The following is a 115,343-nucleotide window of genomic DNA, read 5'->3' on the forward strand; positions in this document are numbered from 1 at the left end:
CTGAAAATTTAGACGAAACATTAGAAAACGTAACACAGGAAGCCAAAAAGAATATTCAAATTGCAATAGATTGGTTGAATGAACACAATAAACCACACAGTTTATTTGAAATAACCAAAGCGAGAATAGAATTAGCTGCAAAGAAAATCCAAACTGAAAACCCTGATTACACAGGCGATTTAGGTTTTAAAATTTTCAAAACCGAACCGCACTTTCAGACGGCATTGAATACTGATTTTGACCCACAAATTGATTTCTTGCCGAAAAACAACTTAACCGATGAACAACTCCACCAGCTTTTAACCACTTGGCGAGTGTTTGACGGTTGTAGGCTGACTGAAAAAGTGCAAAACATTGATTTAGTAGGTTATACCGCTTATTACTGCCGTCAGCATTTATATTTATTGGCAAGCGGTTTTACATCAGAGAACGTGAAAGCCTTGATTGAACGCTTGGATAACGATAAGGATTTTGTGCCTGAACGCATTGTGTTATTTGGCGAAAATATAGATAGCGTGATGCAAAAAGAATTGGCACAAGCAGTGAAAACCTATGCCAATAAAAAAGGCTTGAACAATTTAAGCGTATTGGCGAGGTATTAAAATGGCAGGTTTTACTTACGAAAAAAATTTGCCCCATCAAGAGCGAGCGATTGAATCCGTTTTGGCAGTGTTTGACCGTGTGCATTTAAATAAAAATGTGCAAACAGATGAAAATCCCTTAATTGAATTTGCAGGCAACCTAAAAACGGATAATTTGCAAAAAATCCAACAAGCCAATAATGTGGGCGATATAGCGTTATCTCATAGCAATGTGCTTGATATTTCAATGGAAACGGGGACAGGCAAAACTTATACCTACACAAAAACGATGTTTGAGCTCAATCGTGTGCTGGGCGTGTTTAAATTTATCGTGGTTGTACCCACTCTTCCCATTAAAGCAGGAACGAAAAACTTTTTGCAAAGCGCGTCGCTTGCAGAACATTTTCGCAAGGATTTTGCAGGGCAATATGGCGAAACAGAAATTGAATTGTATGTGGTAGAAAGCCAAAAAAACAAAGCAAAAAAAGCCTTTATGCCCTCTGAAATTGTGCGTTTTGTGGGGACGGAAGATAAGCAGAAAATCCACGTCTTATTGATTAATGCAGGTATGATTAATTCCGACACAATGGCGGGAAAAGATAGGGGCAATGACGGCAGCCGCTTGATTAAAGATAAGTTTTCTGTGCCCTTTGAGGCCTTGGCTTCAACTAATCCCTTTGTGATTATTGATGAACCGCATAAGTTTGATAAAAATGGCGTTACTTGGCAAAACATACAAAAATTTAATGCTCAATTTATCTTGCGATATGGGGCAACATTCCCTAGTGTTGAAGTAAATAAAAAAGATGAAAACGGCAAAAATGTTAAAAATGAACAAGGAAAAGTTGTTAAATTAACCATACAAAAATATGAAAACTTACTTTATCGATTAAGTGCGATTGATGCGTTTAATGATGATTTAGTAAAAGGCATTCGTGCGTTTACTGAACAAATTGACGGCGATAATGGCGAGCGGATTAAACTGATTGATTTAGACGGCAAAGAAGCGACGTTTATTTTAGATAAACAAGAATTTAAGTTAAGTAAAGGCGAAAATTTAAACCGTATTCATCAAGCCATTAGCGATTTGTTTGTGTCTGAAATGAATAAAAGCGTGCTGGTGTTGAGCAATGGTATTGAGTTGAAAAAAGGCGATACCATCAATCCGTATTCATACAGCGATACTGTGCGGGATAAAATGATGCGACAAGCAATTAGAGAGCATTTTGTCTTGGAAAAAGAATTGCTTACGAGAAATGGCGGACGGATTAAACCGCTCACATTATTTTTTATTGATGATATTGCAGGCTATCGTGATGAGAAAAATCAACTTTCAGGCAGCCTAAAAACCGTTTTTGAGCAAATGGTAAAAGTGGAATTAGAACATCGTTTGCAAACAGAAAATGATGAATTTCTACGCCAATATTGGCAAACGGCATTAAACGATATTGCCAAAACTCACGGCGGTTATTTTTCGCAGGATAACAGCGATAAAGACGACAAAATCGAGCAAGAAGTAAATGAAATTTTGCACGATAAAGAAACCTTGTTATCGCTTGCTAATCCACGTCGTTTTGTGTTTTCCAAATGGACGTTGCGAGAGGGTTGGGACAATCCTAATGTGTTTCAAATTTGCAAATTGCGTTCTAGCGGCTCTGAAACGAGCAAATTGCAGGAAGTTGGTCGTGGCTTACGTTTGCCTGTAAATGAATATATGGCAAGGGTGAAAGATCACGCCTTTTTCTTGAATTATTTTGTGGATAATAGCGAAACGGATTTTGTTAAAAAATTAACTGATGAAGTGAATAGTGCGGTGGTAAAACCGATTGTTTTTACGGCTTTAACTGATGAATTAATTAAGAAAATTCAGACGGCTTATCCTGATCTCAGTAAGAAACAGATTCGCAATCAATTAGCAGATTTAACCGATGACGATGATGTCTTTTTGGAAAATGGCTTTGCTGAAACGAAAAAATTATTCCCAAAAGCCTTTGAAAGTTCAGGCAGCCTGAAAGATGGAAAAATCAAACGTTCAGGTGAAAAAGCTGAAAAAGTCAAAATGCGTATCGCTAAATATGATGAATTAAAATCCTTATGGGAAACGATTAACCAAAAAGCCTTGTTACAATACAAAATTAAAGATGAAGATGAATTTTTGAGTTTGTTTATCCGTTATCTGAAAGAAAATGCGGATAAATTTACGGCAACTGGCATACGCACCGTACAAAATAAAATTCGTGTGGATAATGGTTTATTGTCTGCCACTGAAACAAGAAGCCTGAATGATGAAGTTTTTGAACCGATTAATACGCTGAATTATCGTGAGTTTTTATTGAAATTATCGCAAACGGCTTTGATTCAAATGCAGACTTTGCACAAGGCATTTTTTGCGATTCGTGATGTGTTGGAAATTTCAAACTTCCTGAATGAACGCACGATTCACACAATAAAAGCAGGGTTTGACCGCTGGTTATTACTCAATTCCTTTAATGCGTTTGAAGTAGGATTTAGCCGTGTGAGAGGCAGTGTTCACCCAACCAAATTTACGGATAATCAAGGTAAGGCGTTGCCAGAAGTGAATGCTTCGGATTTAGGCACACAGTTTGATTCGGGTAGTCCATTGGCTGAATTTTTATTTGAAAGTGTGTTTTTTGATAGTGAATTGGAACACGCAAACATTACGAAAAATCAAGTAAAAGAAGTGATTGTGTTTACCAAAATTCCCAAAAATTCCATCAAAATCCCAGTGGCAGGCGGCGGCACATACTCGCCCGATTTTGCTTATATTATAAAAACAAGCTCGGGCGACACGTTGAATTTGATTGTAGAAAGCAAAAATGTACCAGATGATCAATCTTTACGTTCGGAAGAACAGCAAAAAATTAAACACGCAGAAAAATTGTTTAATCTCGTTGCATCGGATACGAAAATTGTGTTCAAAACCCAATTTGAGAAAGATGAAATTGTGAATGTGATAAAAAATGCACAGCAACAATGATGAGTAGTTTGTTTTTCTCATACCTAAAAAATAACCGCACTTATTAAGTGCGGTTAAAAAGAATGATTAATGCACACGAGTCTCTTCTTCATCATCATCAAAAAATTCCCCATCATCGCCGTATTCATCGTCATCGGCATTTGGGTCTTCAAAATAAGTTCCCCAACCGTCATAAATGCCTTTATGTTTTTCTAATAACGGAAGGATTTCTTTTTGTTGAGCATCAATAATTTCCGCTTTTAATTCTACTTCACTGATAATGTCAAAGCAGAAAATTGGTCTGCCATCATCATCTTTAAATTCTTCTGCTTCGGACACTTCATAACCAGCTTTAAACGCATCTACGGCGATTTTTTCTAACAAATCAAAATCATGGTGCGCGATGTGATGCTCAATAATATAAAGGGCATTTGGATCACTACCATCATTCAGTAAATCTTCGATAATTTCACGGGTTTCTGCTTGTAACTCTGCCAATTTTGACATAATAAAATCCTTCAACAAGAACAAAAGTGCGGTTATTTTAGTGGATAAATCACGAAAAGTCGCATAAAATTTCGCACAATTATTTTCGATAAAAAAGAGTCCTTAACTATGCTCGAACAACTCCCTTATTTGGCATTAAAAACTCCGCCAAAAACTACCGCACTTTTAAAGGCTGAATGTGCGGATTTTATTGTAAAAGAGCATTTGGGCTATGAAATGTCAGGCGATGGAGAGTTTGTTGCCTTGTATGTACGCAAAACAGATTGCAACACCTTATTTGTTGGCGAAAAATTAGCTAAATTTGCCGGTATTTCTGAACGCAATATGGGATATGCAGGGTTGAAAGATCGTCGAGCAGTAACAGAACAATGGTTTTGTTTACAAATGCCTGGAATGGAAACGCCCGATTTCAGTCAATTTGAATTAGAGGGCGTAGAGATTTTAACGGTTACTCGACATAATCGAAAAATTCGCACGGGTAGTCTTGAGGGAAATTATTTCGATATTTTATTACGCGGTGCAAAAGAATCTGACGAGCTTAAAGTGCGGTTAGATTTTGTGGCAAATTTTGGTTTCCCCAATTATTTTACGGAACAACGTTTTGGTCGAGATGGTCATAACCTCACGCAAGCATTGCGTTGGGCGCAAGGGGAAATCAAGGTAAAAGATCGCAAAAAACGCAGTTTTTATCTTTCCGCCGCGCGCAGTGAAATTTTTAATCTGGTTGTGGCTGCGCGTATTGCAAAGGGCGCAACAAATCAAGTTTTACCAAATGATATTGTGCAATTAGCAGGTTCGCACAGTTGGTTCAAAGCGGATGAAAAAGAAGACTTAAATGCCTTGCAAGTGCGGTTAGAAAATCAAGATATTTTACTTACCGCCCCTTTAATTGGCGAAGATATTTTGGTGGCGAGTGAGATTGAAAATGAAATCGTAAATCAACATTCAGCTTTCGATCCTTTAATGAAACAAGAAAGAATGAAAGCAGCTCGTCGCCCATTATTGATGAAAGCAAAAGGGTTTTCTTGGGCATTTGAGCCAGAAGGCTTGCGTTTAAAATTTTATTTGCCAGCAGGCAGTTATGCCACGGCATTAGTTCGTGAGTTAGTAAATTATACAGAAGAATAAGGAAATATAATGCGAATTTTAGTTAGTAATGATGATGGTTTTCACGCGGAAGGCATTCAAGTTTTAGCAACGGAATTAAGAAAAATTGCAGAAGTCATTATTGTTGCACCCGATCGTAATCGAAGTGCAGCATCAAGCTCGCTCACATTGGTTGAGCCATTACGCCCACGCCATTTAGATAATGGCGATTATTGTGTAAATGGTACACCAGCAGATTGTGTACATTTAGCGTTAAACGGATTTTTATCTGGCCAAGTAGATTTAGTGGTATCAGGTATTAATGCGGGTTGTAATATGGGCGATGATACGATTTATTCAGGCACATTAGCTGCAGCCCTTGAAGGTCGTCATTTAGGTTTGCCTGCTATTGCAGTTTCGTTAGATGGTCGTCAGCATTATGAAACAGCAGCACGAGTGGTATGTGATCTCATTCCTAAATTACATCATCAATTATTAAACCCTCGTGAAGTGATTAACATCAATGTACCAGACTTACCTTTTGAAGAATTAAAAGGTTACAAGGTGTGTCGCTTAGGTTATCGTTCATCTTCCGTTGAAGTCATTAAACAAAAAGATCCTCGTGATGAAACCATTTATTGGATTGGCCCTTCAGCATTACCTGAAGATGAAAGCGAAGGAACAGATTTTTATGCCGTGAAGAATGGTTATGTGTCTATCACACCAATTCAAGCGGATCTTACCGCATATCATTCATTGCTTTCTTTGCAAAATTGGTTAGATCAGGAATTTACCAAATAGAGAAAAATATGAAAATTTTCGGCACGATGTACGATAAAACGATGGAATGGTCAAAACATCGTTTTGCTGTTTTTTGGCTCTCTTTTATAAGTTTTATCGAGGCGATATTTTTTCCTATTCCGCCCGATGTGATGTTGATTCCAATGTCTATGTCAAAGCCTAAAAGTGCAGTTAAATTTGCATTTTATACGGCAATTGCTTCTGTCATCGGTGGAGTTATTGGTTATGCAATTGGTTTTTATGCAACGGACTGGGTGGAAAACATTGTACAACAATGGGGATATGCTGCGCATTGGGCAAAAGCCGTCAGTTGGTTTAAGCAATGGGGCGTATTAGTTGTGTTTGTGGCAGGTTTTAGCCCAATTCCTTACAAGGTGTTTACGCTCTGCTCTGGCGTGATGCAAATGGCATTTTTCCCTTTTGTCATCACCGCATTTATTTCACGTTTAGCGCGTTTCTTGCTGGTGGCAAAATTAGCCGCGTGGGGCGGGGAGAAATTCGCAGCAAAATTGCGAAAATCTATTGAGATTATTGGCTGGTCAGTGGTTGTACTGGCTATAATCGCTTACTTTATACTGAAAAACTAGGATAGAAAATGAACAAATTAAGTCTTGTTTTAGTAGCTGGATTTCTTTTGGTTGGATGTGCATCAGAACCAGTTAAAGATCCAGATGCATTACCAAATGGCATTATGCAACCAGTAGAAGGCACAGGTGCTGTTGCTGGCGGTAGTTTTATGCCAGAAATTCAAAAAAATACGATACCAACACAAATGAAATAATAACGGAACAATAAGGAATAACTATGAACAAATCGTTTCTCTTACTCCCTTTAAGTCTTGTTGTATTATCGGCTTGTACCTCTAATTCTCCTGCACCTATTTCTGATGCAGATGGAAATCTTTCCCCTAGTGTAGTGCAATCTGTAAATGGCAGTAATGTAGGTGGTGCTTGGCAACCTGAAATTCAAAAAAATTCATTACCTACAATGGGAAATATGGCCACGCCACAACCAAATTTTCAACCGATTAATCAACAACCAGCAATGCCAACAGCACCTGCGCAACCTGCATTTCAACCCTCTCCGAAAACGGTAGTTAGCGCGCCGACAGTACAAACAAAAACAGTTACCAAAACAATTGCTGATTGTGTAGATGGACAGCATATTAATATCCCACGTAATCCAAATACCAATGCGCCAGATTACAGCAAAATTTCAAAAGGCTCTTACAAAGGCAATACCTATAAAGTAAACAAAGGCGATACAATGTTCTTGATTGCTTACTTAGCAGGAATTGATGTAAAAGAATTGGCAGCGTTGAATAACCTATCCGAACCTTATAATTTAAGTTTAGGGCAAGTTTTAAAGATTTCTAATTGTGGCACAAAAACGGTTACTACAACGGTTTCTGTAAAACAGCCTGCAGTCACGGCATCAACAGCAATGCCAGCTAAACCAGCCGTCACTTATACTCCGGGCGCAAACGGTACTCAAATAGGATCTGACGGTACTATTATTGGCCCCATTAAATCAGAGGCTGGCACATCGCCTAGTGTACCTGTGGCAACTTCATCAACACAGGTTACGTCATCTGTAAATAATGCGAATAGCACACCAATTAATTCCAATGTCGTTGCGCCAATCGCCTCAAATGTTGTGTGGCAATGGCCGACTTCAGGTAATATTATTCAAGGTTTCTCAAGCACAGATGGCGGTAACAAAGGAATTGATATTAGTGGTTCACGAGGACAAGCTGTAAAAGCGGCTGCAGCAGGGCGAATAGTGTATGCAGGCAATGCTTTACGTGGTTACGGTAATTTAATTATCATCAAACATAATGATGATTTTTTAAGTGCCTATGCGCATAACGACAAAATTCTTGTCGCCGATCAACAAGAAGTCAAAGCAGGTCAAGACATCGCAAAAATGGGAAGTTCTGGTACAAATACCGTGAAACTCCACTTTGAAATTCGCTATAAAGGTAAATCAGTGGATCCAGTACGTTACCTACCAAGACATTAATCTTCCTGTAAAAAGTGCGGTAAAAAATCTCAATAAATTTTCACCGCACTTTTTTTATTAAAAATATTCTGTGAGGAATATCACAAAATAAAAAAATAATAGATGACAATGTTAAATTTTATATTATTCTGATAATACTTCGTAGTTAGAAGTCAGTGTTAAGTTTTATTAAGTATCTCTTCTCTTAAAAGGAGTTTAATATGCTCAACTTGCTTTCTCCTAACCAAACTTGGGTTCTTATTGATCCAAGATTATCTTTTTATTTTCCCATAATTTATTAATCCTTTCTTATTAACCATCAAAGTGTTTTCATTTTAGAAAATCATTTTTTATTTAAACTAAGCAAATTAATTTTTGGGGATTTTGCTATGGAAAATTTTAAACATTTACCTGAACCTTTCCGCATTCGTGTTATTGAACCAGTAAAAAGAACTACTCGTGAGTATCGTGAGCAAGCGATCTTAAAATCAGGCATGAATCCATTTTTATTAGATAGTGAAGATATTTTCATTGACTTACTTACAGATAGCGGTACTGGTGCCGTTACACAAGATATGCAAGCTGCAATGTTACGTGGCGATGAAGCCTATAGTGGCAGTCGCAGTTATTATGCGTTAGCTAAAGCAGTGAAAGATATTTTTGGTTATGAATATACAATTCCTACTCATCAAGGCCGCGGTGCTGAACAAATTTATATTCCAGTATTGATTGCTAAACGTGAACGTGAGAAAGGTTTAGATCGCAGCAAAATGGTGGTTTTCTCTAACTATTTCTTTGATACCACACAAGGACATAGCCAAATTAATGGGGCAACGGTTCGCAATGTTTATATAAAAGAGGCATTTGATACAACAGCAAAACATCCATTTAAGGGTAATTTCGATTTAGAAAAATTAGAAAAAGGCATTCAAGAGGCGGGAGCACATAATGTACCTTACATTGTATGTACCATTACTTGTAACTCTGCGGGTGGTCAGCCAGTTTCTATTGCAAACTTAAAAGGCATGTATGAAATTGCGCGTAAATACGATATTCCAGTCATCATGGATTCAGCTCGTTTTGCAGAAAACGCCTATTTTGTTCAACAACGTGAAGAAGCTTATAAAGACTGGACTATTGAACAAATTACTTACGAAAGCTATCGCTATGCTGACGGTTTAGCGATGTCCGCCAAAAAAGATGCTATGGTGCCAATGGGGGGTATTTTAGCGTTTAAAGATAAATCAATGGAGGAAGTTTATCACGAATGTAGAACGCTTTGTGTTGTGCAAGAAGGGTTCCCTACTTATGGTGGTTTAGAAGGTGGTGCAATGGAACGCTTGGCTGTTGGCTTACATGATGGTATGCGCCAAGAATGGCTGGCTTATCGTATTGCGCAAATTGAATATTTGGTTGCAGGCTTAGAAAAAATTGGTGTGCTTTGCCAACAACCAGGTGGCCACGCGGCGTTCGTAGATGCGGGTAAATTATTACCACATATTCCAGCCGACCAATTCCCAGCACAAGCACTTTCTTGCGAACTTTATAAAGTTGCAGGTATAAGAGCGGTAGAAATTGGCTCATTTTTATTAGGACGAGATCCGAAGACGGGTAAACAACTACCATGTCCAGCGGAGCTTTTACGCTTAACTATACCACGTGCAACTTATACGCAAACGCATATGGATTTCATTATTGAGGCATTCCAAAAAGTGAAAGAAAATGCAGAGAATATTAAGGGTTTAACCTTTACTTATGAACCAAAAGTTCTCCGCCACTTTACGGCACGTTTAAAAGAAGTTGAATAATATCACGAAAAATGCAGTTCATTTTGAACTGCATTTTTTTATCAACAGCTAACTCAATAATTTGTTATTGATAAGGATGTTCTATGAAAAAACAACCTTCCATTTTTGGTGGCGCCTGTATTATTGCTAGTGTTTGTGTTGGGGCAGGAATGCTTGGTTTGCCGACATCTGGCGCGGGTGCTTGGACAATATGGTCAGTATTAGTAATTTGCTTAACAATGATAGTCATGACATTGTCAGGCTGGTTATTACTTGAGGCCTACTCTACTTATGATTTAAGAGCTTCATTTAGTACTGTAACTAAAGATATGCTCGGTTCAACTGTCAATTCTATTAATAATCTTGCGGTATATTTTGTCGGGGGTATTTTACTTTATGCTTATACCACTGCATCTGGCGGTATACTAGAAAACCTTATTAAACCGTGGATTGATTTTGGTTCATCTACATTGGCAATTTGTTCCACTGTATTTGTATTAGCTTTTTCCTTCTTTGTTTGGCACTCCACTCGCATTGTAGACAGAATATCTGTTTTATTGATTGTATGCATGGGTTTTACTTTTATTTTTAGTACTTATGGATTAGCAACTAATATTAGTTTAGACACTTTATTAGATATTGGTGGAAAGGAGACAAATTATGCAAAATATGCGGTAGGAATGTTTCCCGTTGCATTAACATCTTTTGGCTATCATCATTCTGTTTGTACGATGCGAGCTTACTATGGGGAAGAAAAAAGAGCAAAATACGCTATTTTAGGTGGAACAGCAATTGCTCTTACGCTTTATTTACTTTGGATTTTCTCTATTTTTGGCAACTTACCGCGAGATCAATTTGCTCCAGTAATTGCCAGTGATGGTAATTTAGATATTTTACTTAACACATTAGGTGGAGTAATCGAATCTAACACGGTTAAACAAATGATTAATGCCTTTTCTATCGCCGCAATTTTATCATCTTTTATTGGCGTAGGATTAGGCGTATTTGATTATTTGGCTGATTTCTTTAAATTTGATAATTGTAAAATTGGACGAACAAAGTCATGGGCTGTAACTTTCCTACCTCCACTAATTATGTCAATTTTATTTCCATTGGGTTTCTTAAAAGCCATTGGATATGCCGGTGCAGTAGCGACAATTTGGACTTGCATAATTCCAGCACTTCTTGCTTATAAATCTCGCAAAATAAATGCAGCAGCAACAACATTCCGAGTTTTTGGTGGAAATGGCTTAATAATCTTCATTGTATTATTTGGTGTTTTTGTGGCTATTTTCCATTTTCTAGCAATGTTTGACTATTTGCCTGTCTTTAAAGGATAAATATCAACTGAAAGTGCGGTAAAAAATCTCAACAAATTTTTACCGCACTTTTTTTATCTAGCTTTTTCCCCTTTCGGCACCTAAAATAGCCGCCATAAAACCTATCTTTATTCAGTTTCAAAGCAGGTAATTAGATGATTTCCGAAGAAAACTTCCAACAACATACGCCAATGATGCAACAATATCTAAAACTCAAAGCGGAGAATCCAGATATTTTGTTGTTTTATCGCATGGGGGATTTTTACGAGTTGTTTTATGACGATGCGAAAAAAGCGGCGGCATTGTTGGATATTTCTTTAACGAAACGAGGTCAATCTGCAGGACAGCCCATTCCGATGGCAGGAATGCCTTATCATGCGGTGGAAGGTTATTTAGCAAAATTAGTGCAGTTAGGCGAATCTGTGGCGATTTGCGAACAGATTGGCGATCCTGCCGCAAGTAAAGGGCCAGTAGAACGTCAAATTGTGCGAATTGTTACACCTGGGACAGTAAGCGATGAAGCACTTTTGCCAGAACGCCAAGACAATCTGATTGCCGCGGTATATCAAGAGAAAGAAAAATTTGGATTAGCCACTTTAGATATGACTTCTGGCCGTTTTCAGCTTTGTGAACCTGCGGATAAAGAAACTTTGCGTGCGGAATTACAACGTATTGCACCTGTGGAATTGCTGTATTGTGAAGAATTTAATGAAATGGCTGCGATTGAACATTGCAAGGGATTACGCCGTCGCCCGATTTGGGAATTTGAACTTAGCACAGCCATTACCTTACTGAATCGCCAATTTGGCACAAAAGATTTACGTGCCTTTGGTGTGGAAAAATCTCCGCTCGGCTTAAGTGCGGCTGGTTGTTTATTGCAATATGCAAAAGAAACCCAACGTACCGCATTACCCCATATTCAAAGCATTAGCTTGATTCAAAATCAAGACTGCATTCAGTTAGATGCCGCCACGCGCAGAAATCTTGAATTAACACAAAATCTTGCAGGTGGCACAGAAAATACGCTATCGTCTGTATTGGATAAATGCGTTACGCCAATGGGCAGTCGCTTATTGAAACGTTGGATTCATCAGCCTATTCGTGATGTGGAAAAATTAAAACAACGCCAACAAGCGATTGCGGAAGTTCTGAATTTTGATTTGGTTGATGAACTTCAGCCTTATTTGCAATTAGTCGGCGATATGGAGCGTATTTTGGCACGTGTTGCGCTACGTTCAGCACGTCCTCGCGATCTCACTCGCTTACGCACGGCGTTAGAACAAATTCCAGCATTACGCGCGATTGTGCAACAAAAAACACCGCCATTTTTAACCGCACTTTTCAGCCAAATTGCTGATTTCAGCGAGCAGTGCGATTTATTGCAACGTGCATTGATTGAAACGCCTCCGCTTTTAATTCGGGATGGTGGCGTGATTGCTGAAGGCTATAATACCGAATTAGACGAATGGCGTATGCTGTCTAATGGCGCAACGCAATATTTGGAAAACCTAGAAAAACGTGAGCGTGAAAGCACGGGCATTGACACCTTAAAAATCGGTTTTAATGCAGTGCATGGTTATTACATTCAAATTAGCCAAGGCCAAGCGCATAAAGCGCCCATTCATTATGTTCGCCGTCAAACCTTGAAAAATGCAGAGCGTTACATTATTCCTGAACTCAAAGAATATGAAGACAAAGTGCTGAAATCAAAAGGCGCAGCGTTAGCATTAGAAAAGCAGCTTTACGATGAATTGTTTGATTTATTATTACCGCACTTAGGCACGTTACAACTGGCGAGCCTCGCACTTTCTGAATTGGATGTATTGGTCAATCTTGCTGAGCGCGCAGACACCCTCAATTACGTGATGCCAACATTCTGTGATGAAGTGAGCGTGAAAATTGAAAATGGCCGCCATCCTGTTGTGGAACAAGTATTGAAAGATCCTTTCATCGCCAACCCAGTGGAGTTAAATCACAACCGTCATTTGTTAGTTATTACCGGACCAAATATGGGCGGTAAAAGTACTTATATGCGTCAAACCGCATTAATTACATTGCTTGCGTATATCGGCAGCTTTGTGCCAGCAGACAACGCACGAATTGGGCCGATTGATCGTATTTTTACTCGAATTGGTGCTTCCGATGATTTAGCCTCGGGGCGTTCAACCTTTATGGTGGAAATGACCGAAATGGCAAATATTCTTCATCAAGCTACTGAGCAAAGTCTCGTGCTTATTGATGAAATTGGTCGTGGCACATCCACTTATGATGGCTTATCCTTAGCTTGGGCTTGTGCAGAATGGTTAGCTAAAAAAATCCGCTCGCTTACATTATTTGCCACCCATTATTTTGAATTAACCGCATTGCCAGAACAGCTCGAAGGCATAGTCAATATTCATTTAGATGCCCTTGAGCATAACAACAGCATCGCCTTTATGCACGCCGTACAAGATGGTGCCGCAAGTAAAAGTTATGGTTTGGCAGTAGCGGCTTTGGCTGGCGTGCCACAATCTGTTATTAAACTGGCAAAACAGAAATTGACACAATTAGAAAAAAACTCAAGCCATTCAGCCGATCAACAAATTCAAGCGTTGCGTGAAGCCAATCACAATCAATGCGAATTATTGTTTGAACAAGAAACGGATGCACTAAGAGAGGCAATCGAAAAACTTGATCCTGATGATTTAAGCCCTAAACAAGCATTGGCATATTTGTATCAGTTAAAGAAAATGGTGGGGTAAATATTATATCCCAGCGATAAGTTCAAAGGCTTACGGTGCTTTATCCACCATACGCAATGATAAAGAGGTGTGTACACTGGGTTTTGCTGGTGGATTGTTTACGTGGATTTATGCAGGCTTATATGGATTGGCGTAGGGAATGGGAGTTGAATTTGAGCTGTAACTTTATGAAAAATAAGGATATTATTTTTTAGCATTAAAATTATGGTACAAAATATAGTACTAAAAATTTTTTTTCGTTAATTTTTGATTGTTTTTTAATCAAATTTGAAAGCAACCCTAAATGATGATTTGCCAGTGTCTAAAATCAAACTTTAAACATCTTAAAGCCACCAGCAAAAAATAAAAATGCGATCTATTTGACCGCACTTTATTGTTTGATATTTGCCTTAGCTATTTTCCTTAATCCACGTTTGAAAATATGGGCTGTTTATTTTTATTGTGCCGTTTGCGTTACGTGTAATAAGCTCTTTTCTTTCTAGCTTTCTCACTTTCCCTTGTATTGTGCTTGAGCTAATATCTTCTATCCCTAACGCTTTAGCAAAATAGGCACGTTTTTCTTTGCTATATAGTGCATTTTCGCCATTTACAACGCTCTTTAATATTTCCCGTTCTATTGAGCTTAATTCTTGCCATATCTTCACGCTGTCGCCTAATTCACTCATTTGAGTAATCCTATATTCTGATGCTTGTTTAAGTGATAGATTAGGGTTGATAATCATATCTTGAGCAATTGAACGCATATAAAGAGGGGTAAAATTAAATCGTTCAAAGAGTTTATAAAACTGATGCTTGTCGATTTCTTGCCCTGTTCTGCTGTGATAAATATCGGCTAGAAAATCCGTAAAATCTTTGCCTAAATTTGGAAAATCTAAAGGATGTGCAAAATGAAAAAACGGTGCTTTGTTGTCATTAAACATTGCCCGCAATCCATTTGTGCTACTTCCTGTGAAAATCACTTTTATCTTTTGTTGATTTATATCTAAACCAGTACGCAATGAACGGATTAGCCCTATAGTATGGCTCACTCTTGCCAGTTCTTGAACTTCATCAAGTAACATTAAAACGGGTTTATCGCTAGATTCTGTAATGGCATTAATAATCTGAACAAGGCTTAATTCATCAAGTTTAGTTTGATTTTTATCTTGTAATTCAACGCTTACGCCCATTAAGTCAATGGCTTTTAGTTTATCAAACAAGTTATTGGTTTTGCCGTCCACCACATCAAGAAAGTGTATTAGCTCACGTGTAAAAACATGGCTCAACTCGTTACTAGTCCTATCCATAAAACTAAAATAGAACACATTAAACCCTAATTTCTCTGCTTTCGGCTTTACGTCATTAAGTAAAAATTGGGTTTTCCCCATTCTGCGGGGTGCAAAAAGGGTTATGGCGTGTAATATTCCATCTTTTAGGCTTGATAGTAATCGTTCTGCTAATTCAGAACGGGGGAAATAAAGGGGATCTGCCTGTGTCATTTTTAGCCTCTTTATATTGTTTTATACTCTCTTTGTATAATTATACTTTTAATGTATAAAAATGTATAAGCCTTTATTCTGTTTCTGTTGGCTGTCGTGTGAGCATGATGAAAGATGATTATCGCTAGTAGTTAGAAATTAAAAGGCTTGCGGTGCTTTATCCACCATACGCAATGATAAAGAGGTGTGTACACTGGGTTTTTCTGGTGGATTGTTTACGTGGATTTATGTAGGTTTATATGGATTGGCGGAGGGGAATGGGAGTCGAACCCACCCAAGAACGCTGGCGTCCTCAACAGGATTTGAAATCCTGCCACCTCACCGGAGATGACGCCCCTCCGTGGTTGAAATTGCAGCCACTTTAGCGTAAATTAATTGGCAATTCAACGTTATTTTAAACGGATTCAAAAATGACCGCACTTTTTCAACAACTTCCTTCCGTTGATAAAATTCTCAAAACACCTCAAGGTCTACAACTTATTACCGAATTTGGTCACACTGCTGTCGTGGCAATATGTCGAGAATTATTAACCCAAGCTCGTCAATTTATTCAAAAAAATAACCAACTTCCTGAATATTTTTCTAATTCTGACCGCACTTTTGTAGAAATTCATTCTCGCCTACAAAAACAAAACCAAGTACAAATCAAAGCGGTGCATAATCTGACTGGCACAGTGTTACACACAAATCTTGGGCGAGCACTTTGGTCTGAAGCAGCACAACAGGCAGCACTCTCTGCGATGCAAAAAAATGTTTCGCTTGAATATGATTTAAATGAAGGTAAGCGTAGTCATCGCGATAATTACATCAGTGAATTATTATGCAAACTCACAGGTGCTGAAGCTGCCTGTATTGTGAATAACAACGCCGCCGCAGTATTATTAATGTTAGCGACCTTTGCTCAAGGTAAAGAAGTAATTATTTCTCGTGGCGAATTAATTGAAATTGGCGGTGCATTTCGTATTCCAGATATTATGGAACAAGCTGGATGTCATTTAGTGGAAGTGGGCACCACTAATCGTACTCACCTTAAAGATTATCGTAATGCTATCACTGAAAATACGGCTTTTTTAATGAAAGTGCATAGCAGCAATTATCAAATTTGTGGTTTTACCTCTTCAGTTTCAGAAGAAGAACTCACCGAACTAGGGCGAGAAATGAATGTACCCGTAGTAACTGATTTAGGCAGCGGCGCATTAGTTGATTTAAGCCAATATGGCTTGCCAAAAGAACCGACCGTGCAAGAAAAAGTCGCACAAGGTGTGGATTTGGTCTCTTTCTCTGGCGATAAATTGCTTGGTGGCGTGCAAGCAGGCATTATTGTGGGTAAAAAAGAATGGATCGAACAATTACAAGCCCATCCACTCAAGCGTGCATTACGTTGCGATAAAGTTATTTTAGCAGGCTTAGAAGCGACATTACGTTTATATTTAAACCCTGAAAAATTAACTGAAAAATTACCAACTTTGCGATTACTCACGCAACCATTAGAACAACTCAAAATAAATGCTATGCGTCTCAAAGAGCGGTTAGAATCTCGTTTAAATTCACAATTTGAAATTCAAATTGAAGCTAGCCAAGCACAAATCGGTAGTGGCTCACAACCGATAGAAAGAATCCCTTCTGTGGCTGTCACTATTGCAGAAAAAACAAACGTAAAACTTTCCGCACTTTCAGCTCGCTTTAAACAACTTTCTCAACCTATTATTGGGCGAATGGAAAACGGAAAAATTTGGCTAGATTTACGTAGCCTTGCGGATATTGAAACATTATTAAATACATTGGATGAACTATGATTATTGTTACTTCAGGTCACGTTGATCACGGCAAAACAGCATTATTAAAAGCATTAACTGGCAAAAGTACCGCGCATTTACCAGAAGAAAAAAAACGCGGCATGACCATTGATTTAGGGTATGCCTATCTGCCGTTAGAAAACAAAGTGCTTGGCTTTATTGATGTACCGGGACACGAAAAATTCTTGTCAAATATGCAGGCAGGCTTAGGTGGTGTGCATTATGCAATGTTAATTGTGGCTGCCGATGAAGGCGTTGCAACGCAAACGAAAGAACATTTAGCAATCTTACGCCAACTTCAATTCCACGAAATTATTGTTGTCATCACAAAAGCAGATCGTACAAATCTAGAGCAAATAGAATCGTTAATCCAAGAAATTAAACAAAATTATAGTTTTTTACGCGATGCTAATTACTTCGTTACCTCAGCAGAAACGGGACAAGGAATTAATGAATTACGTCATTACTTAGCTAATCTACCTGAATTATCTGATACCCAGAAACCTTTCCGTTACGCAATAGACCGAGTATTCAACGTAAAAGGGGCGGGTACCGTCGTGACAGGCACAGCCTTTTCAGGAACAGTGAAAGTAAACGATGAAATTTACCTTTCCACTGGACAGAAAGTTCGTGTAAAAGCGATTCACGCACAAAATACATCAAGCGAACAAGGTATTGCGGGGCAACGTTTAGCGTTAAATTTAAATGCTGATTTAGACCGCACATCAATGAAACGAGGCGATTGGTTATTGCAGAATGAGCCACTTCCACCAACAGATCGCATCAGTGTACAAATTTTGGCTGAAGTACCATTAAATGAAAGCCAACCTGTGCATATTTATCACGGAGCAAGTCGCACTACGGGTAAACTCACCTTATTACAGGGAAAAAATACCGCAAAAAATGACCGCACTTTAGCTGAAATCATATTAGATTCGCCATTATTCTTGGCTTTCGGAGACAAACTTATTTTACGCAGTGGCGATACAAAAACCTTAATTGCCGGCGCACGAGTATTGGAAATTAACTCGCCAAAACGTCATAAACGCACTGAAGTGCGGTTAAATTTCTTAGCGAATTTAGCATTGGCAGAGAACGCTTCGCAACGTATTGCGCTTACCCTTAAACATAATGCGACAACAGCACGCCAATTAATGTGGACGGAACAACTGACTTCCTTGCAATTAGATAAAGCACTCGTCGAGCGAGACGCCGTACGTTATCAAGATTGGTGTTTTAATACTAATTACGAACAAGCAAAAACGCAGCAAATTTTAACCGCACTTAATACTTATCACGAGCAACATAATGATCAACTTGGTGTAAGCAAAGCCAGATTATATCGAATGACTGCCTTAAACCAGCCTGAAAACTTGATCAATCATTTTATTGATGAAATGTTAAAAGAGGGAAGATTACAGCAAACTCGAGGTTGGCTTCACTTACCCGAACATAAAATCCAATTTAGCCAAGAAGAACAAAAACGTTGGGGGAATGTGTTGAATGAATTTGAAAAAACAAACGGTCAAGCCATTTGGGTACGTGATATGGCAAATGCTCTCGCTATTGATGAATCAATTATGCGTAATTTTATGTATAAAGCTGGGAAATTGGGTTACCTCACGCCAATCGTGAAAGATAGATTTTTCTTAACTGAAACCATCTATGCTTATGCAAGACTCATCAAACAAATCGCAGAAGAACAAGGAAAAGTTTCCGTAAATGAAGTACGTGATAAATTGAATTTCGGACGCAAACTTACCGTTCAACTAATGGAATATTTTGACCGAATGGGATTTTTGCGTCGCAAAGGTAATGACCATATTCTACGCGATAAGAATGTTTTTGATTTATGATTTAAAAAGGAAAAAAGTATGAAAAAAACGCTCATTGCTGCATTAATTAGTTCTGTCATCTTACTCACAGGCTGCCAAGATAAAGATACTGAAGCAAAAATAAAACAACTAAATCAAACAGTAGCACAACTTAGTGCTGAAAATACCAAATTAAAAGATCAAATAGAAAAAACAATCCCAGCAATTTTTGTGGAAAATGATGAAATATTTAATCAATCTGAAATTATTAAACATCCTAAATCGAAAGAAGATTACCAGCCTGAAGAAACCAAAATTGAGTATTCAATTTCAACAATAAAAACCAATATTGATTGGCTTAATGATCTATTGTGGAAAAAATTGACTGAAAACAAAGAAACGAAAAATATTTCTCGCGAACAATTTATAGCACGTTATCAAACCGCTTTTGAGGAAGACAAAAAAGAGGCAAAAGAAACACCATCTTTTGGAATTTCTCATTCTATATGGACAAATTTTATCGGGCAAAAAGAAAAACTTGCAACCTTTGCGATTAGTTTTTATGACTATGAAGGTGGCGCGCACGGTATTGAAGGTAATCGCTATTTCACAATTGATCTAACTACACGCCATATTTTGGCATTAAATGATTTATTTAATGAAAAAGATTTACCGAAAGTAAAAACGCTTTTATGGGAACAATATAATAATAGCAATAAGGAATATGAACCTATTATTGAAGCCGATAGTTTTAGTTTATCGAACAATATTTACTTAGATTCAAAAGGTGTACATTTTATTTATGATGTCTATGAAATTGCCCCTTACTCAGAAGGAGAGCAAGATTTAATGCTCCATTTTGGGCAACTAGAAGAATTATTTAAACCAGAATTTAGACAGGTTAATGATATTTAAATCCTTTAACTTTTGAATACCAATCAAAATCCCTAATTACATTAAAAATGAGAGACTATAGATTTTGCACTTCATTTTTATTATAATAGTCTTTCAATGTAATACTAAGGAGAAAAATTATGGCACTTACGAATTCCTCTATCAGCTTTAGAACAGTTGAGCAAACAAAATCAGAAGCTTATCAAGTTATTGAACAATATGGACTTACCCCATCACAAGTATTCAATATGTTTTTGGCTCAAATTGCCAAGACTCGCTCTATCCCTATTGATTTGAATTATCTTCGCCCAAATAAAGAAACCCTAGCAGCTATTGATGAATTAGATAGTGGTAACGCAGAGAGCTTCTTTATTGAAGCTAGTGAAAATTATTCTGCCGAAGAATTTACAAAACGCATTCTTAATGGTGGTCAATAATGTCAGAAGAGAAGCCATTAAAAGTAAGCTATTCAAAACAATTTGTAAGAGATTTAACTGATTTAGCTAAACGCTCCCCCAATGTGTTAATTGGCTCAAAATACATTACTGCAATATACTGTTTATTAAATCGTTTACCTTTACCCGAAAACTACCAAGATCACGCATTAGTAGGAGAGTGGAAAGGTTATCGAGATTGCCATATTCAAGGCGATTTGGTACTGATTTACCAATACGTTATACAGGATGAATTTGATGAATTGAAATTTTCTCGTTTAAATACACACTCACAAACCGCTTTAAAATAGAAGTAATCTTAAACAATAATCCGCACGTAAAATGTGCGGATTATTTTTACATAGGATTAAAACTCAAACTGAACAGACATTCTGTAATTTCTGCCAGGTGCGTAGAAGCGGTTTAAGCCTTTACCTGTTTCTGTTTGTACTCGGTTAATTGTGCCAAGATGTCGAACAGAGCGAGCAGAGTCCCAAGTGAGATATTTTTTGTTGGTTAAATTATATACACCAGCGGTAAATGTAAGATTTTTAATTGGTTTCCAATAGGCAATCGTATCGATCACTGTATAGCGATTATTACGCCATAATCCGCGAGAATCTTTTACTTCTTTGCCGTTTGCTTTTGATGCTTCTTTCTTTTCTATGGTGGTATATTGCTTTTCTTTTCTGGCGACCATACTCGTCCATTGAGAATTAAAGCTATCTTTTGCTTTTTTGGCTGCAACATTAGTGATATACACATCCACGCCCCATTTTTGGCTTGGTGCATCATAGCCAATATTGTATACCGATGTGGTTGGTTGTAAGGCATTCATTGGTTGAGGTTTACGAGCAATGGCTTCGTATTCTGGATGGTCAGTTTTATTCAATTCCAAAAATTCTTTATATTTTGGATGTAATCCATTGTCTTTGATTCTGCCTTTTTGATAGGTAAATTTATAGCCTAAATGGAAACCTTGTAGTTTTTCAAACAAATCGCCCATTTCTAGACGTGAAGCAATTTCGATACCTCTGACTCTTGCTCGATCTCGATTTTGGTTTTGATGGAACGGATATTTTATTGCAGAGCCTTCTTCAATAGGACGTTCGCCCACTTCTACTAAGTCAATAAAATTACGGTAATCGTTTTGAAACGCATTTAACGTAATATAACTACTGTTTTTATAAAAAGTGAACGCAACTTCTTTTGTTTTGGAGGTTTCTGCTTTTAAATCTGTGTTAGGCTGAATGGAAAATTGTGGATGTTTAAATGTCATATAAATTTCATCAGAGGTTGGTGCACGAAAACCATTGGCGTATTTAAGCTGTACACGAAGCCAATCTGTGGGATCAAGATTTAACCCTAAATTGTAAGAATGATGTTTATAGTCAGTTTTGCGTAATAACAGGGCAAGATTCTCTTCAAAATTTTTTTGATAACAATCTGTGCCGTAAGTGCAATTCTTATATCCTTGAGGTATTAAGTTTTTATTACCATAAACATACTCTTCTGGCTTAAATTTCTTAAATAGCCCAGTAATTAATCCATTAGGAACAGGAATGTTTTTGTCATAACTAGGCAAATATTTTACGTGGTCATAGCGATAATTTAAATCTAGTCCTAGCCAAGAGGTAAGTTGCACATTATCTCCAAAATACAACACATTATTTTTAGTGGTAACAGGGATTAAATAGGTATCTTTGCCTATGTCGGAATGAAGCAGTGTACCATTGGCACAACCAGCTACGCTGACATTAGGGTGTGGTGTTTTCTCCACGCCAAGATTTCCACCCTTTGCTCTAGCACAGAAAAAGTAGTCAGCCCACCATTGCACATTGGCTGCGGTGTTGTATTGGTGATTAACCATACTTTTTAGTGTTTTTTCATAAAGACCACCATATTTTAGTTGGTGTTGGGTATACCAAAGGCTAAATTCTTTGTCTAAATCAAGCTTAATTTGTTGGGTGTTAGTGTTTAAATCACGGTCATTAACGAAGTCTGTGCTGTAGCCAAAGCTTTTTGGAAAGAGAAAACGAGATTTTTCTTCTTTTCGAGAGGGCCCCCCAAACAGTAACTCTCCCTTTTTTAGTGGGATTTTGCCATATTTTTTTCCATTAGGTAATGTTTCGGTTATAATCTCTCGGTCTTCATAATCATATTTGCTCTCCCAGTTTTCATCGGTTTCTCGATAAATTCTAAATTTTTTTCCTTCACAAGTTAATTTTTCGCAATTAATTAAGACCGAATCAAGTAAGCCTCCTTCTGTATCTACATCACCACTAATTTTTTTACCTTTGGAGTTGTGTAATTCTTTCCCGTAACTCCAACTACTATTATCCTCTCGATAGTTAAAATCCTCGTTATCTTTATCCACAATTTTATAAACTCCACCTTTTTCTTCTACTAAATGCAATCCTTGGGGGTTGCTTACACTATTACAAGTGGCTTGATGACAATATTCATCAGAGCGTGCTTTATTGGTAATTTTTTGTGAGGAATAACTCAGTTTAATATGATCCCAAAAAGGGGTTTGACTGAAATTTTCATAACTAAATTGGATATTTTTTCTTTTAGATTGATCATTAATAACTCGCTCGCCATATTTTTCCGTGCATGCTGTATCCTTGCATGGCCTAAAAACATAAGACAAATCCATTCCTTTAGTTTCTAAAGTAGAATCATCTAATGCCACACTCAAGCGATGGTTTTCATTAGGTTGAAAGCCCAATTTTATTAATGTGCTTTGTCGGGTAATTTGATAAGGATCAGCTTTTTCACGGGTAGGACCAACCGCACTTAAATCAGCCTGTTTATTGGGATAAATTTTATAATCGTAGTTTTCTATTTCGTGCCCATCACGCGTTGTATCAATGATTAAAATATCAAATTTTTTAGAACGTCCTGCTAATGTAAGTGTCTTAAGGTTTTGATTATTCATTGTTTGATAGCCACGTTTATAGGAAAGATAATAATCTTTATCTAGCAGATAATCTCGAGCATCTTTTGTTTCAAATATAACAGAGCCACCCAATGCGCCACTACCAGATTTTAAGGAGTCCGCACCTTTGGTAATAGTTGCTGTTTTAACATTTTCAATTTCAATGCTATTACGAGTATTATTAAAATTGCCATAGCCTTCAAATAGTTCTTTAAATCCTTGAGAGCTTAAGGTTTCAGCTTGACGAAGCCCATCAACCATAATACCTACACGGTTTTCATCAACCCCTCGAACTGCATAACCACTTGCGCCCGTTCTACCTGTTTCAACCACCGTAATACCTGTTTCATAGCGAACGAGATCACGAGAATCAGACGCCTGCTGTTTCGCTAATTTTTTGGCAGAAATTTGGGTTTCCCCGACTTTTTTCTCTTTCACATTAATTGTTTCTGTACTTCCTGAAACATTAATTTGTTCTAGTTGTTCAGAAACATTACTATTTTGGTTGGTTGGTTGGTTGGTTGGTTGGTTGGTTGGTTGGTTGGTTGGTTGGTTGGTTGGTTGGTTGGTTGGTTGGTTGGTTGGTTGGTTGGTTGGTTGGTTGGTTGGTTGGTTGGTTGGTTGGTTGGTTGGTTGGGCAGCATAAGCTGTGCTTGCATTTAATGCAAATGCAATAGAGCAAGCAAGCAGGCTGAATTTAAAGTTGGTCATAGGTTTCCTTATTTTTAATGATAATAATTATTATACATATTAAATAATTCAATTTATTTAATCAATATCAAAAAAAAGTACAATAAGTACAAAATCCTAATTGCTTTGTATCAGCATAAAAGAAAATCATTTTGACCGCACTTTTGTTTGTAAGCCGTATTTTAAAATCATCAAAATGCAATTTTTAATCACTCTTTTATCGACTGCGTAGATTTCTTTAGTTATAATTGAGCGTCTTTTTATTTAACAAACGTGTTCGGTGTGGATTTTGACCGAGTGCAAATTAATTGAGGTAACAAATGTCATTAAATATTGAAACAACTCAAGGTTTAGAACGTCGCGTAGCGATCACCGTTCCAACTGAAATTGTCTCTAAAGCCATTCGTGAAGAATTTAAACGTACTGCAAAAAATGTGCGCGTAGATGGTTTCCGTAAAGGTCATGTTCCTGCCCATATCATTGAACAACGTTTTGGGGCGTCAATTCGTCAAGATGTATTAAACGATTTATTACCACGTCATTTTTTTGATGCTGTTATTGCAGAAAAAATTAATATTGCAGGTCGTCCAACTTTTGCGATTGAAACTTTTGAAGAAGGTAAAGACTTAGTTTTCACTGCAACTTTCGAGGTTTATCCAGAAGTTAAATTACAAGGTTTAGAAAATATCAAAGTTGAAAAACCAACTGTTGAAATCACGGAAGCTGACATTGATAAAATGATCGATGTGTTACGTAAACAACAAGCTACTTGGGCTGAAAGTCAAGATGTTGCAAAAGCAGATGATCGTGTCACTATTGATTTTGTTGGCTCTGTAGATGGCGAAGAATTTGAAGGTGGTAAAGCTACTGACTTCGTATTATTTATGGGGCAAGGTCGTATGATTCCGGGTTTTGAAGAAGGAATTGTTGGTCATAAAGCAGGTGAGCAATTTGATATTGATGTGACTTTCCCAGCGGAATACCACGCAGAAAACTTGAAAGGTAAAGCGGCAAAATTTGCGATTACTTTGAAAAAAGTCGAAAATATGGTATTGCCTGAATTAACAGATGAGTTTGTCGCTAAATTTGGCCCTAATACTAAGTCTGTTGCTGATTTGCGTGCAGAAATCCGTAAAAATATGGAACGTGAATTGAAAAATGCGTTAGTTTCTCGTGTTAAACAACAAGTAATCAATGGTTTAATTGAACAAAATCCGATTGATGTACCCGCTTCTGTAGTAGAAGAAGAAATTAATGTATTACGCAATCAAGCGGCTCAACGTTTTGGCGGTAATACACAACAAGCTGCACAGTTACCACGTGAATTATTTGAAGCTGAAGCAACTCGTCGTGTTCAAGTAGGTTTATTATTCTCTGAAGTAATTAAATCTAATGAATTAAAAGCTGATGAAGAACGCGCTAAAGCAATGATTGCAGATATTGCATCAGCTTACGAGCAGCCAGCAGAAGTTGTGGAATATTACAGCAAAAACAAAGAGTTAATGAACAATATTCGTAATGTCGTATTAGAAGAACAAGCTGTTGATGCAGTACTTGCAAAAGCACAAGTAACAGAAAAAGTTTCTTCATTCGATGAAATTATGAATCCACAAGCATAATAAGTAATATTATTATGATTGAATAAAAGTGCGGTCGCTCTTTCTAATAAAAGCGATCGCATTTTTATTTGTGGGTTATTTACGATAAAATAATTAGCAGTTTTAATGAAAAAGGTAAGAAAATGAGTGTAATTCCTATGGTCGTTGAACAGACTTCGCGTGGCGAGCGTTCGTACGACATTTATTCCCGTTTATTAAAAGAACGTGTGATTTTCCTAAGTGGAGAAGTGGAAGATCGTATGGCAAATTTAATTGTGGCACAGCTTCTTTTTTTAGAATCGGAAGATCCAACTAAAGACATCAATATTTATATTAACTCTCCAGGCGGTTCTGTGACCGCAGGTATGGCAATTTACGACACAATGCAATTTATTAAGCCAGATATTCGCACTCTTTGTATTGGTCAAGCCTGTTCAATGGGCGCATTCTTACTTGCTGGCGGAACTGCTGGCAAACGAGCTGCATTGCCTAATGCACGAGTGATGATTCATCAACCTTTGGGTGGTTTCCGTGGTCAAGCATCGGATATTCAAATTCACGCACAAGAAATTTTGAAAATTAAACACGCCTTAAATGATCGTTTAGCATTCCATACTGGACAAAGTATTGAGCGTATTGAGAAAGATACCGACCGCGATAATTTTATGTCAGCTGAAGAAGCACAAGCGTATGGTTTGGTGGATGAAGTCTTAGTTAAACGTTAAGGGTATACAATGACAGACAAAGATAAAGATTTGCACTGCTCTTTTTGCGGAAAAGAAAAAGGCGAAGTAGATAAATTAATTGCTGGCACAGGCGGTTATATTTGTAATGAATGTATTGAACTTTGTCACTCAATGCTTGAAGAAAGTAATGATGAAAATTTAGAGGAAAGTGCGGTCGAAAATAAAGATAAATTGCCAACGCCTCACGAAATTCGCGCCCATCTGGATGATTATGTTATTGGTCAAGATTATGCGAAAAAAGTGCTTTCTGTGGCAGTTTATAATCATTATAAACGCTTGCGAACTAACTATGAAAGCAATGATGTAGAGCTTGGTAAAAGTAATATTTTACTTATAGGGCCTACAGGTAGCGGAAAAACGTTACTTGCGCAAACATTAGCTCGTCGTTTAAATGTACCCTTTGCGATGGCGGATGCAACCACATTAACGGAAGCTGGTTATGTGGGAGAAGATGTAGAGAATGTATTACAGAAACTTTTGCAAAATTGTGAATACGATACTGAAAAAGCAGAGAAAGGCATTATTTATATTGATGAAATTGATAAAATTAGCCGTAAATCGGAAGGCGCATCAATTACTCGAGATGTTTCAGGAGAGGGGGTGCAACAGGCTTTATTAAAACTTATTGAAGGTACAATCGCTTCCATTCCACCTCAAGGCGGTCGTAAACATCCACAACAAGAAATGGTAAAATTGGATACGTCTAAAATTCTCTTTATTTGCGGCGGTGCATTTGCAGGATTAGATAAAATTATTGATAAACGCACTCAAACCAGTACGAGTATTGGTTTTAATGCCAAAGTTGAAAAAGATGAAAAACAACAATCTCTTTCTGAATTATTCCGTCAAGTTGAACCTGATGATTTGATGAAATTTGGTTTAATTCCAGAATTTATCGGACGCTTGCCAATGATTGCCCCATTAAGTGAATTAGACGAAGATGCGCTGATACAAATTCTCACAAAACCAAAAAACGCATTAATTAAACAATATCAAGCCTTATTTGGATTGGAAAAAGTAGAATTGGATTTCACACCAGAAGCATTAAAAGCAATGGCGAAAAAAGCACTTGAAAGAAAAACAGGTGCGCGTGGCTTACGTTCTATCGTAGAAGCAGTGTTGTTAGATACAATGTATGATCTACCGTCTCTTGAGAATTTACAAAAAGTTATCGTTGATGAATCGACAATTGTAGATAATCTTGCGCCAAAATTAGAATATTAGATTTAATCGCAAAAGTGCGGTTGTTTTCGCCAGATTTTCTATGTTGATGCTTATTTTCAATAGGCAAGGCGAAAAGAAAATGCTACAATCGCACGTTCTTATGGCATTATTCTTACATTTCCATTTAAAACGGATTCAATTCTATGGCAACCGAAATTGTTGATAAAAAGAAAAATACGCAAGAAGTTATCGTTGAAGGCAAGTCTAAAGGTTTAAATACATTCCTTTGGGTTTTAGCTGTGATCTTTTTTGCTGCTGCGGCAATTGGGAATATTTATTTCCAACAAATCTATTCTTTACCGATTCGTGTTATTGGTATGGCTATTGCATTAGTCATTGCATTTATTTTAGCGGCAATTACTAATCAAGGAACAAAAGCACGCGCATTCTTTAATGACTCTCGCACAGAAGCGCGTAAAGTCGTGTGGCCAACCCGTGCTGAAGCGCGTCAGACAACATTGATCGTTATCGGGGTAACAATGATTGCTTCTCTCTTCTTTTGGGCAGTAGATTCGATTATTGTGACAGTGATTAATTTCTTAACTGATTTGAGATTCTAAAATGACTGAAGAAACAACAGTATCAAAAAAACGTTGGTATGTATTACAAGCGTTTTCTGGCTTTGAAAGTCGTGTAGCTCTAACTTTACGTGAATACATCAAACAACAACAAATGGAAGATCAATTTGGTGAAGTTTTAGTGCCAACTGAAGAAGTGGTGGAAAATGTAGCAGGAAAACGTCGCAAAAGTGAACGTAAATTTTTTCCAGGTTATGTACTTGTAGAAATGGAAATGAATGATGAAACTTGGCATCTAGTAAAAAGCGTGCCAAGAGTGATGGGTTTTATCGGTGGTACACCAGATAAACCTGCGCCTATTTCTAAACGTGAAGCGGATACTATTTTAAATCGCCTTGAACAAAATACTGATAAACCTCGTCATCGAAATGAATATCATCCAGGCGAGGAAGTTCGTGTGACTGAAGGTCCATTTGCTGATTTTAATGGTACAGTAGAAGAAGTAGATTATGAAAAAGGTCGCTTAAAAGTATCTGTATCAATTTTTGGTCGTGCAACACCAGTTGAGCTTGAATTTGGTCAAGTTGAAAAAATACACTAAGAAATGATTAAAATATAACCGCACTTTTGTAGTGCGGTTTTTTATTTTTAATGTTTGTTGAAACAGCATAAAAGAGTGTTTTTATACGCAAAATTTGTTGTTATTTAACAAATTAGGTAGAATAATCCCATATTTATGTAAGGATCAAAAATGAAAAAAAAGGCAATTTTGACCGCACTTTTGGGTGCAATTGCACTAACAGGTTGTGCAAATAACAACGACACGAAACAAGCGAGTGAGCGTAATGATTCCCTTGAAGGCTTCAATCGAACAATGTGGAAGTTTAACTATAATGTGCTAGATCGCTATGTATTAGAACCTGTTGCAAAAGGTTGGAACAACTATGTGCCTAAGCCGATTTCTTCTGGTCTTGCTGGCATCGCAAATAATCTTGATGAGCCAGTCAGTTTCATAAACCGCTTAATTGAAGGCGAACCGAAAAAAGCATTTGTTCACTTTAATCGTTTTTGGATTAACACTGTATTTGGTCTAGGTGGTTTTATTGATTTTGCAAGTGCAAGCAAAGAATTACGCGTAGATAATCAACGTGGATTTGGGGAAACTTTAGGCAGTTACGGCGTAGATGCTGGCACTTATATTGTGCTACCGATTTATAATGCAACAACGCCACGCCAATTAACGGGTGCTGTGGTTGATGCGGCTTATATGTATCCATTCTGGCAATGGGTTGGTGGCCCATGGGCATTAGTGAAATATGGTGTGCAAGCAGTGGATACTCGTGCGAAAAATATCAATAATGCAGAATTGTTACGTCAAGCTCAAGATCCATATATCACGTTCCGAGAAGCTTATTACCAAAATTTACAATTCAAAGTAAACGATGGGAAATTAGTCGAAAGCAAAGAATCACTTCCCGATGACATACTAAAAGAAATTGATTAATAAACAGAAAAGTGCGGTAAAAATGACTCAATTTTTTATCAACTAAGGAGAAAATGATGACTCAAATTATTCATACTGAAAAAGCACCTGCGGCCATTGGTCCTTATGTTCAAGCGGTTGATCTTGGCAATTTAGTTTTAACCTCAGGGCAAATTCCCGTGAATCCTGCAACAGGCGAAGTGCCTGCGGACATCGTTGCACAAGCACGCCAATCTTTAGAAAACGTGAAAGCGATTATCGAGAAAGCGGGTTTAACTGCAGCCGATATTGTGAAAACAACGGTTTTTGTGAAAGATCTTAATGATTTTGCTGCGGTTAATGCAGAATACGAACGTTTCTTTAAAGAAAATAATCATCCTAACTTCCCTGCTCGTTCTTGTGTGGAAGTTGCGCGTTTACCAAAAGATGTGGGATTAGAAATCGAAGCGATTGCAGTGAGAAAATAATTTTCTATTTTGAACCCTTGTTTAAAAGTGCGGTCATAAACTCGCAAGTTTTTGACCGCACTTTTTGTTTATCTGCTGATAACAAAAATTTTACATTACACCTTGAATTTTTTGTGAATTTTCCCCACAAAGGAAATACTTAACCCTAACTTTGAGAGAACACATTATGATGCGAATTCTTCTTTTCTTGGCAACCAATATGGCTGTAATGCTGGTATTGGGGATTATTTTAAGTGTGACTGGTATTGCAGGAAATAGTACTGGCGGCATTTTAATTATGGCGTTGCTATTTGGTTTTGCTGGTTCATTAATTTCCTTATTCCTGTCTAAAACAATGGCATTACGTTCTGTAGATGGAGAAGTGATTACTCAACCTCGTAATCAAACTGAACGTTGGTTAATTGATACCGTTAGTCGCCAAGCGCAGAAAGCGGGTATTCCCATGCCAGACGTGGCAATTTATCATTCACCCGATGTGAATGCTTTTGCGACAGGTGCAACGAAAAGCAATTCTTTAGTGGCAGTGAGTACGGGATTATTAAACAACATGACGGAGGCTGAAGCTGAAGCTGTTTTAGCGCACGAAATTTCTCATATTTCTAACGGCGATATGGTTACGATGGCGTTATTGCAAGGCGTATTGAATACTTTCGTGATTTTCTTATCGCGCGTTATTGCAACGGCGGTAGCAAGTTCGCGTAACAATAATGGAGAGGAAACGCGCAGTTCAGGTATTTATTTCTTGGTTTCTATGGTATTGGAAATGCTCTTTGGTGTGCTTGCGAGTATTATCGCAATGTGGTTCTCTCGTTACCGAGAATTTCGTGCAGATGCTGGTTCAGCAAGTTTAGTAGGCAAAGAAAAAATGATCATGGCATTGCAACGTTTGCAACAACTTCACGAACCACAAAATCTCGAAGGTTCTTTAAATGCCTTTATGATTAATGGTAAACGCAGTGAACTCTTTATGAGCCATCCACCACTCGAAAAGCGTATTGAAGCCTTACGCAATCTTTAAAAATTATAAAAAATAACCGCACTTATATATCAAAGTGCGGTTATTTTTTGAGTTATTTTCAGTTGATATTAGAACAATAAAAACGGTGCTATTTCAGCACCGTTCTTTGTTATTGAATCACATTTTAAAGAATAATGTGAGAAAGACCCAAACCGATTAACAAACAGAAAAACATACTTAATAAACCCGGAAGCATAAAGCTGTGGTTTAAAATGTATTTACCGATTTTGGTTGTTCCAGTGGTATCGAAGTCAAGAGATGCGATGATTGGACCGTAGTTAGGAATAAAGAAGTAACCATTTACAGCAACAAATACACCGATTAATACTGGCGCAGGAATACCTAACGCGATACCAAGTGGGAACAATGTTGCTACTGTTGCGCCTTGGCTGTTTACTAATACAGAAAGTACAAATAGCGCGAAAGCAAATGCCCATGGTGCAGTTTCAACTAAGCCTTTTACCATTTCTTTTACTTCAGTAATGTGTGCCTGCATTAAGGTGTCACCTAACCAAGCAATACCGAAGATTGCGATTACTGCACGCATACCTGCATGGAATACAGAACCTTTGGTAATCGCTGTGCCATCTGGTTTACAAGTTAAGATAATCAATGCACCAATTGAAAGCATAATAATTTCAATGGTATGTGCCATTCCCATTGGTTTTCCATCAAAAACAGGTCGAATAGAAGGAACTGCCCCCATTAACACAACAAGTAAAGCTCCAAATAAGAATAAAGAAACAGAAACTTTAGCTGTTTTGCTGACTTCGATTTCTTCGTTTGATGTGTTACTTGAAAAAGCATCTTCGTATTTTGGATCATTTAAACGACGTTGATATTCTGGATCATCTTTTAACTCTTTTCCCATTTTATTAACAAATAAACAAGTAAGGAAAAGTCCTAGAATAGTTGAAGGAATGGTTACCATTAAAACATCGCCAAGATGAATGCCTTGTGGCTCAAGATAAGCAACCACCGCTACCACTGCCGCAGCGATTGGGCTTGCTACGATAGCAAATTGTGATGCAATTACCGCCATTGACATTGGACGTTCTGGACGAATCCCATTTTGACGGCTTACTTCAGCGATAACTGGCAATACAGAATATGCTACGTGGCCTGTACCCGCTAAGAAAGTGAATAACCAAGTTACTGCTGGCGCAATAAACGTAATGTGTTTAGGATTACGACGTAAGATTTTGGTTGCGATTTTGATCATGTAGTCTAAACCGCCAGCTGCTTGCATTGCTGCCGCAGCTGCCACAGTAGCCATAATCATAAACATAACATCAATAGGTAAACCTGCTGGTTTCAAGCCAAAGCCAAAAGAAAGAATAGCAAGACCTAAACCACCAAATACACCTAAACCGATACCACCTACACGTGCACCCACAAAGATACACAATAATACGATGGCAAATTGTAGTAAAAACATTGCAGACATACTGCCCCCTAAGTTAATAAAAAAACACTTTGTTTTATTTGTTGAAACGGCGTGTAATATAGCAACAAATAGGTAGAGATTCCATAACTTGGATCAATAAATTATGGTCAAAAGTGCGGTTATTTCGAGCCACACTACCGTTACTATTAATCTTAAAAGTCTTCGAAATATTGTTGAATTACGTTTGGATCTTTAGTTTGAGTTAAAGCTAATTGTAAGAGAACTCGTGCTTTTTGTGGATTTAAAGTACCTGATGCTACAAAGCCATATTTACTATCATCAACTTCAGCGTCACGAGTTGTATAGCCAGTTGGTACACGAGAAGAACGAACTACAACGACGCCATCTTTCGCAGCTTTTTCTAAGCGATCTAAGTGTGCAGCATTAACATTTCCATTGCCAACTCCAGCTGATACAATCCCTTGATAGCCAGCATCTAGCAATGCGTTTAATGGTTCAACTGGTGCATTTGAATAAGCATAAATAATCCCCACTTTTGGTAGGTGGTCTAATTTTTCTATGTTAAATGGAGTGTTGATGGTATGTTTGCTTTCTGGGGAACGTTCATAGTCCACTTTGCTGTTATGAATATAGCCTAGAGAACCATAATTTGGCGAATGGAAAGTTTGCACTGCGGTAGTACTGGTTTTTGTGACATCACGAGCACCTAGTACTTCATTATTCATTGCGACTAAAACACCACGACCACTCGATTTTTTGTCTGCCGCGACGACGACAGCATTGTAAAGATTTAATGGGCCATCAGCGCTTTTTTCTGTCGCAGGACGCATAGCCCCTACGAGAACAACCGGTTTTTCACATTTTACGGTTAAATCTAAGAAATAAGCCGTCTCTTCCATGGTATCTGTACCATGGGTAATGACAAATCCATCAGTACTTTTACATTGAGCATTGATGGCTTTTGCCAGTTTTAGCCAGACTTCGTCATTCATGTCTTGTGAACCTATTTTTACAATTTGCTCACCTTTAATGTTGGCAATATTTTTTATTTCTGGTACGGCTTCAATTAAAGTATCAATACTTAATTGTCCAGCTTTATACGCAGAATTTACTGAACTTTGCCCGCTTCCTGCAATGGTACCACCCGTTGCCAAGATTGTAATATTTGGCAAGTCTGCTGCATTTGCTATTGAAATACCTAGACCAAATAAAGTACATAAGGCTAATTTAGTTAATTTCATAGATTTCTCCTCAGATGAATAAAAATTCTCCAAAAAGTAATCTAACTAAATTAAGTTATTTATCAACAATGGAAAAACAAATTTATGATCTCGATCACATAATTTTTTGTTGATTGTATAACCTTTCTTTATGCAAGTACGGAATTTAAGCATAATTTTTTTGAAAGATAACCCAAGTGCGGTTATACTTGGGAACTATTTTTTTATACGGTATTAATAGAGAACACAATGCAAGAATTTATCTCAATGGCAACAGAGTTTGCTCAAAAACATACTCTTTTAGCAGTTTCTTGGTTTGCGATTTTCGTAATGGTAATTTATACATTCTACAAAGGCGCAACGAGTAAATTTAAAGTAATTACGCACAATGAAGTTATTCGGTTAATAAATTCCGATGAAGCCATTGTGGTAGATTTACGTAGTCTTGAAGAATTTCAACGTGGACATATCATTAATAGTATTAATGTGCTTCCAAGCGAAATTAAAAATCAAAACATCGGAAAATTGGAGACCCATAAAGAAAAAGCTCTTATATTAGTCGATACAAATGGTACTTCAGCCTCTGCTTCTGCAGTATTTTTAACCAAACAAGGTTTTAATTCTGTATTTGTGTTGAAAGAAGGCCTTTCCGCGTGGGTAGCAGCAAATTTACCTTTAGTTAAAAAACATAAATAATAAGGAATAGAAAATGTCAGAACAAAAACAAGACGTTGCAGCAACAGAAGAACAACAACCGGTTCTTCAAATTCAACGTATTTATGTGAAAGATGTGTCTTTTGAAGCACCAAATCTTCCGCATATTTTCCAACAAGAATGGAAACCAAAACTTGGTTTTGATTTAAGCACTGAAACGACTCAAGTTGGTGATGACTTATATGAAGTGGTATTAAACATTTCTGTTGAAACTACACTTGAAGATAGTGGCGATGTAGCATTTATTTGCGAAGTTAAACAAGCAGGCGTGTTCACTATTAGTGGTTTAGAAGATGTTCAAATGGCACATTGTTTAACCTCTCAATGCCCGAATATGCTTTTCCCTTATGCACGTGAATTAGTATCTAACTTAGTAAATCGTGGTACGTTCCCTGCATTAAACTTATCTCCAGTAAACTTTGATGCATTGTTTGTTGAATATATGAATCGCCAACAAGCAGAAAATGCAGAAGAAAAACCTGAAGAAGAACAAACTAAACATTAATTAAATAGCAAAACAAAAGGCAAGTTAGAAATCCTAGCTTGCCTTTTTTGTTGCTAAAGTGCGGTCAATTAATAGCTTGAATTAATTAACACTTCTTCGCCATAGCCGCCTAAAGTTGGCATTGGTTGATAAGTTGAGTTTGCGGCACGCATTAAACGAATACCACGAACACCTGCTTCTTTAGCTGCTAGTACATCATCATCGCTATCGCCATAGTGAATACTCACTTTATGTGAAATGATTGCAGGCGTTTTGTTATATTTTGTTGTACGTTCACGGCTGCCCATAAATTCAACTGGGTGCATATTCTTAATATTGAACGTTTTTTCTAAAATTGGTGTTACGCCATCTACTTTACCTGCAGTACGGCCAGTGAAAAAGTAAACTTGGTCGCCACGTGCTTGATGCATATTAATTAAATCTATGGCAATTTGTTTAGGAATAGAATATTTATCGCAACCTGCGTTTACTTCATTCCAGAAATCTTGATTTTTCAAATAATCGTGTTTACCTGGTGAGAATTTTTGTTGTCCGTGGTAGAAGCAAGGGCTGCTGAAAAGCACAGTATCATCAATATCAAAGCTTACATTAATTGGTGCTTTACCTTCTAAACTTTGCTTGATTTGATCAACACTAATCCAATGAATTGCTTGCTCTTGTAACATTTCACGAGCATTAGTGCCAGATTGAGTATAAGGTTCAGTTTTACCTGCCATCGCTGGAACTGCAGCTGCAGTTAAAAGTGCGATTACAGATAATTTCATGATGTTTTTCATTGTGTTTCCTCACAAATGTTGATTTAAAAATCGTCCACATCATACACTTTTTTAATATGCATTCAATGACTAGCAATCGTTTGCTAGTTCAAAGTATGATCCAGTTCACATTTTTATTTATGAGTGAAGAATAAATCGTCAATATAAATTTTCCTCTTGAATTTAATCAATTTGTCGCCATATAACGAACAACTTTTCACTTTATAAAAAGGACTGAATAATGACAACGATTGTAAGCGTACGTCGCAATGGACAAGTCGTCGTAGGCGGTGATGGACAAGTTTCTTTAGGCAATACCGTAATGAAAGGTAATGCCCGTAAAGTACGCCGTTTATATAATGGCAAAGTGCTTGCTGGTTTTGCAGGTGGCACGGCTGATGCATTCACGCTTTTTGAATTATTTGAACGTAAACTTGAAATGCACCAAGGGCATTTGCTAAAAAGTGCGGTGGAATTAGCGAAAGATTGGCGTACAGATCGCGCACTTCGTAAGTTAGAAGCGATGTTAATTGTGGCGGATGAAAAAGAAAGCTTAATCATCACGGGTATTGGCGATGTAGTTCAACCAGAAGAAGATCAAATTTTAGCCATTGGGTCTGGTGGTAACTATGCGTTATCTGCGGCACGTGCGTTAGTGGAAAATACTGAACTTTCTGCACGTGAAATTGTTGAAAAATCTTTGAAAATTGCTGGCGATATTTGCGTATTCACAAATACCCATTTCACTATTGAAGAATTACCAAATTAAGGAAAAAGCTATGTCTGAAATGACTCCTCGCGAAATAGTTTCTGAATTAGATCAACATATTATTGGTCAAGCCGATGCAAAACGTGCTGTGGCGATTGCGTTGCGTAACCGTTGGCGTCGTATGCAGCTTCAAGAACCTTTGCGTCACGAAGTAACGCCAAAAAATATTTTAATGATTGGCCCAACTGGCGTGGGTAAAACTGAAATTGCGCGCCGTTTAGCCAAATTAGCTAACGCACCATTTATCAAAGTTGAAGCAACGAAATTTACCGAAGTGGGCTATGTGGGGAAAGAGGTGGATTCCATTATTCGTGATTTAACGGATAGTGCGATGAAGCTTGTTCGCCAGCAGGAAGTTGCGAAGAACAGAGCAAGAGCTGAAGATGCGGCTGAAGAGCGTATTTTGGATGCTTTACTTCCTCCAGCTAAAAATCAATGGGGCGAAGTTGAAAGCAATGATAGTCACAGCAGTACTCGTCAAGCGTTCCGTAAAAAATTACGTGAAGGTCAATTAGATGATAAAGAAATTGAAATTGATGTGTCTGCTGGCGTGTCTATGGGTGTTGAAATTATGGCTCCTCCAGGCATGGAAGAAATGACAAATCAGTTGCAATCATTGTTCCAAAATTTAGGTTCAGACAAAACGAAAAAACGCAAAATGAAAATTAAAGATGCGTTAAAAGCGTTGATTGATGATGAAGCAGCGAAATTAATTAACCCTGAAGAACTTAAACAAAAAGCCATTGATGCTGTAGAACAAAACGGTATCGTCTTCATCGATGAAATCGACAAAATTTGTAAGAAAGGCGAATACAGTGGGGCTGATGTATCGCGTGAAGGCGTGCAACGTGATTTACTTCCGTTAGTGGAGGGTTCGACAGTTAGCACCAAACACGGAATGGTAAAAACCGATCACATCTTATTTATTGCATCTGGTGCATTCCAAGTTGCCCGTCCTTCAGATTTGATTCCAGAGTTGCAGGGGCGTTTGCCGATTCGTGTTGAACTTACCGCATTAAGTGCGGCAGATTTTGAGCGTATTTTAACGGAGCCACATGCCTCTTTAACCGAGCAATATAAAGCGTTGATGGCAACAGAAGGCGTGAATATTGAATTTACAACAGAGGCGGTTAAGAAAATTGCTGAGGCTGCATTCCGTGTGAATGAAAAAACGGAAAATATCGGTGCACGCCGTTTGCATACGGTAATGGAGCGTTTAATGGATAAAATTTCTTTCAGCGCAAGTGATATGAATGGTCAAACGGTCAATATTGATGCAGCTTATGTTGCGGATGCACTTGGCGAAGTGGTTGAAAATGAAGATTTGAGTCGTTTTATTCTTTAAGGATAAAAATTTTACATATAAAAAGTGCGGTAAATTTTTACCGCACTTTTTTGTTTTCTGCATAGAGAAACTAATTAGTTTTTAATTTACTCCAATATTTTTCATAAATATCGACAGCTTCTCCTACATCGCCTTGCATAATTCCTTTTTCTACTTCTTCCGCTGGTGGGAATAATTTTGGATCATTAGCGACTTCCGCACTTAGCAGTGTTTTCGCCCCATTATTTGGCATAGAAAAGCCCATACGTTCAATAACAATTTTTGCATTTTCAGGGCGAAGTAAAAAGTCGATGAACTTATGCGCCCCTTCCACGTTTTTTGCCGAACTTGGAATAGCGTAGTTATCCATCCAGAAAATAGCCCCTTCTTTTGGATAAACAAATTGCAAAGATGGATTTTCTTTCTGAGCTAAGTAAGCTGAACCATTCCAAATCATCCCAATTGTAGCTTCGCCTTGTACGTAAGGGACTTCTGGCGAATCAGAGTTAAAGGTCGCTACATTTGGTAACAGTTTTTCTAAACGCTCATAAGCTGTTTTGATGTCTTCTTCATTGGTGGTATTTGGCGATTTACCATCAAGTAATAATGCTACATGGAACACTTCACGGGCATCACTGGTCATAAGAACTTTACCTTTAAATTCAGGTTTCCATAAATCCGCCCAGCTCGTGATGGTTTTAGGATCAATTTCATCTGCATTAACTTCAATACCTGTTAAGCCGTAAACATAGGGTAATGAATATTTATTTTCTGGGTCGAATTCTTTATGTAATAAATGTTTAGGAATTTGATGAATATTGGTCAATTTACTTTGATCAATCGGTTGAAGCATCTTTTCCTTAATCATTTTATTTACGTAGTAACTTGATGGAAACACCAAATCATAGCCAGAACCCGTATTTTGAGTAAGTTTGAGTTTCGCGTACATTTCTTCGTTGCTTTCAAAGGTAGAATAAATTACCTCGATGCCAGTTTCTTTAGAGAACTGAGCGACTAAATCAGAAGGGACATAGTCTGTCCAGTTATAGACGTAAAGTTTGTTGTTGGCAAAGGCTGAAACCGCGAAAAGTGCGGTGGTGGAAAGGAAAAGATTTTTGAGTGAGTGAGCAAAGAATTTTTTCAATTTATTGACCTCCAAGGGTTATGATTCATTATTCAACGCACAATTTTTGCGCGTGCGCAGTATAGCATTTTTTTCTAAAAGGTTTGACATATTTCCCTTTAGGGGTAAGATTTTGCCAGTTTTTTCCTAAGAGATTTTTTATGCTTAATTTTGCCTATCAAGAACACGTTCGCTCTTATTATTTCGATTCTCGTAACCAAGATTTTCAATTTCCCCCACTTACTCAAATTGAACATACTGATGTATGTGTGATCGGGGCTGGATTTTTTGGTTTATCTGCAGCATTAGAACTGGCTGAAAAAGGGAAAAAAGTCATTGTATTAGAGGGTGCTAGAGTAGGATTTGGGGCTTCTGGTCGTAGTGGTGGGCAGGCAATTAATGGCTTTGAAGAAGGCATTGATGAATACGTTAAACAAGTTGGCGAAGATAAAGCACATAAACTTTGGAATATGTCATTAGAGGCCATTGATATTATTGATGAACGTATTGAAAAATATGGCATTCAATGCGATTGGAAAAAAGGCTATGCCACATTGGCATTAAATGAACGTCGAATGGATGACTTAATTCAAATTGAAAAAGAAAGTCATGAGAATTTTGGCTATCAGAATATGCAACTTTGGGATAAAGCTAAATTAAAACAGCACTTAGGCAGTGATATTTATGTGGGCGGCTTATTTGATAGTAACTCTGGGCATTTGCATCCACTTAATTATTGCTTAGGTTTAGCGAAAGCTTGTGTTGATCTGGGTGTTCAGATTTTTGAACAATCTCCTGTAGTGGATACGGTTGAGAAAAATGGTTGCGTTGAGGTTAAAACAGCTAAAAGTGCGGTTATTTCTCAAGACGTTATTTTAGCCACCAATGCTTATATTGATGCACTCCCGAAATCTATTCATCACGGCATTAATCGTAAAATATTACCTGTAGAAAGTTTTATTATCGCCACAGAGCCGTTAAGCCAAGCAGTTGCTGATTCTATTATTAATAATGGTATGTCGGTGTGCGATAACAATTTATTATTAGACTATTATCGTTTAAGTGCGGACAATCGTCTGCTTTTTGGTAGTGATTCTAGATCAGAAAAAGATATGGTCGCGATTATGCGGAAAAATATGTTGCGCGTATTTCCGCAACTTGAAAATGTCAAAATCGATTATGGCTGGGCAGGCCCCATTGATATGACATTAAATTCAACGCCACATTTTGGTCGTATTTCTCCGCACATTTATTTTGCTCATGGTTATTCTGGTCACGGTGTTGCTTTGACTGGTCTTGCAGGACGAATTGTAGCGGAGGCGATTTTGGGAGACGATGAACGTTTATCTATTTTTGAAGGTCTGAAAGTCCCCTCTGTTTATGGTGGTCGAATTATCAAAGATCTTGCGACAAAGATTGGTGTGCAGTATTACAAGTTTTTAGATAAATACCGTTAAAATACAACAATGTTTTTCTAAAGCATTGCCATCAAAATTGACTAGAATAATTAATTTTTGTATGGGCATAAATTCTAAATCAGTTAAAAAATTTACCGCACTTTAAAGCAGAATTAAAATAATATTTTTCACTACAATTTGTGTTTTCCATTAAGAGAGAGATATGTCAGAAAATTTGTTACTTTTCAGCTTGTTAGCTGTTGTTATTATATTGATTTTATTACTTATTCTACGCCAGCAAAAATATACACATCTTCATCAAGAATTATCGAAAACGACTCAAGATTATAATCAGCTTGCCAGTAAATTTGATGAACTTAGTAGCATTAAAAACCAGTTTGAACAACAAACAATTAAAATACAGACTGAAAATCAAGGGCTGCAATATCGTTTAACTGAACGTGATGAACAAATACATCATCTCACGCAAGAACGACAAAATTTGACTGAAAAATTGACCGCACTTTCTCAAGAATTAACAGGATTAAAAACAACCTTAGCAGAGAAAGAAAAGCATTTTTCAGAGCAACAACAGAACTTTGAACAATCCAAGCAGCAATTAGGTGTGGAATTCCAAAATCTAGCCAATCGGATTTTAGATGAAAAAAGTCGATCATTTAGTCAATCAAATCAAACTGCTTTGGAAACCTTGCTCAAGCCTTTCCGTGAGCAAATTGAAGGTTTCCAAAAACGGGTCAATGAAATTCACTCCGAATCCGTGAAAGGCAATGCAGGCTTGGAAGCTGAAATCAAAAAAGTGCTGGAAATTGGTCTGAATATGTCGCAAGAGGCGAGTAATTTAACTTCAGCGCTGAAAGGCGAAAAGAAAACTTTAGGCAACTGGGGCGAAGTGCAATTAGAACGCGCTTTGCAACTGGCTGGACTTGAAGAAAATATGCATTACCGCGCTCAAGCGCATTTTAAAGATGAACAAGGTGGACGAAATTATCCTGATTTTGTGTTGAATCTACCTGATGAGAAACATTTAATTATCGATAGCAAAATGTCGTTGGTGGCTTATGAAAGTGCGGTAAATTCTGAGGATGATTTTGAACGTGAGCGTTTACTAAAAGAACATATTTCCGCATTAAAAACCCATATTAACGATCTGCATAAAAAAGATTACAGCAATCTTATTGGCATGCGTAGCCCAAATTTTGTTCTTATGTTTATTGCAGTGGAACCTGCGTATATTGAAGCTTTAAAAGCTGATCCTGCTTTATTTAATTATGGTTATGAACGTAACGTAATTATGGTTTCTCACACTACATTAATGCCGATTTTACGCACCGTGGCAAACCTGTGGCGTATCGAACGTGGTAATGCTGAGGCAAAAGAAATTGCTGAAAAAGCGGGCGAAATCTATAACCAAATTTGTTTGGTGGCAGAGCGTTTAAGTAAACTCGGCAATACGCTTTCCACTGTCAGCAACCAATACAACAGCACCGTCACCGCACTTGTTGGCCAACAAGGATTAGTTGGCAAAGTAGAACGATTTAAAACCCTTTCCGCAAAAGCCAATAAAACAATGCCCGATGTGGACTTATTGAATAATCAGCTGGATTTGGCTAGATTGAATGTCTTAAATCAAGAAAATCTTCAATAATTTATTCTCCGATTGAATGTAAATTTGGTCGGAGAATTTTTTATCCTATCTAGAAATTTTGTGATCAATATCCCAAATTTGAAATTTCTTAGTTGTTTTTCTATTTTTGTTCTTTATATTTATCTTATCGAAACGTTTCGATAAAGATGGAAAGAGGAAATATATGAAAAAAACAATGTTATTAAATGCACAACTTTCTCGTTGTATCGCTTCTGTTGGTCACACAGAAAGTTTGACGATTTGCGATGCGGGACTTCCAATTCCGTTAAGTGTGGAACGTATCGATCTCGCATTAACTGCGGGTGTACCAAGTTTTCTACAAACGTTGAATGTAGTAACGAATGAAATGTATGTTGAACGCGTTGTTATTGCAGAAGAAATTAAAGAAAAAAATCCAGAAATATTGACCGCACTTTTAACACAACTTCAACAACTTGAAAGCCATCAGGGTAATCAAATACAAGTGGAATTTGTATCGCACGAAACTTTTAAAAAATTCACCCTCGAAAGTAAAGCTATTGTTCGTACTGGCGAATGTTCACCTTATGCCAATGTGATTTTATATTCTGGCGTGCCATTTTAATCAGGGTGAAATTATGGAAACTTTACTCAAAATTAGTGGTGTTGATAAGTCATTTCCAGGTGTGAAAGCCTTGAATAATGCCTGTTTATCTGTTTACGCTGGACGCGTAATGGCATTGATGGGGGAAAATGGGGCGGGTAAATCGACTTTGATGAAGGTGCTTACTGGTATTTATTCTAAAGATGCAGGCACAATTGAGTATCTTAATCGATCAGTTAATTTCAATGGACCTAAAGCCTCACAGGAAGCTGGCATTAGTATTATTCACCAAGAACTGAATTTGGTCGGTAATCTCACGATTGCAGAAAACATTTTCCTTGGTCGTGAATTTAAAACCTCGTGGGGAGCGATTAACTGGCAGAAAATGCACCAAGAAGCAGACAATCTACTTGCACGTTTGGGGGTAACTCACAGCAGTAAACAGCTTTGCGCTGAACTTTCTATTGGTGAGCAACAAATGGTGGAGATAGCCAAAGCCTTAAGTTTTGAATCCAAAGTTATCATTATGGATGAACCAACCGATGCGCTCACAGATACGGAGACCGAAGCCCTATTCAATGTGATTCGTGAACTCAAAGCAGAAAATCGTGGCATTGTTTATATCTCTCATCGTTTAAAAGAAATTTTCCAAATTTGTGATGATGTGACGGTTTTACGCGATGGTCAATTTATCGGTGAACGCATTGTGGCAGAAATTACAGAAGATGATTTAATTGAAATGATGGTTGGTCGTCGTCTTGATGAACAATATCCGCATTTATCACAAGAAAAAGGCGAATGTGTATTGGATGTGAAACATGTGAGCGGAAGCGGCATTGATGATGTTTCCTTCAAATTGCATGCCGGTGAAATTGTTGGTGTCTCGGGCTTAATGGGCGCGGGTAGAACGGAACTCGGCAAGCTACTTTACGGTGCTTTGCCAAAAACGGCGGGAAAAGTGCGGTTAAAAAATCAAGAGATTGAGAATCTCAGTCCGCAAGATGGTTTGGATAATGGTATTGTATATATTTCTGAAGATCGTAAAGGTGATGGCTTGGTTTTAGGAATGTCAGTAAAAGAAAATATGTCGCTCACATCGCTCGATCATTTTTCACAAAAAGGCGGTATTCGTCATCAAGCGGAAAAAATGGCAGTAGATGACTTTATTCTGATGTTTAACATTAAAACACCTAATCGTGATCAACAAGTAGGTTTGCTATCTGGTGGAAATCAACAAAAAGTGGCAATTGCTCGTGGATTAATGACTCGCCCAAATGTGTTGATTTTAGATGAACCAACTCGTGGCGTAGATGTCGGCGCGAAGAAAGAAATTTATCAGTTGATTAACGAATTTAAGAAAGAGGGGTTGAGTATTTTAATGATCTCATCTGATATGCCAGAAGTGCTTGGTATGAGTGATCGCATTTTGGTTATGCGAGAAGGCAGAATCAGTGCAGAATTTTCTCGTGAAGAGGCAACTCAAGAAAAATTATTAGCAGCAGCTATCGGTAAATAAGCGTAGGTAAATATGATGAAAACTGAAACATCTTCTATCCAAATAGGCAAATTTTTGATTGAACAACGATCTTTTATTGCATTGATTATTCTTATTGCGATTGTATCAATGATTAATCCCGATTTTTTCAGTGTAGATAATATTTTGAATATTTTACGTCAAACTTCGGTTAATGCGATTATTGCAGTGGGGATGACCTTTGTTATTTTAATTGCAGGTATAGATCTTTCTGTGGGGTCTGTATTGGCATTGACTGGCGCTATTGCAGCCTCAATGGTAAGTCTTGAATTGCCTATTTTTTTAGTAATTCCTGTGGTTTTATTGATTGGAACACTTCTTGGTAGCATAAGTGGCGTAATTGTTGCAAAGGGAAAAGTTCAGGCGTTTATTGCTACCTTGGTTACCATGACCTTACTACGTGGTATAACAATGGTTTATACAGATGGTCGTCCTATTACGACAGGTTTTTCGGATAATGCTGATCTATTTGCCAGTATTGGTACAGGCTATTTTTTAGGTATCCCAGTACCAATTTGGATTATGAGTATCGTGTTTGCTGTCGCTTGGTATATTTTAAAACACACGCCTATTGGTCGTTATATCTACGCGCTCGGTGGTAATGAATCAGCAACTCAACTTTCTGGTATTAATGTCAATAAAATCAAAGTATTTGTTTTTGCGGTGAGTGGATTTCTTTCTGCATTAGCAGGTTTAATTGTTACTTCACGTTTATCTTCTGCTCAACCCACTGCTGGCGTATCTTATGAATTAGATGCAATTGCTGCCGTGGTAGTCGGTGGAACCAGTTTGATGGGGGGAAAAGGTCGTGTAATGGGAACTCTCATCGGTGCATTAATCATCGGATTTTTAAACAATGCATTAAATTTATTAGATATTTCATCTTACTATCAAATGATAGCAAAAGCGTTGGTTATTTTGGTTGCTGTTTTAGCCGATAACTATCTTGGTACAAAAAAACTGTAACTCACTTTAAGGAGAAACTATGAAAAAACTAACCGCACTTACTTCTGCTGTATTATTAGGTTTGGCTGTTTCTGGCTCTGCTTCTGCACAAGACACAATCGCTTTGGCAGTATCTACATTAGATAACCCATTTTTTGTAACGTTAAAAGATGGCGCACAGAAAAAAGCGGATGAATTAGGTTATAAGTTAGTGGTGCTTGATTCACAAAATGACCCTGCTAAAGAATTAGCTAATGTTGAAGATTTAACTGTGCGTGGTGCAAAAATATTATTGATCAATCCAACTGATTCTGAAGCAGTTGGCAACGCAGTGGCGATTGCAAACCGTAAGCATATTCCAGTAATTACATTAGATCGTGGCGCAGCTAAAGGAAACGTAGTGAGCCATATTGCATCTGACAATATCGCAGGTGGTAAAATGGCAGGTGATTTTATCGCACAGAAATTAGGCGATAATGCCAAGGTGATTCAACTTGAAGGTATTGCGGGAACATCTGCAGCACGCGAACGAGGCGAGGGTTTCAAACAAGCTATTGATGCTCATAAATTCAATGTGCTTGCCAGTCAGCCAGCAGATTTTGATCGAACAAAAGGTTTGAATGTAACGGAAAATTTGTTGGCATCTAAAGGTGATGTTCAAGCAATTTTTGCGCAAAATGATGAAATGGCATTAGGTGCATTGCGTGCGGTGAAAGCAGCAAATAAAAAAGTCCTTATCGTAGGTTTTGATGGTACCGATGATGGAGTAAAAGCTGTAAAAAGTGGCAAAATGGCGGCAACTATCGCACAACAACCCGAGCTTATTGGTTCATTAGGTGTTGTTACCGCTGATAAAATCTTAAAGGGCGAAAAAGTTGAAGCGAAAATTCCAGTAGATTTGAAAGTAATAAGCGAATAATCTATCTACTGAATAAGCTCGTTATATCACATTATGGGGCAAATTATATTTGTCCCATTGTGTAGAAAGAAAAAATATAACAATACAGGATAAAATAATGAGAAAAACCCTCACGGTTCTCGGTAGTATCAATGCTGATCACGTTATTTCTGTGCCTTACTTTGCTAAACCCGGTGAAACGCTAACTGGTCAAAATTATCAAATTGCCTATGGTGGCAAAGGTGCCAATCAAGCAGTGGCGGCTGCTCGCTTAGGGGCAAAGGTAGCGTTCATTAGTTGTATTGGATCAGATAGCATTGGCGAAACAATGAAAAATGCGTTTGCCAAGGAAAGGATTGATACAACCCATATTAGTACCGTTTCACAGGAAATGACAGGAATGGCATTTATTCAAGTTGCCCAATCGGGCGAGAACAGTATTGTGCTGGCTAGCGGTGCAAATGCACATTTGGGTGAGATAGTTGTTCGTCAAAGTGAGGCGCAAATTGCACAATCGGATTGCTTGTTAATGCAATTAGAAACCCCACTTTCTGGTGTGGAGCTTGCTGCTCAAATCGCTAAGAAAAATGGTGTTCAGGTTGTGCTAAATCCTGCTCCAGCGCAGATTTTATCGGACGAATTATTGAGTTTGATTGATATTATTACACCAAATGAAACAGAAGCTGAAATCTTAACGGGGGTAGCGGTAACTGACGAGCAAAGTGCGGTGAAAGCTGCGAGTGTTTTTCACGATAAAGGTATTGAAACCGTGATGATTACCCTTGGCGCGAAAGGCGTGTTTGTCAGTCGAAAAGGTAAAAGCCGCATCATTAAGGGCTTTTGTGTGCAAGCAATAGATACTACCGCAGCTGGTGATACATTTAATGGCGGTTTTGTTACGGCTTTATTGGAAGAAAAATCCTTTGATGAAGCCATTCGTTTTGGGCAAGCTGCCGCTGCGATTAGTGTGACGAAAAAAGGGGCTCAATCCTCTATTCCAACGCGTCAAGAAACTTTAGATTTTCTTGAATACGCTTAAAGTGCGGTGAATTTTTAGGGTGTTTTTATGGCGACAATGAAAGATATTGCACGACTGGCGCAAGTTTCGACTTCCACAGTTTCACATGTCATTAATGGATCGCGTTTTGTTAGCGATGAAATTCGTGAGAAAGTGATGCGTATTGTCGCTGAACTGAATTACACCCCCTCAGCTGTTGCACGAAGTCTTAAGGTGCGCGAAACCAAAACTATCGGGCTACTTGTCACCGCAACAAATAATCCATTCTTTGCAGAAGTGATGGCTGGCGTGGAGCAATATTGTCAGCAGCATCAATATAATCTTATTATTGCTGCCACTGGTGGCGATGCCAAACGCCTACAACAAAATCTGCAAACTCTAATGCACAAACAAGTGGATGGTTTGCTTTTGATGTGTGGTGATAGCCGTTTTCAGGCTGATATAGAGTTAGCCATTTCGCTACCACTCGTTGTGATGGACTGGTGGTTTACTGAGTTAAATGCAGATAAAATACTCGAAAATTCAGCACTTGGTGGCTATTTGGCGACAAAAGCATTAATTGATGCAGGACATCGTAAAATTGGCATTATTACGGGAAATCTCAAAAAATCTGTCGCACAAAATCGTTTGCAAGGTTATAAAAATGCGCTATCGGAAGCAAAAATTGCGTTAAATCCTCATTGGATTGTCGAAAGTCATTTTGACTTTGAAGGCGGTGTACTTGGCATACAATCTTTACTTACTCAATCTTCACGTCCAACAGCAGTTTTTTGTTGTAGTGACACCATTGCTGTCGGTGCATACCAAGCTATTCAGCAACAAGGCTTACGTATTCCGCAAGATCTTTCAATTATGGGCTATGATGACATTGAATTGGCTCGTTATCTCTCGCCTCCTCTCTCCACCATTTGCCAACCGAAAGCTGAACTTGGCAAACTCGCTGTTGAAACACTATTGCAACGAATTAAAAATCCTAATGAAAATTACCGCACTTTGGTGTTAGAACCGACTTGTGTGTTAAGAGAGTCTATTTACAGTTTCAAATAAAATTAGAATAACTCAATTTCCTTATTGCTATTTTCAAAAAAACTGCTATTTTCTTGCGGTTTTTTTGTTTATTTAACCCACTGTTTAATTTAGGAATAAAATCTTATGAAAGAAAACAAACCTGTTGATCCTTATGCGAAATATAACGAACAATCGAATATTATCGCGAAAATAATTTTTGCTAGTCGCTGGTTGCAAGTGCCGATTTATTTGGGCTTGATTGTCACCCTTGCAATCTACTCTTATAAATTTATCAAAGGATTATGGGCGTTGGTGATTAATGTCAATGATATGGATTCCAACACAATTATGTTAGGCGTGTTGAATTTGATTGATGTCGTGATGATCGCCAACTTGCTTGTGATGGTGACTATCGGTGGCTATGAAATCTTTGTATCTAAATTGCGTACACGTAATCACCCCGATCAGCCTGAATGGATGAGCCACGTAAATGCCACCGTGTTGAAAGTTAAACTTTCTATGTCTATTATCGGCATTTCATCTATCCATATGTTGCAAACTTTTGTGAATGCAAGCAATATGCCAGAAAAAACGATGATGTGGCAGTTATTGTTGCACTTGGGCTTTTTAGTGTCGGCAATTGCTTTAGCTTATACGGACAAAATTTTGTATAGCACAAGCCATAAAACGCATTAAAAATTTACCGCACTTTTAACCCCGTTCAAATTGAACGGGGTTTTATATATCATATAGTTACAATTTAATTTTTTAGTATCATACGCCGTTTAGAATAGGAAAGCTTAAATAAAATACTAAGATGTTAATCAAGTAGAAATTAATCTTCTAAATCTAGAGGCTCTTGCGAAAGTATAATTCCTGTCAGATCTGCGTAAATATAATCTTCTGGGAAAAAGGTTACGCCACCAAAATTCACTGGAATATCACTCTCGCCAGCACTGCTTTCATCTGCACTAACTGGAATTGGCGCAAGGGCATGAATACCAATATCGAGGTTTTCTAATTGCTGAATTTGGCGTACTGCACCATATACAATAATGCCTTCCCAACCATTATCAACGGCAAGTTGAGCCAATTCTGCATCAATCAAACCACGGCGTACCGCACCACCGCCATCAATGACAAGCACTCGACCTTCGCCGTTTTCTTCTAATACTTCAGCAATTAATCCATTACTTTCAAAGCATTTTACTGTAGTGACTTTACCGTAAAAATGACTTACACCACCAAAGCTTGAAAAAATTGGCTCCACGACATCCACTTGTTCTGCATAAAGATCGCAAAGTTCTGAAGTATCAATAAACATAACTTTCCCCTATCGATTGTTGAAATTTTGTTTGCTTTAGTATATGCCGATTTAGCCGATAAGCAAGCCTAAACTAAACAAGATATTGATTAATAACGAAATCATAGACATTTGAGCCAATATTGGACGCAATTCACTTGGCTGCTGACTGCGATAAACAAAGATCGCATGTTTAGCTAACAACGGCATTGCTAATACAAATAAATAATTTGTCCAAGAAATAGCCGTTACCACCGCAAATGCTAAATAACATAGGGCCGCCACACTTAATAAAATACAATGATAAACACGCCCTTTATATGCACCTAAACGAACAGCTAGGGTATTTTTGCCAGCTTTCGCATCCTGTTCAATATCGCGTAAATTATTGATATTTAATACCGCACTTGCCAATAAGCCAGAACCAATAGCAGGCAAAATAATGTGGCTATCAATACTGTGAGTTTGCAAATAATAAGTACCGCCAACACCAAGCAAACCAAAAAATACCAACACAGAAATATCGCCCAAGCCCATATAGCCATAAGGTTTTACCCCAACTGTGTAAGTAATGGCAGCAACAATAGCTAAAATTCCAAGCCCAGCGAAAGCGAATAAATCTGAGAGATTTTCATAAGCGATTCCAATCAAGAAACTTCCTGAAAGAAAACTTGCCATCACCATTAGAATTAATCCCCATTTCAGTTCTTTTGCTGAAATTGCGCCTTTTTGAATGCCACGTAATGGCCCAATACGTTCTTCAGTATCTGAACCTTTTTGATGATCCCCATAATCATTGGCAAAATTAGAAAGCACCTGCAATAAAATTGTCGTGAGTAAACAAAGCACCATTACAAGCCCATTAAAACCTTGTGGATTCGCCCAATAACCTAATGCCGAACCCGTGAAAATCGATGCCAACGCTAAGGGTAAAGTTTTTGGTCGAGCCGTTTCCCACCACATTTTCAATTTTTCATTTGTCATTTTTTTTGACCGCACTTTTGATTACAATAAGCCGCGTATTCTACACTAAGACACCCAATTTATGAATGATTTAACTTTATCGCCTATCGCCATTATCCACACGCCTTATAAAGAAAAATTCTCCGTACCACGCCAACCTAATTTAGTTGAAGACGGAGTAGGCATTGTAGAACTCTTACCGCCTTATAATTCGCCTGAAGCCGTGAGAGGATTAGAACAATTCAGTCATCTTTGGTTAATTTTTCAGTTCGACCAAATCCAACAAGGAAAATGGCAACCCACCGTACGCCCTCCACGGTTAGGCGGTAATCAACGAGTTGGTGTATTTGCTTCACGCGCAACGCACCGCCCAAATCCTCTTGGTTTATCCAAAGTCGAATTACGTCAAGTAGAATGCATCAACGGTAACATTTTTCTCCATTTAGGTGCGGTGGATTTAGTGGATGGCACGCCCATTTTCGATATCAAACCCTATATTGCCTATGCGGATAGTGAGCCAAATGCGCAATCGAGCTTTGCCCAAGAAAAACCACCAGTAAAACTGACTGTTGAATTTACCGAGCAAGTCAAAAGTGCGGTAAAAAAACGAGAAGAAAAACGACCGCACTTAAGTCGTTTTATTCGTCAAGTGCTAGAGCAAGATCCTCGCCCAGCCTATCAACAAGGTAAACCAAGTGATCGTATTTATGGTATGAGTTTGTATGAATTTAATGTGAAATGGCGAATTAAAGCGGGTACGGTAAATTGTGTAGAAGTGATTGAAATAGAAAAAGACAAATAGATGTAATATGTAAATAAGGCAGGTAATCCCTGCCTTAGTTAATTTAAATGCCTTATTTTAGGAAAAACTGCCCTTTAGTTAATTTATATATTGTCATTAAAACCAATAAGCCAATCATTACATTTGAGAAAACAAAGGCAAAAATAGACACGCCTTGTAAAACATTGCCATGATAGAAAGCGGTAGCACTGTTTGCCATAGACGCTAATCCGAATGAGAATGCCCATAAGCCAATGTTAAGTCCTTTTTCCACAATCCAAGGGAATAATCGCAGTAAGAAAAATAATTGCAAAAATCCATATCCCCAAAGGATTTTAGCTAACGTATCCACCTCGCCGTGATTGATCGATAAATAAGCAGATACACACACAAACGCAGGTGCTAAAACAATCCCCATTGTGGCTCTAAATGGTGGCTCAAGAGATGAAATACGTAAATGTTGTAATAATACAGGTTCAAAAAAAATCCAAGCAATCATTCCTGCGCCAAAGAATAAGTAGCCTAAATCATGATAGCCAAGTAATGCTAATGAACTTGCACTGGTGAAATTTGCAGCAACCGCAGGCAAATAAAACGAAGGATGAGTAGATTTTTGCTCAAATACACCACCTTGCCATAATTCACTGACACGTAATGTTGAGAAAAGTAATTGACCAATCGTTCCAATCCAAATTAAAACTTCAGCAATTAAAGGATTCCAACGATAAAGAATATCGCCTACCAACATAGTTGTAATAGGAATCAATGCAATAAAGGAAAAACGAACTGGGCTATGATACTCTGCACGAACTTCCTCAAAGTAATAACGAAGTTTATACGCATACATTAAAATAAATAAAATCCAGACCGCACTTGCTACAATGCCAAGAACATCACTTACCATTCGCGCAGCAGGAAATAAGTTTTCTAAATGAAACCAAGCTAAAGATAAGGCTGCTAAACCAAGAGGAATACCGAAATATCCTGTTGGAAGAGGAAAAGGCTTTGTTGTATTCATAGTATGATCCTTATTTTGAAAAATCTGAGCAAAGTGTAACATAACTATCAACAACAGACTTTTCTAAAAGTCTCAAATTTTTGTGAATTTCTATGAAGAAACATACTTGTTGTTCTGGCATAAAACCTCTACCCATTTTCATAAAAATAAAAAACCCGAACTTTCATTCGGGTTTTCTTATATAGGGAATTAATTATTCCGCATCATCTGCCATGTTAAGCATTTCAGCTAAGTTCGCACTAGCATCATCTGCAGTCATAACAAATTCATCAGCGATAGCAGCTTCATCTTCTTCAGATAATTTCGCTACGACATCATCAACTAAACGATGTTTGTGACGATTTTGATGATACGCAAAACCTGTACCCGCAGGAATTAATCGACCTACGATTACGTTCTCTTTCAAGCCACGTAATTCATCACGTTTACCTGCCACTGCTGCTTCGGTAAGAACACGAGTAGTTTCTTGGAACGATGCGGCAGAGATGAAAGATTCAGTCGCAAGAGACGCTTTGGTAATACCCAATAATTCGCGTTCAAATTCAACTGGCGGTTTGCCTTCTGCTTCGCGTTGGCGATTAACAATTTTCACGCGAGCCACTTCGACTTGTTCCCCCTCAAGGAATTCTGAGTCGTAAGCTTTAGTAATTACCGCTTTACGTAACATTTGGCGAACAATTACTTCGATATGTTTATCGTTGATTTTTACCCCTTGTAAGCGGTAAACATCTTGTACTTCGTTCACGATGTATTCAGTTACTGCACGCACGCCACGTAAACGTAAAATATCATGTGGTGTTTCAGCACCATCAGAAATTACGTCACCACGTTGTACCATTTCGCCTTCAAATACGTTGAGCTGACGCCATTTTGGAATCATTTCTTCGTAAGTTTCGCCTTCCGCAGGAGTAATTAATAAACGGCGTTTACCTTTAGTTTCTTTACCGAAAGACACGATACCAGAAATTTCAGCCAAGATAGCGGGTTCTTTTGGTTTACGTGCTTCAAATAAATCCGCAACGCGTGGTAGACCACCAGTAATATCTTTAGTACCCACGGATTCTTGCGGAATACGTGCTAATGGTTCACCCACTTTTACTGCTGTGCCATCGTCTAAACTTACGATTGCTTTACCAGGTAAGAAGTATTGTGCAAGAACATCAGTTTCAGGTAAGAAAATATCGTTGCCATTTGCATCAACTAATTTAATAGTTGGACGTAAATCTTTACCCGCAGTTGCACGTTCACCCACATCTTGAACCACGATTGATGATAAACCTGTTAATTCATCTGTTTGACGCGTCACAGTTAAACCATCAATAATATCTACAAATTTCACAAAACCAGATACTTCAGAGACAACTGGCATTGTATGTGGATCCCAATTTGCGATAGTTTCGCCTGCAGTGACTTCTTGACCGTCACCTTTGCTTAATACCGCACCGTAAGGCACTTTATAATGTTCTTTAGTACGACCAAATGCATCAGTAATAGTTAATTCCGTGTTACGAGAAGTTAATACTAGTTTGCTTTCATCGTTAGTCACGAATTTTGCATTCATTAAATGCACTGTACCAGTGTTTTTAACTTGCACACTAGATTCTTTCGCTGCCGCAGATGCCGCACCACCAATATGGAACGTACGCATTGTTAGCTGTGTACCCGGCTCACCGATAGATTGAGCGGCAATAACGCCCACCGCTTCGCCTTGGTTGATTAAATGACCACGCGCAAGATCACGACCATAACATTTCGCACATACACCAAAATCAGTATCACAAGTTACAACAGAACGTACTTTTACGCTATCTACAGAGTTTGCATCCAACACATCACAGAGTTTTTCATCTAATAAGGTGTTACGCGGAATTAATACTTCTTCTGTACCTGGTTTTAAAATATCTTCTGCAGCAACACGACCTAATACTAATTCACGAAGTGGCACTTTTTCATCTCCACCTTCAATTAATGGGGTCATGACTAAGCCTTCGTGCGTACCACAGTCATCTTCTACAATCACTAAGTCTTGTGCCACATCAACTAAACGACGAGTTAAGTAACCTGAGTTCGCTGTTTTTAATGCGGTATCCGCCAAACCTTTACGAGCACCGTGGGTTGAAATAAAGTACTGTAATACGTTCAAACCTTCACGGAAGTTTGCTGTAATTGGGGTTTCAATGATCGAGCCATCTGGACGAGCCATCAAACCACGCATACCTGCTAACTGACGAATCTGAGCTGCAGAACCACGCGCACCAGAATCAGCCATCATAAAGATACTGTTAAAGGACGCTTGTTTTTCAGGATTACCTTCACGATTGATGACTTCTTCTTGAGATAAGTTTTCCATCATCGCTTTCGCTACGCGCTCATTCGCGGCAGCCCAAATATCGATTACTTTATTATAGCGTTCGCCTGCCGTCACAAGACCTGATTGGAATTGTTCTTGGATCTCAGCTACTTCTTCTTCCGCTGCAGAAATAATTTCGTATTTCTTCGCTGGAATTTCCATATCATCAATACCAACTGATGACCCAGAACGTGCCGCATACGCAAAACCGGTATACATAATTTGGTCAGCAAACATTACCGCTTCTTTTAAACCTAAACGACGATATGCTTCGTTAATCAGTTTAGAAATGGCTTTTTTACCTAATGTTTGGTTGAACAATGAATAAGGCATGCCTTTCGGTGCGATCATCCATAAGATTGCACGACCGATAGTTGTATCAGTCAGCGTGGTTTTCGCATCAAATTCGCCCGCTTCATTTTTCACATATTCAGTAATACGCACTTTCACGCGAGAATGTAATTCTGCTTCGCCTGTACGATATGCTTTTTCAGCTTCGCGAGGATCTTGCAATAACATACCTTCGCCTTTACCGTTCACTTTTTCGCGGGTCATATAGTAAAGACCTAATACCACGTCTTGTGATGGAACGATAATAGGATCACCGTTTGCTGGAGAAAGCACGTTATTGGTGGACATCATCAACGCACGAGCTTCTAATTGCGCTTCAAGGGTTAATGGAACGTGTACCGCCATTTGGTCACCATCGAAGTCTGCGTTGAACGCAGCACAAACGAGTGGGTGTAATTGAATCGCTTTACCTTCGATTAAGATCGGTTCAAACGCTTGGATACCCAAACGGTGAAGTGTTGGCGCACGGTTCAATAGAATTGGGTGTTCACGAATAACTTCTGCAAGAATATCCCAAACGATCGCATCTTCACGCTCAACCATTTTCTTCGCCGCTTTGATTGTCGTTGCATAACCACGGCTTTCTAATTTCGCATAGATAAACGGACGGAATAATTCCAAGGCCATTTTCTTCGGTAAACCACATTGGTGTAAGTGCAAGTATGGACCTACAGTGATTACAGAACGACCAGAGTAATCAACACGTTTACCTAATAAATTTTGACGGAAACGACCTTGTTTACCTTTGATCATATCCGCTAATGATTTTAATGGACGACGGTTAGAGCCCGTAATTGCACGACCACGACGACCATTATCTAATAACGCATCAACAGATTCTTGTAACATACGTTTTTCGTTACGCACAATAATATCTGGTGCAATTAAATCTAATAAACGTTTTAAACGGTTGTTACGGTTGATCACACGACGATATAAATCGTTCAAATCTGAAGTCGCAAAACGACCACCATCAAGCGGCACTAATGGACGTAAATCTGGTGGAAGAACTGGTAATACAGTCATTACCATCCATTCTGGTTTATTACCAGATTGAACAAATGCTTCTAATAATTTTAAGCGTTTAGTGATTTTTTTACGTTTAGTTTCAGAGTTAGTTTCTTGTAATTCTTCACGTAATTTTTCACATTCAGCTTCAAGATCCATACCTTTTAAGAGATCTTGAATCGCTTCGGCACCCATTTTCGCTTCAAATTCATCTTGCCAACGATCTTCAGCGTCAAGGTATTGTTCTTCAGTTAATAATTGACCGCGCTCCAAGTCCGTCATACCTGGCTCAGTCACGATGTACATTTCAAAGTAAAGTACACGTTCGATATCGCGCAATGGCATATCTAAAAGTAAACCGATACGAGATGGTAACGATTTTAAGAACCAAATATGTGCAACTGGCGATGCAAGTTCAATATGACCCATACGTTCACGACGAACTTTAGTTTGAGTGACTTCAACACCACATTTTTCACAAATCACACCACGGTGTTTTAAACGTTTATATTTACCACATAAACATTCGTAATCTTTTACAGGCCCGAAGATACGCGCACAGAAAAGACCATCACGTTCAGGTTTGAACGTACGGTAGTTAATGGTTTCAGGTTTCTTCACTTCACCAAATGACCAAGAACGGATCATATCTGGGGAAGCTAACCCAATTTTAATCACATCAAAATCTTCACTGGTTTTTGATTGTGCTTTTAAAAACTTAACTAAGTCTTTCACAAATGTTCTCCTGTCGGAGTTAAAGGTTTAAAGTGCGGTTAAAAATTTCAGAGAATTTTGACCGCACTTCGGCGATTTATTGTTTCGTCATTCTTTCTCTTCGCTCCCCCTGTTTACGGGGGGAGCTGCCGCAGGCTGAGGGGGGAATTGCCCCCTTCCGCCCTTCGGGCACCTTCCCCCGCAAGCAGGGGAAGGCAAGAATGAAATTACTCTTCATCTAACTCGATATTTAAACCAAGTGAGCGGATTTCTTTCATAATTACGTTGAAAGATTCTGGTGTGCCTGGATCCATATGTTGGTTGCCACTTACGATATTTTTATACATCTTCGTACGACCATTCACATCATCGGATTTCACAGTTAGCATTTCTTGTAAGGTGTAGGCTGCACCATATGCTTCAAGAGCCCATACCTCCATCTCACCGAAACGCTGACCACCAAATTGCGCTTTACCACCCAATGGCTGTTGTGTAACAAGGCTATAAGAACCTGTTGAACGAGCGTGCATTTTATCATCGACTAAGTGGTTCAATTTGAGCATGTACATATAACCTACGGTTACTGGACGTTCAAATTTCTCGCCAGTACGACCATCGTAAAGGGTAATTTGACCTGAAGTTGGTAATCCACCAAGTTTTAATAGCTCTTTGATTTCCGCTTCGTCTGCACCATCGAACACCGGCGTTGCAACTGGTAAGCCCTTACGTAAATTTCCCGCTAAACGCAATACTTCTTCATCAGTAAAGGTGCTTAAATCCACTTTTTGTGAACCATTACCTAATAAATCGTATGCTTTTTGGATATAGCTACGTAATTTTTCCACTTCTTGTTTTTGTTTAAGCATTGCATTGATTTGATCACCAATACCTTTTGCTGCTAAACCTAAGTGAGTTTCAAGGATCTGACCGATGTTCATACGAGACGGTACGCCCAGTGGGTTTAATACGATTTCAACTGGCTGACCATTTTCATCGTATGGCATATCTTCAACTGGGTTAATTTTCGAAATAACACCTTTGTTACCGTGACGACCCGCCATTTTATCGCCTGGTTGGATTTGACGTTTCACTGCGAGGTAAACTTTAACCACTTTTAATACGCCCGGTGCAAGATCATCGCCTTTAATGATTTTCTTACGTTTCACTTCAAGTTTATGTTCAAACTCTTTACGAAGTTCTTCGTATTGCTCAGCAAGCTGTTCTAATTGATTTTGTTTTTCTTCATCTGCAATGGTTTGTTCTAACCATTTAGTACGCTCTACTTTATCTAATTGCACTGCATCAGCACCACTAGAAATAAGAAGATTACGCACACGAGCAAATAAACCAGCTTCTAAAATCTCTAACTCTTCAGTTAAATCTTTTTTCGCTTCACGAAGTTGCATTTCTTCGATTTCTAATGCACGTTTATCTTTTTCTACGCCATCACGAGTGAAGACTTGAACATCAATAACCGTACCTGATGTACCATTTGGCACGCGTAATGAAGAATCTTTCACATCGGAAGCTTTTTCCCCAAAGATTGCACGTAACAATTTTTCTTCTGGGGTTAATTGAGTTTCGCCTTTAGGGGTTACTTTACCTACTAAGATGTCGCCACCTTTAACTTCGGCACCAACATAAACGATACCAGATTCATCAAGTTTACTTAATGCAGACTCCCCTACGTTTGGAATATCTGCCGTAATTTCTTCTGAACCTAATTTAGTATCACGCGCAACACAAGATAACTCTTGAATGTGAATTGTAGTAAAACGGTCTTGTTGAACAACACGTTCAGAAACTAACATTGAGTCTTCAAAGTTATAACCATTCCAAGGCATAAACGCCACACGAATGTTTTGACCCAATGCAAGTTCGCCCAAATCAGTTGAAGGGCCATCTGCTAATACTTCGCCACGATTAATTGGATCGCCTAAATTCACACAAGGAATTTGGTTAATACAAGTATTTTGGTTAGAGCGGGTGTATTTAATTAAGTTATAAATATCAATACCTGCTTCGCCTGCAATGGTTTCATCTTCATTTACTTTAATCACGATACGAGACGCATCGACGTACTGAACGGTACCACCACGTTTTGCAACAACCGCCACACCAGAGTCAAGTGCAATTGGTTTTTCCATACCTGTACCAACTAATGGTTTGTCCGCACGTAATGTTGGAACTGCTTGACGTTGCATGTTCGCCCCCATCAACGCACGGTTCGCATCGTCATGCTCAAGGAATGGAATTAATGCAGCCGCAACAGATACCACTTGTTGTGTCGAAACGTCCATATAGTGAATATCTTCAGGTTTATATAAACCAGATTCGCCACGTTCGCCACGAGCAGTAACAAATGCATCTGTAAAGCGGTTATTTTCGTCTAAGTTTGAGTTTGCCTGTGCGATGATATAGTTTGCTTCATCAATTGCAGATAAATATTCAATTTCTTCAGTCACTTGGCCATCAATTACTTTACGATATGGCGTTTCTAAGAAACCATAATCATTAGTACGTGCAAACGCAGAAAGTGAGTTGATCAAACCGATGTTTGGACCTTCAGGGGTTTCAATCGGACATAAACGACCATAGTGAGTATTATGTACGTCACGCACTTCAAAGCCTGCGCGCTCACGTGTTAAACCGCCCGGACCTAATGCAGAAATACGACGTTTGTGTGTCACTTCTGACAATGGGTTGTTTTGATCCATAAATTGCGAAAGCTGTGAAGAACCAAAGAATTCTTTTACTGCCGCAGAAATCGGTTTCGGGTTAATTAAGTCTTGTGGCGTGATCGCATCTAAATCGCCTAAAGATAGACGTTCTTTGACCGCTCTTTCAACACGCACTAAACCGATACGGAATTGGTTTTCAGCCATTTCGCCCACGCTACGGATACGACGGTTACCCAAATGGTCAATATCGTCTACTTCGCCGCGACCATTACGGATGTCAATCAATTTACGCATTACCGCAATAATATCTTCATTGCTTAAAATACCCGCACCTTCCCCTTCTGGAAAAGCTAAAGAACGGTTAAATTTCATACGACCTACTGCAGATAAATCATAACGTTCTGCAGAGAAGAATAAATTATTGAATAACGCTTCTGAAGATTCTGGTGTTGGTGGCTCGCCCGGACGCATCATACGATAAATTTCGTAAAGCGCACTGGTTTTATCATAAGTAGGATCGACACGTAGCGTTTCAGAAATATATGGACCGTAATCTAAATCGTTAGTAAATAGAGTTTCGATTGTGGTGTAACCAGCTTGTGCTAATTTTGCGAGGGTTTCTAACGAAATTTCGCCATTTGCAGGACAAATAATTTCGCCAGACTCTAAATCAACATAATCTTTAGATGCAACTTTACCTAAAATATATTCAGAAGGCACAACCACTTGTGAGATATTATCTTTTTCTAATGCTTTGATATGACGTGCGGTAATACGACGACCACGTTCAACATAAACTTTGCCATTTGCTTCAATATCAAAAGAAGCTGTTTCACCACGTAAACGTTCTGGCACTAAAGTCATTAACAATTTATCGCCAGCGATTTCAAAGGTAATTTTATCAAAGAATAGATTTAAGATTTCTTCAGTGGTGTAACCTAATGCACGAAGAATGATTGTTGCCGGCAATTTACGGCGACGGTCAATACGTGCAAATAAGTTATCTTTTGGATCAAATTCAAAATCTAACCAAGAACCACGGTAAGGAATAATACGTGCGTTATAAAGCACTTTACCTGAAGAATGGGTTTTACCTTTGTCAGAATCGAAGAATACGCCTGGACTACGGTGTAATTGTGAAACGATAACACGCTCGGTACCATTAATTACGAAAGTACCGTTATCAGTCATTAATGGGATTTCGCCCATATAAACTTCATTTTCTTTAATATCTTTAACTGCGCGTGAAGAAGATTCTTTATCGTAGCTCACTAAACGTAATTTTACACGTAAGCCTGCTGCATAAGTTGAGCCACGAATTTGGCACTCACGTACATCAAATTCAGGTTCTTCTAAACGATAATCTACATATTGTAATTCTGTATAGCCATTATTGCTTACAATCGGGAATACAGAACGAAATGCCGCTTCTAAACCTTGCTGACCTTCAGGATCTTTTTGAATAAATTTATCAAAAGAATCTAACTGAATGGTTAATAAATAAGGAACATTTAAAACTTGCGGACGTTTACCGAAATCTTTACGAATTCGTTTTTTTTCAGAATAGGAGTAACCCATTGGTTTTCCTCTGCTAACTGTTCAGTGACCTAGCCACAAACTAACTGTGACGTGAATGACCGTTAAAATGACCGCACTCTGAACCTTACTTCTGTAGTGGGGTGACAACTCAAATTACATAGGACGACAACTTGAGCAAAACAACGACAAATAACGGTGAATTTATCATTGTATGGATGTGCTTTCTATCAAAAACACGGTTAAATTAAACAATAAAAGGTCAAAATTGATTAAAAATCAATCTAAATCTTTGCTAATTTTAAGGCGGTAAATTTTAAATGAATGTAGCTTTCTCGTCAAGTTTAAAACGTATGGAGAAATTTTATGAAATAAAAAAACCGCACTTTCAAAAAGTGCGGTTTAAAATCTATCAATTCTTTAAATTATAAAGAAGCTTGATCAACAGCAACACCTGCACCCATAGTGGTAGAGATGCTTACTTTCTTGATGAAGATACCTTTTGCAGTAGTTGGTTTTGCTTTGTTTAAAGCAGCCAATAATGCTTGAAGGTTTTCTTTTAATTGAACTTCAGAGAAGTTTGCTTTACCGATAGTGGTGTGGATGATACCGTTTTTATCATTACGATAACGGATCTGACCAGATTTAGCATTTTTAACTGCTTCAGCAACGTTTGGAGTTACAGTACCAACTTTAGGGTTTGGCATTAAACCACGTGGGCCTAATACTTGACCTAATTGACCAACAACACGCATTGCATCAGGAGAAGCGATAACAACATCAAAGTTCATTTCGCCTTTTTTGATTTGCTCTGCTAAATCTTCCATACCGACTAAATCAGCACCAGCTTCTTTAGCTGCATCTGCGTTAGCACCTTGAGTGAACACAGCTACGCGTACTTCGCGACCAGTACCGTGTGGTAATACAGTTGCACCACGCACGTTTTGGTCAGATTTACGAGGATCGATACCTAAGTTTACTGCAACATCAACGCTTTCTACGAATTTAGCCGTTGCGAATTGTTTTAATACTGCGATTGCTTCGTTGATTTCATATGCTTTAGTAGAATCTACGCCAGCTTTGATTGCTTTCATTTTTTTAGTCAATTTAGCCATCGTATTATTCCTCCACCACTAAGCCCATTGAACGAGCAGTACCAGCGATTGATTTCATTTTGGTTTCGATAGTCGCACCAGTCATATCTGCTGCTTTAGTTTCAGCGATTTGACGAACTTGATCTAAAGTTACTTTACCCACTTTATCTTTGTTCGGTTTACCAGAACCAGATTTGATACCTGCAGCTTTTTTCAATAATACTGCTGCTGGTGGAGTTTTAGTGACGAAAGTAAATGAACGGTCTGCATAGACAGTGATAACAACTGGAATTGGTAAACCTTTTTCTAAGCTCTCAGTACGAGCGTTGAATGCTTTACAAAATTCCATAATGTTCACACCTTGCTGACCTAATGCAGGACCAACTGGTGGTGATGGGTTTGCCATACCAGCTGCAACTTGCAACTTAACATAGGCTTGGACTTTTTTTGCCATTTTAGTTTTCCTCTAATTGGGTAATAACGCTATTAAATAGCTCCCCGATAATTTTCAGTGCAACATATTGCACCACACAAAAATATGAGCCGCGAACGGCTCATAATGGGCGCGGATTATATAAAAAGTGCGGTTGTTTTTCAAGCACTTCTTAAATCCGCTACAAGAAATTATTGCGCATCACCAATTAATACTGAATCTAACGCAATTTCAATCATATCATTGAATGTTAATTGACGTTCTTCTGCCGTGGTTTGTTCGTGAGTACGAATGTGGTCAGACACGGTACAAATCGTTAATGCTTTCACACCATATTCTGCAGCCACACCATAAATTCCAGCAGCTTCCATTTCCACGCCTAAGATACCGTATTTTTCCATTACATCGAACATTTCAACATCAGGTGTATAGAATAAATCAGCGGAGAATAGGTTACCGACACGAACGGCTTTGCCTTTTGCTTTTGCAGCTTGAACTGCGGCTTGTGCCATATCGAAGTCAGCAATAGCTGCAAAGTCGTTATCTTTGAAACGAATACGGTTTACTTTTGAATCAGTACATGCACCTAAACCGATAATCACATCGCGCACTTTTACGTCCATACGAACAGCACCACAAGACCCTACACGGATGATTTTTTTCACGCCATATTCAGTAATTAATTCTTTCGCGTAAATAGAGCAAGATGGGATCCCCATTCCGTGTCCCATAATAGAAATTTTACGACCTTTGTAAGTTCCAGTAAAACCAAGCATATTACGAACATTCGTTACTTCAACTACATCTTGTAAAAAAGTTTCTGCAATGTATTTTGCACGAAGTGGATCGCCAGGCATTAAAACAACATCAGCAAATGCACCTTCAGGCGCGTTAATATGTGGAGTCATAATTTTTCCTTAATTTTTGATAATGAATAAAAATGAATAAAGTGCGGTCATTTTTACCGCACTTTTTAATTGATTAAGATAAATTAAAGTGCTGCAGCACCTAAGCCGATAAATAACCCAGCAATAGTTGCACTCATTAAGTTAGCGAGAGTACCAGCGATAACGGCTTTGATACCTAAACGAGCAACATCACTACGACGGCTTGGAGCCATACCACCTAAACCACCGATTAAGATTGCAATTGAGCTGAAGTTAGCAAAACCACAAAGTGCGAAAGTAATAATAGCTTTGGTTTTTTCAGTTAATACAATTGCAGAATCTGGTTGTAAGTATTTTGCAAATTCAAGATAACCCACAAATTCATTAACCGCTAATTTCATCCCGATCATTTGTCCTGCAATACCTGCTTCAGCACCATCTGTTACACCGATTAAGTATGCTAATGGTTTGAAAATTAAACCAAAGATAGATTGTAACGTTAAGTCGCCATAGCCAAACCAGCCACCAACGCCACTTAAAATACCATTAATTAATGCAATTAAACCAACAAATGCGATTAACATTGCACCTACGTTTAATGCAAGTTGCATACCTGCACTCGCACCGCCCGCCATTGCTTCAAGTACGTTAGTTGGTTTTTCTGAATCATTGTCTTCTGGTTGTTTATCTGTGAATTGTTCAGTTTGTGGGAACATTAATTTCGCAAATAATAAACCTGCTGGCGCTGCCATAAATGATGCTGCGATTAAGTATGTCAATGGCACGCCCATTCCTGCGTAACCCGCCATTACTGAACCCGCGATAGAGGCTGTTCCACCTACCATAATGGCAAATAATTCAGATTGGGTCATATTTTTAATGTAAGGACGAACAACTAGTGGTGCTTCAGTTTGACCGACGAAAATATTCGCCGCCGCAGACATTGATTCTGCTTTTGACGTACCCAATGCTTTTTGCAATGCACCACCTAATACTTTAATCACGACTTGCATAATGCCGAGATAGTAAAGCACAGAAATTAAGCCAGAGAAGAACACGATAATCGGTAATACTTTCACTGCAAAAATAAAACCTGATGGTTTACTTGGATCTGCTAATCCGCCGAAAACGAAATTAATCCCGTCGTTACCATAGGCAATAACGTTAGATACCATATCCGCAGCGGCACCCAACGCCTGTTTACCTGCTGGCACATATAAAATAAGGGCGGCAAATCCTACTTGGATTGCTAACGCCCCCATTACGGTTCGAATACTAATCGCTTTACGATTATTGGACAGTAACACGGCAATAGCGATTAATACGACCATTCCCAAAATGCTGCTTAACACACTCATTTTTGATTCCCCTAGATTAGTTAAGTTAATAAAATTCGGCTTATTCTACTTGTTTTCTTATGAAAAGTCGGCGAATTTTCACCGCACTTTTTGTAAACGTCTATAAAATAGTCAAAACCTTGTTAATTCCACATTGACGTGCATAAGCAGCTAGGGCATTAGTTTCTTCCACACTTGGAATATATGCTGATAACCCTGATTCATCACGCGCACCTTTACTATGCACACGGATAATTTTTAATGCCACGTCTGGATAATTTCGTAGTAGTTGAGCAGCTTTGCTCACTAAATGTTCCGCATCAAAAAAATGCTTTAAAAAAACCAACCGCACTTCTTCCACTTTATTTAATGGCAATAAGGTAGCTAAATTTTGCAAATTCCGCTCCAGTTTGTCGTTTTTTATATGTAAACGTTCTGGCATCACTTGCTGTGGTACGATTCCTGCTTGATTTTTCCGATCGAAACAAAGTGTTTGCAAGCCAACCCCCTCTCCTTTCAGATCGAATAAAAATTTGTCAGTAACATCAATTAACGAACGAATGCGATCAAATTCAAAAAAGCCACTACTATCCAAATAACAAGTCAATCCTTTTGAACGTAAAGCCTTAAAGAGTGGCACAAGTTTTTTGTGATGAATAGTGGGTTCTCCACCAGAAACCGTTACACCTCGAATAAAGGGAGTAGCTTCCATCACTTGATCATATAAGTACTGTAAACTGACTAATTTTGCACTTTCCGTATAACGTGGAATGGTTTCTGGATTATGGCAATACAAGCAATTTAGTTTACAGCCTTGTAAAAAAATACTGGTACGATTGCCTTGCCCTTCTACATTTGAAAACGGAATAATCCGATGCAACGGCACAAAAATCTCAGAAAGTGCGGTCATTTTTTCAATTATTTTTCAGCAGTGACATCTTTTTCATCGCGTAATTGGCGATCAAACACGTTGGCACATTCATCCGTACCCGAGCCATACCAGGTTGTATCACGTAATGCAACTTCGCCTTTGCGATATTTTTCAACTTCGCTTTTTTTCACTAAATAACCTGTAACACGAATTAAATCTGTATTTTTCAAATAGGTGGTAATGTAGCGATAACCTAAGGAAAATGCACCATCAATAATATCTACCACCGCATCGCAGTGATCTACATAGGTTTGATCAAAGGCGAATAAATCCCCTGTACCAGATGGGAAATATTTATGGAACGGTGCAGACTGTTTCAAATGCGCAAGTAAAGTCGGTTCTTCGCCTACACGAATACGATGAGCCGGTGCGTTGCGTTTGTCTTCTTCGTGGTTGCTTGCGCCCACTTGTGCGTGTAATAAATAACGATTGCCAGTGCGTTCGGCATAAACTCCTTCGTGCGCATCAGTAATTTCTTTCAATTTATCCATAATCGCTGTGGCAATTTCATCGCCACGAACGCTCTTACCAAAGGTTTCATTTAAGCCTTCACATTGCAATAAGTGATTTGTGGCATCAGCCAAGCCTACAATTGCGAACATTCCCGTAAAATTAGTGCGTTTGATAAAGCCTTCTTTTTCGAGGAATGAACTGTTAAAGAAATTACTTTCTTCCACTACAAACTTATGGCGTTTATCCATCGTCGAAAGAGCACATTTTGCCACACGTGGTAATAATTCGTTTACCATTTCATCCGCACTTTTACAGGTGCGAGCAATTGTCCCTAGACGTAAACGCGTTAATGTATAAGCACCGCCACATTCAGGCAGTGCGTTATAGCAACTTGCTACGCCATATTCTTCGCCTAGATCGGAAATATAATAAGCATCGTTTGCAAAAGATGGTTTAGAAACCAACAAACAGGCTTTTGCTGCAAGTTCAACAAACTCACGGCTCGTTTTAGATTTGTCATAACGAATAGTCATATTCGGTGTTGGTGCTTCAAGCTCAATCACCGCGCGTAAAATCAAGCGACCCGCTTTCGTATCATAAGGCCCAATATTGGCATGACAAAATGAATCAGGCACAGTTTTGTCGATATGATTTAAGAAACGTTTAATTTTGATGTAGTCTTTTTCTTCATCAGTAATGAAAGGTTCGAGCAATACATCAAGACGACCAACATAAACAGGATAAGTCGTAATGGATGGCACGTGGCAGTAAAGAATCAATAATCCATCAAGTGCTTCATCTAGATCTTTTGGTGGCGGCAACTCTAAAAATTCGCAGCCTTTTTGGATATATACATTGTAATCAGGCAGGATATAGCGAGGGCGATAAATCGCGTAACCTTCACATAAATCACAGATCATCTGATTCTGTAAAAAGCCCCATTCTTCATCGGTATAGCCAAGCAAATCGCGAGGATCAAATAAACGCTCAGCAATATTGCCTAATGTCATTAATTTTTGATGATAAGTCAGATTATTGGCTTTAACCGTATCGAGAATATCTTGAAGTGAAGCTAACATAACGTCCCCTTTAAAAATGGTTTTGTATTGTACGCAATGGTAACAAAATAGACAATTTTGAAAACGTGAGGAAGATCACAGTTTTAGAAAATAAACATTATGCAAACGGTTACTCAAAATAAATAATATGTTTTTGATATAAATGAACTGACAAAATTATTTCTGTTTTTGCGTCTTTCCTTTTATGATAAAACGGAATATAAAAGGTAATAAATATGAAGAAAAAAGCACGCGTTATCCCCCACACATCTTGGGCTGCCACATCATTATGGACAGTGCAATATAAAACCATTTCAATCTTACTTTTTGCTCTTTCTATTTTAGGTATTGGAGATGGGCTTATTGTATTATCAGGTTTAGGATCGACACCTTGGACTGTACTTTCACAAGGTATAGCAATACAGACAAATTTTGACATTGGCTGGTCATCTTTTTTAATTAGTTGTGCAGTAATGTTGGTATGGAAACCACTCAAATTACGCCTTGGGCTTGGGACATTATTAAATATTATCATTATTGCTCTATTTCTAGGGATCACAACAAAAATACTGATGCCGCCAACCGCACTTTTTTCACGAATGATCTTCTGTCTGATCGGTATATTACTCTATGGTTTTGGAACTGCCTTATATCTCACTTGTCACTTAGGCGCAGGCCCTCGAGACGGATTAATGGTTGGTATTTGCCAACGTTTTCATCTAAGAATCAACGTGGTACGCACAAGCCTTGAAATATCAGTTTGTTTACTTGGTTTTTTACTTGGTGGTGTCGTTGGCTTGGGTACTGTCCTTTTCGCCACCAGCATAGGTGGCGTTGTTCAATTCTTCTTAAATATTATTGCTCGTTTGCCACATATTCCGTATGAAAAGTGATATTTCAGCTAACGCATTGTCTATTGAAATTAACTCTAAATTCATTTGAGTCTCTTTTCCCGCAGGTGGGCAAAAAGCAAGATGCTTATCTATATCATTAATGGGTTTCCAGCGTCTCGGCTGAGAAGAACGGCTATTTGGATAAAACCCAATGGTCGGAATATTAAAAGCACTACTTAAATGCAATGGGCCTGTAGAACCTGCAATAAATAAATCAGCACAAGCCAAAGAATAGGCAAAATCCACTAAACCTTTATTCTTATCGTAAACAACTACGCGTAAATCATTGACAAGAGCTGCCAATTTATGGGCGTTTTCACTTTCGCCAGGCCCTGCTGTCAGCACAACATCGCAATCAAATTCAGCCAATAAGCCTTTAATTAAATCTGCATATTGCGCTAAAGAAAGATTCGTTGCTGAACCACCAGAACCACTATGCACAAAGATCCATTTTTTATTTGCGAAAAGCCCTAAACTCTCTTGCAAGAAAACACGTTGATTTTCCACCGCACTGTTCTCAAAAGTTAAATAAGGTGGTTTAGGTTCAACAATTGGCATATTATGCTTTTGCAAAAAAGCGCGGACTAAATCTTGATTGTATTCAGCTTCTGATTTTTCAGAACGAGAGCGGCGTTGTGTTAGACGATGATTATAAAGAATTTGAACCCATTTAGTCGCAGGTGCAAGGCGATATTTAATCCCACTTTTCCAAGCGAGTTTTCCATTATGGGTATTGGAAAAGAAACTAATCATTCCATCAAACTGCTGCACTTTGATTTCCTGCACAAGACGTTTGAAATCCGTTTTATCATTTTTTTTGCTATCAATAATAACATCATCAATAAATGGACAAACTTCCGCTAGAGGTGCAGTGTAACCCGGCACAAGTGCGGTTAATTTTAGCTCTGGATTTGAGGCTTTCAACATTGCAAAAGCAGGCCATGCTTGCATAAAATCGCCTAATTTATCGTTACGAATAACTAAGATCTTTTCCATAATTTCTCCGCTAAAATAAAAAACCGCACTCAAAGTGCGGTCGTATTTTATGTTATTTTTGTGGATTATAAAACATCAACACAATTTAAGTCTTCGAAAGATTGCTCTAAACGTTTAGACATAGATTCTTCCATTTTACGTAACCAAACACGTGGGTCGTAATATTTTTTGTTTGGTGCATCTGGACCTTCAGGGTTACCTAATTGACCTTGAAGATAAGCTTCATTTGCTTTGTAGAAGTTCAAAATACCATTCCAAGATGCCCATTGAGTATCAGTATCAATGTTCATTTTGATTGCACCGTAGCCAATTGCTTCGCGGATTTCTTCGCGGCTAGAACCAGAACCACCGTGGAAGACGAAGTTAATTGGTTTCGCAGGAAGATTACGTTCTTTCGCAACGAACTCTTGTGATGCACCTAAAATAGATGGTTTTAATTTCACGTTACCTGGTTTGTAAACACCGTGTACGTTACCGAATGCTGCAGCAACGGTAAAGTTAGGGCTTACTGGGTGTAATTGGTCATAAACATAAAGTACGTCAGAGGGTTGTGTATATAAACGTGATTCATCAACATCAGAATTATCTACGCCGTCTTCTTCGCCACCAGTAATGCCAATTTCGATTTCAAGGGTCATACCCATTTTATCCATACGAGCAAGATATTCACGGCAAATCGCCATATTTTCTTCCATTGGTTCTTCTGATAAATCAATCATATGTGAAGAGAAAAGTGGGCGACCCGTTTCAGCAAAATGTTTTTCGCCTGCATCTAATAAACCGTCGATCCAAGGTAATAATTTTTTCGCTGCGTGGTCAGTGTGAAGAATAACAGGCACACCGTATTCTTTCGCTAAAGTATGAACTTGTTTCGCACCAGCGATTGCACCAAGTACATCAGGACGAGTACCACTCGTTGGTTTGATACCTTTACCTGCATAGAAAGCTGCGCCACCATTTGAGAATTGAATAATCACTGGCGCTTTTACGCGAGCAGCAGTTTCTAACACAGCATTAACAGAGTCAGAACCCACACAGTTTACCGCAGGAATAGCAAAGTTATGCTCTTTTGCATAAGCAAAAACTTTTTGCACATCTTCGCCTGTTACAACACCAGGTTTCACGATATCTAATAATTTAGCCATACTTGTGTTTCCTTTTTTATGTTTAGCGAGACAAGCCCGCAATTTGAAGAATTTATATTGATGATGGCATTTTTGATGCCACCATCAATATGTTATAGAGGAAAAGTGCGGTTAGTTTTTCGCACGTTTTTCAAGAATTTCTACTGCAGGTAATACTTTGCCTTCTACAAATTCTAAGAACGCACCACCACCTGTTGAAATGTAAGAGATCTTGTCAGCAATACCGAATAAATCAATAGCTGCTAAGGTATCTCCGCCACCAGCGATAGAGAATGCATCGCTGTTTGCAATGGCGTGAGAAATAATTTCAGTCCCTTTACGGAAGTTAGGGAACTCAAACACGCCAACTGGGCCATTCCATAAAACAGTTTTTGCATTTTTGATAATTTCAGCCAATTGTTCTGCTGATTTATCGCCAATATCAAAAATAGATTCATCATCTTTCACTTCATTTACCGCTTTTTCTGTTGCTGCTGCCGTTTCAGAGAACTCTAAACCTACACGAACATCAACTGGCACAGGAATATCAGTGCTTTCTGCTAATTCTTTCGCAACTGGGATTAAATCAGCTTCATACAAAGATTTGCCTACATTGTGACCCGCTGCCGCGATGAAAGTATTCGCAATGCCACCGCCCACAATAATTTGGTCAGCGATTTTTGAAAGAGAATTTAATACTTCTAATTTAGTTGAAACTTTAGAACCACCAACAATAGCCACCATTGGACGAGCAGGTTCTTTTAATGCTTTACCTAATGCATCTAATTCAGCAGCTAATAATGGGCCTGCACAAGCGATTGGTGCAAATTCTGCAACGCCGTAAGTTGATGCCTGCGCACGGTGAGCCGTACCAAAGGCATCCATTACAAATACATCGCAAAGTGCAGCATATTTTTTACCTAATTCAGGATCGTTTTTCTTTTCGCCTTTGTTTACGCGTACGTTTTCTAAAACAACGATTTCGCCTTCTTTAACCTCTACGCCGTTTAAATAATCTTGTTCTAAACGCACATTGAAGCCTGCGTTTTTTAAGTAATCAACAACTGGCTGTAAAGAATCTTCTGGTTTGAATTCTCCTTCAGTTGGACGACCTAAGTGAGAAGTTACCATCACTTTTGCGCCTTTTTCTAAGGCTAATTTTAAAGTAGGAATGGTCGCACGAATACGCGCATCTGAGGTCACTTTGCCATCTTTTACTGGCACATTAAGATCTGCACGGATAAATACACGTTTACCCGCTAAATCTAAATCGGTCATTTTGATTACTGACATAATCTATCCTCTTGTTAAGTTAAAATTAAAATTGAAAACTTTTCGTATTATACCTACTTCGTGCTAGGTTGTAACGATTTAGATCAAAGAAATTCTTATTTGCTTTGGCAATTCATTACCTGCCATTTTTTATCATAACAAATAAATAATTCATTTCGACTTGCCCTCAAATACGCATTTTTTAATTGTGGATTATGTTGCTTCATCCAACGAAAAAGTTCATTTTGACTTAATTTTTGATTCGGTAATTTTAATGCGTTAAATAATTCCTGCTCCTTAGCAAAATATTGCTGGGCAGAATCAAAGGCGCAACTACCGTGTTTTTCCCATTCGCCTTGCAATAATTGCTCGCTCGGAGAAATTGCCAAATATTGTGCTAATAAACCTTTTGGCAAAGCAGGTAAATCGCCTTTGCAAAAACGAGGATGATCTGAAACAACGCGAGCATTTGCATTTTGGGGCCATAATCCATGTACAACCCAACCAAAAGTGCGGTTATTTCCACATTGATATTGGGAAGATGCAGGCAACTGATCGCCATATTTTTCACGCTGAATATCACAAAATCCGGGCGACCAAGATAATGCCAACATATAATAATCAACTGGTGCCTGCGCATTTTGCCCGATACGATCATTGTGCATAATCACATCATAGTTTGCAAAAACATCTGGCTTTTTCACCGCACTTTTTTCAATATCTGTCCGCTTTGTCTCAAATTGAGGCTCTAATTTAGGTTCAGGTGCTTTTGTTTGCTTAGCCTGTTCGATTACGGGAGAAGACGATTGATGTTTAGCTTTGGTTGGATCAGTAAAATATTGCCAAATTGCTAATACAACAAGGATAATAAGAGAAAGAATGGAAGTAAGTTTTTTCATAAATTTTGTTTAGTTTTTGTCAATCAAGTTTTTGTCAGCTATAATTCGCCGCTTTCAATTTTCTATTAAGGATCACAATGGCATTACTCATCACTAGCAAATGTACCAACTGCGATATGTGCTTACCAGAATGCCCGAACGAAGCCATTTCCATTGGCGATGAGATTTATGTAATCGATCCTGTACTTTGCACGGAATGTGTCGGTCATTACGACACGCCAACCTGCCAAAAAGTTTGCCCAATCACTAACTGCATTAAGCCCGATCCTGAACATCAAGAAACCGAAGAACAGCTTTGGGAACGCTTTGTGATGATTCATCATTCAGATAAATTGTAATTTTTAAAGCAACTGAAATATGACTTATCATCTTCGAAAAGAGTGCGGTTAATTTTGAGCTTATTTTTATTATCAAAAAAACTGAAATTTTTCACCGCACTTTTATCTATAAAAAGAACTACATTGAGTTACTTTTCTTCACATTACCCCGCTACGGCTGGTAAATATCCCCATTGAATTAAAAATGGAATGACCATAATCACCACGCCAATCAATAACGCAAAAACCAAAGCAAAATTGCCGCCAGCAACACGATATGGCAATGTTGGATTTTCAATACGTGTACGCCACGCCAAACCAATTGGTAAAATTAAGCAATAGAACGCACACAATAAACCTGCGTAACTTAATGCTGTAATAAATCCTTCAGGATAAAACAATGCAAACACAAGTGGCGGTAAAAATGCGGCAATGGTTAATACAAAGCGATTATTTGGCAAATGATAACGCTTGAATAAATCCCCCAATCCCTCAAATACACCAAGCATTACGCCTAAGAAAGAAGTGATCAGTGCAAGTGATGAAAACGCACGCACAACCTCTCCCATAAAATGCGAACCTGTGATTTCACGTGTTGCATTTATCAAACCATTTAACGTTGGATCAGCTTGTAAAATACGCACAAACTCGCTTTGACTTAATACACCGTGGGTTGCTAACTGCCATACAAGGTAAGCAGCTAATGGAATCGCAGTACCAATCAAAATGGCACGACGAAATTTATCAACACTTCCACCTAAGTAGCTATTTACACTCGCCATAATGACGTGGAAACCGAAAGAAGTAAAAAATATTGGTGCCGCAGAAACTACAAAAGCATAATCCAAAGGCAATGCCATTAAATTATCTGTTGCTACTTTTGGAAGCATCATAAACAGCACAAAAGCAAAAGCGATTAACTTACCAATAAATAACACGCGAGTTAAGCCATCCACGCCTTTCGTTCCTACAACCACAAAAGAACCTAATACCACAGTAAAGATAACAATCGCAGTTTTAAGCGACATAGCTTCCATACCAAAAGCCGTTGGCAAGCCTGAAAGTAAAGATCCACCACCCGTAATATAAGCGGCTGAAAGTGCATAAAGTAAAACTAACAAACTCAACGTTGCTAAAATCCGTCCTGAAACCCCAAAATATTTTTCAGCGAGCGTGGCGACACCATCATCCAACTGATCCGCTGTTTGATACACTTCTACAAACAACAATCCACTGTAAACCAACAAAGCCCACAAGCCAACGAGCAATAACACGGTATAACCAAAGCCCATACCCGCTGATGTAAGCGGCATAGCAAGCATACCTGCACCAATGGTTGTGCCTGCAATAATCAGCGCACTCCCAAAAGTTTTGTTTTTTAGCATAAAATTGTCCTTATAATGTTGTGTTTAAAAACTAATTTAAATCTGTCCGCACTTTTCTTTATAGTGTAAACGGCAAACAGAAAGGTAAGAATCATTGCCCCCAATTTGAATTTGCGCGCCTTCTTTAATGACTTCGCCCTGATCATTTAAACGCAAAACAAAGTTAGCCTTGCGGCCACAATAACAAATTGTTTTTAATTCTTCGAGTTGATCCGCCCAAGCCAGTAAATATTTACTTCCTTCAAAAAGTTCCGCTTGGAAATCTGTTCGCAAGCCATAACAAAGCACAGGGATTTTGAATTTATCAACAACATCACTCAACTGGTAAACTTGTTGTTTGCTAAGAAATTGCGCTTCATCCACCAGCACGCAATGTACTTTTTCTTTTTTTATGTGTTCATTGATTTCATCAAACAAATTGGTTTCCGAGCGAAATAAAAAGGCATCTTGCGAAATACCAATACGCGATGTGACTTTCCCCACGCCAAAACGATCATCAATCGCAGCCGTATAAACTAATGTATTCATATCACGCTCACGATAATTATAGGAAGATTGTAGCAACGTCGTTGATTTTCCAGCGTTCATTGTGGAGTAATAAAAGTAGAGTTTTGCCATTTTTTTCCTTCATACCTAGGGTAGGTATACCCTAGGTTCATTTCAGTATTATCCCTTTGGGATAAAGTGATTGTTCTCCAAAAGATAAGTTTATTACTATAATTAGCTGTGGGTATACCTACCCACGATAAAACATAAACATTAAATCGCTTCTAATTCCGTCATTGCCCAACGAGGCTTAACATCAATAGCCAGATCGCTATGCTGACCTTGTTTTAAACGTAAAAAACCTGTGTAAGCAATCATCGCGCCATTATCTGTACAAAATTGAGGTTGAGGATAAAACACTTCACCACCTAAATTCTGCATTAAGTGCGCAAGCGTTTCACGAAGTTTTTTATTTGCACTCACTCCCCCCGCAATCACTAAACGTTTATAGCCGGTTTCTTTCAATGCACGTTTACATTTAATGGCAAGGGTATCCACCACTGCATCTTGGAAAGCATAAGCAATATCTGCTTTTATTTGTTCTGTCAGTTTGCCCTCGTTTTTAATCGCTTGATTAATCGTATTCGCAGCAAAGGTTTTTAAACCAGAAAAACTAAAATCAAGACCTGCTCGATCTGTCATTGGACGTGGAAATGTGAAACGATTTGGCGCACCTTTTTCTGCTAAACGAGAAAGTGCTGCGCCACCTGGATAATCTAGTCCAAGTAATTTTGCTGTTTTATCAAAGGCTTCGCCTGCAGCATCATCAATGGATTCGCCAATCACTTCATATTTTCCTACGCCATCTACACGTACCAATTGAGTATGACCACCCGATACCAATAAAGCAACAAAAGGAAAGTGCGGCGAATTTTTATCAAGCATTGGCGCAAGTAAATGCCCTTCCATATGATGAACACCAATCGCAGGGACATTCCACGCATAAGCTAAAGAACGTGCGATAGTTGCGCCTACAAGCAATGCGCCGACAAGCCCTGGGCCACTCGTATAAGCAATACCATCAATATCGCTCTCCGTTATCTTAGCTTCTTCTAACGCTGCTTTAATAAGAGGAGCTGTTTTACGAATATGATCGCGCGATGCCAATTCGGGTACAACGCCACCATAATCAGCGTGCAAAGCAATTTGAGTATAAAGTTGATTAGCAATTAACCCTTTTTCTTCATCATAAATCGCCACGCCCGTTTCATCACAGGAAGTTTCAATGCCTAATATTTTCATTGATTTTCTTCATTTATTACCTAAAATGTTGCGCGATTTTACCCTGTTTAAGCGGTTTTAACCAGTTGAACCACAAATATTAAGGTGAATTGGCATTCTATCCTTTACTTTTTGCCTAAAAGTAGATTAGAATTGCGTCCTTTATTAAATCTGTCATTTGCACACAGGTGCTTTGGCAAAAATAAAATTTTAAATTGCAATTAAATTAAACTCATTGAGGTGATTGGCTTATGCCTGTAATTAAAGTACGTGAAAACGAATCATTTGACGTAGCTTTACGTCGTTTCAAACGCTCTTGCGAAAAAGCGGGAATCTTAGCTGAAGTACGCGCTCGCGAATTTTACGAAAAACCAACTACAATTCGTAAACGTGAAAATGCAACCCTTGCAAAACGTCACGCAAAACGCAACGCTCGCGAAAATGCGCGCAATACCCGTTTATACTAATTTATAGTATTTTCTGACTCGAGTTAAGACAAACCGTGAATCCTTTGGACTCACGGTTTTGTTACTTTAAGCACAACAAAAATCTACGCCAAAAACGACCGCACTTTCACACCACGATCACGGAGGCTCGACAATGAAAGGTCCTATTCCACGCCCCTTTATTGATGATTTACTAACAAAATCCGATATTGTCGATGTGATTAACACGCGCGTAAAACTAAAAAAAGCTGGCCGCGATTATCAAGCCTGTTGCCCTTTCCATCACGAAAAAACGCCATCCTTCACAGTTAGCCAAAAGAAACAGTTTTATCATTGCTTCGGCTGTGGCGCACACGGTAATGCCATTTCCTTTTTAATGGATTATGACAAACTTGAATTTGTCGAAGCTATTGAAGAACTTGCTGCTATGGCAGGGCTTGAAGTACCTTACGAAAAACGCGCTAATAACAGCGGAAAACCTCAAGCTAATTATCAAACCAAACGAAATCTCTATGAATTAATGCAAGAGATTGCCAAGTTTTATCAAAACCAATTACCATTAAATACTCAAGCACAAGAATATTTACAACAACGCGGGCTTTCAGCTGAAATTATTAAGCGTTTTCAAATTGGGTTTGTGCCGAATGCAATGGATACTGTACTGCGTAAATTTGGCGTTAATCGTGAAGAACAACAAAAACTCATTGAGTTAGGCATGCTTTCTCGCAATGATCGTGGCAATATTTACGATAAATTCCGCAATCGCATCATGTTTCCAATTCGCGATAAACGTGGTCGTACAGTGGCTTTTGGTGGACGAGTATTAACGGATGAAAAACCAAAATATCTGAATTCGCCAGAAACCATTACTTATCATAAAGGTAACGAGCTTTATGGTTTGTATGAAGCCTTACAAGCCAACGATGAACCAAAACAATTACTTGTTGTTGAAGGTTATATGGATGTGGTGGCATTAGCACAATTTGGCGTGGATTATGCGGTCGCTTCTTTAGGTACGTCCACGACATCAGAACAAATTCAACTTATTTTTCGTTCGACCGAACAAGTGGTTTGTTGTTACGATGGCGACCGTGCTGGGCGTGATGCAGCGTGGCGAGCGTTAGAAAATGCGTTGCCTTATTTAGAAGATGGCAGACAACTCAAATTTATTTTCTTGCCAGAAGGAGAAGATCCTGATACTTACATTCGTCAATACGGCAAAGAAAAATTTGAAGAATACATCGAAAGTGCGCAATCTTTAAGCGAGTTTATGTTTGCACATTTAAGTCCTCAGGTTGATTTTTCCACTAAAGAAGGGCGCGGAAAATTAGTTGCGCTAGCTGCGCCGTTAATTCGCCAAATTCCTGGAGAAATGCTTCGCTTATCGCTACGCAATATGCTTGCTCAAAAACTTGGGATTTTTGATCAAACTCAGCTGGAAAATCTTATTCCAAAACAATTAGAACAAGCCAATACACAACAAAAAGTCGCTAATAATAAGATCAAGAAGACACCAATGCGAATGGTCATTTCATTGCTTCTGCAAAATCCTGAATTAGTAAAACGTATGTCTGAAAGCGGCGTGCAAGCATTACGTGCGGAAGCAGGGTTTGAAATTCTGGAAAAATTGACCGCACTTTGTCGCCAACGAGAGGGCATTACTACGGGGCAAATTTTGGAATACTTCCGCAATACATCTTACAGTAATCCCCTTGAAATACTGGCAACTTGGGATCATTTATTAGACGAATCCGATATAATCAACGCATTTTCACAAAATTACCGTCGCTTAAATATTCAAGCTATTGAGCGCGATATTGAAATGCTTATTGCCAAAGAACGAACTGAGGGTCTCACTAATGAAGAAAAAACGGTACTTGTACATCTTTTAGCTGGTAAAGAACAGCAGAAAAAACAGTTAGTGAATCCGCTATAACAATGGTAGAATCTCAGGTTCATAAAAAATCTTATCTTCTCAATCACATCAAGCAAAACGAGTATAAAAATGGAAAAAAATCAACAATCTACGGCTGAACAATATTCAGAACAAATTGAGCAATTGATGGAGCTAGGTCGTACACAAGGGTATTTAACTTTTGCTGAAATCAATGACTTATTGCCCGAAGATGCTATTGATCCTGAATATTACGACAAGTTGCTACAAACGTTGCAAAATGATGCAGGCATCCCTGTGTTAGATGAAGCACCAGAAAGCGATGATATGATGTTGAGTGATACCATCCCTGATGAAGATGCAGTGGAAGAAGCAACTCAAATTCTTTCTAATGTAGAATCTGAAATCGGTCGAACAACGGATCCTGTCCGTATGTATATGCGTGAAATGGGAACAGTTGATCTTCTTACTCGTGAAGATGAAATCAGCATTGCAAAACGTATTGAAGAAGGGATTGATGAAGTTCAAACCTCTATCGCAGCCTATCCTGAAGCATTAAATGGATTACTAAAAAACTATGATGATGTAGAAAAAGGTAATTTCCGTTTGACCGATTTAATTACAGGTTTTGTTGATCCAAATGCCGAAATAGAAGAACACAACGGACTTGATGAAGACTTTTCTGATGAAGATGAAGATGAAGATGATGAAGAAGAAGGATCGAGTAATGCAGATGTGGAAGACAATGAATCAGAATCCACATCAGATTCAAGCGACTCTGATAACAGTATTGATCCTGAAGTTGCTCGCGAAAAATTTCAGCAATTAAGAGAACAGCACTCTAAAACCCTTGCTGTTATTGAAAAACACGGTCGCTCTGGAAAACGCGCCCAAGATCAAATTGCACTACTTGGCGAAATTTTTAAACAATTCCGTTTAGTGCCAAAACAATTTGATTTACTCGTTCTATCAATGAAAGAAATGATGAAACGTGTACGTTATGAAGAACGTCAGCTACAAAAAATATTAGTGGATATAGCAGGAATGCCAAAGGATGATTTTGAAAAAATTATTACTACTAATGGCAGTAACAGTGAATGGGTAACAAAAGCGTTAAAATCTAGCAAACCTTGGGCTAAACGTTTAATTAAATATGAAGATCGTATTTATGAAGCCTTAAACAATCTAGCGATAACAGAAGAAAATACTAAACTTACCATTACGCAAATGCGTGACATTTGCGATGCAGTCGCACGAGGCGAACAAAAAGCACGCCGGGCTAAAAAAGAAATGGTTGAAGCTAACTTACGTTTAGTAATTTCTATCGCGAAAAAATACACAAATCGAGGTTTACAATTCTTAGATTTAATTCAAGAAGGGAATATCGGTTTAATGAAAGCGGTAGATAAATTTGAATATCGACGTGGTTACAAATTCTCTACCTATGCAACTTGGTGGATTCGTCAAGCAATCACTCGCTCTATTGCGGATCAAGCGCGTACAATCCGTATTCCTGTGCATATGATTGAAACGATCAATAAACTTAATCGTATTTCTCGCCAGTTATTACAAGAAATGGGACGTGAAGCAACACCAGAAGAATTGGCAGAACGTATGGGAATGCCAGAAGATAAAATCCGTAAAGTGCTGAAAATTGCAAAAGAGCCGATTTCTATGGAAACCCCTATTGGCGATGACGATGATTCACATTTAGGGGATTTTATTGAAGATTCAACCTTAGAACTTCCTCTTGATTCTGCCACAGCACAAAGTTTAAAAGTTGCAACTCACGAAGTGCTTGAAGGTCTGACACCACGTGAAGCAAAAGTATTACGTATGCGTTTTGGTATCGATATGAATACCGACCATACACTTGAAGAAGTGGGTAAACAATTCGATGTAACACGCGAACGTATTCGTCAAATTGAAGCAAAAGCATTACGTAAATTACGTCATCCTAGCCGTTCTGAAACACTGAGAAGTTTTTTAGATGAATAGAGAGAAACTGATCTAATCTTAAAAATCAGATAAATTTGTTTAAGGACTAAATTCTATCATCCACAGAATTTAGTCCTTTTATGTTTTACTTAAAACATTTTAATCATAAAAAAATCTGCGCCCTAATTAGCTGATTTATTTATTCAGCTTTAAGGCACAGATTAAAGTGCGGTAAATTTTTTTGGTATTTTTACGTAAATTATTTATTTAATTTCGCTTTGTAAGTTGGATTCATTAAGTTTTCTACAGAAAGAATGTCATCTAATTGTTCTTCTGTTAATAAACCTTTTTCTAACACAACTTCACGTACGCCTTTACCTGTTTGAGCACAGATTTTACCCACTAAGTCGCCGTTGTGGTGACCGATAAATGGATTTAAGTAAGTCACGATACCGATTGAATTAAATACATAGTTTTCACAAATTTCTTTGTTTACAGTGATGCCATCCACGCATTTATCGCGTAAGTTCACACAAGCATTGGTTAAGATGTCGATAGATTCAAACATTGCTTGACCAATCACTGGTTCCATTACGTTTAATTGTAATTGACCGGCTTCAGATGCGAAGGTCACAGTGGTATCGTTACCAATTACTTTAAAGCAAACTTGGTTTACCACTTCTGGAACAACTGGGTTTACTTTTGCTGGCATAATAGAAGAACCTGCTTGTAATTCAGGAAGATTAATTTCTTTTAAACCAGCACGTGGACCAGAAGAAAGTAAACGCAAGTCATTACATACTTTAGAAAGTTTCACTGCAGTACGTTTTAATGCACCGTGAACCATGACATAAGCGCCACAGTCAGATGTTGCTTCAATTAAATTTTCTGCAGGTACGCAAGCTAATCCAGTTACTTCAGCAAGATGTTTTACAACTAATCCTGTATAGCCTTGAGGTGTATTTAAACCAGTACCAATAGCAGTCGCACCAAGGTTTACTTCAAGTAATAAACCTGCAGTACGTTTTAAGTTACGCACTTCTTCTTCAAGTAATACAGCAAACGCTTTGAATTCTTGACCAACCGTCATTGGCACCGCATCTTGCAATTGAGTACGACCCATTTTTAAGATATTCGCAAATTCTTTTGCTTTATTGTCAAAACCATCTTGTAAATATTGAATTTTATCGATCAATTTTAAGATGCTATTGTATACCGCAATACGAAAACCTGTAGGATACGCATCATTGGTTGATTGACTTGCATTAACGTGATCCATCGGATTAATCACGTTATATTCGCCTTTCTTATGACCAATTTTTTCAAGGGCAAGATTAGCAACCACTTCATTAGTATTCATATTGACAGACGTACCTGCACCACCTTGATATACATCTGATGGGAATTGATCTAAGCATTTTCCAGTAGTAAGGATTTCATCACAAGCTGCTACAATCGCTTTTGCAATATCACTTGGAATTGCACCTAATTCGCCATTGGCTAAAGCCGTTGCTTTTTTTACCATTACCATACCACGTACAAACTCAGGCACGTCAGAAATGGTTACGTTAGAAATATTGAAATTTTCTACCGCTCTTAATGTATGAATTCCCCAATATGCTTCTGTAGGCACATCACGTTCGCCGAGTAAATCTACTTCTTTTCTAAATTGAGTCATTTTAATTACCTTTTTGGGTTAGTTAATTTATCGTCATTATAGAAATTTCAAGAAGAAAAAACTTGATGAAGATCACATTTTCAAAAAATGCTCTCAAGACATATTTTCATTTTTCGGATTAGTTTTTTTAGGGAAAAATAAGCTATCCATCAATCTTATGTAGATTTCAAGAGCTTACCAATTTTCTCAAACAATTTCTGAATTTGCTCTGCACGGCACCCGAGTACCCGCACCATTAAGCCATATCCATTGAGTTGTGATATGCCTATCAACAAACCTTGTTCTTCCATAAACTGCTGTTGCAAGGCTTGCACTTGTTGCTTAATTTCAAGTGAACTTTTCCCTAAATGCAAATAAATTAGCGAACCTTGATGGGAGTAATTTTCCATCTGGCTCAAGGCGGTGAGGTTCATTTTCGATGGCAACCATTGAATACAATCGCTGACAAGCGGTCGTTTTTTGTCATCGTTTTGCAAAGCATAAATCTTCAAATGGGAGGAAAACTGACGAAAGGCAAAACGTTCATCATTCAACACCCGACCAATCGCCACGATTTCACCATAAATCAGCTCGCTTTGTTCTCCCATTTCAATCTGTGTTTGCTGCTTAAAAACGGAATCTTTATGTAACACCAACGGATGCGGCAAATAGAACAAACGGCTGTTTTCGGCAAGGGCAATACGAGTAATTTGCTCTGCACTGTCGCCCTCATTCATCGCCTGCACCCGAGTAAATGCCTGCGTATTTAAAGAAAGTGCGGTAGATTTTTCGAGCGTTATTTGAATATCAACTCGATCCCCAGCTAATAAACCTGGCGAAGAAGACATTTGCATTGCACTAAGTCCATTTTCCCATTTATCCGCATAGGCAGATAACGTCATTACTTTCAAAGGTGGCGTCGCAAAGTATTCGGCAAGCTGGGTTTTGCCACTTTGGGAAAGTTTGGTGGAAAGGGATAATTTGCTGTTCATAGATTTTGTAGGGGCTAATTACATTAGCCCCGATATTTCACCAATAATTGGGCAAATGTAATTTGCCCCTACGATTAACGAACCAAAGATGCGGGTTCTTCCACATTCTTCAACAACGCATATTTTTCGATCCAACCGATCACGCCGTCAAGATTTTCTTTTTTCATCAAATTAGTGAAAATAAACGGCTGACCGTTACGCATACGGCGGGCATCGCGTTCCATCACGCTTAAATCTGCCCCTACAAACGGAGCAAGATCAGTTTTATTAATGACTAACAAATCTGAACGAGTGATACCAGGCCCGCCTTTACGAGGGATTTTTTCCCCTTGTGCCACGTCGATCACAAAAATCGTCACGTCTGCCAAATCAGGGCTAAAAGTCGCCGAGAGGTTATCGCCGCCCGATTCAATAAATACAATTTCCACATCAGGGAAACGAGCCACCATTTCGTCCACTGCCTCCAAATTCATTGAGGCATCTTCACGAATTGCCGTATGTGGACAACCGCCCGTTTCCACGCCCATAATTCGCTCAGGCGAAAGCAAACTATTTTTCGTTAAAAATTCCGCATCTTCTTGGGTGTAGATGTCGTTAGTAATGACTGCCACACTATATTTTGACGCTATTTCACGAGTGAGTTTTTCAATTAACGCCGTTTTGCCCGCACCAACAGGACCTGCCACGCCGATTTTGATGTAATTACGCATTTTTCTTTCCTTTAATTAACCTAGCAACTGTGATTATTTACTACAAGCGGTAAGGTGGACATAAGCCCACGCATTTAACTCTGAGTTTTTATTTTCCTTCTAAAATGCTCTTTAGAAAAAAGGGAAAAATGCGGTCAAAATTAACCGCACTTTTCATTGTTAAATAAACACGTGGGCTTACGCCCACCCTACCCCTGAAAAATAAAAATACAGCAATCACAGGTTATGACATATATAATCTGGTATAAAGCACTTCGTGTTGCATTGCTCGTATATCATTCGCCAGCGTTGCCGCACCAAGCCATTCTTCGTCGGGTTCAAGGCTTAATTCCACCGCTTGCACGAGTGATCCTCGCAAGTCAAACAGAATATCTTGCCCATCCATTTGGCTGAGGGGAATTAGCTTCACGCCGTTAGTGATCGCACCAACTGCTGCATTGTAGTAGAACGCATAGAGCGTATCGGCTTTGGTTAAGCCCATGGCTTGAGCAACCATTGCAAACACTATCGGAAAATAGCCCTGTACTCGTTTTTCGACAATCGCTTGTTGGTAAGTCGTAAGCAGCGTATGTGTTTCGTAGCGAATAAAAATTTTCAGCAATCGTACGCCGAGTTTGAAATTCCCTTCGCGGCTTTCACGTGCCACTTTAGTGGCGGAAAGTTGCCAATCCAGTTCGCACAAGCGGTCAAAATTACCCTCGTTCATTGCATCAAACGCAAGAGAAAGATACGCCCCGTCGTTGTAAATCCAGTTTTGTAAAAGCTGAGTTTGTACATATTCTTCTAGGGTCGCTTTGCTTTCTACCACACGTTGCTGGACGAATGTTTCCAAGCCATTAGAGTGGTTAAATCCGCCAATCGGTAAGGTGGGATCGACCAAGTGAAGCAACGCACCTAAATCCGTTAAAGACCGGTTTAATGTTGATGCCAATTGCCGTCTCCGTGATGATGATAACCGTGATGATCGTGCGAATGACTATGTGAATACCCGTGACCTTGTGCAGAGTTCGCCCTCAACGCTTGGCTTAAACGGCGTTCTGCTTTTTTCGGTTCAAATCCTGCCGCTTGTAACCACTCAAACATTGGCTTATCGTAAGGTAATGTCACTTCATCGCCATCTAAAAACAGCGGCGAATGTTTATTACCAATTTCATAACAAGCTCGAGCCATTTCAGGCAAGGTTTTCGGCGACAGCACAATCACGTCACTCGGTAAAATTTCAATCGCAATCACTAATTCATCACTGATAAACACCACATCATCGTGTTTTAAACGTTGCCCCTCTTTGAGCAAACGAAACGCCACTTCACGCCCCGTATTTGTAGTTTTACGCAAAATATTCCGTTCGCTTTCATACCACTGCAATGACACGCGTTCAATGGTTTGATGTGCAATTTGTCCTTCAGTTTGGAGGCTAGTTAAATCGCCCAAAATGGTATCCATAATGGGCAAAATGGGGTTGAGGATTTTCATATTTCGTCTTATGCCTGTGGTTTTGTGCTAAACAAAACCTCATATTTTTCATTCATTTCAGCCGCCCAAGCGGTTAAATTTGGAAATTCTTTTACAAGATCTAATCCAATTTTTTCCGCTCTGAATAAGAACCAATCAATGACTGCGACTGTCGTTAGCGTACCAATGTTTAATTCAGTGCCAAACGGTTTTAAATCTTGCTCAAGTCTTACAAAACTTTGACGATTTCGCTCGGTTAGTTGTTGATGGCGAGCTGTCCACCATTCACTTTCAGGGCGAAGCATTTTTTCAGCCATCATCAGCACAGTATTTTCCATAATGCCATCGGCTAAATTATGCAACGCTAACGTTGCCCAGCGTGGCTTGCCACTTTCTGGAATGAGTTTAGGCTCCACATTGCCTTTTTGGTCAAGATATTCGCAAATGAGCAAACTGCCATAAAGCCAATTACCACAATTACGTTCTAACGCTGGCACTCTACCCAGAGGATTTGCCTGATTATGTGCAGAGCTTGCATCAAATGATGAACCAATTTTAATCAGTTCTGTTTTGTCTAAGAGTTGTTGATATTTCAACGTTACCAGCACTTTACGTACATACGGGCTGGTAGTGGAGTACCAAAGTTTCATTGTAAATTCTCCTTAAATTTTGACCGCTCTTTTTACTTAGAACATAAAATACCGTTGCCCCAATGGCACCGTATCCACAGGTTCACAGGTAATTAGTTCACCATCTACACGCACTTCATAGCGTTCTGGATCCACTGTAATTTCAGGTGTTGCATCATTATGAACAAGATCTTTTTTACTCACACTACGGCAGCCTTTCACCGCAATAGTTTCTTTGTGTAAACCGAATTTAGCACGAATATCTGCTTTTTCAGCGGCTTGTGAAACAAAGAAAACTGCAGTTTGTGCCGTTGCTAAGCCTTGTGCACCGTACATTGGACGGTAGAACACTGGTTGTGGTGTTGGAATAGAGGCATTTGGATCGCCCATTTTTGCGTAGCTAATAAAACCTTTTTTAATTATCACTTCTGGTTTTACGCCAAAGAACATCGGTTTCCATAACACGATATCTGCAATTTTGCCCACTTCTAATGAACCAATATGATCCGAGATGCCGTGTGCAATCGCTGGATTGATGGTATATTTCGCAATGTAGCGTTTAATACGGAAGTTATCGTTTCCTTCATTGCCTAATTCGCCACGTTGCATTTTCATTTTATCTGCGGTTTGCCATGTACGAATAACGACTTCGCCAATACGCCCCATCGCTTGAGAGTCTGAACTCATAATCGAGAAAACACCCATATCATGCAAAATATCTTCTGCTGCAATAGTTTCAGGACGGATACGGCTATCGGCAAAAGCTACATCTTCTGGCACGCGTTTATCTAAATGATGGCAAACCATCAACATATCCAAATGTTCATCGATAGTGTTTTTCGTAAACGGACGAGTTGGGTTAGTTGAAGCCGGTAATACGTTTGGATACATCGCTGCTTTAATGATATCTGGCGCATGACCGCCACCAGCTCCTTCCGTGTGGAAGGTATGAATAACACGTCCATCAATCGCTTTCATGGTATCTTCTAAGAAGCCACTTTCGTTCAGAGTGTCGGTGTGGATTGCCACTTGAATATCCATTTCATCTGCCACTTTTAATGCCGAATCAATTACTGCAGGCGTTGCGCCCCAGTCTTCGTGGATTTTTAAACCTAATGCGCCAGCTTCAATTTGTTCGCGTAGCGGATCTAAAGTTGAACAGTTGCCTTTACCAAAAAATCCTACGTTTACAGGCAATGCTTCTGCCGCTTGGAACATACGCTCCATATACCACGCACCTGGTGTGCAAGTGGTCGCGTGTGTGCCGTCAGCCGGGCCTGTTCCGCCACCAATTAACGTAGTAACGCCACTTTCAATCGCATGCTGTGCTTGTTGAGGGCAAATAAAGTGAATGTGTGTATCAATACCGCCAGCGGTTGCAATTAAATGTGCACCGTTATGTACTTCTGTGCTAGCACCGATAATCATATTTGGCGTGACATTATCCATCGTATCTGGGTTACCTGCTTGACCAATGCCCACAATGCGACCATCTCGAATCCCAATATCCGCTTTGATAATGCCTAATTTTGCATCAATGATCATCACGTTAGTGATCACAAAATCCAATACATTTGGATTATCGCGAGTTGCCGTACCACTTTGAGCCATGCCATCGCGTACACTTTTACCGCCACCAAATTTACACTCGTCGCCTTTGGTCAATAGATCTTGCTCAATAGTTGCCCATAAATTGGTATCGCCTAAACGGACTTTATCGCCAACGGTTGGGCCATAAGTTGCTACATATTGCGCTCTTGAAATTGTTAATGCCATCTTGCCCTACTTTATAATTTGCCATCAATTTGATTATGGAAACCGTAAATAATTTGGTTACCACCAAAAGCCACTAACTCAACGGTTTTGGCTTCTCCCGGTTCGAAACGCACCGCATTACCAGAAGGCACATTTAAACGCATACCGCGTGCCAAAGTACGGTCAAATTTAAGAGCATTATTAGTTTCAAAAAAATGGTAGTGAGAACCCACCTGAATGGGTCTATCACCCGAGTTGGTTACTTCAATTATCACTGTTTTTCTGCCGACATTAGCGAGAATATCGCCTTCGGCTAATTGGTATTCGCCTGGGATCATATCTTTGTTCCTTGTAGGGTAGGCTTTAGCCCACCATTGATATTTTTATTTTGGTGGGCTAAAGCCCACCCTACGGTTATCTGATTGGATTATGCACGGTAACAAGTTTTGTGCCATCTGGGAAAGTTGCTTCAATTTGCACTTCGTGTACCATCTCAGCGACGCCTTCCATCACATCATCAACGGTTAAAAGTGTTGAACCATATTGCATGACTTCAGCCACACTCATTCCATCTCTTGCCGCCTCTTGTAAATGACTCGCAATATAGGCAACAGTTTCTGGATAATTTAATTTAACGCCACGTGCTTTGCGTTTTGCCGCCAATTCGCCCGCGAGGAAAAGCATCAGCTTTTCTTGTTCTCTGGAAGTTAAGTGCATATTGTCATTCCTTAATTTATTTATTATGCGAAGATCAGCGAATTTTACGTAAAAAAATCTAAAATAGGAAAAATATTTTGTCAGAATTTTTTGTAACTCCCCTTGAAAGAAAAAAAATCTTCCTTATATAAAGACCGCACTTACAAACTCTTAAGAAGGAAATTAATTATGAATATTCGTCCTTTACACGATCGTGTAATTATTAAACGTGAAGAAGTCGAAACCCGTTCAGCTGGCGGTATCGTATTAACTGGATCAGCTGCGACCAAATCAACCCGTGCGAAAGTATTAGCAGTGGGTAAAGGTCGTATTTTAGAAAATGGCACTGTTCAACCTTTAGATGTTAAAGTTGGCGATACCGTAATTTTCAACGACGGTTACGGCGTGAAAAGCGAAAAAATCGATGGCGAAGAAGTATTAATTATTTCTGAAAACGACATCTTAGCAATTGTAGAATAATTAGATAAGGAAAAAGAAAATGGCAGCAAAAGACGTAAAATTTGGTAATGACGCACGCGTAAAAATGCTTAAAGGCGTGAATGTATTAGCAGATGCAGTAAAAGTAACCCTTGGCCCTAAAGGTCGTAATGTAATTTTAGACAAATCATTTGGCGCACCAACTATCACTAAAGACGGTGTATCTGTTGCTCGTGAAATCGAATTAGAAGATAAATTCGAAAATATGGGCGCACAAATGGTAAAAGAAGTAGCATCTAAAGCAAATGATGCAGCAGGCGATGGTACAACCACTGCAACTGTACTTGCTCAAGCTATCGTAAATGAGGGATTGAAAGCAGTAGCGGCAGGCATGAACCCAATGGATTTAAAACGTGGTATTGATAAAGCAGTAAGTGCGGTTGTTTCTGAGCTTAAAAATTTATCTAAACCTTGTGAAACAGCAAAAGAAATTGAACAAGTAGGGACTATTTCTGCAAACTCTGACAGCATTGTGGGTCAATTAATTGCTCAAGCTATGGAAAAAGTGGGCAAAGAAGGCGTGATTACCGTTGAAGATGGTACGGGTCTTGAAGATGAATTAGATGTGGTTGAAGGGATGCAATTCGATCGTGGCTACCTTTCTCCATATTTCATCAACAAACCAGAAACAGCAACGGTTGAATTAGATAATCCATATCTTCTTCTTGTAGATAAAAAAATCTCTAACATTCGTGAATTACTTCCAGTGTTAGAAGGTGTTGCAAAAGCAGGTAAACCATTATTAATCATCGCTGAAGATGTGGAAGGCGAAGCACTTGCAACCTTAGTAGTGAACACGATGCGCGGTATCGTAAAAGTTGCAGCCGTGAAAGCACCAGGCTTTGGAGATCGTCGTAAAGCGATGTTACAAGATATTGCGATCTTAACTTCAGGTACTGTAATTTCTGAAGAAATCGGTATGGAGCTTGAAAAAGCGACACTTGAAGATCTTGGTCAAGCAAAACGTGTTGTAATCAATAAAGATAACACAACCATTATTGATGGTATCGGAGATGAATCTCAAATCAAAGGTCGTGTGGCTCAAATTCGCCAACAAATTGAAGAATCAACTTCTGACTACGATAAAGAAAAACTTCAAGAACGCGTTGCTAAATTAGCTGGCGGCGTGGCAGTAATCAAAGTAGGCGCAGCAACTGAAGTTGAAATGAAAGAGAAAAAAGACCGTGTAGATGACGCATTACATGCAACTCGTGCTGCGGTTGAAGAAGGTATCGTTGCCGGTGGTGGCGTTGCATTAGTTCGCGCAGCAGCGAAAGTTGCAGCAAGCCTAAAAGGTGACAACGAAGAACAAAATGTGGGTATCAAACTTGCATTACGTGCGATGGAAGCACCTCTACGTCAAATCGTCACTAACTCAGGCGAAGAAGCATCTGTTGTGGCAAGTGCGGTTAAAAATGGCGAAGGAAACTTTGGTTATAACGCAGGTACAGAACAATACGGCGATATGATCGAAATGGGTATTTTAGATCCAACTAAAGTCACTCGTTCTGCATTGCAATTCGCGGCATCCGTAGCAGGCTTAATGATTACCACTGAATGTATGGTAACTGATCTTCCAAAAGATGATAAAGCCGATTTAGGTGCTGCTGAAATGGGCGGTATGGGTGGAATGGGCGGAATGATGTAATTCGCTTATACGAGTAAAAAATCTATCCCAACAGAAAATTTGAGCTCTATGACTTAGGGCTCAAATCTACTAAAATAAGGGATACTAATTTTAGGCTTAGAAGATATCTGTAATAGTCATAAAAACAACTATATACAAAATGATACCCTTATAAAAATAAGGGTATCTTATGCAACACTAGTTAAATTTCGATCTTTTATGCAGCTACTACATAATCACCAGAAATTTTAACCGCACTTTTAATTAATATTAGATTACTTCGCAGGAATATCGGCAAGTACCCTTGTCAATAAATCCCAATAGGTTTGTACTGTTGCAATTTCCACTTTCTCATCTGGTGAGTGAGCATTTCGGATTGTTGGCCCGATAGAAATCATTTCAATGTTTGGATAATGTTCTTTTAAAAGACCACATTCTAATCCTGCGTGAATGACTTTCACTACAGGCTCCTCGCCTAGCACTTCAGCATAATGTTTGCGAGTAACGTCTAAGATAGTTGAGTCGTTTACAGGTTGCCAGCCCGGATAAGGTGCAGAAAACTCAACTTTTGCATTTGCTAAGATTGCAAGTGAGCTAAGCATTTCAGTTACGTAATATTTACCGCTTTCAATTAATGAACGAACTAAAATGGTGCTTTTTACAACATTACCTTCTGTTTTCAATACGCCAACGCTTAATGAGCTTTCTACAACATTTTTAACTACATCACTATTGCGGATTACGCCGTTTGGCAATACGTTGAGTGCATTAATTACCGTTTGAGTACTTTGTGCTGTGAATACTGTTGCAGATTTTTCTACAAATTCTACAAAAAGCGTGAGATTAGGTTCGGCAATGGCTAATTCTTCTTTAAGCACAACCGCAAGATTTTCTACCGCACTTTCTATGGCTTTTACATCGCCATTAAAGGCTAATACAGCCGCTGCTTCTCGAGGAATTGCATTACGAATTGAGCCACCACGAATTTCAGAGAGAGTAAAGTGCGGTTGATTTTGAGAGAGTTTTGATAATACTCGCGCTAACACTTTAATTGCATTTGCACGTCCTGTATGAATATCAACACCAGAATGGCCGCCACGTAAACCTTTAAGTGTAATTTGTACACTGTGCTCAAAGCTATTGGTTTCATATTGAACTGGAATTTCAAAGTTTGCATTAATGCCGCCCGCACAACCAATGTAAATTTCGCCAATTTCTTCGGTATCTGTATTGATTAAAATTTCAGATTGTAACCAGTTATGACGCAGGTCTTTCGCACCATCCATCCCCGTTTCTTCTGTCATTGTTAAAAGCACTTCAAGAGGTGGATGCGCTAAATCATTGCTTTCTAACACCGCTAGAGTAGAGGCTAAACCGATACCATTGTCAGATCCTAATGTTGTACCTCGCGCTTTTACCCATTCTCCATCAATATAAGGTTGAATAGGATCTTTAGTAAAATCATGCGGGTTACCTTCATTAGCCTGTGGCACCATATCTAAGTGCGCTTGTAAAACAACAGGTGTGTGATTTTCCATTCCTTTCGTCGCAGGTTTACGAATGAGAACATTGCCTACTTCATCGCGTTCCACAAAAAAATGCTTTTCTTTCGCCCAATTTACAATAAAGTTAGCTAACGCATCTTCATAATGAGAAGGATGAGGGATTGCACAAATTTGATCAAACCATTTCCATAACAATGAGGGTTGAAGTGTTGTAATTTCAGACATAATTGCTCCTTTTACTGAAAATATTTACGAAATAATAGCATAAAACGCCATTTCGGGTTATCCTTACGCAATTTTTTATTTCTCGATAAATTTAAACTAAGGTGCAATTATGAGCGAAAAATATGTGGTAACTTGGGATATGTTTCAAATGCATGCCCGCAAATTATCAGAACGTTTACTTCCAGCTTCCCAATGGAAAGGTATTATTGCGGTGAGTCGCGGTGGTTTGTTTCCAGCGGCTGTGTTGGCTAGAGAATTAGGTCTTCGCCATATTGAAACCGTTTGTATCGCAAGCTATCACGATCATAACAATCAGGGAGAACTACAAGTTCTGCATGCAGCCCAAGTGCCAAATGGCGGCGAAGGGTTTATCGTAGTAGATGATTTAGTTGATACGGGTAATACAGCGCGTGCGATTCGTCAAATGTACCCTAATGCAAAATTTGTCACTGTATTTGCAAAACCTGCAGGTGCAGAATTAGTAGATGACTATGTGATTGATATTCCACAAAATACTTGGATTGAGCAACCTTGGGATTTAGGTTTAACCTTTGTGCCACCTCTCTCTAGAAAATAATTTTTATACAAAAAAGTGCGGTTAAAATAAAAGAATTTTTAACCGCACTTTCTTTCATTTTATCGTTTTTCCTAATTTTTCACGGTAAACTGGTTAAAATTTTACTCACAACAAATATCCGTATGCGACTTCTTATTTTAATCCTCCTTTCAGTATTAGTATTGTTTCAATATGATTTTTGGTTTGGCAGTAACGGCTTTTTAGATTATCGTCAAAATGCTGAGAAAATTAAGGAAAATCAAGCAAAAAATGAAAAGCTATCTCAACGTAATCAGCGTATTAATGCAGAAATTCAAGGATTAACAAAAGGTTTTGAAGCGATCGAAGAACGCGCACGAATGCAACATGGCTTAGTGAAAGAAAATGAAGTGTTCTATCATATTGTAAAAGAGAGTAAATAATGGCTCGTTCAATTATTGCGGTCTTGCCTGCGGCTGGTGTTGGTTCACGGATGCAAGCGGATAAACCTAAACAATATTTAACGCTGCTTGGCAAAACACTGCTTGAACATACACTCGATGTGATGCTTTCTTATCCTGCCGTATCTAAAATTATTTTGGCTGTAAGCAAAGATGATCCTTATATTTCTACACTATCGCTCGATCCTAAAATTCAGCTAGTAGAAGGTGGCACAACGCGAGCTGAATCTGTCTTAAATGGTTTAAATGCAATTGCGGAAAAAAATGCGTGGGTGCTTGTTCACGATGCTGCTCGCCCTTGTTTACAACATGCTGATATTGATAAATTGTTAGCTATTGAAGATGAACAAGGTGCGATTTTGGCAATCCCAGCAACAGATACGATTAAACGGGCGGATAATCAGCAATGTATTGTGAAAACAGAAGATCGTAGCCAGCTTTGGCAAGCAATGACACCGCAGTTTTTCCCAGTAGATATATTAAGACATGCGCTTTCCACAGGAATTCAACAAGGTGCGAATATAACAGATGAAGCATCAGCAATGGAACTGGCTGGATTTCGACCGCACTTAGTGGCTGGACGTAGCGATAATTTAAAAGTGACTCGTCCAGAAGATTTAGCATTAGCAGAATTTTATTTAACAAGGAATAAATTATGATCAGAATTGGACACGGCTTTGATGTTCACGCTTTTGGCGAAGATCGTCCATTAATTATTGGTGGTGTAGAAGTGCCTTATCACACTGGCTTTATTGCGCACTCTGATGGCGATGTAGCACTACACGCATTAACTGATGCAATCTTGGGGGCAGCGGCTTTAGGCGATATTGGAAAACTTTTCCCAGATACCGATATGCAATATAAAAATGCGGATAGTCGAGGCTTACTGCGTGAAGCGTTTCGTCAAGTGCAAAAAAAGGGATATAAAATTGGTAATGTCGATGTCACTATCATTGCACAAGCACCTAAAATGCGCCCACATATTGATGCAATGCGTGCCAAAATAGCTGAAGATCTCCAATGCGATATTGAGCAAGTTAATGTAAAAGCAACGACTACCGAAAAATTAGGCTTTACAGGAAGACAAGAAGGCATTGCTTGTGAAGCCGTTGCTCTTTTAATCCGACAATAATTGCCTATCCTTAAAAGTGCGGTGAAATTTTAAAAGAATTTCATCACAGTTTTAACCAAAGGAAAGGCATACCATATTCTTGTACTGTCAGTTTGTAGTTGATAATACAAACAATAAATGAAAAGGTTTCGGTGCAAGAAAGGAAGTTTGCGCCGTTTGGCATTGCACTGTGCAATTTGCCTATTGGGTTTGGTGGGCTGTTGTCTGACATTCCCGATTATCCCAAATCAGTGAAATAATAAGCGATTGCTCGTTATTATTAAGTGGTCATTGGTGAAAGGAAACGCCCATTTATAGGTGAGGGAGCAATGGAGGGCTTCAGTCCGCCTTTTTGCTTACCAACCTTGTTGTTAGGTAATATGTGGTTCATTATTAATTGATGGAATTTATACGTTTTAACAAGAATATTCCATTCACTAAACCATTTAATAAACAAATGTAAAACAGCGAGCTTATTACCAAATTCGATTTTCTTGTTATACATTTAACCAAAACGTCACAGGCCCATCATTTGTTAAGCTCACTTGCATATCCGCTGCAAATTGCCCTGTTGAAACAGGTAATTTCTCACCGCACTTTTGGATAAAATATTCATATAATTCATTAGCCAATGCTGGGGACGCACCTTTTGAAAAACTCGGGCGTAAACCTTTTTGTGTATCCGCCGCTAATGTAAATTGCGAAACAATAAGTAATTCCCCTTGTGCTTGTTGAACATTTAAATTCATTTTGTCATTTTCATCACTGAAAATTCGATAATTAAGCACTTTTTCAGCAAGCTTATCTACTTTTTCTCGGTTATCTTCTTTTTCTACACCAAGTAAAACCAATAACCCCTTTCCAATTTGCCCTATTGTTTCGCCATTTACATCCACTTTTGCTTGAGACACACGCTGAATTAGGGCAATCATTTCAATCCCTCAATAAAATTCGGTAACCATTCTTCAGCATAACTTTCTTGATCATCCACGTTTAACACGTCAATTTTTAAAGTCTCACAAATTTTGACCGCACTTTTTGCTTGAAGTGTTTGCTCCACTTTGTCCGCTGCATAGCAAAAAGTATCATAATCAGAATTACCTAATCCAACGACCGCAAAGCGAACATCTGAAAAATCCTTTTGGCTATCAACTAATTCATCAAATAGAGGTTTTAAATTGTCTGGTAATTCGCCTGCACCGTACGTTGAAGTGACAATCAGCCAAATTTTCTCGTTTTCAATGTCAGATAAATTTGGTCCGTGAAAAAGTGCGGTGGAAAAACCTTGAGTTTCTAAAACATCGTTTAAATGCTCGGCAACATATTCCGCACCACCTAAAGTGCTGCCTGAAAGAATACAAATGTGCATTTTATTATCCTATATTTATTTTCTTCTCAAAGAGAAAAGAAAATTATTGAAATGATTAAAATAAAAAGGCTTAGAAAATCTAAGCCTTTTACTACGATTAAACGTTATCAAACTTACCAAGTAATGAACGAATATGCTCTTGCCAATTACGATGTTCGTTTTTCAGCTGTTCATTTTCAGTTTGTAAGTTTTCGATATTTCTTTGAGATTCTGCATTTTTCTCTTTTAATTCTTCAACTTCTAATTGAAGTAATTGGATAGTTTCTACCGCTTGTTTAATTTTTTCTTCAAGCTGGTCTAAAATTTCTAAAGACATAATGATTTCCTTTTAAATATGGGTAAGTTTAGGGGTATTTTACCCAGTAAATTTACCTTTTTAAAGCATTGAATAAAAATTTATTATGCAAACGATTACTCAGTGATAGAATAATGCTATTTTTGCCATAATCTTGAAAAATAAGCAGAAGGAGAATAATAATGAATCGAGCATTAGCCATTGAATTTTCACGAGTGACAGAAGCTGCCGCTCTAGCAGCTTACACGTGGCTTGGTCGAGGAGATAAAAATGCGGCAGACGATGCAGCGGTAAAAGCGATGCGTTATATGCTGAATTTGATTCATATGGACGCTGAAATCGTTATAGGAGAGGGCGAAATTGATGAAGCCCCAATGCTTTATATTGGCGAAAAAGTCGGTTCTGGCTTAGGGGAATTAGTTTCTATCGCTGTAGATCCTATTGATGGTACACGTATGACCGCAATGGGGCAATCTAATGCTATTTCTGTCTTGGCTGCAGGTGGCAAAAATACCTTTTTAAAAGCACCAGATATGTATATGGAAAAATTAGTGGTGGGTTCAAATGTAAAAGGCATCATTGATTTAAATTTACCACTGGAACAAAATCTTCGCCGCATCGCATCTAAACTAGGAAAATCCCTTTCTGACCTTACCGTAATGGTATTAGCAAAACCACGTCACGAGGCCATAATTAAACAAATACATAATTTGGGTGCGAAAGTATTGGCAATTCCTGATGGCGATGTAGCAGGTTCTGTACTTTGCTGCTTACCTGATGCTGAAGTCGATCTTCTTTATGGAATTGGTGGCGCACCAGAAGGCGTGGCAGCTGCTGCAGCCATTCGAGCATTAGGTGGCGATATGCAAGCGCGGTTAATCCCACGCAATGAAGTAAAAGGCGACACCGAAGAAAATAAAAAAATTGCATCTGATGAAATTCAACGCTGTGCAGCTCTGGGCGTAAAAGTGAATGAAGTGTTAAAACTGGAAGATCTCGTGCGTGATGACAATCTTGTATTTACTGCAACAGGCATTACCAATGGCGATTTGCTTAAAGGTATCTCCCGAAAAGGCAATTTAGCCAATACTGAAACCATTTTAATTCGAGGAAAATCCCGCACAATTCGTAAAATCCAATCCATTCATTATTTGGATGACCTTTATAAGGTTTTGAATATTTAGCTCAAGCAAACAACATTTTAATTAATTTAATCTGCTCTCCAAAAAGCTGAACAAATGACTTACTAAACAGGGAGCAGATTTTAAAATGTCATTTTTAAATAATTAAATCATTTTTTCTCAAAAAAAATATCAAAAAAGATATTCTAAAAACAAATATATTCATATATGATATAAAAAATATTTTATTAAAATAAAAGTATCAAATATGAATAACCTTAGTACGCAATTAGAAAATCAAATTGATGAATTAAAAAAGCTTCAGCAAGCTGTTATTGCCTATGAGCAAGCACAGAGACAACAGCTTTATGCAGGGAAAATTACCGATCTCAAAGTATTTGGAAAAATGCTCAATGATAAGCGTAAATCACTTGGTATTGAGCTGAGTATGCTAGAACTGCAAACTGGCGTGTCTATTTCTACCTTGAATCGCTTATTTCAAGATCCAAGCCAAGTTCGATTTACAACCGTGTTTCTTGTTGCTCAAACATTAGGGGTTTCACTATGCGCGATTTAGTCCGCTCGGGAAAAGTATTTCTCTACGGCGAATTTATTGGTTTACTTAGAGAAGATCATCGTGGTTTTCATTTTGCTTACAATCCCGATTATCAAGGAATACCGCTCTCTCTCAGCTTTCCTATTGAGCAAAGCCCTTTTCATTCTGACACCTTATTCCCTTATTTTGCATCCCTCGTCCCCGAAGGCTGGCTAAAACACAAATATGCACTTCATCAACGAATTGATGAAAGCGATATGTTTCGCTTTTTACTTAATAACGGGGAAAATATGTTAGGTGCAGTGCAAATTCAGGAGGAAAAACAATGAATTTTTGTCGTATTTTATTAAAGCCATTGAAGAAAAATGAAGTTCATTCTGGTTACAGCACAAAAGGTTTACACTATCTTACAGGCAATAAACATTTTAATCCTGAATTGCCCTTTTCTCGCCAAGAATTTATTACAGTGAAACCCCAAAAACAGCAAGGGATGAGCATTTCAGGTTTTCAACCAAAATTACAGCTTATTATCAAAGATGATCACTTTGACAGCGTAGATCAACAGGGACATTACATTTTAAAGCCTTCGCCCGAAGAGTATCCTTTTTTAGCTGAAAATGAACACGCCACCATGCGCATTATGAAAGAATTAGGGTTTGATGTGCCAGAAAATGGTTTAGTTTCTTTTGCTGGCGAACAAAATCAGAAGGAATTTGCTTTTGTTATAAAGCGTTTTGATCGTGATGAACAGCAAAAACCAATGCACCAAGAACAACTTGATGGTGCAATGAATATTCGAGACAAGTACGGAAAAATAGGTACTGATAATGAGCAATATGTGAGTTATGAACAAATTGCTAAGTTTATTTTACAACACACTGAAAATCATTTAGCTCAGCAACAAGAGATTTTCCGTCGAATTATTTACGCTTATTTATTAGGAAATAATGATCTTCACTTACGCAATTTTTCATTTATTTATCCCAAAAATAGTCATCCAAAACTTGCTCCAATTTATGACTTTGTATCGGTGTCGCCCTATCCTGAAATATTTAATTCAACACTACTTGCTTTGCCATTGTTAGCACGAGAAGAGGGTAATGCCACACTCGCCAAAGGATTTAATACTCAATACGGTGAATATATCGGCGATGATTTTGTCGAGTTTGGGGAAAATATTGGATTAAATAAAAATGTGATTATTCAAAAATTAATTCCTGAAATTACACAAGAAAAGGAAAAGGTGGAGCAGATTTATTCACAATCCTTTATGCCGCAACCGCATATTGATTGCGTACTGAAAACTTACCGCAAGCGTTTAATGTTACTTAACGTATTAAATGAACCTGAACTATAAAATCTAAAGGGAATATTTACCGCACTTTTTCCCTCCAACAAAAAAATCGCACCTTAACAGTGCGATTTTTTGTTGTCTTAGTTTAGGACATTCTGCCGTTTTCTATGCCAATCACTTGATCGCAAATTGCCATAGTGGATTGGCGGTGGCTGACGAGAATAATTAATTTTTCAGCTTTAACATCGAGTAATGATTTCAAAATCATTGCTTCGTTTAAGCTATCCAAATTACTAGTTGGCTCATCAAGCAAGATAATCGGGGCATTATGCAAGAATGCTCGTGCAATACCGATACGTTGTTTTTCTCCGTCAGAGAGATTGCCACCCAATTCGGTCATTTTTGTTTGATAGCCTTGTGGCAAACTCAAAATAAAATCATGAATTGAGGCTTTCTTCGCCGCTTCCATAATTTCTTCTAAGGTTGCATCACGGCGCGCAAGGCGAATATTTTCCTCAATGGTTTCGTTGAAAATATAGGTTTGCTGAGTAATGTATGCCATATTGTCACGCAAGCTACGGGTGTTGATGTTTGGTAAGGTTTCACCGTTAATTTTAATGCTGCCTGATTTAGGATCGTAAAAACGCATCAGCAATTTCAACAAGGTACTTTTACCGCTGCCGCTTCTGCCGTGAATACCTAAAATTTCGCCTTTTTTCACAGATAAGCTGACATCCGATAAAATTTGTTCTTCGCCGTAAGCGAAGTTTAGGTTCTCGACATCAATGTGAGAAATCTCTTTTAAATCCACCGCACTTTCTACGTCTTTTAACTCTGGCTCTTCCGCTAATAAACTTAATACTCGTTCGCCAGAAGCCAAAGTTTGTAATAAGTTGCTTGAAAGGTTACTTAAGGCGATAACTGGCCCATAGCTCGACATTAATAAAATCACGCCGATTAAAAAGGCTGAGAAATCAATTTTATCTAAGCTAAATAAAATTAAGCCAGTAAACAGCATAATAATGTTGAAAACGGATACTGCCACTTCAGTATAAACACGAACTTTCGCTTCTTGATCTTTAATACGCTCAAAAGCTGTATCGATTTTTTGGCTACGTTGTTGGATTTCTGCTAAACGTTGTTTCGCATAACCAAAAAGCTGAATTTCTTTCATACCACGCACGCTGTCAAGGAAGAAGTCATTCATTTCGCCGACTAATTCACGATAGCGTCTGCCATCTTCACGAGCTAATTTGGTCGTGATAATCGGTAAAATCACGCCCACAGTTAAATAAGCGGCTAATGCCACAAGCACAAACCAACCAGAAAGATGCGCAAAGACCAACAATAAAATCGCAGAGGTAAAGAACGCAATCATAATTGGTGCGATGGTGTGTGCATAAAATACTTCGAGCAATTCGATATCGTTAGTCACCAAAGACACTAATTGCCCTGCTTGTTTATCTTGCAACTTAACAAAAGCCAAACGACGCAAAGAAGAAAACACTTTGTCACGCAATAATGCCAATAATTTAAAAGCAATATAATGCCCTGACATTTGCTCTAAATAACGCAATACGCCACGAGCCACCGCCAATACGATAAGTGCGGTCAAAATTCCAGAAAAACTTAAATGGGTGTCAAAGTTTAAGAGATTTACTAACCCCATCGCCCCCAGCGCCATAATAAAGATGGCAGCCAGAAAACCGAGCGTCCCCATAGTAATGGTAAACGCCATAATGTGCGCCAGTGGTGTCACTAATTTCAACAAATGCCCCATTACAACAAAACCATTTTTACGCATTTGCCACCTCTCTAATTTGTTCTAAATCTTTTTGTTGTTGGAACATTTCAGCATACGCACCTTGTTTTGCCATTAAAGTTTCGTGTGTGCCTTGCTCAATCAATTTGCCTTGGTCAAGTACGTTAATACAGTCGGCATTTACCGCATTTGCCAAGCGGTGAGAAATCATCACAATGGTTTTTTGTTGTTTAAATTGTTGAATAAACTGCAAAATAATTTCTTCGCTTTCCACATCAATATTACTGGTCGCTTCATCAAAAATATAAAGCTCGGCATTGTGTAATAAAGCACGCGCTAAAGCTAAACGTTGAATTTGACCGCCCGATAAATTTGTGCCACGGCTTAATAGCTGCATATCTAAGCCGCCATTTTCGCGTACAAATTGGGCGAGATTCACTTGTTCTAAACAAGCATAAATTTGCTCGTCTGTTGCATCAATTTTCGCCATCGTCATATTTTCACGCAGTGTGCCTTTAAACACATAACTGCTGTGGCTTACTAATGATACTTTTTGATAGAAAGAAGTGCGGTCTATATTGAGGGCGTTTTGTCCATTAAACAAAATCTCACCTTGTTGCGCTTGATTAAAGCCCATCAACAACGAAACTAAGGTCGATTTACCGCAACCACTTTTACCCACAAATACCGTAAGCTGATTTGGTAAGATACTCAAATCTAAACCTGTAATTGCTGGTTTTTCTTCACTATAAGAAAAATGCAGATCTTTAATTTCCACTTGAACGTTATTTTTTGCTTCAAAATCCACCGCACTTTGTTGTGTTTCCACTGGCGTATCAAGTAATGTGAAAATCTTATCTGAAGCCGCTTTGCCATTCATCGCCACATGGAAGAATGAACCAAGCAAACGAAGGGGAATAAAGAACTCGGAGGAAAGTAGAATAAATAAAATCACGCCTAACACGCTGAGTTGTGCATTTTGGAATTGCAATAGTGCGGTTAAAATCCCGATAGCTGCGCCACCATAAGCGAGTAAATCCATCAGTGATACCGAGTTAAGCTGCATAGTAAGTACTTTCATGGTAATTTTGCGGAAATGCTCAGCCTCTTTATCCATCGCTTTCGCTTTATAAGCGTCGTCTTGATAGATTTTTAGCGTAATTAAACCTTGTAAGTTATCTAAAAAGCTGCTGCCTAATCCCACATAAATCGACCAATATTTTGCCAAGAGTTTTTTCGCGATTTTATTTACTGCGATAATCGACATTGGGATAAGCGGCACGCAAATCAACAAAATCACGGCAGTTTTAAAACTGAAAAAAATCAAGAAAACAAAGAGGGTAAGCGGTGCAAGCAAACTATAAAAAAGCTGCGGCAAATAACGCCCAAAGTAAATTTCAAGCTGTTCCACACCTTCTGATGCCACTTGAATAATGCTTGAGGTGGATTGCTGGTTCACTTGGTTAAGCGGCATAGAAGCCAATTTACGATAAATAAGGCTACGCAATTCATGCTTCACTTTTGTGCTGGCAAAATAAGACGCCTGCACCGATTTTTTCCCTGCAAAAGCACGCAATGCCAATGCTGCAATCAAAACGATGCCAAAAATGACCGCACTTAACAGGCTTAATTCGTGAAAATAAGCCGCCTGTAAAATATAAGAAAACACGACGGCACTAATAATCCCGCCAACTAACGCCACCCAATTCCACAACACCGTGACGCCAATCCATTTTTTGCTATCAGCCACCGTGTTAATTAGGCGTTTATCTATCATCATAATGATTACTCCTAAAATAAAAAGAAGTACGCATAGAAAGAATTATGCGTACTTAATGTAGGGTGGGCTTTAGCCCACCAAAATATCTCACGATTGTTTGATGGTGGGCTGAAGCCCACCCTACAATTACTAATATCAACAATCAACGGCTCGCATTATAGGAAACAAGCTCGTTTAAATACAGAAAATAATGAGAATAATTTTTATTTCTTGATTTTGATCAAAAATACACTTTTAGTATTGTGAGAGAATGCTTTTTTCTATAATATATTTGAGAATTATTATTATTTTTTTATGGGATTAAATATGACCAATTTTAGATTAAACGTGCTTGCCTATTCCGTTATGCTTGGGCTAACGGCAGGTGTTGCTTATGCTGAACCAACCAACCAACCAACCAACCAACCAACCAACCAACCAACCAACCAACCAACCAACCAACCAACCAACCAACCAACCAACCAACCAACCAACCAACCAACCAACCAAAATAGTAATGTTTCTGAACAACTAGAGCAAATTAATGTATCTGGTTCTACCGAAAATAGTGATTCGAAAACACCGCCAAAAATTGCTGAAACGGTAAAAACGGCTAAAACGCTGGAAAGAGAACAAGCAAACAACATTAAAGACATCGTTAAATATGAGACTGGCGTTACTGTTGTTGAAGCTGGGCGTTTTGGGCAAAGCGGTTTTGCCATTCGTGGTGTAGATGAAAATCGTGTAGCGATTAATATTGATGGATTACGTCAAGCTGAAACCCTATCTTCTCAAGGCTTTAAAGAGCTTTTTGAGGGTTATGGTAACTTCAATAATACGCGTAATGGTGCAGAAATTGAAACTTTAAAAGAAGTAAATATTACAAAAGGGGCAAATTCAATCAAAAGTGGTAGTGGTTCCTTAGGTGGATCTGTAATTTATAAAACAAAAGATGCGAGAGATTATCTCCTTAACAAGGATTACTATGTAAGCTACAAAAAGGGATACGCTACAGAAAATAATCAATCATTCAATACGCTAACTCTTGCAGGACGTTATAAAAAGTTTGATGCCTTAGTGGTTACAACAAGAAGAAATGGACACGAACTTGAAAACTATGATTACAAAAATGCAGATAGCCTTACTCAAGGTAAACGAAGAGAAAAAGCAGACCCATACAAAATTGAACAAGATAGTACATTATTAAAATTATCTTTTAACCCTACAGAAAATCATCGTTTTACCCTTGCAGCAGATTTATATGAACATCGTTCTCGTGGGCAAGATTTATCCTATACATTAAAATATCAACGTAGTGGTAATGAAACCCCTGAAGTTGAATCTAGACATACAAATGATAAAACAAAGAGACGTAATATTTCCTTTAGCTATGAAAATTTCTCTCAAACTCCATTTTGGGATACATTAAAACTCACTTATTCTGATCAACGTATTAAAACTCGTGCACGCACAGATGAGTATTGTGATGCTGGTGTAAGACATTGTCAAGGCACAGAAAATCCTACGGGACTAAAATTAACAAATGGGAAAATAACACGTCGAGATGGATCAAAACTTAAATTTAAGAAAAAAAACGGTAGTGATGACACCTATGACTTCAATAAATTTATTGATACTGATAATCAAGTAATAGAAGGTAAACTAACCCTAGGGAGATCCTCTGAAACTTGGTACGATTGCTCAATATTTAATTGTGAAAATGGTACAAAAATAAAAGTTTTTGAGGGTAACAATTATTATGGCCATGATGGAAAATGGAAAGAAGTTGAACTTGAAACAAAAGAATTAAATGGCAAAACATTCGCTAGAATAAAGAATGAGACAAATGATAGTAAAATAAAATCTATTCTTCCCTCTTCACCTGGTTATTTAGAACGCCTCTGGCAAGAGAGAGATTTAGACACCAACACCCAACAATTAAATTTAGATTTAACCAAAGACTTCAAAACTTGGCATATTGAACATAATCTACAATATGGTGGATCATATAATACCGCGATGAAACGAATGGTTAATCGTGCTGGCAACGATGCTTTTGATGTGCAATGGTGGGCGCCAAGAACATTAGGGGAAAGATATGATTTTTATCAACGTAAAGATATTGTAGAAACTTGTGCAAATACTTCTCAGTGGAAAGCTAACCTTTGCCCTCGAGTTGATCCTGAATTTTCTTACTTATTACCCATTAAAACAACAGGAAAATCAGTCTATCTCTTTGATAATTTTGTTATAACTGATTATTTATCTTTTGATTTAGGTTATCGTTATGACAATATCCATTATCAACCAAAATATAAACACGGTATCACACCCAAATTACCCGATGATATTGTGAAAGGATTATTTATTCCATTGCCTAAAGGTCAGTCATGTAACTGGTGTGCGGGTGGATATTATTCGCCTGATGAAGATCAGATAAAACAAAATGCTATAGATAACATAAATTATATTGCAAGCCAAAAGAAAAAATATAAAGCGCATTCTTATAGTTTTGTTTCAACGATTGATCCAACGAGTTTTCTTCGTTTACAACTAAAATATTCTAAAGGTTTTAGAACACCAACTTCAGATGAAATGTATTTCACCTTTAAACACCCTGATTTCACTATTTTGCCAAATACTGATCTAAAACCAGAAATAGCAAAAACCAAAGAAATTGCTTTCACATTACATAATGATGATTGGGGATTTATCTCGACAAGTCTGTTTAAGACTAACTATAAAAACTTTATTGACCTAATATTTAAAGGGGAACAAGATTTCCCTTTAGTTAGCGGAGGTAGCTCATTACCATTTTCTCTTTATCAAAATATAAATAGAGATAATGCGTCTTTAAAAGGTATTGAAATTAATTCAAAAGTATTACTTGGTAAAATGGCAAAATTTATGGATGGATTTAACCTGAGCTATAAATATACCTATCAAAAAGGCAGAATGGATGGCAATATTCCTATGAATGCGATTCAGCCTAAAACGATGGTATATGGTTTAGGATATGATCATCCAAATCATAAATTTGGTTTCGATTTCTATACGACACATGTAGCAAGTAAAAATCCAGAAGATACTTATGATATTTATGCGAAAGATAAAAACCAAACCAACACTAGCATAAAATGGCGTAGTAAATCTTATACTATTCTAGATTTAATTGGATATGTGCAACCAATTAAAAACTTAACCATAAGAGCTGGTGTATATAATCTTACAAATCGTAAATATATTACTTGGGATTCTGCGCGTTCAATTCGTTCATTTGGTACAAGTAATGTTATAGAACAAACAACAGGATTAGGCATTAACCGCTTCTACGCACCAGGTAGAAATTATAAGATGTCAGTGCAGTTTGAATTCTAAACTTATCTAAAATCAAAAGTGCGGTAAATTTTTACCGCACTTTTTCTTGAGAAAGAATCTACCTTTTACTCTCTCTTTCAAAGCCAATGTTCAAACATCGGCATTTGTGTAAAATCTCCTTGAAAATCAACCTCTTTTTGCTATTTTAGACGGTGAAATTTGGGAACTTCGCCCAATTAGGGATCGCATCTTGTTTGCAAGATTAATGGACGGTCGCTTTGTCTTACTACATCAATTTATGAAGAAAACACAAAAAACGCCAAAACGAGAAATCCAAACTGCCCAACAACGCTTAAGTGAATTAAAAGAGAGATTGAAAAATGAATAAAATCAGCCCATTAGGTTCAAATTGGAATGAGTTTGAACAGCAAATTTTCAATGAAGAAGAAATCCGCGAAAGTAATTTGCGTGTAGCCTTAATTAAAGAATTGATTACTTCTCGCCAGCAACTTGGGATTTCCCAAAAACAACTTGAAACCTTAAGCGGTGTGAAGCAACCTATGATTGCACGCATTGAAAAAGGACAAACGAATCCTCAACTTGAAACGTTGTTAAAATTGCTCGCTCCCTTGGGGAAAACCCTGTCGATTGTGCCTCTAAGGGTAAAAAATGCCTAAGATATACCCATTATTTTCATATTGACTTGTTATATTTTCATTAAGTTTTCTCAATAAATAGTTTTTATTGCACCTTATTATACGTGGCTTTTTTGACTAGAAAATCGATAAAATCGGAATAGACTGTTCCGAGAAAAGGAAAAATATTGCAAAATAGCCTCAAATTAAGACCTATGTAGAAAAATGATTATATTTAGTAACTTATCCTTAAAACGAGGGCAAACGGAGCTTCTCGAAAATGCTTCTGCTACCATTAATCCTAAGCAAAAAGTCGGTTTAGTGGGGAAGAATGGTTGTGGAAAATCTTCGCTTTTTGCCTTATTAAAAAAAGAATTAACGCCAGAGGGGGGCGAGGTAAATTACCCATCAAATTGGCGAGTATCTTGGGTAAATCAAGAAACACCTGCATTGGATATTTCTGCGATTGATTATGTGATTCAAGGGGATCGTGAATATTGCCGTTTGCAACAAGAGCTTGAACAAGCAAATGAACGCAATGACGGTAACGCCATTGCGCGTATTCATGGGCAATTAGAAATGTTGGATGCGTGGACAATTCAATCTCGTGCCGCTTCGTTATTGAATGGTTTAGGATTTAGTCAAGAAGAAACAACTCAGCCAGTGAAAGCCTTTTCGGGCGGTTGGCGGATGCGTTTGAATTTGGCACAAGCTCTGCTTTGTCCATCAGATTTATTGTTACTTGATGAACCGACCAACCATTTGGATTTGGATGCGGTTATTTGGTTGGAGCGTTGGCTAGTGCAATATCAAGGCACTTTGGTATTAATTTCTCACGACCGTGATTTTCTCGATCCGATTGTGACAAAAATCCTCCATATCGAAAATCAGAAGCTCAACGAATACACGGGCGATTATTCTTCCTTTGAAGTGCAACGAGCGACTAAACTGGCACAACAAACAGCGATGTATCGTCAGCAACAACAAAAGATTTCCCATTTACAAAAATATATTGATCGCTTTAAAGCCAAAGCCACCAAAGCCAAACAGGCACAAAGCCGTATGAAAGCATTGGAAAGAATGGAGCTGATTGCGCCTGCTTATGTGGATAACCCTTTTACCTTTGAATTTCGTCCACCACAATCCTTGCCAAATCCCTTAGTAATGATTGAGCAAGCGAGTGCAGGTTACGGCATTGGAGAAAGTGCGGTAGAAATTTTAAGTAAAATTAAACTGAATTTGGTGCCAGGTTCGCGGATTGGTTTGCTCGGTAAAAATGGTGCGGGAAAATCAACCTTAATTAAATTATTAGCGGGAGAACTGACCGCACTTTCAGGCACCGTGCAGTTGTCAAAAGGCGTGCAGCTTGGCTATTTTGCTCAGCATCAATTAGATACTTTACGCGCAGACGAATCCGCCCTGTGGCATATGCAAAAACTCGCACCAGAGCAAACGGAGCAACAAGTTAGGGATTATTTGGGCAGTTTTGCGTTCCACGGCGATAAAGTAAATCAAGCAGTGAAATCCTTTTCTGGTGGAGAAAAAGCCCGCTTGGTGTTGGCTTTGATTGTTTGGCAACGACCGAATTTGCTATTACTTGATGAACCGACTAACCATTTGGATTTGGATATGCGTCAGGCATTAACGGAAGCGCTGGTGGATTACGAAGGTTCTTTGGTGGTGGTGTCGCACGATCGTCATTTATTACGCAATACCGTGGAAGAATTTTATTTAGTTCACGATAAAAAAGTGGAAGAATTTAAAGGCGATTTAGAAGACTATCAAAAATGGCTGAATGAACAAAACAGTACGTCTGAAAATAAAGTTTCAGAAAAAGTGGGCGATAATGAAAATTCGGTTCAAAATCGTAAGGAACAAAAACGCCGTGAAGCAGAGTTACGCCAACAAACTGCACCATTACGTAAAAAAATCACGCAATTAGAAGAAAAAATGAATAAATTTTCTTCTGAGCTTGCGAACATAGAAAATCAACTGGCAGATGCCGAATTATATAATGCCGAAAATAAAGAAAAATTGACCGCACTTTTGGCTCAACAAGTGGATGTGAAGAAAGCATTGGATGATGTAGAAATGGAATGGATGACCGCACAGGAAGAATTGGAAGAAATGCTTCAAGCATAAGGATAGATTATGAATCAAAGCCTTTTTCATCATAGCAAACAACAGGAATATTGCCCTCAATGTGGCGCACCTTTGCAAATTAAACAAGGCAAAAAAGGGCTATTTTTAGGTTGCTCTGCTTATCCTGAATGTGATTATTTGCGTCCTTTGCAACGATCGGAGCATAAAGTATTAAAAACACTTGATGAAATTTGCCCGAAGTGCGGTAATTTATTGCAGTTGAAACAAGGCAGTTTTGGGATGTTTATTGGTTGTAGCCATTATCCTGAATGCGATTTTGTGGTGCGAGAAGAATCTGAGACTGAGGAAAAAATTGCTTGTCCTGAATGTAAAACGGGGCATTTGATTTCTCGTCGGGGTCGCCAAGGAAAAATTTTTTACGGCTGTGATAATTTCCCTAAATGTAAATTTTCTTTGCCTGCCAAACCTTACATCGTGCCTTGCCCAACCTGCCATTTCCCACTTTCTTTGTTAAAAAGTGAAGATGGGGAAAAACAAATTTTCCAGTGTGCAAATAAAACTTGCCGTCATATTTTTGAGCAATAAAAGTAAAAGAGTGAAATGAATAGAGAACAAATCGCCGAGGCACTTCGACAAAATCAAGTGGTCGCTTATCCCACTGAAGCTGTGTTTGGCTTGGGCTGTAATCCGCAAAGTGAAAGTGCGGTAAAAAAATTACTTGATTTAAAGCAACGCCCAGTGGAAAAAGGGCTGATTTTAGTGGCACCTAGCTTGGATTTTTTCCGTCCTTTTGTTGATTTTGAGCTGATTAACGATGAGCAGCTTTCTCGCCTGCAAGGTAAATATGAACGTCCAACGACTTGGATTGTGCCAGCTAAATCGACAACCTCGCATTTTCTCACAGGCAAATTTGATAGCATCGCAGTACGTTTGTGCGATCACTCGTCTGTGAAAGCCTTGTGTGAACTCGTGGGGTTTGCATTAACTTCAACGAGCGCAAATCTGACAGGAGAGCCACCTTGTCGCATCGCCGATGAAGTGCGGTTACAATTCGGTGCAGATTTTCCAGTATTAGATGAAACTGTGGGAGATGCACGCAATCCATCTGAAATTCGAGACTTACGTACAAATCAACTTTTTAGACAGGGATAATTTATGGATCTTTATGCCGTGTGGGGCAACCCGATTGTGCAAAGTAAATCGCCGTTGATTCAAAATAAGTTAGCAGCGCAAACCCATCAAACTATGGAATACATCGCAAAATTAGGCAATCTTGATTCTTTTGAACAACAGCTTTTGGCATTTTTTGAGGAGGGTGCGAAAGGTTGCAATATTACTTCGCCTTTTAAAGAACGTGCCTATCAACTGGCAGACGAATATAGCCAACGAGCCAAATTGGCGGAATCCTGTAATACGCTCAAAAAACTCGATGATGGAAAACTTTATGCGGATAACACTGATGGGATTGGCTTAGCGACGGATTTACAACGTTTAAATTGGCTTCATCCAAATCAACGCATATTAATTCTAGGAGCAGGCGGAGCGACAAAAGGCGTATTATTGCCACTTTTGCAAGCTCAACAAAATATTGTGCTTGCCAACCGCACTTTTTCCAAAGCCAAAGAATTAGCTGAAAGATTTCAGCCTTACGGCAATATTCAAGCAGCCTCAATGGATTCTATTCCACTACAAACTTATGATGTAGTGATTAATGCAACTTCCGCCGGATTAAGTGGTGGAATTGCCCCAGTTGATGCTGAAATTTTAAAATTGGGTTCAGCTTTTTACGATATGCAATATGCCAAAGGTGCAGATACACCATTTATCGCATTATGCAAAAGTTTGGGTTTAACCAATGTTAGTGATGGCTTTGGAATGCTGGTCGCACAAGCTGCACATTCTTTCCATTTATGGCGAGGCGTAATGCCAAATTTTGTCGCGGTTTATGAACAGCTTAAAAAGGCGATGTTATGATTACTCGATGCCCTTGGGTTGGCGAACAACCTATTTATATTGATTATCATGATAAGGAATGGGGAAAGCCTGAATTCGACAGCCAAAAGCTATTTGAAAAAATTTGTTTGGAAGGGCAGCAAGCAGGGCTTTCGTGGATTACGGTTTTGAAAAAACGTGAATCTTACCGTGTAGCCTTTCATCAATTTGATCCGAAAAAAATCGCAACAATGACCGCACTTGATATTGATGATTGTATGAAAAATGCAGGATTAATTCGCCATCGAGCCAAGTTAGAAGCCATTGTCAAAAATGCGAAAGCTTATTTAGAGATGGAAAAGTGCGGTGAAAATTTCAGTGATTTTATTTGGTCATTTGTCAATCATAAACCGATTGTTAATGATGTGCCTGATTTACGAACTGTACCAGCTAAAACAGAAGCATCTAAAGCACTTTCTAAAGCCTTAAAAAAACGTGGTTTCGTCTTTGTTGGCGAAACCACGTGTTATGCGTTTATGCAGTCTATGGGATTAGTGGACGATCATTTAAATGATTGTCCTTGCAAAACTCGCTAGTGTTTATGCTGATCTCGCTCCCATAAATCGGCGTATTTTACAAAGGTTGAATGCGCTGATAACACCGCTAATAAAAATCCTTGTTTACCATCTAAAAAACCTGCTTTTAACAAATACATTTTCACAAAACAACCGAGCGCGTGGGTAATTCCTTGCCAAAGTGTGGCTTTTTTTCCTTTAGCTTGGCGTTGGTCTGCCCATGCTTTTGCATAACCTGCGGATTTCACTAGATAATGATGGATGCTTTTATAAGTGAAATGCTCTAAATCCCCTGTTAATTTTTCTACTTTTGTGCCAGCTGGAAATTCCACTTTTTCATGTACAAGTGAGTCGTTATATTGCGCATAGTTTGTGCGATAGAGGCGAACCACATAATCGGGATACCAGCCTGAATGGCGAATTTCACGTCCAAATACTTCACTGACTCGTGGAATTTCATAAACGGTATTTTCTCGATTATTTTTGACCGCACTTAAAATAGCCTGTTGTAGCTTGGGGGTAACGCGTTCGTCTGCATCTAACCAAAGTACATAATCACTGGTTACATATTGTTGGGCTAATTGGCGTTGTCTTCCAAACCCTTGCCAGTCTCTATTTTCATAGAATTTCGCCCCATAACTGAGTGCAATTTCTTTGGTGTTATCTGTACTGCCAGAATCTAGAATAATAATTTCATCCACCCAATCTTTTACAGTGTCTAAGCAATTGGCGAGGTCTTGTGCTTCATTTTTTACAATCATTGCAACGCTAATTGTAGGCATATTTTCAATCCTTTTTTTGCTATACTAGCCGAAATTTTTTCAAGTATAACCGAATTTCATTTATGTGGCGTTTTTTTTATACCAGCTTGCTTTTAATTTGCCAGCCGTTGATATTGTGTTTTATTGGCTTGCTCAGTGTTAAATCTCCACGTTATCGTCAGCGTTTGGCTGAACGTTATGGTTTTTATGGCAATGCGTCTTGCCCACCACCACAAGGGATCTTTATCCACGCAGCCTCCGTAGGAGAAGTGATTGCTGCGACACCGCTAGTTCGCCAATTACAACAAGATTATCCGCATTTATCCATTACTTTTACAACTTTTACTCCCACAGGTTCAGAACGCGTAAAAGCCACTTTTGGAAACAGCGTTTTTCATTATTATCTCCCCTTTGATTTGCCTTTTTCGATCCATCGTTTTATTAATTTTGTACAACCTAAATTATGTATCGTGATGGAAACAGAACTTTGGCCTAATCTTATTCATCAATTATTTTTACGCAATATCCCATTTGTCATCGCTAATGCTCGTTTATCCGCACGTTCTGCACATCGTTACGGAAAAATAAAAGCGCGCTTACAAACAATGTGGTCGCAAATTAGTTTGATTGCAGCACAGGATCATATTAGCGGAAAACGCTATGCCACTTTGGGCTATCCAAAGGAAAAATTGAATATCACGGGCAATATTAAATATGATCTCTCGATCACTGATGAATTACGTGAAAAGATTGATGATTTACGATCTCTTTGGGTAAAAAATCGTCCAATTTGGATTGCAGCCAGTACGCATAACGGAGAAGATGAAATCATTTTAAAATCTCACCGCGCTTTGTTAGCAAAATACCCAAATTTATTGTTATTGCTCGTTCCTCGCCATCCAGAGCGTTTTAATATGGTGGCTGATTTACTCAAAAAGGAAAAATTCCAATTTATTCGCCGTTCTACAAATGAGTTACCAAATGAAAATACCCAAGTAATTTTGGGCGATAGTATGGGCGAACTTATGTTGATGTATGGCGTTTCTGATATTGCTTTTGTGGGGGGAAGCCTTGTGAAACATGGGGGGCATAATCCTTTAGAACCTCTTGCATTTAAAATGCCAGTGATTACTGGCAAGCATACTTTCAATTTCCCCGAGATATTTCGAATGCTGGTGGAAGTGCAAGGTGTGTTGGAAGTTAATTCAACCGCAGATTCCTTAGAACGCGCGGTAGAAGCCTTATTAAATTCAAAAGAGGCTAGCGAACGTTTAGGCAATGCAGGCTATGAAGTGCTGATGGAAAACCGAGGGGCATTACAGCGTTTGTTAGATTTATTAAAACCTTATTTGGAGCGTAATGTATGACGAGCGTGATTTATCCTGGCACTTTTGACCCGATTACAAACGGTCATTTAGATATAATTGAAAGAAGTGCGGTGATTTTTCCTCGTGTTTTAGTGGCGGTGGCAAATAGTCCAAGCAAAAAAACACTATTTTCTTTGGAGGAACGTGTAGAGCTTGTGCGTCAATCTGTTGCGCATTTATCCAATGTTGAGGTGTTTGGCTTTTCTGATTTGTTAGCCAATGTGATTAAACAGCACAATATTTCTGCCATTATTCGCGGCGTACGCACGACAACCGATTTTGAATATGAACTTCAATTGGCGGCACTGAATCGTTTACTCACAAAAGGCACAGATAGTCTGTTTTTCCCACCAGTAGAAAAATGGGCGTTTGTTTCTTCCACCATTGTACGTGAAATTTATTTACATGGCGGCGATGTCGCTGAGCTAGTTCCTGTGCCAGTATTCAATGCGTTAAAAGCACGATGATAAAAACCTTTATTTTTTTAACCGCACTTATCGTTTTGTCTGGTTGTGGTTCCGTGGTTAAACTTATCGATCCAACAGAAAAATATACCGCCTATGCAGGGGCGGCTTATGATCTTGAAATGGCTCAACAATGGGGATTGCCAATCTTAGATTTGCCCCTCTCATTTTTATTAGACACCGTATTACTGCCCTATGCGTGGGCTCAATAATTCTTATGAAACTTAATCCTCAACAACAACAAGCCGTTGAATATGTGACAGGCCCTTGTCTTGTGCTTGCTGGCGCAGGCTCTGGCAAAACTCGCGTAATCATTAATAAAATTGCCCATTTAATTGAAAAGTGCGGTTATTCTCCGAAACAAATTGCCGCAGTGACTTTTACCAACAAAGCCGCACGCGAGATGAAAGAGCGTGTAGCACATTCCATTGGCAAAGAACAATCCAAAGGCTTGCTTGTATCCACTTTTCATACGCTCGGTTTTGACATTATTAAGCGTGAATATAAAGCGTTGGGCTTTAAATCAAATATGACTTTGTTTGACGAGCACGATCAATTTGCGTTGTTAAAAGAGCTAACCGCTGATGTGTTAAAAGAAGATAAGGATTTATTACGCGAGTTAATTTCAGTGATTTCTAACTGGAAGAATGATTTGATTTCGCCAAAACAGGCATTTGCGTTGGCGCGTGGTGCAAAATATCAAACTTTTGCAAAATGTTATGAGCGTTACGCCACACAAATTCGAGCTTACAATGCTCTTGATTTTGATGATTTAATTATGTTGCCGACATTGTTGTTCAAGCAAAATGAAGAAGTGCGGTCAAAATGGCAGGCAAAAATTCGTTATTTGTTGGTGGATGAATATCAAGATACCAACACCAGCCAATATGAACTGATTAAACTTTTAGTGGGGGATCGTGCTTGTTTTACTGTGGTGGGCGATGATGACCAATCTATTTATTCGTGGCGTGGCGCACGACCAGAAAATATGGTGCGTTTACGCGATGATTTCCCTCGTTTGAACGTGATTAAGCTAGAGCAAAATTATCGTTCAACCCAACGTATTTTGCATTGTGCCAATATTTTGATTGATAACAATGACCACGTGTTTGATAAGAAACTCTTTTCAACCATTGGCGAAGGGGAAAAATTGCTTATTATCGAAGCAAAAAATGAAGAACACGAAGCAGAGCGGATTGTTGCCGAGTTGATCGCCCATCGTTTTAGCCGTAAAACTAAATATAAAGATTATGCGATTTTATATCGAGGCAATCATCAATCCCGATTACTCGAAAAAGTACTGATGCAAAACCGTATTCCTTACAAAATTTCGGGTGGTACTTCTTTTTTCTCCCGTGCAGAAATCAAAGATATGATGGCATATTTACGCTTGGTGGTGAATCAAGATGATGACGCCGCATTCCTGCGTATTGTGAATACACCGAAACGTGAAATTGGCACCGCCACGTTACAAAAACTTGGTGAGTTGGCTCAAGAAAAACACATCAGTTTGTTTGAGGCTATTTTTGAGTTTGCGCTTATTCAACGCATCACGCCAAAAGCCTATGATTCATTGCAAAAATTTGGCCGTTGGATTGTAGAACTTAATGATGAAATTCAACGTTCTGAACCAGAGCGAGCGGTACGTTCTATGTTATCCACGATTCATTATGAAGAATATTTGTACGAATACGCAACAAGCCCTAAAGCGGCAGAAATGCAAAGTAAGAATGTTGCCACGCTATTTGATTGGGTTGCGGATATGTTAAAAGGCGATGAAACCAATGAACCAATGAACCTTAATCAAGTAGTAACCCGCCTAACATTACGAGATATGTTGGAGCGAGGCGAAGACGATGATGAGAGCGATCAAGTTCAACTGATGACATTGCACGCCTCTAAGGGATTGGAATTCCCTTATGTTTATTTGATCGGTATGGAAGAGGGCATTTTGCCCCACCAAACTAGCATTGATGAAGACAACGTGGAAGAAGAACGCCGCTTGGCTTATGTTGGCATCACAAGAGCACAAAAAGAACTCACTTTTTCTTTGTGTCGAGAACGCCGTCAATATGGAGAATTAATTCGTCCAGAACCCAGCAGATTTTTAGCTGAATTACCCAATGACGATGTGTTATGGGAACGCGATAAACCAAAACTAACCACCGAGCAAAAACAAGAAAAAACACAAAATCAACTTGATAGATTGAGGGCGATTTTGAAAGGAGACTAGAAAATGGCTTTAAATGAAAAAATAATGGGGAGAAAGTGCGGCTAAGTTTTAAAGTATTTTTACAAATGGACTTTAAAATTTGATGCTTATGAATTTTAATTATCCCCTCAGCTTTTCTGCTAAAAAGTCTAAAAACACACGTAGGCGAAGATTGACAGCTTTATCACTGTAATAAACAGCGTTGAAAGGGAGTGTTTCATCGGTGATGTGATTAGAAAATAGGGGAATTAATTTTCCTTCAGCGATGTCATTGTCTACCAAAAAATCTGATAAGCAAGCGATACCACAACCTGAAAGGCACAATGACCGTAAGATTTCACCGCTGCTGGCGGTAAAGTGCGGTGAGATTTTATAGGGATTTCCTTGAGCA

107 protein-coding genes, 1 tRNA gene and 1 pseudogene (2 of these 109 only partly in view) are annotated in these 115,343 nt (G+C 38.5%); 65 read left to right on the forward strand and 44 right to left on the reverse strand.

The genetic code is table 11. The annotated features are described in order from the left end of the window. Both ACPT9C_RS01155 and ACPT9C_RS01160 read left to right on the forward strand, forming a co-directional pair. Positions 1–602, forward strand: partial view of a site-specific DNA-methyltransferase gene (locus ACPT9C_RS01155; RefSeq protein WP_050948768.1) — the final stretch only. The gene continues 1,315 nt to the left of window position 1, outside the view; the window shows 602 of its 1,917 coding nt (coding positions 1,316–1,917); the start codon falls outside the window, past its left edge; it ends in the stop codon at positions 600–602. A gap of 1 nt (position 603) precedes the next feature. After that, on the forward strand, positions 604–3,579 hold the full coding sequence (locus ACPT9C_RS01160; RefSeq protein ID WP_050948769.1) for a type III restriction-modification system endonuclease: 2,976 nt from the start codon (positions 604–606) through the stop codon (positions 3,577–3,579). Between the two features lie 66 nt (positions 3,580–3,645). On the opposite strand, the gene rraB is transcribed toward ACPT9C_RS01160, so the two are convergent. Next, positions 3,646–4,065 (reverse strand): ribonuclease E inhibitor RraB, encoded by a 420-nt coding sequence (gene rraB, locus ACPT9C_RS01165; protein ID WP_050948770.1) that lies wholly within the window; start codon positions 4,063–4,065, stop codon positions 3,646–3,648. A gap of 108 nt (positions 4,066–4,173) precedes the next feature. Here rraB and truD point away from each other — a divergent pair, with 108 nt between their 5' ends. From truD to mutS, 9 genes are all read left to right on the forward strand, one after another. Next, positions 4,174–5,193 (forward strand): tRNA pseudouridine(13) synthase TruD, encoded by a 1,020-nt coding sequence (gene truD, locus ACPT9C_RS01170; RefSeq protein WP_118879798.1) that lies wholly within the window; start codon positions 4,174–4,176, stop codon positions 5,191–5,193. 9 nt (positions 5,194–5,202) lie between these two features. After that, positions 5,203–5,952 (forward strand): 5'/3'-nucleotidase SurE, encoded by a 750-nt coding sequence (gene surE / locus ACPT9C_RS01175; RefSeq protein WP_077643967.1) that lies wholly within the window; start codon positions 5,203–5,205, stop codon positions 5,950–5,952. Positions 5,953–5,960: 8 nt separating this feature from the next. Beyond that, the gene (locus tag ACPT9C_RS01180; RefSeq protein ID WP_425627467.1) at positions 5,961–6,539 is read left to right on the forward strand and encodes a YqaA family protein; all 579 of its coding nucleotides are present in this window, start codon (positions 5,961–5,963) and stop codon (positions 6,537–6,539) included. Positions 6,540–6,547: 8 nt separating this feature from the next. Further along, the gene (locus tag ACPT9C_RS01185) at positions 6,548–6,733 is read left to right on the forward strand and encodes a hypothetical protein (RefSeq protein ID WP_005654318.1); all 186 of its coding nucleotides are present in this window, start codon (positions 6,548–6,550) and stop codon (positions 6,731–6,733) included. 23 nt (positions 6,734–6,756) lie between these two features. Continuing rightward, entirely contained in the window at positions 6,757–7,974 is a 1,218-nt protein-coding gene (gene nlpD, locus ACPT9C_RS01190) for a murein hydrolase activator NlpD (RefSeq protein WP_118879800.1), read from the forward strand. Positions 7,975–8,174: 200 nt separating this feature from the next. Continuing rightward, positions 8,175–8,255, forward strand: a complete 81-nt coding sequence (gene tnaC / locus ACPT9C_RS01195; protein WP_071819912.1) for a tryptophanase leader peptide — start codon at positions 8,175–8,177, stop codon at positions 8,253–8,255. An 87-nt stretch (positions 8,256–8,342) separates the two neighbouring features. Then, positions 8,343–9,761 (forward strand): tryptophanase, encoded by a 1,419-nt coding sequence (gene tnaA, locus ACPT9C_RS01200; protein WP_112072008.1) that lies wholly within the window; start codon positions 8,343–8,345, stop codon positions 9,759–9,761. A gap of 83 nt (positions 9,762–9,844) precedes the next feature. Next, positions 9,845–11,080, forward strand: coding sequence for an aromatic amino acid transporter (locus tag ACPT9C_RS01205; RefSeq protein ID WP_118879801.1), 1,236 nt, complete (start codon positions 9,845–9,847; stop codon positions 11,078–11,080). 134 nt (positions 11,081–11,214) lie between these two features. Then, entirely contained in the window at positions 11,215–13,800 is a 2,586-nt protein-coding gene (gene mutS, locus ACPT9C_RS01210) for a DNA mismatch repair protein MutS (RefSeq protein WP_423717228.1), read from the forward strand. A 389-nt stretch (positions 13,801–14,189) separates the two neighbouring features. Here the strand turns inward: mutS and ACPT9C_RS01215 are convergent, their stop codons facing one another. Both ACPT9C_RS01215 and ACPT9C_RS01220 read right to left on the reverse strand, forming a co-directional pair. Beyond that, complete coding sequence (locus ACPT9C_RS01215; RefSeq protein ID WP_423717227.1) at positions 14,190–15,278, reverse strand: ATP-binding protein; 1,089 nt, start codon at positions 15,276–15,278, stop codon at positions 14,190–14,192. Between the two features lie 245 nt (positions 15,279–15,523). Then, positions 15,524–15,618: transfer RNA gene (locus ACPT9C_RS01220), tRNA-Sec, on the reverse strand. A 70-nt stretch (positions 15,619–15,688) separates the two neighbouring features. Here ACPT9C_RS01220 and selA point away from each other — a divergent pair. The 5 genes from selA (at position 15,689) to ACPT9C_RS01245 (ending at position 20,527) form a co-directional block, all read left to right on the forward strand. Beyond that, on the forward strand, positions 15,689–17,074 hold the full coding sequence (gene selA / locus ACPT9C_RS01225) for an L-seryl-tRNA(Sec) selenium transferase (protein ID WP_423717226.1): 1,386 nt from the start codon (positions 15,689–15,691) through the stop codon (positions 17,072–17,074). Further along, positions 17,071–18,930, forward strand: a complete 1,860-nt coding sequence (gene selB / locus ACPT9C_RS01230) for a selenocysteine-specific translation elongation factor (RefSeq protein WP_423717225.1) — start codon at positions 17,071–17,073, stop codon at positions 18,928–18,930. The genes selA and selB overlap by 4 nt, the downstream gene beginning before the upstream one ends. 18 nt (positions 18,931–18,948) lie before the next feature. Next, positions 18,949–19,803, forward strand: coding sequence for a DUF3298 domain-containing protein (locus ACPT9C_RS01235; RefSeq protein WP_423717224.1), 855 nt, complete (start codon positions 18,949–18,951; stop codon positions 19,801–19,803). A 119-nt stretch (positions 19,804–19,922) separates the two neighbouring features. Then, a complete protein-coding gene (locus tag ACPT9C_RS01240; protein ID WP_005692346.1) occupies positions 19,923–20,219 on the forward strand; it encodes a type II toxin-antitoxin system RelB/DinJ family antitoxin in 297 nt (98 codons plus the stop codon). Next, positions 20,219–20,527 carry a YafQ family addiction module toxin gene (locus ACPT9C_RS01245; protein ID WP_042593918.1) on the forward strand — a complete coding sequence of 103 codons (309 nt, stop codon included), beginning with the start codon at positions 20,219–20,221 and terminating at the stop codon, positions 20,525–20,527. The genes ACPT9C_RS01240 and ACPT9C_RS01245 overlap by 1 nt, the downstream gene beginning before the upstream one ends. Positions 20,528–20,583: 56 nt before the next feature. Here the strand turns inward: ACPT9C_RS01245 and ACPT9C_RS01250 are convergent, their stop codons facing one another. Further along, positions 20,584–23,868, reverse strand: a complete 3,285-nt coding sequence (locus ACPT9C_RS01250; protein ID WP_423717223.1) for a TonB-dependent hemoglobin/transferrin/lactoferrin family receptor — start codon at positions 23,866–23,868, stop codon at positions 20,584–20,586. Positions 23,869–24,167: 299 nt separating this feature from the next. Between ACPT9C_RS01250 and tig the strand changes: the two genes are divergently transcribed. From tig to htpX, 8 genes are all read left to right on the forward strand, one after another. Continuing rightward, a complete protein-coding gene (gene tig, locus ACPT9C_RS01255; RefSeq protein WP_126513418.1) occupies positions 24,168–25,466 on the forward strand; it encodes a trigger factor in 1,299 nt (432 codons plus the stop codon). A gap of 92 nt (positions 25,467–25,558) precedes the next feature. Continuing rightward, a complete protein-coding gene (clpP, locus tag ACPT9C_RS01260) occupies positions 25,559–26,170 on the forward strand; it encodes an ATP-dependent Clp endopeptidase proteolytic subunit ClpP (protein WP_258172331.1) in 612 nt (203 codons plus the stop codon). Positions 26,171–26,179: 9 nt separating this feature from the next. Continuing rightward, complete coding sequence (gene clpX, locus ACPT9C_RS01265) at positions 26,180–27,415, forward strand: ATP-dependent protease ATP-binding subunit ClpX (RefSeq protein WP_005658618.1); 1,236 nt, start codon at positions 26,180–26,182, stop codon at positions 27,413–27,415. 143 nt (positions 27,416–27,558) lie between these two features. Further along, complete coding sequence (gene secE / locus ACPT9C_RS01270) at positions 27,559–27,975, forward strand: preprotein translocase subunit SecE (RefSeq protein ID WP_005648602.1); 417 nt, start codon at positions 27,559–27,561, stop codon at positions 27,973–27,975. A 1-nt stretch (position 27,976) separates the two neighbouring features. Continuing rightward, on the forward strand, positions 27,977–28,534 hold the full coding sequence (gene nusG, locus ACPT9C_RS01275) for a transcription termination/antitermination protein NusG (RefSeq protein ID WP_005648601.1): 558 nt from the start codon (positions 27,977–27,979) through the stop codon (positions 28,532–28,534). A 150-nt stretch (positions 28,535–28,684) separates the two neighbouring features. Further along, positions 28,685–29,437 (forward strand): MlaA family lipoprotein, encoded by a 753-nt coding sequence (locus ACPT9C_RS01280; RefSeq protein WP_048950186.1) that lies wholly within the window; start codon positions 28,685–28,687, stop codon positions 29,435–29,437. 56 nt (positions 29,438–29,493) lie between these two features. Beyond that, the gene (locus ACPT9C_RS01285) at positions 29,494–29,883 is read left to right on the forward strand and encodes a RidA family protein (RefSeq protein ID WP_005630808.1); all 390 of its coding nucleotides are present in this window, start codon (positions 29,494–29,496) and stop codon (positions 29,881–29,883) included. A 163-nt stretch (positions 29,884–30,046) separates the two neighbouring features. Beyond that, on the forward strand, positions 30,047–30,901 hold the full coding sequence (gene htpX / locus ACPT9C_RS01290) for a protease HtpX (RefSeq protein WP_162837812.1): 855 nt from the start codon (positions 30,047–30,049) through the stop codon (positions 30,899–30,901). A gap of 124 nt (positions 30,902–31,025) precedes the next feature. Here htpX and ACPT9C_RS01295 read toward each other — a convergent pair whose 3' ends face one another. Together ACPT9C_RS01295 and ansB are read right to left on the reverse strand one after the other, a co-directional pair. Next, on the reverse strand, positions 31,026–32,348 hold the full coding sequence (locus ACPT9C_RS01295; RefSeq protein ID WP_050948918.1) for an anaerobic C4-dicarboxylate transporter: 1,323 nt from the start codon (positions 32,346–32,348) through the stop codon (positions 31,026–31,028). Positions 32,349–32,500: 152 nt separating this feature from the next. After that, positions 32,501–33,550, reverse strand: coding sequence for an L-asparaginase 2 (gene ansB / locus ACPT9C_RS01300; RefSeq protein ID WP_021034628.1), 1,050 nt, complete (start codon positions 33,548–33,550; stop codon positions 32,501–32,503). Positions 33,551–33,778: 228 nt separating this feature from the next. Here ansB and ACPT9C_RS01305 point away from each other — a divergent pair, with 228 nt between their 5' ends. Further along, positions 33,779–34,225 carry a rhodanese-like domain-containing protein gene (locus ACPT9C_RS01305; RefSeq protein WP_021034627.1) on the forward strand — a complete coding sequence of 149 codons (447 nt, stop codon included), beginning with the start codon at positions 33,779–33,781 and terminating at the stop codon, positions 34,223–34,225. Positions 34,226–34,238: 13 nt separating this feature from the next. Further along, on the forward strand, positions 34,239–34,748 hold the full coding sequence (gene secB, locus ACPT9C_RS01310) for a protein-export chaperone SecB (RefSeq protein ID WP_048946741.1): 510 nt from the start codon (positions 34,239–34,241) through the stop codon (positions 34,746–34,748). Between the two features lie 68 nt (positions 34,749–34,816). On the opposite strand, the gene aphA is transcribed toward secB, so the two are convergent. Beyond that, positions 34,817–35,524, reverse strand: coding sequence for an acid phosphatase AphA (gene aphA, locus ACPT9C_RS01315; RefSeq protein WP_005630577.1), 708 nt, complete (start codon positions 35,522–35,524; stop codon positions 34,817–34,819). A gap of 220 nt (positions 35,525–35,744) precedes the next feature. Between aphA and hslV the strand changes: the two genes are divergently transcribed. Together hslV and hslU are read left to right on the forward strand one after the other, a co-directional pair. Next, entirely contained in the window at positions 35,745–36,272 is a 528-nt protein-coding gene (gene hslV, locus ACPT9C_RS01320) for an ATP-dependent protease subunit HslV (protein ID WP_021034624.1), read from the forward strand. 10 nt (positions 36,273–36,282) lie between these two features. Next, a complete protein-coding gene (gene hslU / locus ACPT9C_RS01325; protein WP_050948919.1) occupies positions 36,283–37,617 on the forward strand; it encodes an HslU--HslV peptidase ATPase subunit in 1,335 nt (444 codons plus the stop codon). A gap of 70 nt (positions 37,618–37,687) precedes the next feature. On the opposite strand, the gene ACPT9C_RS01330 is transcribed toward hslU, so the two are convergent. After that, complete coding sequence (locus ACPT9C_RS01330) at positions 37,688–38,740, reverse strand: extracellular solute-binding protein (protein ID WP_050948920.1); 1,053 nt, start codon at positions 38,738–38,740, stop codon at positions 37,688–37,690. A gap of 140 nt (positions 38,741–38,880) precedes the next feature. Between ACPT9C_RS01330 and ACPT9C_RS01335 the strand changes: the two genes are divergently transcribed. From ACPT9C_RS01335 to ACPT9C_RS01375, 9 genes are all read left to right on the forward strand, one after another. After that, positions 38,881–40,176 (forward strand): NAD(P)/FAD-dependent oxidoreductase, encoded by a 1,296-nt coding sequence (locus ACPT9C_RS01335; RefSeq protein WP_050948922.1) that lies wholly within the window; start codon positions 38,881–38,883, stop codon positions 40,174–40,176. Positions 40,177–40,339: 163 nt separating this feature from the next. Continuing rightward, positions 40,340–41,782: a DNA recombination protein RmuC gene (gene rmuC / locus ACPT9C_RS01340; RefSeq protein ID WP_425627468.1), complete on the forward strand. Its 1,443-nt coding sequence runs from the start codon at positions 40,340–40,342 to the stop codon at positions 41,780–41,782. Between the two features lie 163 nt (positions 41,783–41,945). After that, positions 41,946–42,365, forward strand: coding sequence for a D-ribose pyranase (gene rbsD / locus ACPT9C_RS01345; protein ID WP_005664526.1), 420 nt, complete (start codon positions 41,946–41,948; stop codon positions 42,363–42,365). A gap of 13 nt (positions 42,366–42,378) precedes the next feature. Next, complete coding sequence (rbsA, locus tag ACPT9C_RS01350) at positions 42,379–43,860, forward strand: ribose ABC transporter ATP-binding protein RbsA (RefSeq protein WP_425627469.1); 1,482 nt, start codon at positions 42,379–42,381, stop codon at positions 43,858–43,860. Between the two features lie 15 nt (positions 43,861–43,875). Next, positions 43,876–44,844, forward strand: a complete 969-nt coding sequence (gene rbsC / locus ACPT9C_RS01355) for a ribose ABC transporter permease (protein ID WP_425627470.1) — start codon at positions 43,876–43,878, stop codon at positions 44,842–44,844. Positions 44,845–44,863: 19 nt separating this feature from the next. Continuing rightward, complete coding sequence (rbsB, locus tag ACPT9C_RS01360) at positions 44,864–45,742, forward strand: ribose ABC transporter substrate-binding protein RbsB (protein ID WP_005639843.1); 879 nt, start codon at positions 44,864–44,866, stop codon at positions 45,740–45,742. A gap of 97 nt (positions 45,743–45,839) precedes the next feature. Beyond that, positions 45,840–46,760: a ribokinase gene (gene rbsK / locus ACPT9C_RS01365; RefSeq protein ID WP_046067625.1), complete on the forward strand. Its 921-nt coding sequence runs from the start codon at positions 45,840–45,842 to the stop codon at positions 46,758–46,760. Between the two features lie 27 nt (positions 46,761–46,787). Beyond that, positions 46,788–47,786: a substrate-binding domain-containing protein gene (locus ACPT9C_RS01370; RefSeq protein ID WP_054457169.1), complete on the forward strand. Its 999-nt coding sequence runs from the start codon at positions 46,788–46,790 to the stop codon at positions 47,784–47,786. 105 nt (positions 47,787–47,891) lie between these two features. After that, on the forward strand, positions 47,892–48,443 hold the full coding sequence (locus tag ACPT9C_RS01375; protein ID WP_006995184.1) for a TIGR00645 family protein: 552 nt from the start codon (positions 47,892–47,894) through the stop codon (positions 48,441–48,443). A gap of 139 nt (positions 48,444–48,582) precedes the next feature. Here the strand turns inward: ACPT9C_RS01375 and rraA are convergent, their stop codons facing one another. Next, entirely contained in the window at positions 48,583–49,071 is a 489-nt protein-coding gene (gene rraA, locus ACPT9C_RS01380; protein ID WP_005649446.1) for a ribonuclease E activity regulator RraA, read from the reverse strand. Positions 49,072–49,122: 51 nt separating this feature from the next. Then, positions 49,123–50,034, reverse strand: coding sequence for a 1,4-dihydroxy-2-naphthoate octaprenyltransferase (menA, locus tag ACPT9C_RS01385; RefSeq protein ID WP_425627471.1), 912 nt, complete (start codon positions 50,032–50,034; stop codon positions 49,123–49,125). A gap of 61 nt (positions 50,035–50,095) precedes the next feature. Here menA and tsaA point away from each other — a divergent pair, with 61 nt between their 5' ends. Beyond that, positions 50,096–50,815 (forward strand): tRNA (N6-threonylcarbamoyladenosine(37)-N6)-methyltransferase TrmO, encoded by a 720-nt coding sequence (gene tsaA, locus ACPT9C_RS01390; protein ID WP_040034525.1) that lies wholly within the window; start codon positions 50,096–50,098, stop codon positions 50,813–50,815. Between the two features lie 52 nt (positions 50,816–50,867). Here tsaA and tehA read toward each other — a convergent pair whose 3' ends face one another. The 9 genes from tehA to ACPT9C_RS01435 all read right to left on the reverse strand — a co-directional run bounded on the left by tehA (position 50,868) and on the right by ACPT9C_RS01435 (position 66,666). Further along, the gene (gene tehA, locus ACPT9C_RS01395; protein WP_163467125.1) at positions 50,868–51,812 is read right to left on the reverse strand and encodes a dicarboxylate transporter/tellurite-resistance protein TehA; all 945 of its coding nucleotides are present in this window, start codon (positions 51,810–51,812) and stop codon (positions 50,868–50,870) included. A gap of 193 nt (positions 51,813–52,005) precedes the next feature. After that, positions 52,006–56,256, reverse strand: coding sequence for a DNA-directed RNA polymerase subunit beta' (gene rpoC, locus ACPT9C_RS01400; protein WP_425627472.1), 4,251 nt, complete (start codon positions 56,254–56,256; stop codon positions 52,006–52,008). Between the two features lie 206 nt (positions 56,257–56,462). Beyond that, positions 56,463–60,494, reverse strand: coding sequence for a DNA-directed RNA polymerase subunit beta (gene rpoB, locus ACPT9C_RS01405; RefSeq protein ID WP_050948933.1), 4,032 nt, complete (start codon positions 60,492–60,494; stop codon positions 56,463–56,465). A 383-nt stretch (positions 60,495–60,877) separates the two neighbouring features. Beyond that, entirely contained in the window at positions 60,878–61,567 is a 690-nt protein-coding gene (rplA, locus tag ACPT9C_RS01410) for a 50S ribosomal protein L1 (RefSeq protein ID WP_005649467.1), read from the reverse strand. A 4-nt stretch (positions 61,568–61,571) separates the two neighbouring features. Then, entirely contained in the window at positions 61,572–62,000 is a 429-nt protein-coding gene (gene rplK / locus ACPT9C_RS01415; protein ID WP_005630840.1) for a 50S ribosomal protein L11, read from the reverse strand. A 170-nt stretch (positions 62,001–62,170) separates the two neighbouring features. Further along, positions 62,171–62,887: a purine-nucleoside phosphorylase gene (gene deoD / locus ACPT9C_RS01420; protein WP_005651974.1), complete on the reverse strand. Its 717-nt coding sequence runs from the start codon at positions 62,885–62,887 to the stop codon at positions 62,171–62,173. An 83-nt stretch (positions 62,888–62,970) separates the two neighbouring features. After that, positions 62,971–64,224, reverse strand: coding sequence for a NupC/NupG family nucleoside CNT transporter (locus ACPT9C_RS01425; RefSeq protein WP_061671422.1), 1,254 nt, complete (start codon positions 64,222–64,224; stop codon positions 62,971–62,973). 100 nt (positions 64,225–64,324) lie between these two features. Beyond that, positions 64,325–65,113 (reverse strand): 4Fe-4S cluster-binding domain-containing protein, encoded by a 789-nt coding sequence (locus ACPT9C_RS01430; protein WP_005651970.1) that lies wholly within the window; start codon positions 65,111–65,113, stop codon positions 64,325–64,327. Between the two features lie 8 nt (positions 65,114–65,121). Beyond that, entirely contained in the window at positions 65,122–66,666 is a 1,545-nt protein-coding gene (locus ACPT9C_RS01435; protein ID WP_118879809.1) for a YjjI family glycine radical enzyme, read from the reverse strand. Positions 66,667–66,881: 215 nt separating this feature from the next. Here ACPT9C_RS01435 and ACPT9C_RS01440 point away from each other — a divergent pair, with 215 nt between their 5' ends. Then, positions 66,882–67,538, forward strand: coding sequence for a YczE/YyaS/YitT family protein (locus ACPT9C_RS01440; RefSeq protein WP_050948935.1), 657 nt, complete (start codon positions 66,882–66,884; stop codon positions 67,536–67,538). On the opposite strand, the gene ACPT9C_RS01445 is transcribed toward ACPT9C_RS01440, so the two are convergent. The 4 genes from ACPT9C_RS01445 to ACPT9C_RS01460 form a co-directional block, all read right to left on the reverse strand. Further along, entirely contained in the window at positions 67,494–68,534 is a 1,041-nt protein-coding gene (locus ACPT9C_RS01445; protein WP_423717222.1) for a glycosyltransferase family 9 protein, read from the reverse strand. The genes ACPT9C_RS01440 and ACPT9C_RS01445 overlap by 45 nt on opposite strands. Positions 68,535–68,599: 65 nt before the next feature. Then, on the reverse strand, positions 68,600–69,679 hold the full coding sequence (gene fbaA / locus ACPT9C_RS01450) for a class II fructose-bisphosphate aldolase (protein WP_038439435.1): 1,080 nt from the start codon (positions 69,677–69,679) through the stop codon (positions 68,600–68,602). Positions 69,680–69,790: 111 nt separating this feature from the next. Then, a complete protein-coding gene (gene pgk, locus ACPT9C_RS01455; protein ID WP_021034605.1) occupies positions 69,791–70,951 on the reverse strand; it encodes a phosphoglycerate kinase in 1,161 nt (386 codons plus the stop codon). Positions 70,952–71,046: 95 nt separating this feature from the next. Further along, the gene (locus tag ACPT9C_RS01460) at positions 71,047–71,829 is read right to left on the reverse strand and encodes a ribonuclease T2 family protein (protein ID WP_042593298.1); all 783 of its coding nucleotides are present in this window, start codon (positions 71,827–71,829) and stop codon (positions 71,047–71,049) included. A 77-nt stretch (positions 71,830–71,906) separates the two neighbouring features. Here ACPT9C_RS01460 and ACPT9C_RS01465 point away from each other — a divergent pair, with 77 nt between their 5' ends. Then, positions 71,907–72,167 carry a YfhL family 4Fe-4S dicluster ferredoxin gene (locus tag ACPT9C_RS01465; RefSeq protein WP_005627640.1) on the forward strand — a complete coding sequence of 87 codons (261 nt, stop codon included), beginning with the start codon at positions 71,907–71,909 and terminating at the stop codon, positions 72,165–72,167. Positions 72,168–72,310: 143 nt separating this feature from the next. Here the strand turns inward: ACPT9C_RS01465 and ACPT9C_RS01470 are convergent, their stop codons facing one another. From ACPT9C_RS01470 to tsaD, 3 genes are all read right to left on the reverse strand, one after another. After that, a complete protein-coding gene (locus ACPT9C_RS01470) occupies positions 72,311–73,531 on the reverse strand; it encodes an aromatic amino acid transport family protein (protein ID WP_042593297.1) in 1,221 nt (406 codons plus the stop codon). A 36-nt stretch (positions 73,532–73,567) separates the two neighbouring features. Continuing rightward, complete coding sequence (locus ACPT9C_RS01475) at positions 73,568–74,149, reverse strand: thymidine kinase (RefSeq protein WP_041175263.1); 582 nt, start codon at positions 74,147–74,149, stop codon at positions 73,568–73,570. Between the two features lie 141 nt (positions 74,150–74,290). Then, on the reverse strand, positions 74,291–75,319 hold the full coding sequence (gene tsaD, locus ACPT9C_RS01480) for a tRNA (adenosine(37)-N6)-threonylcarbamoyltransferase complex transferase subunit TsaD (RefSeq protein ID WP_050948938.1): 1,029 nt from the start codon (positions 75,317–75,319) through the stop codon (positions 74,291–74,293). 230 nt (positions 75,320–75,549) lie between these two features. Between tsaD and rpsU the strand changes: the two genes are divergently transcribed. From rpsU to rpoD, 3 genes are all read left to right on the forward strand, one after another. Further along, on the forward strand, positions 75,550–75,765 hold the full coding sequence (gene rpsU / locus ACPT9C_RS01485) for a 30S ribosomal protein S21 (RefSeq protein ID WP_005627632.1): 216 nt from the start codon (positions 75,550–75,552) through the stop codon (positions 75,763–75,765). A gap of 133 nt (positions 75,766–75,898) precedes the next feature. Beyond that, positions 75,899–77,680, forward strand: coding sequence for a DNA primase (gene dnaG, locus ACPT9C_RS01490; RefSeq protein ID WP_048946811.1), 1,782 nt, complete (start codon positions 75,899–75,901; stop codon positions 77,678–77,680). 69 nt (positions 77,681–77,749) lie between these two features. Then, positions 77,750–79,636 (forward strand): RNA polymerase sigma factor RpoD, encoded by a 1,887-nt coding sequence (gene rpoD / locus ACPT9C_RS01495; protein ID WP_005657994.1) that lies wholly within the window; start codon positions 77,750–77,752, stop codon positions 79,634–79,636. Positions 79,637–79,835: 199 nt separating this feature from the next. Here rpoD and aspA read toward each other — a convergent pair whose 3' ends face one another. The 9 genes from aspA to ureA all read right to left on the reverse strand — a co-directional run bounded on the left by aspA (position 79,836) and on the right by ureA (position 87,488). Next, on the reverse strand, positions 79,836–81,254 hold the full coding sequence (gene aspA, locus ACPT9C_RS01500) for an aspartate ammonia-lyase (RefSeq protein ID WP_118879810.1): 1,419 nt from the start codon (positions 81,252–81,254) through the stop codon (positions 79,836–79,838). Positions 81,255–81,409: 155 nt separating this feature from the next. Further along, positions 81,410–82,225, reverse strand: a complete 816-nt coding sequence (locus ACPT9C_RS01505; RefSeq protein WP_050948942.1) for an urease accessory protein UreD — start codon at positions 82,223–82,225, stop codon at positions 81,410–81,412. Between the two features lie 74 nt (positions 82,226–82,299). Next, entirely contained in the window at positions 82,300–82,935 is a 636-nt protein-coding gene (ureG, locus tag ACPT9C_RS01510; RefSeq protein WP_005657985.1) for an urease accessory protein UreG, read from the reverse strand. A 223-nt stretch (positions 82,936–83,158) separates the two neighbouring features. Then, complete coding sequence (locus ACPT9C_RS01515; protein ID WP_050948943.1) at positions 83,159–83,866, reverse strand: urease accessory protein UreF; 708 nt, start codon at positions 83,864–83,866, stop codon at positions 83,159–83,161. Continuing rightward, entirely contained in the window at positions 83,851–84,408 is a 558-nt protein-coding gene (gene ureE / locus ACPT9C_RS01520) for an urease accessory protein UreE (RefSeq protein ID WP_050948944.1), read from the reverse strand. Before ureE ends, ACPT9C_RS01515 begins: the two co-directional genes overlap by 16 nt. 8 nt (positions 84,409–84,416) lie before the next feature. After that, positions 84,417–85,037 carry a glutathione S-transferase gene (locus ACPT9C_RS01525; protein ID WP_425627473.1) on the reverse strand — a complete coding sequence of 207 codons (621 nt, stop codon included), beginning with the start codon at positions 85,035–85,037 and terminating at the stop codon, positions 84,417–84,419. A 36-nt stretch (positions 85,038–85,073) separates the two neighbouring features. After that, a complete protein-coding gene (gene ureC, locus ACPT9C_RS01530) occupies positions 85,074–86,792 on the reverse strand; it encodes an urease subunit alpha (protein WP_118879811.1) in 1,719 nt (572 codons plus the stop codon). Positions 86,793–86,803: 11 nt separating this feature from the next. After that, positions 86,804–87,109: an urease subunit beta gene (gene ureB, locus ACPT9C_RS01535; RefSeq protein WP_050948947.1), complete on the reverse strand. Its 306-nt coding sequence runs from the start codon at positions 87,107–87,109 to the stop codon at positions 86,804–86,806. Between the two features lie 76 nt (positions 87,110–87,185). Then, positions 87,186–87,488 (reverse strand): urease subunit gamma, encoded by a 303-nt coding sequence (gene ureA / locus ACPT9C_RS01540; protein ID WP_021034590.1) that lies wholly within the window; start codon positions 87,486–87,488, stop codon positions 87,186–87,188. A 168-nt stretch (positions 87,489–87,656) separates the two neighbouring features. Between ureA and ACPT9C_RS01545 the strand changes: the two genes are divergently transcribed. Further along, the gene (locus ACPT9C_RS01545; RefSeq protein WP_005629492.1) at positions 87,657–87,947 is read left to right on the forward strand and encodes a co-chaperone GroES; all 291 of its coding nucleotides are present in this window, start codon (positions 87,657–87,659) and stop codon (positions 87,945–87,947) included. 19 nt (positions 87,948–87,966) lie between these two features. Continuing rightward, complete coding sequence (gene groL / locus ACPT9C_RS01550; RefSeq protein ID WP_118879812.1) at positions 87,967–89,613, forward strand: chaperonin GroEL; 1,647 nt, start codon at positions 87,967–87,969, stop codon at positions 89,611–89,613. A 254-nt stretch (positions 89,614–89,867) separates the two neighbouring features. Here the strand turns inward: groL and ACPT9C_RS01555 are convergent, their stop codons facing one another. After that, a complete protein-coding gene (locus ACPT9C_RS01555; protein WP_050948949.1) occupies positions 89,868–91,322 on the reverse strand; it encodes an aminoacyl-histidine dipeptidase in 1,455 nt (484 codons plus the stop codon). Between the two features lie 109 nt (positions 91,323–91,431). On the opposite strand from ACPT9C_RS01555, the gene gpt reads away from it, so the two are divergent. The 4 genes from gpt (at position 91,432) to ispF (ending at position 93,450) form a co-directional block, all read left to right on the forward strand. After that, on the forward strand, positions 91,432–91,899 hold the full coding sequence (gene gpt, locus ACPT9C_RS01560) for a xanthine phosphoribosyltransferase (protein ID WP_005632242.1): 468 nt from the start codon (positions 91,432–91,434) through the stop codon (positions 91,897–91,899). Between the two features lie 122 nt (positions 91,900–92,021). Next, complete coding sequence (ftsB, locus tag ACPT9C_RS01565; protein ID WP_050948950.1) at positions 92,022–92,300, forward strand: cell division protein FtsB; 279 nt, start codon at positions 92,022–92,024, stop codon at positions 92,298–92,300. Then, a complete protein-coding gene (ispD, locus tag ACPT9C_RS01570) occupies positions 92,300–92,977 on the forward strand; it encodes a 2-C-methyl-D-erythritol 4-phosphate cytidylyltransferase (protein ID WP_050948951.1) in 678 nt (225 codons plus the stop codon). Before ftsB ends, ispD begins: the two co-directional genes overlap by 1 nt. Next, positions 92,974–93,450: a 2-C-methyl-D-erythritol 2,4-cyclodiphosphate synthase gene (gene ispF / locus ACPT9C_RS01575; protein WP_005658971.1), complete on the forward strand. Its 477-nt coding sequence runs from the start codon at positions 92,974–92,976 to the stop codon at positions 93,448–93,450. Before ispD ends, ispF begins: the two co-directional genes overlap by 4 nt. A gap of 43 nt (positions 93,451–93,493) precedes the next feature. Here the strand turns inward: ispF and ACPT9C_RS01580 are convergent, their stop codons facing one another. The 4 genes from ACPT9C_RS01580 to ACPT9C_RS01595 form a co-directional block, all read right to left on the reverse strand. Continuing rightward, positions 93,494–93,661, reverse strand: a complete 168-nt coding sequence (locus tag ACPT9C_RS01580; RefSeq protein WP_171970165.1) for a hypothetical protein — start codon at positions 93,659–93,661, stop codon at positions 93,494–93,496. A gap of 265 nt (positions 93,662–93,926) precedes the next feature. After that, positions 93,927–94,361: a D-aminoacyl-tRNA deacylase gene (gene dtd / locus ACPT9C_RS01585; RefSeq protein ID WP_118879813.1), complete on the reverse strand. Its 435-nt coding sequence runs from the start codon at positions 94,359–94,361 to the stop codon at positions 93,927–93,929. Next, positions 94,358–94,798, reverse strand: coding sequence for an FMN-binding protein MioC (gene mioC, locus ACPT9C_RS01590; protein WP_118879814.1), 441 nt, complete (start codon positions 94,796–94,798; stop codon positions 94,358–94,360). Before mioC ends, dtd begins: the two co-directional genes overlap by 4 nt. 97 nt (positions 94,799–94,895) lie before the next feature. Continuing rightward, positions 94,896–95,114, reverse strand: coding sequence for a cell division protein ZapB (locus ACPT9C_RS01595; protein ID WP_005650820.1), 219 nt, complete (start codon positions 95,112–95,114; stop codon positions 94,896–94,898). Between the two features lie 161 nt (positions 95,115–95,275). Between ACPT9C_RS01595 and glpX the strand changes: the two genes are divergently transcribed. The 4 genes from glpX to ACPT9C_RS01615 all read left to right on the forward strand — a co-directional run bounded on the left by glpX (position 95,276) and on the right by ACPT9C_RS01615 (position 98,127). After that, positions 95,276–96,277, forward strand: coding sequence for a class II fructose-bisphosphatase (gene glpX / locus ACPT9C_RS01600; RefSeq protein ID WP_118879815.1), 1,002 nt, complete (start codon positions 95,276–95,278; stop codon positions 96,275–96,277). Positions 96,278–96,482: 205 nt separating this feature from the next. Then, complete coding sequence (locus ACPT9C_RS01605; RefSeq protein ID WP_048942802.1) at positions 96,483–96,791, forward strand: helix-turn-helix domain-containing protein; 309 nt, start codon at positions 96,483–96,485, stop codon at positions 96,789–96,791. After that, positions 96,779–97,099 carry a HipA N-terminal domain-containing protein gene (locus tag ACPT9C_RS01610; RefSeq protein ID WP_011272158.1) on the forward strand — a complete coding sequence of 107 codons (321 nt, stop codon included), beginning with the start codon at positions 96,779–96,781 and terminating at the stop codon, positions 97,097–97,099. The genes ACPT9C_RS01605 and ACPT9C_RS01610 overlap by 13 nt, the downstream gene beginning before the upstream one ends. Beyond that, positions 97,096–98,127: a type II toxin-antitoxin system HipA family toxin gene (locus ACPT9C_RS01615; RefSeq protein ID WP_118879816.1), complete on the forward strand. Its 1,032-nt coding sequence runs from the start codon at positions 97,096–97,098 to the stop codon at positions 98,125–98,127. Before ACPT9C_RS01610 ends, ACPT9C_RS01615 begins: the two co-directional genes overlap by 4 nt. Positions 98,128–98,209: 82 nt before the next feature. Here ACPT9C_RS01615 and cydC read toward each other — a convergent pair whose 3' ends face one another. Both cydC and ACPT9C_RS01625 read right to left on the reverse strand, forming a co-directional pair. Continuing rightward, positions 98,210–99,868, reverse strand: a complete 1,659-nt coding sequence (gene cydC / locus ACPT9C_RS01620; protein ID WP_118879817.1) for a thiol reductant ABC exporter subunit CydC — start codon at positions 99,866–99,868, stop codon at positions 98,210–98,212. After that, the gene (locus tag ACPT9C_RS01625; RefSeq protein WP_044345224.1) at positions 99,861–101,606 is read right to left on the reverse strand and encodes an ABC transporter ATP-binding protein/permease; all 1,746 of its coding nucleotides are present in this window, start codon (positions 101,604–101,606) and stop codon (positions 99,861–99,863) included. Before ACPT9C_RS01625 ends, cydC begins: the two co-directional genes overlap by 8 nt. A 306-nt stretch (positions 101,607–101,912) precedes the next feature. Between ACPT9C_RS01625 and ACPT9C_RS01630 the strand changes: the two genes are divergently transcribed. The 8 genes and pseudogenes from ACPT9C_RS01630 (at position 101,913) to ACPT9C_RS01665 (ending at position 110,169) form a co-directional block, all read left to right on the forward strand. Further along, positions 101,913–104,963: a TonB-dependent hemoglobin/transferrin/lactoferrin family receptor gene (locus ACPT9C_RS01630; protein ID WP_061837034.1), complete on the forward strand. Its 3,051-nt coding sequence runs from the start codon at positions 101,913–101,915 to the stop codon at positions 104,961–104,963. 139 nt (positions 104,964–105,102) lie between these two features. Further along, positions 105,103–105,291 (forward strand): annotated as a pseudogene (locus tag ACPT9C_RS01635) (type II toxin-antitoxin system RelE/ParE family toxin); the annotation flags it as partial. Beyond that, positions 105,284–105,580, forward strand: a complete 297-nt coding sequence (locus ACPT9C_RS01640) for a helix-turn-helix domain-containing protein (protein WP_005650837.1) — start codon at positions 105,284–105,286, stop codon at positions 105,578–105,580. The pseudogene ACPT9C_RS01635 and the gene ACPT9C_RS01640, both read left to right, overlap by 8 nt. Before the next feature lie 183 nt (positions 105,581–105,763). Further along, positions 105,764–107,680: an ABC transporter ATP-binding protein gene (locus tag ACPT9C_RS01645; RefSeq protein ID WP_050949050.1), complete on the forward strand. Its 1,917-nt coding sequence runs from the start codon at positions 105,764–105,766 to the stop codon at positions 107,678–107,680. 9 nt (positions 107,681–107,689) lie between these two features. Continuing rightward, on the forward strand, positions 107,690–108,226 hold the full coding sequence (locus ACPT9C_RS01650) for a DNA topoisomerase family protein (protein WP_050949051.1): 537 nt from the start codon (positions 107,690–107,692) through the stop codon (positions 108,224–108,226). A 15-nt stretch (positions 108,227–108,241) separates the two neighbouring features. Further along, positions 108,242–108,793 (forward strand): Sua5/YciO/YrdC/YwlC family protein, encoded by a 552-nt coding sequence (locus ACPT9C_RS01655; RefSeq protein ID WP_050949052.1) that lies wholly within the window; start codon positions 108,242–108,244, stop codon positions 108,791–108,793. A gap of 3 nt (positions 108,794–108,796) precedes the next feature. Next, a complete protein-coding gene (gene aroE / locus ACPT9C_RS01660) occupies positions 108,797–109,615 on the forward strand; it encodes a shikimate dehydrogenase (RefSeq protein ID WP_050949053.1) in 819 nt (272 codons plus the stop codon). Next, the gene (locus tag ACPT9C_RS01665; protein ID WP_050949054.1) at positions 109,612–110,169 is read left to right on the forward strand and encodes a DNA-3-methyladenine glycosylase I; all 558 of its coding nucleotides are present in this window, start codon (positions 109,612–109,614) and stop codon (positions 110,167–110,169) included. The genes aroE and ACPT9C_RS01665 overlap by 4 nt, the downstream gene beginning before the upstream one ends. Here ACPT9C_RS01665 and ACPT9C_RS01670 read toward each other — a convergent pair. Continuing rightward, the gene (locus tag ACPT9C_RS01670) at positions 110,166–110,930 is read right to left on the reverse strand and encodes a glycosyltransferase family 2 protein (protein ID WP_050949055.1); all 765 of its coding nucleotides are present in this window, start codon (positions 110,928–110,930) and stop codon (positions 110,166–110,168) included. The genes ACPT9C_RS01665 and ACPT9C_RS01670 overlap by 4 nt on opposite strands. 62 nt (positions 110,931–110,992) lie before the next feature. Here ACPT9C_RS01670 and waaA point away from each other — a divergent pair, with 62 nt between their 5' ends. The 4 genes from waaA to rep are packed head-to-tail and all read left to right on the forward strand — an operon-like array spanning position 110,993 to position 114,973. After that, positions 110,993–112,276, forward strand: a complete 1,284-nt coding sequence (gene waaA, locus ACPT9C_RS01675; protein WP_050949056.1) for a lipid IV(A) 3-deoxy-D-manno-octulosonic acid transferase — start codon at positions 110,993–110,995, stop codon at positions 112,274–112,276. After that, positions 112,273–112,743: a pantetheine-phosphate adenylyltransferase gene (coaD, locus tag ACPT9C_RS01680; protein WP_050949057.1), complete on the forward strand. Its 471-nt coding sequence runs from the start codon at positions 112,273–112,275 to the stop codon at positions 112,741–112,743. Before waaA ends, coaD begins: the two co-directional genes overlap by 4 nt. Further along, positions 112,740–112,952: a YceK/YidQ family lipoprotein gene (locus ACPT9C_RS01685; RefSeq protein ID WP_005629976.1), complete on the forward strand. Its 213-nt coding sequence runs from the start codon at positions 112,740–112,742 to the stop codon at positions 112,950–112,952. The genes coaD and ACPT9C_RS01685 overlap by 4 nt, the downstream gene beginning before the upstream one ends. A 5-nt stretch (positions 112,953–112,957) precedes the next feature. Further along, complete coding sequence (gene rep, locus ACPT9C_RS01690) at positions 112,958–114,973, forward strand: DNA helicase Rep (protein WP_050949058.1); 2,016 nt, start codon at positions 112,958–112,960, stop codon at positions 114,971–114,973. A 99-nt stretch (positions 114,974–115,072) separates the two neighbouring features. Here the strand turns inward: rep and yafC are convergent, their stop codons facing one another. Further along, positions 115,073–115,343, reverse strand: partial view of a DNA-binding transcriptional regulator YafC gene (yafC, locus tag ACPT9C_RS01695; RefSeq protein ID WP_038439516.1) — the 3' end only. It continues 617 nt past the right edge of the window; only the last 271 of its 888 coding nucleotides appear in the window; the start codon falls outside the window, past its right edge; it ends in the stop codon at positions 115,073–115,075.

The sequence above is a fragment of the Haemophilus sp. HN_Hi16 genome (assembly GCF_049823435.1).
Lineage (GTDB): Bacteria > Pseudomonadota > Gammaproteobacteria > Enterobacterales > Pasteurellaceae > Haemophilus > Haemophilus influenzae_D.

Bases quoted from the DNA above. Each gene is read 5' to 3' on its own strand.
- ACPT9C_RS01160 (WP_050948769.1), top strand. From the start codon at position 604: ATGGCAGGTTTTACTTACGAAAAAAATTTGCCCCATCAAGAGCGAGCG.
- rraB (WP_050948770.1), bottom strand. From the start codon at position 4,065: ATGTCAAAATTGGCAGAGTTACAAGCAGAAACCCGTGAAATTATCGAA.
- truD (WP_118879798.1), top strand. From the start codon at position 4,174: ATGCTCGAACAACTCCCTTATTTGGCATTAAAAACTCCGCCAAAAACT.
- surE (WP_077643967.1), top strand. From the start codon at position 5,203: ATGCGAATTTTAGTTAGTAATGATGATGGTTTTCACGCGGAAGGCATT.
- ACPT9C_RS01180 (WP_425627467.1), top strand. From the start codon at position 5,961: ATGAAAATTTTCGGCACGATGTACGATAAAACGATGGAATGGTCAAAA.
- ACPT9C_RS01185 (WP_005654318.1), top strand. From the start codon at position 6,548: ATGAACAAATTAAGTCTTGTTTTAGTAGCTGGATTTCTTTTGGTTGGA.
- nlpD (WP_118879800.1), top strand. From the start codon at position 6,757: ATGAACAAATCGTTTCTCTTACTCCCTTTAAGTCTTGTTGTATTATCG.
- tnaC (WP_071819912.1), top strand. From the start codon at position 8,175: ATGCTCAACTTGCTTTCTCCTAACCAAACTTGGGTTCTTATTGATCCA.
- tnaA (WP_112072008.1), top strand. From the start codon at position 8,343: ATGGAAAATTTTAAACATTTACCTGAACCTTTCCGCATTCGTGTTATT.
- ACPT9C_RS01205 (WP_118879801.1), top strand. From the start codon at position 9,845: ATGAAAAAACAACCTTCCATTTTTGGTGGCGCCTGTATTATTGCTAGT.
- mutS (WP_423717228.1), top strand. From the start codon at position 11,215: ATGATTTCCGAAGAAAACTTCCAACAACATACGCCAATGATGCAACAA.
- ACPT9C_RS01215 (WP_423717227.1), bottom strand. From the start codon at position 15,278: ATGACACAGGCAGATCCCCTTTATTTCCCCCGTTCTGAATTAGCAGAA.
- selA (WP_423717226.1), top strand. From the start codon at position 15,689: ATGACCGCACTTTTTCAACAACTTCCTTCCGTTGATAAAATTCTCAAA.
- selB (WP_423717225.1), top strand. From the start codon at position 17,071: ATGATTATTGTTACTTCAGGTCACGTTGATCACGGCAAAACAGCATTA.
- ACPT9C_RS01235 (WP_423717224.1), top strand. From the start codon at position 18,949: ATGAAAAAAACGCTCATTGCTGCATTAATTAGTTCTGTCATCTTACTC.
- ACPT9C_RS01240 (WP_005692346.1), top strand. From the start codon at position 19,923: ATGGCACTTACGAATTCCTCTATCAGCTTTAGAACAGTTGAGCAAACA.
- ACPT9C_RS01245 (WP_042593918.1), top strand. From the start codon at position 20,219: ATGTCAGAAGAGAAGCCATTAAAAGTAAGCTATTCAAAACAATTTGTA.
- ACPT9C_RS01250 (WP_423717223.1), bottom strand. From the start codon at position 23,868: ATGACCAACTTTAAATTCAGCCTGCTTGCTTGCTCTATTGCATTTGCA.
- tig (WP_126513418.1), top strand. From the start codon at position 24,168: ATGTCATTAAATATTGAAACAACTCAAGGTTTAGAACGTCGCGTAGCG.
- clpX (WP_005658618.1), top strand. From the start codon at position 26,180: ATGACAGACAAAGATAAAGATTTGCACTGCTCTTTTTGCGGAAAAGAA.
- secE (WP_005648602.1), top strand. From the start codon at position 27,559: ATGGCAACCGAAATTGTTGATAAAAAGAAAAATACGCAAGAAGTTATC.
- nusG (WP_005648601.1), top strand. From the start codon at position 27,977: ATGACTGAAGAAACAACAGTATCAAAAAAACGTTGGTATGTATTACAA.
- ACPT9C_RS01280 (WP_048950186.1), top strand. From the start codon at position 28,685: ATGAAAAAAAAGGCAATTTTGACCGCACTTTTGGGTGCAATTGCACTA.
- ACPT9C_RS01285 (WP_005630808.1), top strand. From the start codon at position 29,494: ATGACTCAAATTATTCATACTGAAAAAGCACCTGCGGCCATTGGTCCT.
- ACPT9C_RS01295 (WP_050948918.1), bottom strand. From the start codon at position 32,348: ATGTCTGCAATGTTTTTACTACAATTTGCCATCGTATTATTGTGTATC.
- ansB (WP_021034628.1), bottom strand. From the start codon at position 33,550: ATGAAATTAACTAAATTAGCCTTATGTACTTTATTTGGTCTAGGTATT.
- ACPT9C_RS01305 (WP_021034627.1), top strand. From the start codon at position 33,779: ATGCAAGAATTTATCTCAATGGCAACAGAGTTTGCTCAAAAACATACT.
- secB (WP_048946741.1), top strand. From the start codon at position 34,239: ATGTCAGAACAAAAACAAGACGTTGCAGCAACAGAAGAACAACAACCG.
- aphA (WP_005630577.1), bottom strand. From the start codon at position 35,524: ATGAAAAACATCATGAAATTATCTGTAATCGCACTTTTAACTGCAGCT.
- hslV (WP_021034624.1), top strand. From the start codon at position 35,745: ATGACAACGATTGTAAGCGTACGTCGCAATGGACAAGTCGTCGTAGGC.
- hslU (WP_050948919.1), top strand. From the start codon at position 36,283: ATGTCTGAAATGACTCCTCGCGAAATAGTTTCTGAATTAGATCAACAT.
- ACPT9C_RS01335 (WP_050948922.1), top strand. From the start codon at position 38,881: ATGCTTAATTTTGCCTATCAAGAACACGTTCGCTCTTATTATTTCGAT.
- rmuC (WP_425627468.1), top strand. From the start codon at position 40,340: ATGTCAGAAAATTTGTTACTTTTCAGCTTGTTAGCTGTTGTTATTATA.
- rbsD (WP_005664526.1), top strand. From the start codon at position 41,946: ATGAAAAAAACAATGTTATTAAATGCACAACTTTCTCGTTGTATCGCT.
- rbsA (WP_425627469.1), top strand. From the start codon at position 42,379: ATGGAAACTTTACTCAAAATTAGTGGTGTTGATAAGTCATTTCCAGGT.
- rbsC (WP_425627470.1), top strand. From the start codon at position 43,876: ATGAAAACTGAAACATCTTCTATCCAAATAGGCAAATTTTTGATTGAA.
- rbsB (WP_005639843.1), top strand. From the start codon at position 44,864: ATGAAAAAACTAACCGCACTTACTTCTGCTGTATTATTAGGTTTGGCT.
- rbsK (WP_046067625.1), top strand. From the start codon at position 45,840: ATGAGAAAAACCCTCACGGTTCTCGGTAGTATCAATGCTGATCACGTT.
- ACPT9C_RS01370 (WP_054457169.1), top strand. From the start codon at position 46,788: ATGGCGACAATGAAAGATATTGCACGACTGGCGCAAGTTTCGACTTCC.
- ACPT9C_RS01375 (WP_006995184.1), top strand. From the start codon at position 47,892: ATGAAAGAAAACAAACCTGTTGATCCTTATGCGAAATATAACGAACAA.
- rraA (WP_005649446.1), bottom strand. From the start codon at position 49,071: ATGTTTATTGATACTTCAGAACTTTGCGATCTTTATGCAGAACAAGTG.
- menA (WP_425627471.1), bottom strand. From the start codon at position 50,034: ATGACAAATGAAAAATTGAAAATGTGGTGGGAAACGGCTCGACCAAAA.
- tsaA (WP_040034525.1), top strand. From the start codon at position 50,096: ATGAATGATTTAACTTTATCGCCTATCGCCATTATCCACACGCCTTAT.
- tehA (WP_163467125.1), bottom strand. From the start codon at position 51,812: ATGAATACAACAAAGCCTTTTCCTCTTCCAACAGGATATTTCGGTATT.
- rpoB (WP_050948933.1), bottom strand. From the start codon at position 60,494: ATGGGTTACTCCTATTCTGAAAAAAAACGAATTCGTAAAGATTTCGGT.
- rplA (WP_005649467.1), bottom strand. From the start codon at position 61,567: ATGGCTAAATTGACTAAAAAAATGAAAGCAATCAAAGCTGGCGTAGAT.
- rplK (WP_005630840.1), bottom strand. From the start codon at position 62,000: ATGGCAAAAAAAGTCCAAGCCTATGTTAAGTTGCAAGTTGCAGCTGGT.
- deoD (WP_005651974.1), bottom strand. From the start codon at position 62,887: ATGACTCCACATATTAACGCGCCTGAAGGTGCATTTGCTGATGTTGTT.
- ACPT9C_RS01425 (WP_061671422.1), bottom strand. From the start codon at position 64,224: ATGAGTGTGTTAAGCAGCATTTTGGGAATGGTCGTATTAATCGCTATT.
- ACPT9C_RS01430 (WP_005651970.1), bottom strand. From the start codon at position 65,113: ATGACCGCACTTTCTGAGATTTTTGTGCCGTTGCATCGGATTATTCCG.
- ACPT9C_RS01435 (WP_118879809.1), bottom strand. From the start codon at position 66,666: ATGTTAGCTTCACTTCAAGATATTCTCGATACGGTTAAAGCCAATAAT.
- ACPT9C_RS01440 (WP_050948935.1), top strand. From the start codon at position 66,882: ATGAAGAAAAAAGCACGCGTTATCCCCCACACATCTTGGGCTGCCACA.
- ACPT9C_RS01445 (WP_423717222.1), bottom strand. From the start codon at position 68,534: ATGGAAAAGATCTTAGTTATTCGTAACGATAAATTAGGCGATTTTATG.
- fbaA (WP_038439435.1), bottom strand. From the start codon at position 69,679: ATGGCTAAATTATTAGATATCGTGAAACCTGGTGTTGTAACAGGCGAA.
- pgk (WP_021034605.1), bottom strand. From the start codon at position 70,951: ATGTCAGTAATCAAAATGACCGATTTAGATTTAGCGGGTAAACGTGTA.
- ACPT9C_RS01460 (WP_042593298.1), bottom strand. From the start codon at position 71,829: ATGAAAAAACTTACTTCCATTCTTTCTCTTATTATCCTTGTTGTATTA.
- ACPT9C_RS01465 (WP_005627640.1), top strand. From the start codon at position 71,907: ATGGCATTACTCATCACTAGCAAATGTACCAACTGCGATATGTGCTTA.
- ACPT9C_RS01470 (WP_042593297.1), bottom strand. From the start codon at position 73,531: ATGCTAAAAAACAAAACTTTTGGGAGTGCGCTGATTATTGCAGGCACA.
- ACPT9C_RS01475 (WP_041175263.1), bottom strand. From the start codon at position 74,149: ATGGCAAAACTCTACTTTTATTACTCCACAATGAACGCTGGAAAATCA.
- tsaD (WP_050948938.1), bottom strand. From the start codon at position 75,319: ATGAAAATATTAGGCATTGAAACTTCCTGTGATGAAACGGGCGTGGCG.
- rpsU (WP_005627632.1), top strand. From the start codon at position 75,550: ATGCCTGTAATTAAAGTACGTGAAAACGAATCATTTGACGTAGCTTTA.
- dnaG (WP_048946811.1), top strand. From the start codon at position 75,899: ATGAAAGGTCCTATTCCACGCCCCTTTATTGATGATTTACTAACAAAA.
- rpoD (WP_005657994.1), top strand. From the start codon at position 77,750: ATGGAAAAAAATCAACAATCTACGGCTGAACAATATTCAGAACAAATT.
- aspA (WP_118879810.1), bottom strand. From the start codon at position 81,254: ATGACTCAATTTAGAAAAGAAGTAGATTTACTCGGCGAACGTGATGTG.
- ACPT9C_RS01505 (WP_050948942.1), bottom strand. From the start codon at position 82,225: ATGAACAGCAAATTATCCCTTTCCACCAAACTTTCCCAAAGTGGCAAA.
- ureG (WP_005657985.1), bottom strand. From the start codon at position 82,935: ATGCGTAATTACATCAAAATCGGCGTGGCAGGTCCTGTTGGTGCGGGC.
- ureE (WP_050948944.1), bottom strand. From the start codon at position 84,408: ATGAAAATCCTCAACCCCATTTTGCCCATTATGGATACCATTTTGGGC.
- ACPT9C_RS01525 (WP_425627473.1), bottom strand. From the start codon at position 85,037: ATGAAACTTTGGTACTCCACTACCAGCCCGTATGTACGTAAAGTGCTG.
- ureC (WP_118879811.1), bottom strand. From the start codon at position 86,792: ATGGCATTAACAATTTCAAGAGCGCAATATGTAGCAACTTATGGCCCA.
- ureB (WP_050948947.1), bottom strand. From the start codon at position 87,109: ATGATCCCAGGCGAATACCAATTAGCCGAAGGCGATATTCTCGCTAAT.
- ureA (WP_021034590.1), bottom strand. From the start codon at position 87,488: ATGCACTTAACTTCCAGAGAACAAGAAAAGCTGATGCTTTTCCTCGCG.
- ACPT9C_RS01545 (WP_005629492.1), top strand. From the start codon at position 87,657: ATGAATATTCGTCCTTTACACGATCGTGTAATTATTAAACGTGAAGAA.
- groL (WP_118879812.1), top strand. From the start codon at position 87,967: ATGGCAGCAAAAGACGTAAAATTTGGTAATGACGCACGCGTAAAAATG.
- ACPT9C_RS01555 (WP_050948949.1), bottom strand. From the start codon at position 91,322: ATGTCTGAAATTACAACACTTCAACCCTCATTGTTATGGAAATGGTTT.
- gpt (WP_005632242.1), top strand. From the start codon at position 91,432: ATGAGCGAAAAATATGTGGTAACTTGGGATATGTTTCAAATGCATGCC.
- ftsB (WP_050948950.1), top strand. From the start codon at position 92,022: ATGCGACTTCTTATTTTAATCCTCCTTTCAGTATTAGTATTGTTTCAA.
- ispD (WP_050948951.1), top strand. From the start codon at position 92,300: ATGGCTCGTTCAATTATTGCGGTCTTGCCTGCGGCTGGTGTTGGTTCA.
- ispF (WP_005658971.1), top strand. From the start codon at position 92,974: ATGATCAGAATTGGACACGGCTTTGATGTTCACGCTTTTGGCGAAGAT.
- ACPT9C_RS01580 (WP_171970165.1), bottom strand. From the start codon at position 93,661: ATGTCAGACAACAGCCCACCAAACCCAATAGGCAAATTGCACAGTGCA.
- dtd (WP_118879813.1), bottom strand. From the start codon at position 94,361: ATGATTGCCCTAATTCAGCGTGTGTCTCAAGCAAAAGTGGATGTAAAT.
- mioC (WP_118879814.1), bottom strand. From the start codon at position 94,798: ATGCACATTTGTATTCTTTCAGGCAGCACTTTAGGTGGTGCGGAATAT.
- ACPT9C_RS01595 (WP_005650820.1), bottom strand. From the start codon at position 95,114: ATGTCTTTAGAAATTTTAGACCAGCTTGAAGAAAAAATTAAACAAGCG.
- glpX (WP_118879815.1), top strand. From the start codon at position 95,276: ATGAATCGAGCATTAGCCATTGAATTTTCACGAGTGACAGAAGCTGCC.
- ACPT9C_RS01605 (WP_048942802.1), top strand. From the start codon at position 96,483: ATGAATAACCTTAGTACGCAATTAGAAAATCAAATTGATGAATTAAAA.
- ACPT9C_RS01610 (WP_011272158.1), top strand. From the start codon at position 96,779: ATGCGCGATTTAGTCCGCTCGGGAAAAGTATTTCTCTACGGCGAATTT.
- ACPT9C_RS01615 (WP_118879816.1), top strand. From the start codon at position 97,096: ATGAATTTTTGTCGTATTTTATTAAAGCCATTGAAGAAAAATGAAGTT.
- cydC (WP_118879817.1), bottom strand. From the start codon at position 99,868: ATGCGTAAAAATGGTTTTGTTGTAATGGGGCATTTGTTGAAATTAGTG.
- ACPT9C_RS01625 (WP_044345224.1), bottom strand. From the start codon at position 101,606: ATGATGATAGATAAACGCCTAATTAACACGGTGGCTGATAGCAAAAAA.
- ACPT9C_RS01630 (WP_061837034.1), top strand. From the start codon at position 101,913: ATGACCAATTTTAGATTAAACGTGCTTGCCTATTCCGTTATGCTTGGG.
- ACPT9C_RS01640 (WP_005650837.1), top strand. From the start codon at position 105,284: ATGAATAAAATCAGCCCATTAGGTTCAAATTGGAATGAGTTTGAACAG.
- ACPT9C_RS01645 (WP_050949050.1), top strand. From the start codon at position 105,764: ATGATTATATTTAGTAACTTATCCTTAAAACGAGGGCAAACGGAGCTT.
- ACPT9C_RS01650 (WP_050949051.1), top strand. From the start codon at position 107,690: ATGAATCAAAGCCTTTTTCATCATAGCAAACAACAGGAATATTGCCCT.
- ACPT9C_RS01655 (WP_050949052.1), top strand. From the start codon at position 108,242: ATGAATAGAGAACAAATCGCCGAGGCACTTCGACAAAATCAAGTGGTC.
- aroE (WP_050949053.1), top strand. From the start codon at position 108,797: ATGGATCTTTATGCCGTGTGGGGCAACCCGATTGTGCAAAGTAAATCG.
- ACPT9C_RS01665 (WP_050949054.1), top strand. From the start codon at position 109,612: ATGATTACTCGATGCCCTTGGGTTGGCGAACAACCTATTTATATTGAT.
- ACPT9C_RS01670 (WP_050949055.1), bottom strand. From the start codon at position 110,930: ATGCCTACAATTAGCGTTGCAATGATTGTAAAAAATGAAGCACAAGAC.
- waaA (WP_050949056.1), top strand. From the start codon at position 110,993: ATGTGGCGTTTTTTTTATACCAGCTTGCTTTTAATTTGCCAGCCGTTG.
- coaD (WP_050949057.1), top strand. From the start codon at position 112,273: ATGACGAGCGTGATTTATCCTGGCACTTTTGACCCGATTACAAACGGT.
- ACPT9C_RS01685 (WP_005629976.1), top strand. From the start codon at position 112,740: ATGATAAAAACCTTTATTTTTTTAACCGCACTTATCGTTTTGTCTGGT.
- rep (WP_050949058.1), top strand. From the start codon at position 112,958: ATGAAACTTAATCCTCAACAACAACAAGCCGTTGAATATGTGACAGGC.